This is a genomic window from Bacterioplanes sanyensis (genome assembly GCF_014652515.1).
GTDB lineage: Bacteria > Pseudomonadota > Gammaproteobacteria > Pseudomonadales > Oceanobacteraceae > Bacterioplanes > Bacterioplanes sanyensis.
This window is the reverse complement of record NZ_BMYY01000014.1, coordinates 1-84,645: the sequence shown is the minus strand read 5'-3', so window position 1 is coordinate 84,645 and position 84,645 is coordinate 1. Positions and strand designations below refer to the sequence as shown.

The following is an 84,645-nucleotide window of genomic DNA, read 5'->3' as shown; positions in this document are numbered from 1 at the left end:
GTCATGTGTCGTCTCTTTTTGCATAGGATAAAGAAATGACACAGAATTCTGAACACTACCGATTATTCTCCGCCGTGGGCTGCAAAAAGGCGTGGTTGCCGTTGCTCATAAACTGGCACGCATTAGCTGGATCTTGCTACAAAAAAGCGAGGCATTTAAAGCAGCGTAAACGTATTTATCTCATCCGGGTAGTCGTTAGTGTGATGAAATAAACGGGGTTATCCGCCCTTCTCAGAACCTGGCCAAGACACGATCGTTAAAGATCGAGAGACTGTTTTTAGGTGGGAAGGTGCGGATCTCATCAGGGCTCCAGGCCAAGGCCTGATCAGAAGCCGAATATATGTCAGCACTACCATCAACTCGCATGAACCACCGTTCATCATAGCGACCGAGCGATGAGTAAAAAAAGAGATTAATCAGGGGTGTCCAGGCGCCAAGGCCATCTTATGCCTTGACACCGGGAGAGCGTCTATATATGTCCTGTTTACTCAAGTAAAGTACGACTTTATCCGTCAGTGGGAAGATGATAGTTCTTATAATGACTGTCCTGTTTACTCAATGAATCATTTGCAATAAAGTCCATCACAAGTTTGTTACCCCTTTCGGAATTGCAGTGTAAGCAAGCGGTAACAAGGTTTTCGAAAGAGTTGTCACCGCCTTTAGACACTGGCTGTATATGGTCTAGCGTTGCACTGAACCGAGTAAGTTGCTTAGAGCAGTAGTGGCATTTATAGCTGTCACGCTCGAACACTTTTAATCGGTTCTCAGCAACATTGTAAAAATCTAATTCTTTATTTGTGTCAATTGCGGCAACTTCTTGCGCGGACTTTTCCTGCATGGCGTTTTTGCAAAGCTGTATTTCGTCAGGAATTGCTACTTTATAGAGCGTCCCATCTCGATTTGTATCTCCAACTATGGAGATCGCCTCCTTCTCTTTTAGAGCATCAAGAGTTTTCTTTATGACTCCATAACTTAAATCGTCAGATTTTCCGCTAGCAGATTTTGCAATTGAACTCATGCCTCGCGTACTTGCACGGGCGTATTGCTCGCCAGTTTTCACGATGGATTTATCAAATAGATACCAGTATATGGCTATCTCGTATGGCGTTAACTGTGGATGCAAGAACTCTACAATTGCGGAGATTACAGACGGTAGTTCCAGAGCATTGTAGTTTTTGGAAAATTGCTGGTCCTGCTCATCACCAAAACCCATTTCGATTTGAGAAAGCAAATCCCGAATTTGTTCTATTTTATCTTTCATGCTTGCTCATTACCCTTCTTGATTCATAACAGTTTAATAGTGTGCACGCCTGTTTTTCCAGCTAGAACCATTCGAGCTATCTCTGCCAAGCCATTGATTTACAACTGGATAGTTTCCTTTCTTTCACATTCTATTCAGGAAAAACGGGCGTGCCTACTATCTACGCCTCAAAGTTCTGGTGCTCAAAAGCTAATTCACTGATTTATCAAGTATTTAAGCTACCACCCTATGGGAACACAGGCAAGCCGACGGTTAATGTGCGTCACTGTTTGTCGCTTTTAAACACAAATAAGACATCGCCTTTATATTTTGAGCGCGGTCTTGCGCCAAGGTTTTCCGCGCCTTAGCTGGCCGCCTGAGTTGGCAATGGCTGTGCCCGCAGGGGCTGCCCGGATGGCAGCACCAGCCAACATCCTGCTGGGATGCAGGCTGTTGGCGTTGCGGCGACCACAGCATTGGCAAATCAGGAATAACGGCCTGCGCAGCGCAAAGCAGGGAGCTCGCCCGCCCGGCGTGAGGGATAAGATCCCTCAAGGAGGGCATAGGGTTTGGCGTTAAAAAATGCCTTGCTCGCAAGCCCAGAAAAAACCCAATGACTACGCTTTTGCCTCGATGGACACTTGCAGCCGCCTGAACTAACTGCAACGAGTGCATAGATTTTGGGGCGTTGAAAGCTAACGCATTATTTGTGCTTCGCGAAAAGCAAAAGTGCAGAGGGGAGGCGTGTTCGACTAGCGCTAAATGTTAGCAAAGGGCGAATGGCATTCCGTTGCCTCAAGATGATCTCGCACACAAATGGCGGATGGGCGTTGGTTTTAACGCTGCCACCACGCCCGCACGCGTTTTATGGCTTCCTTGAGCACTTGTTGGCGAGCGCGGCGCTGGTCTTGCTCCAGCTGCTCTAGGTTGATGCTGCCGTGTTGGTGGCGATAACGTGCTGGCACCTCACCTAGGGAGTCACGTTGCTGGCTATCGCTTGGGTGCTGATCGCCTTCGAGCTTATGCACAAGACTTTGGTGGTCAAGGCAAGGGGCTGTCATGTTCATAGGAAAACTCCAGTCGTGGCCGTGGTCGACGGCCATGGTTTGCAATCAAGGTTAATTCAGGCGCATCCTAGTGCTGTTCTACACTGCAAACCATTCCCTAAAAGTGATCACTGACTTTGCAAAAACGAACAGCTAAAACCATTGCCACAGCGCCCCGAAACTCGAACCGTAGTCATCTCGCTTGGAGTGACTTTGAGGTAGTACTGGCCATTGCTGAGAGTGGCTCACTGTCTGGTGCTTCGCGCCAGTTGGGGGTGAGTCATGCCACGGTTTTTAGGCGTTTGGGTAATATGGAGCGCCGCTTAGGGGTGAAGTTGTTTGCCCGCAATCGTAGCGGCTACCAGCCTACGCCGGCAGGCGAGGAGCTGGCAGAAACCGCCAGGATGATGGATCAAGCCGCACTGGCGGCGGAGCGTAAGGTGGCGGGGCGCGATTTGGAGCCCAGCGGCGAAATCTGGCTGACCACCACAGATTCGTTGTTGATGGGTCTGCTGGCACCGCTATTAAAAGAGTTTCGTCAGCAAAATCCGGCCATTGTGCTGGATGTCGCTATATCGAATCAGTTATTCAACCTGACCCGGCGCGAAGCTGATGTCGCTGTTCGCCCTTCGAATCGGCCACCCGATAACTTGGTCGGCCGGCCGCTGAACAGCATTGGTCAGGCCGTTTATGGTCATACCAGCTTGGGGTTAAAGCCAGTGACGGATATTCGCGAGTTGATCAGCCAGCCTTGGGTAGGTGCTGGGCCGCGCTTGCAAGATGCCAAGTTGGAACAATGGATGGAGCATCATGGTTTAAAGGCGGCTTGTGTATATCGTGTCGATACCCTGGTGGGCATTCTCAGTGCGATTCGCTCAGGTATGGGCGTCGGCGTATTGCCTTGCTATTTAGGCGACCAGCAGCCTGATTTGGTCCAGCTCAGTGATCCTATTGCTGAGCTGGAATACGATTTGTGGTTTTTAATGCATCCAGATTTGCGCGGCGTGGTGCGCATTCATGCTCTGATGGACTTTTTAACCACCGTCATTCGCTCCCAGCAGCCAGCATTGGCTGGCTTACCGGTAACGGGTTGAAGCGTCGTTATTGCAAAACCCAGGGGGCGAGATCGACGTCATGTGCCGTGGCGGGCAATGTGCCAGAGGTAACCGTGACAACAATCGGTCCTGCCAGCAGTTTTTGGCTGCCGTTATCGCCTAACACAAAATACAGGTCGTAATTGCCATCCGGCTGGTCGGTGGGGTTAAGGCGCCATTCGTTGCCACTGACGACGCCACTTTCCAGAGCGGTATCAACGGTGCCGGTGGCATACAGCTCCAAGCCAATGACGGTATTGCTGCTGCTGAAGGTGCCGCTCGATTCACCCGGGTAGGCGTCAATGCCACTGCAGTCGGCGACGGCATTTAAGGCCAAATCACGATCAAAACTGGCGGTGTAATCCAGGGTAGCGACGCCAGGGGCATCGTGGCGATAGACAAACCAGGGCTGGCCCTGATGCTCAATGACCACTGGGGTGAACTGGGTGCCGACGGTATCGGCAATGTTCCAGGTGGCTGCGGCCCAAGCTCTGACCAAGCCGGTGCCTTCGTTGGTCATGCGTACTTCACCGAGGGCGGCTGGGTAGGCCAAAAACGCGTATTCATCCGCGGCCAGGGTTACCTGAAAGCGCTCGTCTGTGGTGCTGGTAAAGGTATTCGCCAGCGCGGCGATGTCGGACGAGTGGTTGAGGTTGGCACTGGCCACACCGTAGCGCGGCACATCGGTGACACGGCAACTGCCGGTCGCCGGGTCTGGCGGGGTGGTTTCATCCGCGGTGGTGATGACGGTGGCCCAGCCTAAATTATGATCGGCAGCGGCGGGGTAGGTGCTGACGTCACAGCTGATCACCTCATTGATGCTGGCGTTGCGGGTGAAATCGACATTAAAGGTTTGTGCGCCACCACCGCTGGCTTCGGTGCGATAAATCAGCCACGGGTCGCCATTGATGCGCATCACCACTGGGCCACTGTCGCCGCCAGTATCACCCTGGCCCCAGCGGGCGCCATTCCAGTTAGCTTCCGGGCCAGTGATGGCGGTACCTTGGCGCACGGCAGCTGCGCCCAGAGCGGCGGGGTAGGCGAGAATGCCAAAGTCATCGCTGGCGATGTCTAGGGTAAACGCAAAATCGGCAGCATTGCTGGCTTCATACAGCTGGCTAAGTTCTGGGGCGGTAAATAGGTTGCTGACCGTGCCATAGTGCGGCTGATCTAACACGCGGCAGTCTTCCGTGCTGGGCTCTGGCTCGGGCTCCGGCTCTGGGGTGGTTGGCTCGCCCGGTGTTGGGGTTTCGTCCAAGCTGGTGACGTCGGCCAGCCAGGCCAAACCATGATCGGCGGCTTTGGCATAGTCAAAAATGCTGCACAGGTTGGTGTCGCCGACCTCGCCGCTGTTGGCAAACTCGACGCTGAAGCTGGCTTCTCCCAGCGAGGGAAAGTCGGTGCGATACACCAGCCAAGGCACGCCATCGACCATCACCAGCACCGGGCCTGTGCCTGTGCTTGGAATGTCGCCATTGCCCCAAGTGGCGCCTTGCCAGCCGTGGCTGGCACCACTGCTGAAGCTGGCGTCCCCCAATGCCGCTGGGTACATAAAAATACCGTATTGGTTGGCCCCTAGCTCCAGGTTGAAATCAAAGTCGTCGCTGCCATCGGCAGCATAGAGGGTCTGCCAGCTGGGGGTTGAGTAGAGGTTTTTGACCACACCAAAATGCGGCACGTCGTTGATCGGGCAGTTCAGCTCGGTGACAGGTTCTTGCGGGTCTGGCTCAGCGGGTTCGTCGGGTTCATCTGGCTCGGTCGGTTGATCGGGCTCCGTGGGTGTTTCGTTGTCGTCATCGACGTCGTCTGGATAGTCGTTGCCCTGGCCGCCGCAGCCCACTAACAAGGCCAGCATCATGCTGCTTATCAAAAACCCTTTCATCGTTCTCTGCCCTAAATACTCAGTGTGTTAAGCCTAGTTCGGCTACTAAGGTGCGGCAAATAATGACGGTTTTGTTATTTGTGCTGCTGGCGGTATTGCGTCGGAGTGCAACCGGTTAAGCGGCGAAAGGCGGTGTTAAAGGTCGATTTGGAGTTAAAGCCAACGGCGTAGCAAATGGCGCTCACAGTGTCGTTACTCTCGACCAGCGCTTGGCGAGCGGCATGGATGCGATGTTCATTTAACAGGTCGTAAAAGTTATTGCCATGGCACTGGTTGATGGCCGCCGACGCCTGGTGGCTGCTCAGTCCGCACTGATGCGCCAGACTGGCAAGCGACAAGTGATGGTCGCGGAAGGCGCCCGCTGTCAGGGCTTGTTGCAAGCTGTCGAAGGCGCTTTGCTGATCATCCGCAGCAGGCACAGGTTGCGCTACTGGGTTGGCGAGTGCTAACTCGGGAGTGGGAGCAACAGGGCTGGGCATGGTTGCAAGCACAGCCTTGGATTCGTTCTTAGGCCCGCTTTTAGGCCCACTTTTTGGCATAGGCAGCTGCGCCCGAACCAGCACAATGTAGAGCAAATAGGCCGTACCCGGTGCCAAGGCATACACCACCGAGGGATAAACGCCGCTGATTTCACTGAAGACGATGCGAGCAAACAGGGAAGTAGCAATGATCAACTGCACGCGCTGCAGCTGTGCGATCCACTGTTGCAATGCAACTTTGCGCCCGCGACAGCCTTGCTGTTGTTGCCGCCACCAATACACCAGGCTCAAGCTGGCAATGATGGCCAAATAAACATTGCCAAAGGGCGCCAGCGGCTGCCAGCGCGACTCCTCAATCAGCACTTGCTGCATCCAATAGACTTTGTCGGCAGCGGGCAGGCTCCAATAGGGCAGCGCCAACAACGCCACCACAATGGCAGGGCTTAGGTGCAAAAAACGTGTGCGCAGATGGCTAAACAGGTTTTCGCCCAGCAAGGCGCGAATGTAGCCGTACAAGCACAAGGGCATCAGCACCACCAGCGGGTCGATTATCTTCAAAAACAGCGGCCAGCGTTGATAGAGCTCGGCGGCATGGTAAAGAAATTCCAACGACTGCAGCACGACCAATAAGGCGGCGGCAAATAACCAAGCGACGGTGAGCCGGGCATGCTGATGGGCCACCATCCAGTGCAAAATGGCCAGCGTCAGAATACTGCTCAAACATAAACCAATCAGGGCAGCAGCCCCGGCCATGTAGTCCATAAGTGCCTCGGTAAATCGCGCTGAGGTGGCTCATTGCGCGTTCGGCTCGATCGCATCGAACCTATAGGTCTTTGATTTTTATTGTTTTTTTGATTGGGTTCGAGTCCATCGAAACGGACGACAAACCCTCTGCGACACAGTTTAATGATTATCTCCTTAATAACAATAACTGAGGAACTCGCTATGCGTAGTTTGCGCCTGCCACTGCTGGCGGCCCTGTCTGTGGCTTTGTTGGGTGGCTGTAACCGTGATGATGACGATGATCGCTATCAAGCCACCATTCACTACACCGAGCACAATGTGCCGCATATTCGCGCCGATGATTACGCCGGGTTGGGCTATGGCATTGGCTATGTTCATGGCCAAGATAACCTGTGCACCCTGGCGGAACAGCTGATCAAAATGAAAGGCGAAAAGGCAGCGGCCTTTGGCCCCGGTGACGACATGATCAACGTTGCCTCGGATGTTGGCTATAAAGCCTTGGGGCTGGAGCAAGAAGCCGCCAAGCTGCTGCCGCTGCAGGAGCCTCATGTGCGGGATGTATTGGAAGGCTATGCAACTGGTTTTAATCAAGCCCTGGCAGAGCGCAGTGGCCCGCAGGCCTATCCCAGTCCCTGTCGTGGTGCCGATTGGGTGGCGCCGATCAGTGCCACTGAGCTGTTGGCCTACCACTTGGATCTGGCCCGCTTGGCCAGTGCTCGTAACTTTGTTACTGCCATGGCCGCCGCGCAACCACCGCAAGCTGAGCCGCAGGCCAATCGCAGCGCCCGCGCGCAAGCGCCGAAAGTGACCCTAGATGCACAAGCCGTGCTAACGGCAGAAGGCATTGGCAGCAACGGCTGGGCCTTAGGACATGAGCGGGTAGAAGGAGCCAACAGTGCCTTGTTAGCGAATCCTCACTTCCCCTGGGAGGGCGAGCTGCGCTTCTTTCAGCAGCATTTGACCATTCCCGGTGAGTTGGACATCAACGGCGTTGGCATGGTGGGTTTGCCCGCGGTGGTGATTGGCTTTAACGAGCACCTCGGCTGGACCCATACGGTGTCGCAATCCAAGCGCTTTACCCTGTATCAATTAGAGCTCGACCCCAACGACCCGACTCGTTACCGCTATGGCGATGAATACCGAGCAATGACCCGCCAAGAAGTCACGGTGCAGGTGCGCATGGCCGATGGCTCGCTGATGCCGCACACGCAAACTGTGTATGCCAGCCACTATGGCCCAGTGGTGAATCTGGAGTCGCTGTCACCGGCACTGGCCTGGAGCAACAGCTCGGCCATTAGTTTTCGCGATGCCAATGCTGGCAATGCCCGCATGCTGCCGCAGTGGTTGGCGATGAACAAAGCCCGCAGCCGCGAGGAGTTTTTTGCGGCCTTTGAGCAGCACCAAGGCATTCCCTGGGTGAATACTTTAATGGTGGCCGCCGATGGCACTGCCTCTTATCTGGATGGCACCCAAGTACCGCAGCTGAGTTACGGCGTTGAACAGTACTGGCGCTTGGCGTCACAGAATCCGCAATTGGCGCCGATTTGGCAGGACGGCGCCGGCAGTGTGTTGCTGCCGGGCAATCAGCCGACGTTTGAATGGGTGGATAGCGGCAATGCCGGTGCGCCGGGTCTGGTGCCGTTTAGCCAAGCACCACAGCAAACGCGCACGGATTACTTGTTTAATGCCAACAGCAGCCACTGGCTGAGCAACCTGGATGAACCGCTCACCGGTTTTAGCTTGATGTATGGGCCTGAACAAAGCATTCGCAGCCCGCGCACTCGCTACAACGCTCAATTGATCAGCGATATGAGCGGCAATGGTCTGGCTGGCAGTGACAACCGCTTTAACTTCGACGAGTTGAAGCAAGTGTTCACTCACAACGGCTCTTTGTTTGCCTCACGCTTGCGCCAGCAGTTGGTGGAGCGCTGCACTCAATACCCGCAAGTGCAGCTGGACGATGGCCTTTATGATTTGAGCACCGCGTGTCAGGTACTGAGCAACTGGGATGGCACTTACAATACCAACAGCCGCGGCGCCCAGTTGATGCGTGAGTTTTTAGCGGCTTACAAGGTCAATGCTCACCGCAGTCTCGACAGTCGTTTGTTTGCCGTCGCCTTTGACCCAAGCCAGCCAATCACTACGCCGCGTGATTTAGCGCCCATGTCTCAAGACCCACTGCAAGATGAGGTACTGCGCAATTTAGGCTTGGCCGCACAGCGCTTGCAGCAAGCGGGTATTGATGCTGGGGCAGAGTTGGGCGAGGTGCAATATTGGATTAAAGCCGCAGGCCAGCAGCCGCTGCCGGTGAGCGGTGGTTACACCTTTGAGGGCGTATTCAATATGGCGGAAACGAAAATTCCATCGCGCAGCACTTCCGAGCTGGCCAACAATGTCATTGGCACCTTGCTGGCAGAAGAAGGCACGCAACTGACTCAGCGTGAGGGGGGCGACGTGGCCTACCACGTGAATTACGGCTCCAGCTTTATAATGGCCTTGCAATACACAGAGCAAGGGCCGCACGCGGAGATGTTCCTGGCCTACGGTCAATCCCATGATCCTGAGTCTGAGTTTTTCCGCGACCAGAGTCAGCTATACAGTGAACTGAGCTGGCGGCCGATGCTGTTTGATCAACAGCAAATTGAGGCTAACGCCCTGCGCACGGTCAATATCAGCAGCGATTAAGCGTTCAGCGCCGGCGGACGATGATCCGCCGGCGATGTTATGCTAAGCGGCCAAAATTGCAGCGAGGCCGTATGAAGAAGGATTTTTCCGACAGCATTTACGACAAGCTGGTCAATGAAGAAGACGCCCGCGCTTGTCGTGCCATCAGTGACGACGCCTGCCAGCAAGTGCCGGGCAATTTTCTGCGCATTATCACCGCTCAGTTTTTTAGCAAACTGGGCGATGCGGTATTAAACCCGAAAATTACCCTGCCTTGGTTATTGCAAACTTTGGGCGCGCCAGCATTTTTATTGGCTTGGCTGGTACCCTTGCGTGAATCCGGTTCTTTATTGCCACAATTGGCCATTGCCAGTTGGGTGCGCACCCTGCCGCAACGCAAATGGGTGTGGGTACTGGGGGCTACGATACAGGCCTTGAGCGTATTGGCCATGGGGCTGGTGGCGCTGATGTTCGAGGGGGCGTTGGCGGGCTGGCTGGTTATTGCGTTACTGGCATTGTTCAGCCTGGCGCGCGGGTTAAATTCGGTGGCACATAAAGACGTGCTGGGTAAAACCATCCCTAAAAATCAGCGCGGTCAGGTCAATGGCTGGTCGGCCAGTGCCGCCGGTTTGATCACGATTTTATTGGCAATTTTGCTGTGGTTTTTTGGGGCCGATGTTTGGAGCTCCAACTCGCAATTATTGGCCTGGGCATTATTGGCGGCGGCGGCTTTATGGTTGATGGCGGCGGGCGTGTTTGCCACGGTAGCTGAGTTTTCTGGTGAAATCGAAGGCGGCCGCAACGGCTTGCGTGAGGCTTTAGGGCAGCTGGCAATTTTGCGTGATGATGCGCCTTTTCGACGCTTTGTCATGACCCGAGCGTTGTTTTTATGCAGCGCACTCAGTGCACCTTATTACGTGGTATTGGCCCATCAATATTTGGGTGGCGATATCGCTGTATTGGCGCTGTTTTTATTGGCCAGTGGCTTAGCGTCATTGCTGTCGGCGCCTTTATGGGGGCGTTTTTCTGATCGCTCCAGTTTGCGCGTGATGCAGGTGGCCGCGGCGATGGCAGCGGCCTGTGGGGCCGTTTTGGTGGTCATTGCCTGGTGGCAGCCACAGTGGTTGCAACGGTTAGGCGTGCTGCCGGTGCTGTATTTTGCTTTGTCGATCAGCCATCAGGGCGTGCGTGTAGGGCGTAAAACCTATCTGGTGGACATGGCGGAAGGCAATCAGCGCACACAGTATGTGGCGGTCAGCAATACCCTGATTGGCGCCGTCTTGTTGCTGTTTAGTGCCGTGGGTGGTTTGAGTCAGTGGCTATCCGTGGCCGGCATTATTTTTGTTTTTTCCACCATGGCGGTGGCCGGTTTATTACTGTCATTGCGTTTGCCGGATGTGAGTCAGTAGGAGGTTCTATGACAGCTCAAAGATTGCTAAATAAAGTGGCATTAATTACGGGCGCCGCCAAAGGCATTGGCCGCGCTTGTGCCGAATTATTTGCCCAACAGGGTGCTGAAGTCATTGTCACGGACATCGATCACGAAGGCGGTGAAGCGGTGGCCAAAGCCATCGTCGATTTGGGTGGCATTGCACGTTATTTGCCACTCGATGTCAGTGACGAGGCGCAGTGGCAAAGCGTTGAAGGCAACATTATGGCCAACGAAGGTCGCTTGGACGTGCTGGTGAATAACGCTGGCATTATCGGTTTTTTAGAAGCCGGCAGTGCGCAAGACCCTGAGCACATGACGTTGGACGCCTGGCATCAGGTCATGGCCGTCAACAGTGACGGCGTGGCTTTGGGGTGCAAATATGGCATTGCTCTAATGAAGCACTCAAAAGCGGCCAGCATTATCAATATGTCATCGCGCAGCGGCTTGGTCGGCATACCGGGCGCTGCTCCTTATGCCGCCAGCAAAGCGGCGGTGCGCAATCACAGTAAAACCGTGGCTTTGTATTGTGCTCAGCAGGGCTATGCTATTCGCTGTAATTCGATTCATCCCGGTGCGATTTTAACGCCCATGTGGGATGCCATGTTAGGCAATGGCGAGCAACGTGAAGCCGCCATCGCTGCGATCAGCAAAGACATTCCGGTGGGGCATATGGGCACACCTGGAGATGTGGCCTACGCCGCTTTGTATTTGGCCAGTGATGAATCGAAATACGTGACGGGGATTGAGCTCACCATTGATGGCGGCATCTTAGCCGGCAGTGCAGCGGCACCGGGTCAGGACGATTAGTGCTGTCATTAAGGTCAAAATCTTTAGTGAATTTTGTAGGTATTTATGCGGGCGCGCATATCGAAACCAAGCGCAGGCGTCAGTGTTGTACTCGGGCTCGGCATGATTGGCAAGGGCACGGTAGCGATCAACGGCTTTTTGTTCTGGCGAGCTGATAACGCTTTGTAACTGCCCTGTAGCTCTGGCAAGGGTGCGCGGCCGGCGCTTCTGCCAGTAGACATTCGGGCTGCTTACTCGCTGGCGTATGCAACCGAGTCGACCGCAGATTAACGGCTGTTGGCGTGTCGCCATTGAAGCGATGGCGGGGGCTGAAATCGCGCTAGCCTTGCAGGCGCTGGTCGGATTGCAGCCCTACTGTGCTGGGCCTATCCAAATACCCTGCCATCAGAACCGATCAGGCCAGCCGAGCACGGCCCGCAGTAAGAGGGTAGGTCGCCAGTTAGTTGGCTGAAATAGCATCAGAAGTTGTACGTTGGGTTTTATTCGTATCGTATTTCGGCATCATCGCGGTTACAGTATCAACACCTCTTGCTCCCAGTGCGGCAAAACCGGCCGACAACGGGGCGATACAGCGTGCTTGCACGATCTGCGAGCAGCGCTCATTGCGGTTGCCGTTATTTGAACCAGTACGGCTAGCAGAGGTATTTCCTGTTATTACCCAACAAAGGATTCCTGTCATGTTAAAACATTTCGCCAGCGATAATTATTCCGGTATTTGCCCTGAGGCGCTGGAATACATGATGCAGGCAAACGGCATGGACGGGATTGCCTATGGCGACGATGAATGGACAGCAAAAGCTGCCGACCGCTTCCGTGAGTTGTTTGAAAGCGATTGCGAAGTGTTCTTTGTGTTTAACGGCACAGCGGCGAATTCATTGTCGCTGGCGTCCATGTGCCAGTCCTATCACAGCGTCGTTTGTCATGAACTCGCTCATATTGAAACCGACGAATGCGGTGCGCCGGAGTTTGCTTCTAACGGTGCCAAACTGCTGTTGGGCAGCGGCCCCAATGGCAAATTAACGCCGGAGGCGATTGAGCATCTCGTCACTAAGCGCACGGATATTCACTACCCTAAGCCCAAGGTGGTGAGCATTACCCAGACCACAGAAGTGGGCACCGTGTATTCGCTGGATGAGCTGGCGGCGATTAAAGCAATGGCTGACCGCTACCAGTTAAAAATCCATATGGACGGCGCTCGCTTTGCCAATGCCGTGGCCAGTTTGGATGTTTCACCTGCCGATATTACTTGGCGCAGCGGTGTCGATGTATTGTGCTTTTCTGGTACCAAAAATGGCATGGCCATGGGCGAGGCGATTTTATTCTTTGATCGCAAACTGGCGGAAGATTTTGGCTATCGCTGTAAGCAGGCCGGTCAGCTGGCGTCGAAAATGCGCTTTATTTCTGCACCTTGGATGGGCTTGCTAGAAAGCGGTGCCTGGCTGCGCAATGCTCAGCGCGCCAATCAGTGTGCTCAGTATTTATCTGAGCAGCTGCAACAAGTTGAGGGTGTGAAGCAAATCTTCCCGGCGCAAGCGAATGCCGTCTTTGTAGAAATGCCCGAACCTGTCATTGCTGCACTGCGTGCCAAGGGCTGGCGTTTTTATACCTTTATTGGTGCGGGCGGTGTTCGTTTGGTGACGTCTTGGAATACTACCATGGCGGAAGTGGACGAATTTATTGCCGATCTAAAAAGCTTCCTTTAACGCAGGTTGGAAAATAAAAAAAGCAGACCGAAAGGTCTGCTTTTTTTTATTCCATTAAATAGTCGTTGTACTCATCTCGAAGGGTGCGCTTTTGCAGTTTGCCCGTAGCGGTATGGGGCAACTCTTGCACAAATAGGATATCGTCCGGCAGCCACCATTTGGCGACGTGCTGTTGCAGATAGTCGTATATGTCTTCCTTATTTATGTCGCTGCCGTCGCGGCGCACAATAAACAGCAAAGGCCGCTCATCCCACTTAGGGTGGCGCACACCAATGACGCAGGCTTCGTTGACATCGGGATGACCGATGGCAGCGTTTTCTAAATCAATGGAAGAAATCCACTCGCCGCCGGATTTCACCACATCTTTGGCGCGGTCGACAATGTGCAAATAGCTGTCTTGATCGATGACGGCAATGTCACCGGTATCAAACCATTGACGGCCTTGCTGATCGATAAAAAACGATTCGGGCTTTTCATTTTTATAGTAAGCGGTTAATACCCAGGGGCCGCGTACGCGCAATAAGCCACGGCTGTGGCCGTCGTGGGGCAGGGGCTGGTCGTATTCGTCAAAAATCTCCAACTCGATGCCAAACATGGGTTTGCCGGCGGTGGTTTGGCGGCGATAGCGTTGCTCTGCTGGCAAGGCCATCAATGCTTTGCTCGGTGCCCCCAAGGTGGCCAACGGGGAGGTTTCCGTCATGCCCCAAATGGGCAATAAATACACGCCGTACTCTTGATCTAGGGTTTCGACCAAGGCTCTGGGCGATGCCGAACCGCCAACGCCCACGACGCGCACGGAATCCATGCGCAAGTCATGACGCTTAAGGTGTTCGATCAGGTTAAGCCACACCGTTGGCACCCCTAGCATTAAATCCACTTGGGCCAGCTCAATCAGTTCATGCAAGCTGGCACCGTCCATACCGGAGCCGGGTAGTACCAAGGTGGCGCCGGCCATGGGAGCGATGTAGGGCATGCCCCAAGCGCAGACGTGATACATGGGCACCACGGGCATGACCACACTGCCGGAGCTCACATTCAGCGCATCTGGACTGCGACTGGCAAAGGCGTGCAACAAGGTGGAGCGATGACTGTAGAGCACGCCTTTGGGGTTGCCTGTGGTGCCTGAGGTGTAGCACAGGCTGGCGGCGCTATCGCTGCTAAAACGTGGCCATGAATAAACGTCTGAGTGCTGGCTGAGCAGTTGCTCATAGTTCAACAGTGGCAGTGTGCTGTCGGGCATGTGCTCGCTATCCACCATCACCACCATGGCTTGAATGCTGCTGAGTTGGGGGGCGATGCTTTCTAGCAAGGGAATAAAATCTGGCTCGAGTAGCAGAATGCTGTCTTCGGCATGGTTGATAATAAACTCGATTTGCTCGCTGTACAGGCGAGGATTCACCGTATGGCAGATGGCACCGATGCCTGAGATGGCGTAATAGCATTCAAAGTGGCGATAGCCGTTCCAAGCCAGGGTGGCGATGCGGTCACCTGGCTGTGCGCCGAGGCTGAGCAAGGCATTGGCTAAGCGCTTGCTGCGACGCAGTGCATCAACATAGCCATAGCGATGAACATCGCCTTCTTGCCGGCGGCTGATGATTTCAGCGTCGCCATGGTGGGCGGCGGCGTATTCGAGTAGGTCTGGAATGAGCAGATCGGTGGGCATCATATTGCCCGCAAGATAATCAGCCATAGCGCTCCCTCGGGTGGTGAGTAGGCACAGCTTAGTGGATGCTGGGAGGTTGTCAGGGCTAGGCGAAACGAAAGCCGACAAAGTGGACGGCGGCCATTGCCGCCGTCACCGCAGCGAGGGTTAGCGCTCTACCGCTAACGCAACGCCCATGCCGCCGCCAATGCACAAGGTGGCCAGGCCACGCTTAGCATCGCGACGCTGCATTTCATGCAATAGGGTCACCAAAATGCGACAGCCAGATGCACCAATCGGATGGCCCAGGGCAATGGCGCCGCCGTTGACGTTGATCTTGTCAGCGTCCCAGCCCAGGCCTTTATTAACCGATAAGGCTTGCACGGCAAAGGCTTCGTTGGCTTCGATCAAATCCAGATCGCCCAGTTGCCAGCCGGCTTTTTGCAGGCATTTCTGCGTTGCTGGAATCGGGCCGGTGCCCATGATGCTCGGGTCGACCCCTGCATTGGCGTAGCCTTTGATGGTGGCCAGGATGGGCAAGCCCAGCTCCTCGGCTTTGGCGCGACTGGCCAACATCACAGCAGCAGCGCCGTCGTTGAGCGAGGAGGCATTGCCGGCGGTAACACTGCCGTCTTTCTTAAACGCTGGGCGCATGCCCGCCAGTTTTTCAACCGTGGTGCCGGCGCGTGGATTTTCGTCTGTGCTGAACATCACTGGCTCGCCCTTGCGCTGTGGCACAGCGACTGGGGTAATTTCAGCGTCGAAGGTTCCCGCCTCGATGGCGGCCAAGGCTTTTTGCTGGGATGCCGCTGCAAAAGCGTCTTGCTCTTCGCGGCTGATGCCGTATTCCGCGGCAATGTTCTCGGCGGTAATGCCCATGTGGTAGTCGTTAAAGGCATCCCACAAGCCGTCGACCACCATGGTGTCGACCATGCTCCAAGGCCCCATGCGCTGACCGTCACGTGAGTTGGGCAACGCGTGCGGTGCGTTCGACATCGACTCTTGGCCGCCTGCAATCATAAGGTCGGCATCGCCACATTGAATGGCTTGTGCGGCTAAATGCAGGGCTTTTAGGCCGGAGCCGCAGACCTTATTAATGGTCATGGCCGGTGTGGTGGCGGGAATGCCAGCGTGAATAGCCGCCTGACGTGCTGGGTTTTGGCCGCAGGCTGCGGTCAGCACCTGTCCCATCAGTACTTCATCCACTTGCTCACCTTTAACGCCGGTTTTTTCTAGCAAAGCGCCGATGACGGTGGCGCCCAGTTGAGCGGCCGACAAGCTGGCTAGGCTACCACCAAAACTGCCGATGGCGGTGCGGGTTGCGGCGACGATGACTACGTCCGTCATAAGTTACTCCCTCGAATACAGTGGGGCCTGAGGTCAGGCCAGTTCACAATTATGCGGTTAAAGACCCTGCACGATTAGCACAGGATATATGACAAACCTATGTCGATGGCTATCAACTTAGACGAACAGATGAGCGCTAACGGCTTTGGCGGCAATGGCAAGCTGTTTGCTGAACTTGCTGAGGCTGCGGGAGATAAAGGCGGCGACCGTTATTGATCGCCGGCGGGCTTGCTGCCTGCTTTGGTGTTGATGCTGCGGTCCAGCGGGCCTACATCCAATACGGGAGAGGCATCAATGTGCTGCGCGTCCATCATATGCGCCACGCGCTCTAGGGAAGCGAGAATCATGCTCTGCTCCCACTCGTGCAGATCTTGGAACTGGTGAACAAAGCTTTCTTGCAACGGCTTTGGCGCGTCGATCAGTGATTCGTGAGCCTCATCGGTGAGGTACACATACACCTTGCGCTTATCGAGTTGGCTGCGCTCGCGCTTAAGGTAGTTACGGCGCTCCAAGCGGTCGATGATGGTGGTCACGGTTGCTTGCGACAGGTTGACCTTGCGCGCCACCTCGCCAACGGTGAGCTCATGATGGGTGCGTAGGGTTTGCAAAATCATCAGCTGCGGCGCGGTCAGGCCGGTGGTTTTGCTCAGTTGCTTAGAATGTAGGTCGGTGGCGCGAATAATGCGACGCAGTGCGACCAGCACGTCTTCATATCGGTTCATAGCGGCTATTCCGGGATGGGAAGGGCGCGAATTATAGGAACAATCACGCTCTGGTATCCACCGCCGTGCCGCATCAGTACGGTGGTTATTGGTTGTGGCGGGCATAAGCTGTCTCTCCTGATGCAAAAACGCCAACTAAAACGCATTGGCGTTGGTGCGAATACAGTGACTGTGTTGCCGGCCTGAGGAAGGTGACAGGTACGCGTTTGCGTTGGCACGTATACAACACAGGGTTGACGTAGGCGCTTCCGTCGCCTCATCTCCTGTCAACCCGAATAAATATACATATCTAAATGATTGTCTGCAAAGTAATTGCGCCGCTAGCGACCAAGTTGCTCGTGCACATCCTCAAGGGTTAGTAGCACTAATAAGTCATTTTTGTGGTAGCAAGTCCCCTTCATAAAGGCCTGAGGTGTCACCGGCGCTTCGACCTTGGCTGGGTCCAGCAATACGATTTCATGTACCGCATCGACCACAAAACCGATCACTTCTTGCTCGACCTCAATCGTTAATACTCGGGTGTCGTCGTCGGGCTCTTTTTGCGGTAAACCCAGTAATGATCGGCCATCTAGCACGGTGACGATGTCGCCGCGTAGGTTGATAACGCCCCATGCCTGGGGCGGCGCATCGGGCACGGGTTCGGGGCGATTCCATAGCGTTACTTCTCTGACAGTGTCGACCGGCAGACAGTAAGTGGTGTCGTCCATGGTGAAAGTCAGCCAGCGCTCGTGATCCGCTTGCATCGACAACTCCTTAATTAATTCGTGTTGTAAATAATTTTTCCTGATGCTATTTTGTTTAGCGTTCAAAGTAAATGACAGGCCCGTAACGATGATTTCTCGGTACGCGGAGCCTTAAAGCAATGAGTCAGACCCAGAATGAGACGATCGATCTCACGCACCAGGATGACCTGGTTCTGAGCAAACCCAACGCCGAGGATGGCAGTGCGGTCTTTGATCTGATCGCCCGTTGTCCGCCCCTCGACCAGAATTCAATGTACTGCAATCTGCTGCAGTGTTCCCACTTTCGTGATACCAGCGTAGTTGCAAAGGTAGGCGGCATGCCAGTCGGATTTATCTCCGGCTACCGCATTCCCAGCCAGCCAGACACGCTGTTTGTTTGGCAAGTGGCGGTAGACAGCCGCATGCGTGGTCATGGTTTGGCCAGTCGTATGTTGCGCCACTTGATCGATCAGGTAGGTCAGGTCAATTACCTGCACACCAGTATCACGTCGGCTAATCAGGCCTCTTGGCGCACGTTTGAGCGCTTAGCGAAAGATCTGGGGGCCGATCTCAATAAAGAGGTGATGTTCGACCACGAGCGCCACTTCGATCAGCGCCATGACACCGAAGAGTTGGTGATCATTGGTCCGTTTTCCAGCACACCGTCTGAACAATCTTAAAGGAGCACAACCGATGGAAATTTTTAACGAGCTTGAATCCAATGTCCGTGGTTACTGCCGTTCATTCCCGGTGGTGTTTAAGTCCGCCCAGAATGCAACTCTGACCACCGTTGATGGTGTTGATTACATTGACTTCTTGGGCGGTGCCGGCACGCTGAACTATGGCCATAACAATCCGCAGTTTAAAGAAGCGTTGATTGAATACATTCAGGCCGACGGTGTGACCCATGGTCTGGATATGCACACCGGCGCCAAAGAGGCGTTTTTACGCAGCTTTCGCGACATTATTCTTAAGCCACGCGGTATGGACTATAAAGTGCAGTTCACCGGCCCAACCGGTACCAACGCGGTGGAAGCAGCATTGAAAGTTGCGCGTAAGAACACGGGCCGCCAAACCATTGTGTCATTCACCAATGGTTTCCACGGTTGCACCCAAGGCGCAGCTGCGGTGACGGCCAACGGCAAGTATAAAGAAGCCAATGGCATGCCGTTGCCCGGCGTGCAGTTTATGCCGTACGACGGTTATTTGGGTGATTTCGATACGCTCAAGTATTTCGAGAAAGCCTTACAAGATGGCTCGTCCGGTTTAGGCAAGCCGGCCGGCGTTATTGTTGAATGCATTCAGGGTGAAGGTGGTCTGAACACTGCCAGTGCCGAATGGCTGCGCGGTCTGCAAGACCTGTGTCAGCGTCACGATATGGTGTTTATCGTCGATGACATTCAAGCCGGCTGTGGCCGCAGCGGTAAGTTCTTCAGCTTTGAAGAATATGGCATTGAGCCAGATGTAATCACTCTGTCTAAATCACTGGGTGGTTACGGCCTGCCGATGGCGGTTGTGTTGCTGAAAGAAGAGTTGGATACCTGGAAGCCAGGTGAACACAACGGCACCTTCCGCGGTAACAACCATGCCTTTATTACCGCACGTCGTGCACTGGAAACCTACTGGCAGGACGATGCTTTTGAAAAAGCGGTACAGCACAAAGCCGGTTTGATTCGCACTCGTCTGAAAGAGATTCAAGCTGAACACGGTGGCCAAATGAAGCATAAGGGCCGTGGCGTTATGCAAGGTCTAGAAATGCGCACCGGTGAAATTGCCGAGCGTGTATGCGAGCTAGCATTTGAGCGTGGCCTGGTGATTGAAACCAGCGGCTCAGATGGCCAGGTGGTCAAAATCTTAACGCCACTGACCATTGAAGAAGAGCTGTTGAAAAAAGGCCTAGATATTCTCGCCAGCTGTGTGGCTGACGTTATGGCCGAGCAGATCTCTGCTGCATCTTAATAAGATTCGTTGGCCGCCGCGGCGGCCTGACTACAAATTTCGCTGGCAGCGCAGCTTGGCTGCGCTCTCAACCAAGGATTTAACATGATTGTTCGTACTCTGGACGAGTGTAAAAACTCTGAGCGTGCTATTAACGGCGGCAACTGGGAAAGCGTGCGCATGTTGTTGAAAGACGACAACATGGGTTTTTCTTTTCATATCACCACCATTTTTGCTGGCACTGAAACGCCGATTTGGTACCAGAATCATTTGGAATCTGTGTACTGCATGAGTGGCGAAGGTGAAATCGAAACCTGTGATGATGGCAAGGTGTACCAAATTCGCCCGGGCACTCTGTATATTCTTGATAAGCACGACAAGCATTTACTGCGTGCGACTAAAGATATGCAAATGGCGTGTGTCTTTAATCCGCCATTGAATGGCAAGGAAGTCCATGACGAGAATGGCGTATATGCCCTCGAAGCGGAAACCGTTACCGACTGATCCTGCCTGCTCTTTAGCGGTCGCTGGCGCGGCCGCCTCGCTGTACGAACTTCATCCGCTTACGGAGCACATACCATGTTTCATACTGTAGAAAAAATCGGCGGCACCTCCATGAGCCGTTATCAGGATGTGCTGAGCAACATCTGGCTACGTCCACAAACCCTGTCTGATGGCAGTCAAACTCTGTATCAGCGCGTGTTCGTTGTATCGGCTTATGCTGGCATGACCAACGGCCTGTTGGAGCATAAAAAAACCGGAGAACCGGGTGTTTATGCCCTGTTTTCAGAAATGGACGAACATCGCCCCTGGCAGACCAAGCTGGAACAAGTTTTAGAAGATATGCTGGCCATTAACGCCGACATGTTCAGCAGCGAGGTACAACGCAAACGTGCTGATCAGTTTATTTCCAGCCGGGTCGACGACGTTCGCGACTGCTTGGAAAACCTCGAAGCTGTGTGCAGCTTTGGTAACTTCCAACTCGACGACCATTTGCATCAAGTGCGTGAAATGCTCAGCGCCATCGGCGAAGCACACAGCGCATACAACTCAGTGCAGTTGCTGCGTCAGCACGATGTGAATGCCATTTATATCGATTTAACCAACTGGCGCTCGGATACCCAATTGAGTTTGGATGACACCATTCGTGCGGCTTTTAAAGACATCGACTTGAGCAAGCAAATGCCCATCGTGACTGGTTATACCCAGTGCCGTGAAGGCTTGATGCGCACCTTTGACCGTGGCTACAGCGAGATGACCTTCTCTAAAATCGCTACCCTCACCAATGCTAATGAGGCGGTGATTCATAAGGAATACCACCTCAGTACGGCCGATCCAGGCTTGGTGGGGGCGGATCACGTGATGCCGATCGGTCAAACCAATTATGACGTTGCCGATCAGCTGGCCAACCTCGGCATGGAAGCGATTCACCCACGAGCGGCAGCCGGCCTGCGCAAAAAAGACATCTTACTGCGCGTTAAAAACACCTTTGAGCCAGAGCACAAAGGTACCGTGATTCGCAACGATTACTGCACCGACGAGCCTAAAGTCGAGATCATTGCTGGCACGCGTGGCGTATGGGCGCTGGAATTGTTTGACCAAGATATGGTCGGCAATGCGACCTATGGCCAGCGGATGAATGACTTGGTGTTTGAATCTGGCGTACGGGTGTTGACCAAAGACTTTAACGCCAATACCGTCACGTTTTACCTAAAAGGTAACAAGCGGCGCGTAAACTGGCTGATTGACCGGCTAAAACAGGTTTATACTGATGCCGACATCCGGCTGGAAAAACTGGCCATGGTCAGCGCTATTGGCAGTGATTTAAAAATCCCAGGTCTGTTGCGACGGGCTGCAGGAGCATTATCCGATGCCGGCGTGAACATTCTTTCTGTGCACCAGGCGATGCGCCAAGTGGACATGATGTTCCTAGTCAGTGATGCGGACTACACTAAGTCAGTTACAGCCCTGCACACACTCTTAGTGGAAAAATCAGATTTATGGCAACAGCAAGCAAGCGCCTGACACCGCGCTGGATTTCTGCTTTTAACCTACAGCAGCTCGCTTTATGCGGGCTGCTGTTGTTTATGGCCTTCGTCGTCCAGGCAGAGCAAGTCGACGACCAACCTTTGACTCCTACAGAGCAAGCTGCGTTAGCGGCTAAATTGTCGGAAAAGCAGCGTGACCAACTGGCGCGTGAGAAAATCGACAACCTCAGTGAAAAGATGTACAGCCCGTTCACCGAACTTTATATGCTGGGGGAGGTAAAAGACCTGCGCCAAGCGATCGCCGATATGCGGGTTGAAATGACAGAGAAAATCGTCGCCAAAGAGCTGGGAGTGGCAGACAAGGCCATTACTTATGCCACCGACACCATTACCTACTTTTTCTATTTGATCGCCGGCGCCTCGACCTTGTTGGTATTGGTGGGCTGGAACTCGCTGCGTGATATCAAAGACCGCGTTGGCACCTTTGCCAATGAGGAAATTCAGCGCATTACTCAATCGTATGAGGAGCGCATGGATGCACTGGAAAAAGAGCTCAGCCGCAAAACTCGCCATATTAAAGCGGCGCAGGCAGAAATTGAGTTAACCAACGAGATTCACTCCCTGTGGCTGAAGGCCTCACAAGAAAATAGCCCGCAGAATAAGATCGCCATTTACGATCAAATTCTGGCGCTGCGCCCAGACGATGTTGAAGCGCTGACCTACAAAGCCGATGCCGCCTTACTTCTGGGGCAAGCACAATGGGCCACTAGCCTGGCCAACCACGCCTTGAACATTGACCCAGATAACAGCCATGCCATGTATCAGCGTGCTTGTGCTTATGCCGAAAGCGGCTTTGTTGAAGAGGCCCTGCGTGATTTGGAAGAAGCCATTACTCGGTCCGAATCGCTACGTACCCAGGCGGGTGAAGACAGCAGTTTCGACAGCCTGCGTGAAAATGAGCAGTTCCTCGATATGGTGGTGCTGCCAGAGCCTGAGGAAGATGAGCCCGAGGCCGATACGGATCGACCATAATTTCCTCATGGTATTCTCGGCCTTAAGCAGAACGCGCCAGCTCACCACTGGCGCGTTTTTTTGATACGGCGCTATGAGCGTTATTAAAGATAGGGTGAAATAATATCAATTTTTTTTGATATAGGGCTGCAGTAACCTGAACTCAATTCATCAAGTTCGAGGTTACTATGACTTACCCTGCAGTTGAGACCCATAATCTGGGCTTTCCCCGCATTGGCGATCAGCGCCAACTCAAATTCGCCCTAGAAGCTTTCTGGCAAGGCCAGCAATCGACAGCGCAGCTTTTGGATACGGCGGCGCAGCTAAGACAACAGCATTGGCAGTGGCAAAGCCAGTTAAACCGAGCGCCGGTTGGCGATTTTTCTCTGTATGACCAAGTGTTGGACATGAGCTTTACGCTGGGCGTGGTGCCAGAGCGCGCTCAGCAAGGTGGCGGCGATGAGCTGGATCGCTACTTTCGCGTCGCTCGTGGTCGCAGCGCCAGTGATGATGCATGCTGCGCCGTACATGCCGGTGAAATGACCAAATGGTTTGATACCAACTATCACTACATCGTGCCGGAGTTCAGTGCTGATACTGAATTCACTCTCAACAGTGAGCGGCTGCTGTCGCAGCTCGCAGAGGCCCAGCAGCAACTGGGTCAAACGGCGGCGAAGCCCGTCATTATCGGCCCCGTGACTTACTTGTGGTTAGGCAAAGCCAAAGACGACAGCAACAAGCTGGCGCTGTTGGAGCGCTTGTTGCCCGTGTATGCCGAGTTGCTCAATCAATTGGCAGCGGCGGGTGTTGATTGGGTGCAAATCGACGAGCCGATTTTGGTTACCGACCTCGACGCCGACTGGCGCTATGCCTTGCAGCAGGCTTACCACCAGTTAAAAGTGTGTCCGGTGAAGCTGTTGCTGACCAGCTACTTTGGCGAGCTGCGCGACAACTTGCAGTTGGCTTGCGAACTCCCCGTCGCTGGTTTGCACATAGATGCCGTGCGTGGCCGTGACGAAGTCACCCAGGTGGCAGATTGGCTGCCCTTGCACAAGGTGCTGTCGCTGGGCGTGGTGGATGGCCGCAATATTTGGAAAACCGATTTAAACGCCACGCTGGAGTGGCTGCAGCCGCTGGCGCAAAAGCGGCCGCAATCACTGTGGCTGGCACCATCTTGCTCTTTATTGCATGTGCCCGTCGATCTCGACAGCGAGCAACAGTTAGACCCAGAAGTGCTGCCTTGGCTGGCATTTGCGCGCCAAAAACTGCAAGAAATTGAACTGTTGGCCACCGCCTTAAACCAAGGGCGCGACGCTGTCGCCGAGGCGTTGGCGCAAAATCAGCAAGCGCAGAACAGCCGCCGCCAATCCCAGCGTGTGCACAACCCCGACGTGGCTGCGGCGCTGGCCAATGTTCAACCCGAGTGGCAACAGCGTCAAAGCCCGTTTGCTCAGCGCAGCGAAGTGCAAAAATCGGCGCTGCAGTTGCCGCTGTATCCGACCACCACCATCGGCTCATTCCCACAAACCCGTGAGATTCGCCAGGCGCGTCTGCAATTTCGCCGCGGTGAACTGAAAGCTGAGCAGTATCAGCAAACCATGCGCGATCACATTGAGCACGATATTCGCCAGCAAGAGCAGTTGGGGCTGGATGTATTGGTGCATGGCGAAGCCGAGCGTAACGATATGGTTGAATATTTTGGCCAGCAGCTAGAAGGCTATGTCTTTAGCCAGTATGGCTGGGTGCAATCTTATGGCTCACGCTGTGTGAAGCCGCCCATTTTATTTGGCGATATTAGCCGCCCCAATGCCATGACGGTGGAGTGGATTGAATACGCCCAATCACTGACGGATAAACCGGTCAAAGGCATGCTCACCGGCCCCGTAACCATTTTGAACTGGTCGTTTGTGCGCGATGACCAGCCACGCAGTGACACCTGCCAGCAACTGGCCTTGGCCATTCGCGAGGAAGTGCTCGATTTGGAAAAGGCCGGCGTCAAAGTAATTCAAATTGATGAAGCGGCTTTGCGCGAGGGCTTGCCGTTGCGTCGCAGCCAATGGCAGCATTACCTTGATTGGGCCGTCTCCAGCTTTCGCCTGTGTGCCAACGGCGTGGCGGACGATGTACAGATCCACACCCATATGTGCTATTCAGAATTTAACGACATTATCGAAGCCATTGCCGCCATGGATGCTGACGTCATCACCATTGAAACCTCACGCTCGGACATGGAATTGCTCGACGCCTTTGATGACTTCCAATACCCCAATGACATTGGCCCGGGCGTTTACGACATTCACTCGCCCAATATTCCCACCCAGGCGCACATAGTGCAGTTAATGGAAAAAGCGGCACAGCGCATTCCGGCTGAGCGCTTGTGGGTGAATCCGGACTGCGGCCTGAAAACCCGCCAGTGGCAAGAGGTCATGCCAGCTCTGGAGTGCATGGTCGCGGCGGCCAAGCAACTGCGGCAGCAGGCACAAACGAGCGCGGCTTAACGACAGCAGAGGCTGACTTTACACAGCAAGACTGCTCGCGGCGACGGCATTCAGGTATGCTGTCGCCGTTTTTGTTTCAGGAGTCGGTTGTGGTTCTATTTCGCCTTGCAAGCCTGCTAGAAGGGCTGTCTTACCTTGTTATTCTGTGCGTCACCCTAGGGCTGATCAGCCGTGATTTTGTCTATGTCTTGGGCATGGGGCACGGCGTTTTGTTTATGGTGTACGTGGCGCTGTCGTTTTACGCGGCCCATAAAATGCGCTGGTCATTGATAACCTGGTTGTTAATATTTTTGGCGGCTTTGGTGCCATTTGCGTTTATTGGCGTTGAGCTGTTTTTGCGCCGTCAGGTGCAAGGTCAGCAGCGACAAGTACAGTAATATTCACATAGGAATAGCCAACATGGATGTTAGATCTGTTTTATTTTTGTCACTTATTATTTTTTGTGATGCATTATATGCCGCCAGTTTCGATTGCGACAAAGCCACCACAGCGATAGAGCATGCTATCTGTGACAGCGAGCCACTCGGTGAGCTAGATAAACGTCTTTCTCAGGTCTTCTTTGCCATTAAGTCGGGTGCCAACAGCGATGCGTTCTCGTCACTGCTAAATAGCCAGCGCTCATGGCTGAAGCAGAGAAATAAAACCTGCGGCAACTACAAAGGTGAAGCACTGTCGAGCTGCTTGATTGCAGAGTACCAGGATCGAATCAAGCGTTTAGATAAATTACTTAATCCGAAATACCCATCACTTAATGAGGTATATGACGTTTGTCATAGTGTTAGCGACAGGCAAAGAATAGTCAGTGACAATGGCTTCTCTTCTTCGCAAGAAAACGTTTCCTTTGATATCAACAATGACGGTCAAGAAGAGAAATCCACGGCCTGTTCCCTGGGTACTATGGAGGTAGCATGTCGCAAATTTTTTGATGGCAATGGAGAGTGGCTGCGCCTTACAGCATCAGACCCTCGGTTAATTCGTGATCCTTACAATATGATGTCTGATATTGATTACTTTCGTGTAAATGGAAAGGTCTACAGCCAGCATTATGATGATCAAATCGGGGGATTTATTCGCTACGTCTCTGCAGATAATACTGGGCATTTATTGTGTGCGTGGGAGTATCAGCACCGGCATATAATTATTCCTGCAGCCATCAATGAGGCCACCCGCAAAATTTGTGAGGCGGTTGATCAAGGCAAGGTTAGCTACGTGCACTTGTCTGATCCGGCGGTCATGCCTCGCTCAGAAACGTTTCGTGTTCGCGGGAGCCCTTCACGCATTACTGGTCAAGGGTATCTTGATATTAACAATGACGGCAAAGATGAGCTGGTAGCAGCCATTGAGTATCATAGTGGCGCTGGCCGCGGCTGTAGCTATCGCTACTACGATGAACTCAGTCAGGATGGCAAAACGTTTAAACATGGGCGCGCAGCAACGCCTTTGCTGCAAATGCAAAATGTTCGTTTCACCAACCAAACGCTGGGCCAGCACCCAGGTCATCCTAGTTGTGGCGGTAGCAATAATCGAATATTTCGCTATCAGGGCAAACTCTACGTCCACATGGAAACGGACCCTGTTGGGGAAGTCGCTATTTTAAAGGGTGACAGATTCTCCACGGTGTGCAAGGCGCCCAAAACGACGTCATCTAGGTTCATTTACATGTGGCCAGATAGTGTTGAATGATGCCGCGGGTGACTGGGTTGGTAGCGCTTTATATTGCCCTCAAGATTTGCCGGACTTTGCTTAGGCTGTTTATGCTGTCACCTCTGCGATAAAGCATTGCTCAGGATTTATCCATGACTCTTAGTCATCGTTTGTTGCCAACCAGCTGGTCGACTTGCCTTGCTTCTCGCCGCACACAGTTCTGGTGCTGCCAGTCAATCGGCTGGCTGGGCTATGGCTTTTTTGTGTCGCTGGGGGAGTTTCTATGGGACAAGGGCGATGGCAGCATTGCTTGGCAGTATCCACTGTTTTCTCTGACTACCGGCTTGCTGCTGAGCTGGGCCATGCACCCAGCTTTAAAGCGCTCTTTGAGTTGGCAGGGCTGGTGGCGTTGGCCGTTTAGCATTGTCTGTGTGGCGTTGGCATCGGCGCTGTGGTCGCTGGCAAAAATGCTGGTCTACAAAGCCCGTGACGGCAAGCTCGATGACCTGAGCTGGATCGGCTATTTCAGTTGGTTTACTTATTCTTTCTTTATTTTTCTGAGTTGGGCGGGGCTGTATTTTGGTATCAGCTTTTACCGCTTATGGCAGCAAGAGCAGCGTCGGTCACTGCAAGCGCAAGCGCAGGCGCATTTGGCGCAATTGCGCATGTTGCAATACCAGCTTAACCCGCATTTTTTATTTAATACCCTGAATGCCATTACCACCCTAGTGTTGGAGCAGCAAACCCAACAGGCAGACCGCATGTTGTCTGGCCTGTCGCGCCTGCTGCGCTACGCGCTGGAGCAAAATGCTCAGCAGCCGGTATCGCTGGCGACGGAGCTGGAAGCCTTGCAGTGGTATTTGGATATCGAGCAGCAGCGCTTTGCTGACGATTTAACCCTGCACTGGCAGATCGACGATGCCGCTTTGGCTCAGCAAATCCCCAGTTTATTGCTGCAGCCTTTGGTCGAAAATGCGGTCATTCATGGCATGGATGAGCAGGGCAAGCGCGATATCAGCATCAGCGCCAGCGTCTTAGCCGATCAACTAGAGCTGGTGATCAGTGACCGTGGCCAAGGCATGCAGGGGGTTGATTCGCTGCCGTTGCCGCTGGAGTCGTTCCGGGAACAGTTGGGGGTGGGGCTCAGCAATGTTTGGGAGCGTTTAGATGTCACCTATCGCGGCCAAGCACAAATTTGGCTACAGAGCCATGAGCCCGGTTTGAGCATTGGTTTATCTCTGCCACTGACCGTGCCGGGAGCACTTCACGGATGACCTTGCGCTGTGTGATTGTCGATGACGAACCCTTGGCGCGTCGCGGTCTGGCGCTACGCTTGCAAGCACTGGGAGATATTCAACTGGTGGCCAGTTGTGGCCATGCTGAGGAGGTCTTGCAGCGCTACGCTGATTGGCAGCCCGATTGCCTGCTGCTGGATATCGATATGCCCCGCCTAAATGGTTTGCAGCTGATGCAAAAACTGCCCGCTGACCTAGACATTGTGCTGGTCACTGCGCATCGCCAACACGCATTGGAGGCGTTTGACCTAGGAGCCACAGATTATCTGCTTAAACCGGTTGAGCCAGAGCGGTTGCAACAGGCGTTAGATCGCATTCGACAAAAGCGTCAGTGGCGGCGCTTGGAGCGGCAGCACAGCCACACGGAGTTGTTGCATTGCCACACCGATCAGGGCCATTGGCAGTTGCCCATGCAGGACATCGACTGGATCGAAGCGGCCGGTGATTATATGTGCTTGCACTGTGGTGCCAGCCAACACATTGTGCGCTCAACGTTAAAAGAGTTGGAGCAACAACTCAGCGCCGACTTTGTTCGCATACATCGCTCGCGTTTGGTTAATGTTCGCCGCTTGCGGCGCTTGCAAAAAATCCCCGGCGGCGATGCTTTGGTCGAGCTGGCGGATGGCACCGAGCTGCGTGTCAGTCGCCGCTATCGTCAGTGGCTGACGCAAATCTGGCAGGCCCCTTCTGGCTGAACCGCTAAACGCAACCTCAGCACCGCTTACCGAAGCTGACTTTAGCGGCTTTGGCACCATGATATAGTCGCCGCCCTGTGTTGGTCTGGTCGCTTCCGGGCCTCGCTTTTCTCTTTTTGCAGACAAGGAATGCCCATGAACCTGACAGCGTCGGCGTTACGCAACCCGGCCGCGGCAGCCGTCGCAGTGGCGGTGGTGCTGCTGTTTGGCCTGTTCAGTCTGACCAAGCTGCCGGTGCAGCTGTTTCCCGATATTGACCGCCCGCGTATTTCCATCAATGCCAGCTGGCGCGGTGCCTCGCCAGCGGAAATGGAAGCCGAAATCGTCAAACCAATCGAAGAGGTACTGCAAGGGCTGCCCGGTGTTAAAGAAATGAGTGCCGATGCCAATATGGCTTGGGCCGACATCGATTTAACCTTCGGCATCGAAACCGATATGCAAAAAGCGCTGTTGGAAGTCATCAGCCGCATGAACCGCTTGCCAGCCTTGCCGCGCGATGCCAGCCCGCCGACGGTATCCATGGCGGGCGGCAGTAATACGCCAGCGCTAACGTATTTTTTCTTACAGTTATTACCTGGCAACGACACCCCGCTAGATGACTTTGTGCCCTTTGCCGAAGACGTGATCAAACCGCGGCTGGAATCTGTGCCCGGCGTGGCTCGGGTAGCAATCGGGGGGTGGAGTAACGTCGGCACCCGCGAGTTGGCGATTGAATTTGACCCACTAAAAGCGGCGCAGTTAGGCATCGAAATTCCACAGCTGGCGGCACAGGTTAGCCAGTCACAAGATGTCTCGGCCGGTCGTTTGGATGTAGAGCGACGGCGCTATAACTTGCGTTTTTCTGGCCGCTATCACCCGGATGATCTTAGCGACATGATCTTAGAGTGGCGCGCTGGCCAGCCCGTGCGCCTAGGTGATGTGGCCACGGTAAAAGTGATGCCGCGCGAGCGCAATGATTTATCCCACCAGAATGGCAACGCCGCCATTGGCATTCGCATCGACCGTGAAAGTGGCGCCAACGTGCTGGCCACGCTGGAGCGGGTGAAAGCCGTGGTGGCCGATTTACGTGCCGGGCCGCTGCCAGAGCGTGGACTGGAAATGCAGCAGTCTTACGATGCCTCGGTCTTTATTTATCGCGCCATCAGCTTGGTGAGCAGCAACCTCATCATGGGGGTGTTGTTGGCGGTAGGGATTTTATGGTGGTTTTTGCGCCGTATGCGCGCCACCTTGGTGGTCGCCATGGCGATCCCTATTTCACTGTTAGGCACCTTTATTGTGCTGCATTTTGCTGGCCGCACCCTGAACGTGATTTCTCTGGCGGGCCTGGCGTTTGCCGTCGGCATGGTGCTGGACGCCGCCATCGTGGTGCTAGAAAACATCGTGCGCTTGCGTGAACGTGGGCTGCCAGCACGGGATGCGGCATTGCAAGGCAGCCAACAAGTGTGGGGTGCGTTGCTGGCCTCCACCGCCACCACGGTAGCGATTTTTGTGCCCGTGGTGTTTTTAAAAGATGTCGAAGGTCAGCTATTTAGCGACCTAGCGCTGACCATTGCCATAGCCGTGGTGCTATCGCTGGTGGTGGCCGTGGCGGTGGTGCCGTTAATGGCCAAGCGCTGGCTGAATCGCACTCAACTGCAAGATCACCACGACCAAACTTGGCAACGCATTACCGGCGCCATCATGCGCTTAACGGCAACACGCAAACGCCGCTGGCTGGTCTTGGTGGCCTTGATTAGCGCCCCAGTGGGGCTGACATTGAGCTTGATTCCGGAGCTGGATTATTTACCGCCAGTGAAGCGCGATGCCGTTGACACTTGGTTTCGCTTTCCACCGGCCACCAACCTCGACACCATTGAACGCGAGCTGATCACCACCATTGAAGCGCGCTTGAAACCTTATATGGACGGTGACAAGCAGCCGGCGCTGAAAAACTACTACATCCTAGTGTGGGGCAGTGGTGGCGGCACCATGGGGGTAAGGGTGAAAGACCAAAGCCAGGTCAAAGAAATGGAGCGCATCATTCGCGAGGAAATTACCCGCGACCTGCCCGATACCATGGCCTTTAGCTCCCAAGGCAACTTATTTGGCCGCTTTGGTGGCGACCGCTCGATTCCGATTCACCTGCAAAGTCGTGACACCGAAGCCCTGCGCGAGATCGCGCGGCAGGCCATGGGTTGGATAAACGCAGCCTTACCAGAAGCACAGACACGGCCAGAGCCGAGCTTGGAGCAAGCTGAGCCAGAGCTGCGCTTATATCCGGATGATCGCCGCTTGCATGAAAACGGCTGGACACGCCAACAGCTGGCCAGCGTCACTCGTACCTTGGGTCAGGGCATGTTTGTGGGCGAATACTTCGACGGCAATGAGCGCATGGATATGATTGTGCGTGTGGCCGACGACCAACGTCCGGAAACACTGGAAGATTTGCCATTGGCCGTGGGCGATGACCGCATTGTGCCGCTGAGTGAACTAGCGCGCCTAGAGCGCACCGTGGGGCCGGATCGCATTCGCCGCATTGATGGCCGCCGCACCATTACCTTGGAAGTATCCCCGCCAGAACATATGTCACTGGAGCGGGCGATGCAGCAGTTGCAAACCCAGGTTGAGCCACAGTTGCAAGCGGCCATGCCCGCCGATGGCCGCATTATTTACGGCGGTAGTGCCGATAGCCTGAAGCAGGCGCTGGCGACGTTATCGGAGAATTTTTTAATCGCACTGGGCATTTTATTTTTGTTGATGAGCGCCTTATTCCGCTCACCCAAAGACAGTGCCTTGGTGGTATTGGCCATTCCGTTAGCCACCGTGGGTGGTGTGATCGCGCTGCAATTATTGAACTTAGTAAGTTTTCAGCCACTGGACTTGCTGACCATGATTGGCTTTGTGATTTTGCTGGGGTTGGTGGTGAACAATGCCATTTTGCTGGTGCATCAGGCTCGTATTGGTGAGCGCGAAGGCTTGGATCGCCATCAGGCGGTGGAGCAGTCTTTACGGCTGCGCCTGCGGCCTATTTTTATGAGCACGTTAACCAGTATTTTCGGCATGTTGCCGCTGCTGCTAATGCCAGGCGAAGGTAGCGTGATTTACCGGGGTCTGGCCGCGGTCATTGTTGGCGGCATGGTCGTGAGCACCTTGTTTACCCTAATTTTGCTGCCATGCTTGCTGCGCATGGGCAAAAGCAGCAGCCCAGCAGCGCCGCAGCAAGATGATCAGCAGTGGCCGAAAGCGGCCTGAACTCAACACAAAAGGATTGACTGACATGCGTTTTCGTCTTCGATTTTTGACCGCATTGCTGCTGTGGTGCAGCCTCACCGCTGTGGCAGATGAGGCGACGCTGGTGTCTGTAGCGACGGTCACCGAAAGCCGCCAAGCGCCGCAAATCTGGGCTCCTGGCAATGTTATTAGCCGTGCTGATTCCAGCATTGCGGCAGAAAACAGCGGTGTGCTGCTACAGGTGTTAGAAGTCGGCACCCGAGTCGAGCAAGGCCAAGAGCTGGCACGTTTAAAACAGCGCGAATGGCAACTGCAGCGCCAGCGCGACGAAGCGGAAGTTAAGCGCTTACAGGCGCGTTTGGCCTTTAGCCAACGCCAGCTAGAGCGCACCCAGCGCTTATCCGCCAGCCAAAGCGAAGCACGCTTTCGGCTGGATGAACTGCAAATGGAGTACGACGTACTGGAGCAAGAAATTGCCTTGGCCCAAGCGGCACTGGCGAGTACCGAATATCGCTTGCAACGCTCGGTTATTCGCGCGCCGTTCGCCGGTATTGTGGCTGCCCGCCAGCGCCAGCCGGGCGAATACGTCAATGCCGGTGATAGCGTGGTGCGTTTGGTCAGTGTGCAGCAGCTGGAGCTGAGTGTACGCGCGCCGGTCGATGTGCAGGCGTATGTGCAGGCTGGCGATGCCGTGCAGGTGCGTCGAGCGAACGGTGAGCTGCTCGACAGCCAAGTGCGGGCCGTGATTCCAGTAGGCGATGAGCGCTCGCGCATGCTAGAAGTGCGGGTCGCATTGCCGCAAGGGTTTGTCGTCGGCCAAGGGCTGAGCGTGGCCTTGCCGCAGGGGCCGGCGCAAATGGTGAAAACCATCCCGCGTGATGCCCTGGTGCTGCGCCAAGATGCGGTGTATGTCTACCGCTTAACAGACGGCAAGGCCGAGCGCTTGGTGGTACAACCGGGTGAGGGTGAGGCTGAGCGCATCGCCATTACCGGCCCGTTACAAGTGGGTGATCAGGTTATTATTCGCGGTGCCGAGCGCCTACGCCCCGGCCAAGCGGTGCGTACTAGTTGATGGTGATGCCGGTCAGACTCAGTCGCTGCGTAGAATGGCTGTTCAGTTTAATTGTTGTAAATGTCAACGATGAGCAAGTCTTGCCCTATGCCGAGTAAAACCACGCAAAAATTTGGCTACCAGCTCGGTAAAGATTATGTTCATCGAAGCGCTGTTTACGGCGTCTTGGTTGAGCGAGGGAAGCTGGTGTGTGTTCGACCGCAGCATGGTTTTTTACTGCTGCCCGGCGGTGGCGTCAAAGCAGGAGAGGCCAAGCTTTGATCTGAGAGTTTATAGAAGAATGTGGCTATCACTTCCAACCACGTCGTGCACTGGGGCAGTGTATGCAGTATTTTGACTCCACTTGAACAGGCCTTAGCCATGCCTGCTTTATGCATTTTTATGAATGTGAATTAATTCAGCTAGATAACTATGGCGAGCATGAGGTGATCAAAATAGATTTGGCTGATGGCAAAACCTTGCTGCATCAAGGCATCAATGGGCCGTTCAAAACTATTTATTGCAATTGAACAACCACAGTTAGTCGATATTTTAGCTGTGGTATCATGCTCACAATAAACTCAGTTATTGCTCTGTCGTTATCTTTTATGAGCAGTGGCAGCTGAACCGCACATAATCCAAGGAAGAAACTATGACAATAACACCTGAAGTTATTGATGCCTGCTGGCGTCAGCGCATGGGCATTGAGCAAAAGAGCGGTGGCTATCTGTTGGCAGATAATTTGTTCTGCTGTGACGACGAGCATGATTTGGCGTTTATCTATCACTCCCCGCAGCAGACCTTAGTAAGTTGTCGCGACAGTGTCCGTGCAACCATCCTGGAGCAGAAGCTAACATCACTGCAGGGCTTGCTTGATCAGGCACCTAAAGACAAATACGAAATCTATATTGATGATGTTGATTATTATTTGTTTAACGACAGGGCCTCTGTGGATCATTCGTTAGTGATTCGTGAACTGAACTTGGCTGAAAATACCGCGGAGATACAAGCCTTTATCGATAGCTGCGAGCATAAAGACATTGTCAAAGCCGATTTTGATATCGACTCTGACTGCTTTTATGCCGTTATGATGGATGAGCAGATCGCTGGCATGTTGGCGTCCTATTGTGGTCAGGAACCCTTTGAATCCTTATCGATTGTGGTCAAACCTGAGTATCGACAACTGCGCATTGGCCAAGCATTGCTAGCTCATTTGGTTGATGAAGGCTAAAGCCCGAAAGAGAGTGGTGCGCTATCGCACCAATCGCGACAATGGCGCTTCTATTCGTTTATGTGAATCGTTGGGCTTTCAGCCTTATAGTTATATTCAAAAACTGGCTGCGCTGCCAAAGTAATTCTGTTTGCCCAACTATCCAGTGTTGGCAATATCGAGGTATGCTGGTGGCATCTAGAATGAGCTGGAGTGCATGATGGTCGACGTTGAGTTTAGCGATGATCAAGCGCGTTTAAATGTAGATAAAATTCATCTCTTTTTAACGCACCATAGCAGCTGGGCACAGGGTATATCGAAAGCGACAGTGGCCAAAAGCATCGCCCATTCTGTGTGCATCGGTGGCTATGTTGAGGGCGAGCAAGTGGCTTTTTGTCGCCTCATTACTGATCATGCTACTTTTGCCAACCTAGTTGATGTTGTGGTATGGCCAGACTATCGCGGACTGGGTATTTCAAAGCTGTTGATGCAGCAAGTCATGGCCCACCCGAGCGTCGCTGATGTGCGTCGTTTTACCTTAGCCACCTCAGACGCCCATGGTTTATATCAACAGTTTGGCTTTGGCTTTGTGGATAAGCCTGAAACCCTGATGCAGATATATAAACCAGATATCTATCAGAATAAACCGCAAACTGAGGTGTTGTCGTGAAAGAGCTACAGCTATCGGCACAACAAAAGCAAGACATGGTAGCCCGTGTTAAAAGCTATTTTGAGCGTGAAATGCAAAGTGATATTGGTGGTTTTGAGGCCGAGTTCTTAATTGATTTTTTTGTCAATGAGCTCGGCGGCCACTTTTACAACCAAGGTTTGTTTGACGCCCAGCAACTGCTAAACGAGAAGCTGGATGAAATGAACTACAGCCTGCAAGAGCTGGAAAAGCCCTTAAGTTAAACTCATAGGCTTTTTGCGTGGTATTCACAGGCGTTGGTCAGTAATAGCTAACACATCGTTATATCGCTGCTGTGGTGACTCTTGGTACTCTGCCTCACTGTTCGAGTGGAAGGCGTTGCAAACTAAGGCGGTATCCATGCCCAATTGACGCGCGCCTTGAATATCGGCAATTTCGGAATCTCCGACCATTAGGGTCGTGGCGGCATTAGCCTGTAGTTTTTGCAGTGCGATGTTGAAGGCTGCATGGTAGGGTTTGCGATAACCGATATCACAGGACCACACCACAGCATCATAATACTGGGCAAGACCTCGACTCTCTAAATCTTGCTGAAAAATATCACCAGGCCCAGTCGCGTTTGATAACAACCCTAAACGAAAACTGCGCTCTTTTAATTGTTGTAGCAAGTGCTCAACATCAACGAAGGTCTCGTTAGCACGACAACACTCGCTGAGGTGCTCGCGGCCTAAGCGTTCGCTCAAGTCTACGCCAGCATCCGCAAAGCAATCTTTCCAGGTATCGACCCAATTGGGTTGTTGCTGCTGTTCTGGCCGATAGAGTTCAAGAATTTTTTTCAATGGCATGACCAATATTTATTGCCTGCTCATGTGCCAGTACCCGAGCCAGGGCAGAGGCTAGGGAGGAAGATTGGGCGAGGGTGTTGCCAAAGTCGAAGATAATGCTGGTGTATTTCACAAAAGTCCTTAGTTTTCTATTGGCGCTATAAAGCCACAAGCATAGCGATGCTATGAACTGTGCATCACAACCTGCTGCGTTTCTGACACGAGTTTAAGCGCAAAATGAGAGTGTATTCCTTGCTGCCACCGTGGCCAATACACACTGTTTCCTGGCTACCTTTTGGCCGCAGTCTCTGTAGAATGGATGAGGTATCGATTAACAGGACTATAACCATGTCTCAGACCCTCGAACGCTTGGGCCAGATCCGCGAGATCATGGCTGAGCAAGGCCTCGATGCCTACGTTGTGGCCACCTTTGATGAGTACCTGAGTGAGTACGTGCCCGCGCGCAACCAGCGCTTGCACTGGCTAACGGGCTTTACCGGCTCTGCCGGTGCTGCGGTGGTCTTGGCGGATAAGGCTTCTATGTTTGTGGATGGCCGCTACACAGTACAGGTGCGCCAACAGGTAGACGCCGACGCCTTTGAATACCGCCACCTGATTGAAGAGCCTCACGGCGAATGGTTAACTCAGCAGTTGGCGGCGGGTGCCAAGGTGGGCATTGATAGCCGTATGTTTAGCCTGAATAGTTTTAATCGTTTGCGCGATACGCTGGACAAAGCAGGCATTGAGCTGGTGGCACAAGATCAGCATCCAGTTGATCAATTATGGCAAGATCGCCCAGCCGAAGAGGTTCACAAAGGCATATTAATGCCGCTGGAATACACTGGCATTAGCAGCGCAGAAAAGCGCCAGCAAATTGCTGAGCAACTGCAACAAGACAAGCTCGATGCTGCCTTGTTGTTTGCTGCTGATTCTGTCGCTTGGCTGCTCAACGTGCGTGGCCGCGATATTCCCTGCATGCCGGTCATTTTAGGCTACGCCTTGATCGACGCCAATGCACAGGTAACTTGGTTTACCAACGCTGAAAAGCTGCCCGATGGTTTTTATGAGCACGTCGGTGACGGCGTTACCGTGCTGAGTGAAGCGGAAGCACCAGCCATGTTTGCGCAATTAAAAGGCAAGCGTGTTTTGGCAGACCCTGCCACCGCCAATGCCTGGACTCAACTCACATTGCAACAAGCGGGCGCGGAGCTGGTTGCTGGACGAGATCCAGTATTGCTGCCGAAAGCGTGCAAAAACCCAACGGAACAAAATGGCATGCGCCAAGCGCATATTCGCGACGGCGTTGCTGAAGTCAAGTTTTTGCATTGGCTAGACAATGCCTTGCATGCCGGTGAATCTCTGAACGAAGCCGATGTGGCCGATAAATTGTTTAGCTTTCGCGCGCAGCAGGATAAATTCAAGGAAGTATCCTTCGATACCATTTCTGCCGCCGGCAGTAACGCCGCCATGTGCCATTACAACCACAATAATGGCACGCCAGCAGAACTACCAAAGCAGGGCGTTTATTTGGTCGATAGTGGCGGCCAATACTTGGACGGCACCACCGACATTACCCGCACCATTGCCATTGGTGAGCCGGACGGTGAGGTTAAACAGCAGTTTACGCGTGTTTTAAAAGGCCATATTGCCTTGCAAAATGCGCGCTTCCCTCGCGGCACCACAGGTGCACAGCTGGATGTATTAGCCCGTCAATTCTTATGGCAACACGGCTTTGATTTTGATCATGGCACGGGCCATGGTGTGGGTGCTTATTTAAGCGTGCACGAAGGCCCGCAAGGCATATCTAAAGCAGCTAACTCAGTCGATTTGCGACCTGGCATGGTGCTAAGCAACGAGCCTGGTTACTACAAAGCCGGGGCTTATGGTATTCGCTGTGAAAACTTGATTATGGTGCGTGAAGCCGAAGGCTTGGGCGGTGAAAAGCCGATGCTGGAGTTTGAAGTTCTGACCATGGCACCGTTTGATTTACGCCTGGTTGATAAAGAGCTAATGACAGCGGATGAAATTCGTTGGCTCAATGGCTATCACCAACAGGTGTACGACACGCTGGCAGAGTTTTTAGATGAGCCAGAGCGTCACTGGTTGGCACAGGCAACACAGGCGATTTAATCGCAACCTAATAAAAAGCCCGCATTTGCGGGCTTTTTTAATACATTTGCTAGCACCCTCTGGATCTCCAAAGCGGGCACCGAATTATTTAGAGATGCCCTGGGCGCTTCAAACAAGCGGTAGCACCTTAATCCAAAATACGAATAACAATGATATGAAAAGTCACCAAGGAGCCATTAAGCTTTACGCAGGGGATATGGATCGAGTATGTATACGTGCAAGGCAATGATGTGTGAAGCTGAGCCTGCTAACGCAAGGGCTATTGCCAAGGTGGTGGCAGCAGCCTGGCAAAATGACTTTGTCGATTTAATGACGACCGAGCACATGGCTTTGTTTAGTCGTGATTGGTTTGAAAAGCGCACGCTTGCAGATATAGAGCATATCGATGCAGCTGCGTGGGTGATGACGTTGAATGATCGCATCGTGGCCTATGTGTGCACTCGTCAACACGGCAGTTCCGACACAGGTGAGCTATTTGGCTTATACGTTCATCCACAGTATCAAGGCCAAGGAATAGGGAGACAGTTATTTTGCCAAGCGACTCAATGACTGGGTAGCCAAGGAAAATCCGAAATGGTTGTGTGGACTTTTAAAGGTGCGAAAAACAATGATTTTTACCAGCGTATAGCTCCACGAGAAGTTCGCCATCATCCCCTTAAGATTCAAGCTGGCCATTATGAAGGCATTGGCTTTGTGTACCTGCTGAGCTGATACTGAAACCATTCAGTACGCAAAGGTGTTGAAAAATAACCCTGCTTTATTGCGAGTGTTAAACAGCAAAGCTTGTCTGGCAAAAAACGCTGGCAGAGCCAGCATCCAAGGCGAATTTTTTGTGGGCAGCAATACAGGATGCCATAAACTACGATTATGTGCCTGACACAAAGGCAGAAGACGGCAGTGGAATTGATGTTTATCTTCTAGGTTGTCAACAACCTTTAACCACAGCCAGCGTCGTGATTATTGGCGTCGCGATACGTCATAACGACGATGAAAATAAGCTCATAGCAAGCCTAGATGGCTCCTGTCCGGCACTGGCCGAGGTCAAGCGGCAGTTATGGTTTCAGGAGCAGTATTTCCATACGGACTATGTACTGGTTACTAAGAAATTTCGAAATAATTATCCTTAAAGAGTTGGTAGATATATCAGCTTTTAAGGAAGCAAAGCCTATTGCGCTCCACGCGCCTTCGGCAGCTGTCGAAAGCGCCGTGACGCCCAGCTAATGCCGATGGTGCCTATCACGCTGGGCAGCAACCAGCCCATCCAGATGGCGCTGTCTCCGACCCAGGCTTGCAACAGGGTGCGGCCTCCAAAGGCACCAAAGGCGGTGTAAAGGCCAATACCTGAACCGATCATGGCGCCTAGGTGTGCTTGCCACCAAGCCGGTGGTTGAGCGCGCCACCAGTAGCCAATCATATCGGTCATTAACCATAAGGTGAGCAGACTAAATAGGCCCAGCAATATTGCATTGCTGGCGACACCCAGCAGCAGTACCAGCATGGCGACCACCGCCGTGATGGCCATGCTGGTTTGCAATAGCCATTCTTTGCTGGGGGCAGGACGTTTAACTTTCCAATAAGCGGTGCGCAGGCCTTGCCATAAACTGCAGCCCACCAGCAGGCACAGCATTAATAAAAACAAGCCAGTGCGGCGAATAGCAATAATGTGCTCGCTGGCGACGTCGCTGGCCATAGCATTAACCGACCAAGGGTCGAGCAAGGTCAGGGTTTGACTGGTCACAGCGCTCACCACCGTTGTCGCCATCAGGCTGCTATAGAGCCAGCCGCTGTAAATGTGCCAACGACTGCGTTTGTGTACCGCCAGCGGCAGCCAGAATGCCAACAACGCTAGGCTGGCGGTAGCAATATGTAGCCACAGAGCGGCGTTTTGCAAAGTCAGCGCCCACTCGGGCAAAGTGAAAAAATAGTGCTGCAACATGGTGTCGCCTCCAGCTCGAATCAAGGTAAGACCAGTGTGCCCAACCCCAGCGCGCCGCCACAGTGTGAGGTGTCATGATGTGGCCGTGACATTTGTCACGATGTTTTTAGCAGGCTTGCCTCGCCCGCCAAGCCACGTCACGATGTCAGCACTCCCTTGCAAGGCGTACGCTCAGTGTCCCGTTTAAACCAATTACTGAACACTCGTTACTGGTTTTTTACGCCGGTTTGGTTGCTGCTGTGTTTGGCGACTGTGGCGGTGGTGGCAACGCCGCGATTAATGCACTTAACAGCGCAAGATAAGCCTTGGCTGCTGGAGAGCATGCTGCATGGGCTGATGCTGCTGTGTACGTTATTGCTGCTCAATGAGCGCAGTTGGAATCAGCGTCGCTTACGTGCTGGCATTCTGGTGATAGCGGCTTTTGTGTTGGCCGCGTTAATGCTGCAATCGATCAGCACTATCTATCTGGTTTACAGCATTATGCTGACCTCGATTACCACGGCTTGTTTAGGGCAGCGTGCGAGCGCTCTGTTTGCTGGCGCCGTCATGCTGCTATTTGCTGTCACTCATTGGCTGTATTGGCACAACCCTGAGCTGGGTCTTATCGTACTGCTATTCGGCGTCTTTCATGGTTTTGCTTGGGTAGTGAGTGTGCAATTGGATCAGGAACGTGAGCAGCGCGAGCAATTGCAGCTCAGCCACGCCGAACTGCACAGTACGCAAGCGCTGTTGAGTCAAACCATTGCCAATGACGAGCGCACTCACCTAGCGCGTGAGCTACACGACCAAGCCGGCCACCAGCTCACCAGTTTGATTTTGCAGCTGGATGTCGCTCGCCGTCAGGCCCAGCAAAGCGATAATGAAGCGCTGCAACAGCGGTTAGAGCAGTGTTATCAACAGGCACGCGACAGCCTAGCCACCATCCGCCAAGTGGTGAGCGACAAGCGCCACAGCGATATCGATTTGGCCAGTGCTTTGCGCGACTTATGCCAGCACTTACCGCGCGTCACCGTGCATCTCGATATCCAGCCCGATGCCAAACTGGCGCAAGCCAAATTGGCTCATTGCCTGTTGCGCTGTTGCCAAGAGGCCATTACCAATGCGTTAAAGCACAGCACTACTGAGCAGTTATGGATTCGCATTGCTAGCAATGACGACCGTCTGACCTTGCGTATCGTCGAAAGCGAACAGGCGTTAGACTTGGATCTTGTCGGCTCTACCCCCTTGTATGGCAATGGATTAACCGGCTTGAATGAGCGGGTGGTGGCACTGAATGGGCAGTTTCGCGCCGTTATGACGCAGCAGGGTTTGATCGTGGAGGCGGGGTTTGACGATTAGTATTCACCTGGTCGACGACCAGCAATTGGTGCGCGACGGCTTGGCGGCGCTGCTGAGCATGAGTGAGCATGTGACGGTATGCGGCCAAGACAGCGGTGGCGATGCTTTTTTGCAGCGTTTTCAGCAAGGTGCCGTAGAGGCCCATGTCATTCTTTTGGATATGCGCATGCCGGAAGGAGACGGCCTCAGTGTGTTGCGAGCTTTACAGCAAGCACAGAATAACGGCCAGTCGGTTCCAGCTTGTTTGGTGTTAACCACCTTCGATGATGCCGAGCTAATGGCCGATGCCCTGCACGCCGGCGCGCGTGGTTATTGGCTAAAAGATACCTCGCTGGAGGTGCTGGTTCAGGCCATTGAACGGGTGGCTAATGGTGAGCTGGCGCTACAGCCTGAACTTACTCTCAAGGCGCTGAGTAAGCAGCGCTCAGATGCGGCCGATACAATCGTATTGAATGAGGCCGAAACTGCCTTGTTAAGCCTAATGGCAGAGGGTTTATCTAACCGCGATATAGCCGCGCGCATTTTTAAGGCCGAAGGCACAGTGCGCAATCAGGTATCGGCTTTGCTAGCCAAACTGGAAGTCAGCAACCGCACCCAAGCCATTGCCAAAGGCCTGCAGAATGGCTGGGTATCGCTTTAGGGGCCCTTTCTAAGTTGAATGCTGCCTTTATTCAGCTGATGATCCACCACCACTGCCGCAGTTAAATCGCCCTGAACATTCACGGCGGTGCGAATGGTGTCGAGAATGCGATCAATTGGCAGCAAAATCGCAATGGCCTCAGCAGGCAGCCCCACGGCCTGTAGCACCATAATCATGGTGACCATGCCAGCGCTGGGAATGCCGGGTGCGCCCATGGAGGCCACCATGGCGGTCAGCATCACCACAATTTGCTGGGCAATGGTTAAATCTGCACCTACTAAGTAGGCAACAAACAAAGCAGCGGCGGCTTCATACAGCGCCGTGCCATCCATATTCATGGTGGCACCGACCGGCAATACAAAACCGGCAACATCTTTATTGACCCCTAAGCCTTGCTCGGCGCAGCGCAAACTCAGCGGCAAGGTGGCGGCACTGGAGCTGGTGGCAAAGGCAGTGATCAGCGCTGGTCGGGTCGCGCGCCAGAACCACAGCGGCTTGCGACCGGTAAACAAATACATCAAGCCAGGCAATATGACCACGCCATGAATAATGGTGATGGCAAACACCAGCACAATAAACTCGGCCATGGTGGCCAGCAGATTCATATCTTGAGTGGCCATCAACTTGGTGAGCAAGGCCAACACGCCCAGCGGCGCTATGCGCATAATCCAGTTAACGATCAGCATCAGCAGCGCTAGCAGTTCTTGCAGGCTCGACAATAAAGTACGCGGACTGTCGGGTTTATGCTTGCTGTGCTGCACCAGGGCAATGCCAAGAAAAATAGCAAACACCACCACGGGCAAGATTTTGCCCTGGGCCATAGCAGCGACTGGGTTTAAAAACAGGCTGTGCAGAATTTGCGCAAAAAACTCGCCGCCACTCATTTGCTTGGCTTCAAACTGCGCCATGGCATCGGCAAACATCGTCAGTTGTAAATCGCCACCCGGTTTGACCCAAGCCGTCATTACCAGTGCCAGCACCATGGCGCACAGCATCGACAAGGCAAAAAAGAACAGCGCGTAGCGCCACACTTTGCCGGCTTGATGGTGCGCTTGCAGACTGGCAATGCCGACCACAATCGAGGTGAAGATCAGCGGAATTAATATCATCTTCAGCAGGTCGATAAAAAATCGCCCGACGATATTGGCCCAATACAAGACTTCTGTTTTCAGCGTTGAATCATCGGCTAGGCCGTTCAGACCATAACCCAATGCCAGGCCGATCACGGCGGCCAGCAAAATTTGAACATTAAGGCTGGTTAGCCAATGGCGCGCAGACAGCATGAATTCTCCTTAGACCCAGCGCTGCATGACACAGCAGGCGACCAAATCGCCACTGACGTTAACCGCGGTACGACACATGTCGAGGATGCGGTCGACTCCTAAAATCAGCGCGATGCCCTCAGCGGGAATACCGACACTGGTCAATACTGTCGCCAGAATAACGATACCCACGCCGGGCGTCGATGGTGAGCCAATGGAAGCGCCAACCGTGGTCACCGCCAGCAAAATGATTTGATGCAGCTCCATCTCCACGCCAAACACCTGAGCCAGAAATACGGCGGCAATGACCTGATATAGCGCTGTGCCGTCCATATTAATAGTGGCGCCCAAGGGGATAACAAAACGCGCGGTGCTTTCGTCTATTTGCAGATCTTGCTGCGCCGTTTGCAATGACAATGGCATCACCGCCGCCGAGCTGGAGGTAGAAAACGCCAGCAACTGCGCCGGGCGAATGGCTTTAGCAAACTGGATGACCGAACGCTGCGCCAGCACTTTAATGATCAGCAAGTAGCTCAAGTACAAACTAAACAGGCCCAAAATGACTGTGCCGACGTAGGCCGACATGCCGAGAAGTACATCCAAGCCAACACGAATGGCAATGTCAGCAATCAGGCCAAACACCGCATAGGGTGCCAGCAGCATGGCCCAGCTCACCACCTTCATCGACACTTCCTGCACGCCTTCCACTACATCGCGTAACGCGGCGATGCGCTTGCGTGGAATGCTGGCCAAGGCTAGGCCGACAAAAATCGAAAAAATCACCAGCTGCAGCATGCTCTGCTCACTGATGGCGCGAGTGACATTGGTGGGGATCAGATTCGATATATGCTGCGGCAGCGAGGCACGCGCACTAACAGCGGTATCCGTGTTTGCAGCGACAGGTGTGCTGGACATCAAAGCGTCGACGTCGACGTAATTGCCCGGCTGAATCAACAGCGCCAGGCTGATGCCGATGGTGACTGCCACTGTTGTGGTTAAGACAAAATAGGGGGCAATGCGAATGCCTAAGCGTTGCAGGGCGTCACCTTCACTGCCGCTGCTCACACCGAGCACAATCGAGCTGATGACAAGGGGGATCACCACCATTTGGATCAGGTTCAAAAACAGCGTGCCGGGCAGCTTGATCCATTCCGCCAAACTGTAAGCCAGCTCTGGGCTGACAGCCCGGCCGCCTTCCGGTGACAGCCAAGTGCCCACGACCAATCCCAGCGCCAGAGCCAGAAGTATCTGTGCCCATAGCTGGTAGCGAATCAGTTTAATCAGGGGTTGCAGGCTGGTTTCAGCCCATTGAGACAGCGGATGAGGCGCAGGCATAAGCGAAAGAACCCGATACAGAAAAGCCGCGCACTTTACCTGAGTGCGGTGACGGCTGCATTGACCTCACGGCATGAACCAGGCTGTTGCTCTAAGCCGGTAGGTAAGGCGGCTGTGAGATGACCGTATTCATGCCGTCAGCTTCCATTTTTATAACGCGATAGCCCTAGCTCCTGGCATCTGCCGGTACCCACCACATTAATAGCCAAGCCCACACTAAGGCCGCTAGCCCAACAATAAAGGTCGATGAAAGCTCCATGCCATGTTCTAGCCCCAGGCGTGCTAGCCAGGGGCCAAGTAGCTGAGTGAAGCCGTAGAGGGCAATTAATGCGGCACTCAAACGCGGCCCTTGATGCGGATGTAGCTGGCGAGCCAGGCGCTGAGTTAATAACACTGAGCCTAAAAAAGTCCCACCCACTAATGCGGCGCACAGCCACAAGCCGGTCAAGCTGTGATCGAACCACAATAAGGCCGCCACACCTGCCGCTTGCAGGGCGTAGTTGGCTAGTAAGGCTGGTTTATCGCCTAGGCGCGCACCGAGGTGATTCCATAGCCAAGTTGATGGCAATGAGGCCAATGCCACTACCAGCCAAGCGCTGGGCTGAATGCTCAACTGCCACTGCTGCGATACCGCCGGTAAAAAGGTCATTGGCAGTATGTAGCCCAAGCCGGCACCAGCGTAGGCGGCAAATAAGGGTAGGCTGGCGCGATCCAGCAGTGCTGGGCGTTGCTGTTGCTCACTGGCAGGATGTGCGGCGGGTAAACGATACAGATACCAGCCACTCCAGGCCGCCAAAGGAATCGCCACCAAGGCGGCTGGCCACCAGCGATCGGCTCCGCTGAGCATGGGGGTGGCATCCACCAAGGCACTACTACTCAACAGACCGACGCCCACGCCTAAATACATTAAGCCGCTTAAATGGCCTTTGTTGTGGCGTACTAGCCACTCCAGCACCTGTGCCGGTGCCAGCACAAAAACCACGCCATTACTGATGCCGTTGAGCAGTCGCAGCCAGAGGAGGGTCTCGTAATGCTCCGTCTGAGTTTGCAGCAGGGTGATGCCAGCGCTGGCGATAATCGACATCAGCAAGCCTCTGTGACTCATGCGCCGCTGAAACAACCACAGCGCCAACATAGCGCCAGCGAGATAGCCGACGTAATTCCAGCTCGCCAAGCTAGCGGCTTGGCCAAGCGTGATGAGGCCATCCTCAACTAGCAAGGGTAGCAAGGGGGTATAAACAAAGCGGCCCATGCCGTGTACGAGCACCAGCGACACGGCGGCGGCAAGAATGGGACCCCAGCTGGAGTTGGAGGACGGCGACATAATAGGCTCTGACACTGGTAAAACGTCAGCATACTCAGCCTAGGCAGAGTCGCCTATGCGGCTTTGGTTATGCTATTGATAGTTTTGATGAATGCAGGATGAGAGCCATGCCACAGGTTGCCGCTGGCGGCAGTGTGTTAGTATTGCCGCTTTTCACCAGCGGAATCCGAGTTGATGGACGCCTTAACCCGCCAACTAACCAGTGGTGCCCAAGCGTTGGGCATAGAGCTGACAGCAGCACAGCAACAACAGCTGATGGATTACTTGCAGCTATTGCTTAAATGGAACAAAGCCTACAATTTGACGGCCATTCGTGAACCGGCCGATATGGTGGCGCTGCATTTGTTAGACAGCCTAGCGGTGCACAATCATTTAGGAGAGGCACAGCGCATCATTGATGTGGGGACCGGCCCTGGGCTGCCGGGCATTATGCTGGCGATCATGAATCCGCACAAAGACTTCACCCTGCTCGATAGCAATGGCAAGAAAACCCGCTTTCTATTCCAAGCGAAAACAAGCCTTAAGCTGGATCGCGTCAGCATTGTTAACGATCGCGTTGAAGCCTATAAACCAGCGCAGCCGTTCGATATGATCGTTAGCCGAGCGTTTGCCTCTTTGTATGATATGACGCACTGGTGTCAGCATTTATGCGCGCCTGAGGGTTGCTTCCTGGCCATGAAAGGGCAATATCCAGATCAGGAAATCACCGAGCTGGAAAATCGCTTCGAAGTGGTCGAATCCCATGCCGTGCAGATTCCGGGTGTCGACGCCGAGCGTCATTTGCTGCAATTGCGGCCGACGCAGGTGAGCGCATGACCCTGGTTGAAGCAGACAACGACAGGACGGACAGCGTGAACAAGATACTGGCTATTGCCAATCAAAAAGGCGGCGTCGGCAAAACCACCACCGCCGTCAACCTCAGCGCATCCCTAGCGGCGACCAAAAAACGCGCCTTGCTGGTCGATATGGACCCACAGGGCAACGCCACCATGGGCGCTGGAATAGACAAGCACGATCTGGAGCTGTCACTTTACGACGTGCTAACTGGCCAGTGCCGTACGGCAGCCGCCATTGTGCACTCAGACGCGGCCCACTTTGATGTCTTGCCCGCCAATGCCGACCTGACGGCTGCCGAGGTCGAGCTGATGGATATGAACCGCCGTGAAAGTCGCTTGCGCGAGGCGCTGGCGGAGGTGCGCCCAGATTACGACTTCATTGTTATCGACTGCCCGCCATCGCTTAACATGCTGACCTTAAATGCCCTAGTGGCTGCTCATGGCGTCATGATCCCGATGCAATGCGAGTATTACGCGCTTGAGGGCTTAAGTGCCTTGATGCAGACCATTGAATCGCTGCAAAACTCTGCTAATCCAGCACTGGAAATTGAAGGCTTGCTGCGTACCATGTACGACCCGCGTAACAGCCTGACGGTAGATGTGTCTAACCAGCTGATTGAGCACTTTGGCGACCGCGTTTACAGCACCGTGATTCCACGTAACGTACGTCTGGCTGAAGCGCCGAGTTATGGCTTGCCGGCACTGGTGTATGACAAAACCTCGCGTGGCGCTATGGCCTATTTAGCGCTAGCGGGAGAGCTGAGCCGACGCGCCCAACCTGCAACTGAAAATGCCTGAGCAACCCAGGCGATAACGAGATTTCTGAGCACTCATGGTAAAGAAAAAACGAGGCTTAGGCCGCGGCTTGGATGCCCTGATGGCAGGCTCTAAGGCAGCGACCGAGACCAGCATTAGCGCCGAGCAAGTGGCCGCAGCGCCAACATTGGAAGACAGTGAAACCCCTGTCGACGGTACCTTGCGTCGCCTACCGGTGGAGTGGCTGCAGCCCGGCCAATACCAGCCACGCCGCGATATCCAGCCAGAAGCGCTAGAAGAACTGGCTGCTTCGATTAAAGCCCAAGGTTTAATGCAGCCGGTCGTGGTTAGGCCCCTGCCGGGCAAGCAGCGGTTTGAACTGATTGCTGGCGAACGCCGCTGGCGAGCCTGTCAAATGGCAGGCCTAGATACCATCCCGGCACTGATTCGCACGGTAACAGATGAAGCCGCCATCGCCATGGCGCTGATCGAAAACATTCAGCGCGAAGATCTTAATCCGATGGAAGAGGCCAAGGCTCTGCAGCGCTTACAGCAGGAGTTTGAGCTGACCCAGTTGGAGGTGGCCGAAGCCGTGGGTAAAAACCGTGCCACTGTGGCTAATCTGCTGCGTCTAACCAATCTGAATGACGACGTGAAACGGCTGCTGGAACACGGCGATATCGATATGGGCCATGCCCGTGCCTTGCTGGCTCTTGAAGGCGGTCAACAAAGCGAGGCGGCAGCGCACGTCGTCGCCAAAGCTCTAAACGTGCGCCAGACCGAAGCCCTAGTACGTCAGCTGCAACAGGGCCCAGCCGAAAAACCGAGCAAACCCGCGCCAGACCCTGACATCAAGCGCCTAGAGCAAGTGCTGGGCGATCGCCTGGGGGCCAATGTTGCTATCCAGCACGGCAACAAAGGCAAGGGCAAGTTGGTGATCAACTACACCAGCTTGGATGAGCTGGAGGGCATTTTGAGCCATATCCAATAATACCTGCCCAAACTTGGTGCGATTGTTGCTCAGTAGCGAACGCACCTTGCTGTGTTTACCTATTGTTCCCCTGCGACCAAATACTTAGTCGCTACCCCCAGTTTCTGTTGAAGCCCGTTTGTACAGCCCATATAATCACCGCGCCCTCAAATTAGGGCTGCGCACGAATTAATCAGATTGGGGTGCTGTGAGTGTCATCCATACCGCGCCCGCCGGCTTACAAAATCATCTTGATGCAGCTGGCTTTGACCGTATTTGTTGCGCTGTTGGCCTGGCTGCATAGCGATGTAGCCGCCAGATCGGCATTGCTGGGAGGGCTAACCTGCGCCTTGCCCAATGCCTACCTTATCTGGCGTGCTTCCCGCTACACCGGTGCCCGCTCGACGCCCCTGATGGTGCAGTCTCTGTACCGCGGGGAAGCATGGAAGTTCATGCTGACGGCTGGTGGTTTTGCCGTCATTTTTGTTCACGTTGAGCCACTGAATTATCCGGCACTGTTTGTAGGCTTTATGACAGTGCAGCTGGGGCATTTGACCTCAGCCGGCTTGAGAAATTTTTAAACCTTTGGAATCGAGAGTGAACAATGGCTGATAGCTCACAAGAGTATATTACTCACCACTTGCAAAACCTTACCTACGGCAAGTTGCCTGCGGGTTATGTTCGGGTTAATAAGTACGACGGCACTGAAACCGAGTTGACCACTTCGACCTGGACCATCGCTCAAAGTTCGCAAGAAGCCAAAGATATGGGGTTCATGGCGGTACATTTGGACTCCTTGGGCTGGTCAGTTTTCATGGGCGCTTTGTTTGTTTGGCTGTTTAGTCGAGCGGCGAAAAAAGCAACCGCTGGTGTGCCAGGTACATTGCAGAATATTTGTGAATCGGTAGTCGAGTTTGTCCAAGGCATGGTGAAAGACACCTTCCATGGTCGTAACCCTATGATTGGCCCCATTGCGTTGACTGTGTTTGTGTGGATTTTCCTGATGAACTCGCTGAAGTGGATCCCGGTGGATTTCATCCCGGGCATTGCTTCTATGCTGGGCGCACCTTACTTCAAAATCGTACCGACGGCAGACCCGAACGGTACCTTTGGTGTCGCTATTGGCGTGTTCTTGCTGATTCTGTTCTACAGCATCAAGGTCAAAGGCGTGGGCGGTTTTGCCAAAGAGCTGTCGTTTACCCCCTTTAACCACTGGTTGTTCATTCCGTTTAACTTGTTCTTAGAAGTGCTTGGTCTGCTTACCAAGCCGCTGTCTCTGGCGCTGCGTTTGTTCGGTAACATGTACGCAGGTGAGGTGGTATTCATTTTGATCGCGTTGCTGCCGTTCTACGCCCAGTGGGTGCTGAACATTCCGTGGGCGATCTTCCATATTCTGGTAATCCCGTTGCAGGCGTTTATCTTCATGGTGCTGACGATCGTGTATCTGTCGCAAGCGCATGAAGATCACTAATACGGTATTAACAGACTGCTTTAAACCTTAAATCACTAACCTTAACTTCAGGAGTTATCTCATGGGTCTTGTAATCATCGCAGCCGCTATCATCATCGGTATGGGCGCTCTGGCTACCGGTATTGGCTTCGCTCTGCTGGGCGGTAAGCTGCTGGAAGGCACTGCGCGTCAGCCTGAGCTGGCACCACAGCTGCAAACCAAAACCTTCATCATGGCAGGTCTGTTGGACGCCGTGCCTATGATCGGTGTTGGTATCGCAATGTACCTGATCTTCGTAGTAGCACCGACTGCAGCCTGATAAGTAGGCGCGCCCCTAAGGGGTCGCTTTCTACCTACTTTAACCATGGCAAGAGGTGAATCACTGTGAATATGAATCTGACCGTGCTTGGTCAATTGATTGCCTTCGCTGGGTTCGTCTGGTTCTGCATGAAGTACGTATGGCCGCCACTGGTCAGTGCGATGCAAGAACGTCAGGCGAAAATTGCGGAGGGCCTGGACGCGGCCAGTCGTGCTGCCCGCGATCTGGAGCTGGCTCAATCCCGTGCGGCTGAGCAGCTGCGTGAAAGTAAGCACCAAGCTGCTGAAATCATCGAGCAGGCTAATAAGCGTGCCAGCCAGATTATTGACGAAGCAAAAGAACAGTCACGTCTGGAAGGCGAGCGTTTGGTCGCTGCCGCCCAAGCAGACATCGAGCACGAAATTAACCGCGCCCGTGAAGACCTACGTAAGCAAGTGTCTGAACTGGCCGCTGTGGGTGCCGCTAAAATTCTCGGTCAGTCTGTTGATACAGCGGCGCATCAGCGCTTGTTGGATCAGCTGGCCGATGAGCTGTAAGCGAGGTTGCCATGGCTGAAATAACAACACTCGCTCGGCCATACGCCAAGGCAGTGTTTGCACAGGCACAGGAAGGCAATACGCTGGACCAATGGAGCCAACAGCTGTCGCTGTTGGCTACCTGTGCGCAAGATGCCGACTTGGTCGTCGTGTTAACGCACCCGTCACTGACCACTGCGCAACAGGGCCAAACCCTGATCGACGTGTGTGGCGATGCGCTCAGCGATGCCGCAAAAAATCTGGTAGCCGCTCTGGCTGAAAATAAGCGTTTGACGCTGATACCTGAAATCGCCGCTCTGTACGAGGAGCTCAAGGCGCAACTGCAGAATACTGTAGATGTGGTCGTGACTTCGGCACAGGAATTAAGCGACGCACAGGCCGAAAAACTGGTCACAGCACTGAAGAAGCGTTTGCAGTGCGATGTACGACTGACCAGCAAAGTCGATGAGTCACTCATCGGTGGTGCCATTATCCGTGCGGGCGATCTGGTAATCGACGGCTCCGTTACAGGCAAGCTGTCGAAGTTAGCCGAAGCGATGAAATCCTAGTTTGAGGGACGATGCATGCAGCAACTGAATCCATCTGAGATCAGTGAAGTCATCAAAAAACGCATCGAAAGTCTCGATGTGACTTCACAAGCCCAGAACGAGGGCACCGTCGTATCTGTATCCGACGGTATCGTTCGCATCCACGGTCTCGCTGACGCGATGTACGGTGAGATGATTGAATTTGAAGGCGGCGTATTCGGCTTGGCCATGAACCTGGAGCGCGACTCTGTTGGCGCAGTTATTCTGGGGGACTACAAAGATCTAGCCGAAGGTCAAACCGCCAAATGTACTGGCCGCATTCTGGAAGTACCCACGGGCGAAGCCTTGTTGGGGCGCGTTGTTGATGCGCTGGGTAACCCGATTGATGGCAAAGGCCCGATTGAAACCAACACCTCAGCGCCTGTTGAGCGTGTTGCGCCGGGCGTTATTGCTCGTCAAGGCGTTGATCAGCCATTGCAGACGGGCTACAAGGCCGTTGACTCCATGGTGCCGATCGGTCGTGGTCAGCGTGAGCTGATCATTGGTGACCGTCAGACCGGTAAGTCGGCGATGGCCATTGACGCCATCATCAACCAGAAAGGCACTGGCGTTAAGTGTATCTACGTGGCCATCGGCCAGAAGCAATCTTCGATTGCTAACGTAGTACGCAAGCTGGAAGAGCACGGTGCTCTGGAACACACCATTATCGTTGCCGCGGGTGCAGCGGATCCTGCAGCAATGCAGTTCCTGGCCCCTTACGGTGGCTGTGCGATGGGTGAATACTTCCTTGACCGTGGCGAAGACGCACTGATTGTGTATGACGACTTGACCAAGCAAGCTTGGGCTTACCGTCAAATCTCACTGCTGTTGAAGCGTCCTCCAGGCCGTGAAGCATACCCAGGTGACGTTTTCTACTTGCACTCACGTCTGCTGGAGCGCGCTTGCCGCGTGAACCCAGACTACGTTAAGCAAGTTAGCGGTGTGGAAGGCAAAACCGGCTCACTGACGGCACTGCCGATCATTGAAACCCAAGGCGGTGACGTGTCTGCGTTCGTACCGACCAACGTGATCTCGATCACCGACGGTCAGATCTTCTTGGAAACCAACCTGTTCAACTCCGGTATTCGTCCGGCGATGAACGCCGGTATCTCGGTTTCTCGTGTGGGTGGTGCAGCGCAAACTAAGATCATCAAAAAGCTGGGCGGTGGTATTCGTCTGGCTCTGGCTCAGTACCGTGAACTGGCGGCGTTCGCTCAGTTTGCCTCTGACCTAGATGACGCCACTCGTCAGCAGCTGGAACACGGCCGCGCAGTGACTGAGCTGATGAAGCAAGGTCAATACGCACCGATGTCGACGGCCGAAATGGGTCTGTCGATTTATGCTGCCAACGAAGGCTTCCTGAGCGACGTTGAAGTGGACAAAATTCAAGCATTCGAGGCTGCTCTGCTCGCTTACGCCAACAGCGAATACGCTGATTTGATGGCGAAGATCAACGAGAAAGGCGACTTCAATGATGATATTGCCGCTGGCCTGAAAGAGTGTATTGAGAAGTTCAAAAGCACTCAGGCTTGGTAAGTCCGGCGCTGGCGTCTCTGTAAGGAGTCGCCAGCTGGCTTAACTCAACTGAAGGCAGCTTAATTATGGCAGTCGGAAAAGAGATTAAAGAGCAGATATCGAGCGTAAAAAGCACGCAAAAAATTACTTCAGCGATGGAAAAAGTCGCGGTAAGTAAAATGCGTCGCGCTCAGCTGCGCATGCAAGAGAGCCGGCCCTATGCGGATAAAATCCGCCAAGTGGCTGGTCACCTTGCCAATGCCAACAGCGAGTATCGTCACCGATATCTGGAAGAGCGCGATATTAAGCGCGTTGGTTTTATCGTGGTTTCTTCCGACCGTGGCCTCTGTGGTGGTCTGAACAACAACTTGTTCAAGCGCTTAGTACAGCAAAGCAAAGAGTGGAAAGACAAAGGCGTAGATGTGAGCTATTGCGCTGTTGGCTCGAAAGCCAACCTGTTTTTCTCCAACTTTGGCGGTGATGTGCTGGCGTCGGCCAACCACCTGGGTGACGCGCCGGAACTGGCCAGCCTGATTGGCTCGGTCAAAGTGATGCTGGATGCGTATGACGAGGGCAAAATTGATCGCCTATTCATCATGCACAATCACTTCGTCAACACCATGACGCAGCAACCACAAACCGTACAACTGCTGCCGCTAGAGGCAGACGAAAGCGATAACAGAAAGCACTCCTGGGATTATCTGTACGAGCCTGACGCAGCTTCCATCATTGATGGCCTGTTGTTGCGCTACATCGAGTCACAGGTGTACCAAGGTGTCGTAGAAAACAATGCCTGTGAACAGGCCGCACGTATGCTGGCGATGAAAAACGCCACCGATAACGCGGGCGGCATGATTGACGAGTTGAATTTGCTGTACAACAAAGCACGTCAGGCAGCTATTACTCAGGAAATTTCTGAAATCGTTGGCGGTGCCGCGGCGGTATAAGCCCGGCAGCAAAGTATTTAGGTTAAGAGGAACCGTATATGAGCGGACGTATCGTACAGATCATCGGTGCCGTGATCGACGTGGAATGCCCACGCGATAACGTACCTAAGGTCTACGACGCCCTGACCGTTGATGGTACTGAAACCACGCTTGAAGTTCAGCAGCAGCTGGGTGACGGCGTGGTACGTACCATTGCGATGGGCTCGACAGAAGGTCTGAAGCGTGGCCTGCCTGTCACTAACACCAATGCACCTATCCAGGTACCTGTGGGCGTTGAAACCCTGGGTCGTATTATGGACGTGCTGGGTCGCCCTATTGATGAATGTGGCGACATTGGTGAGCAAGAGCGTGCTTCCATTCACCGTCAAGCACCCACCTTCGATGAACAGTCAAGCAGCACCGAACTGCTGGAAACTGGCATCAAGGTTGTTGACCTGATCTGCCCATTCGCTAAGGGGGGTAAGGTTGGTCTGTTCGGTGGTGCCGGTGTTGGTAAAACCGTAAACATGATGGAGCTGATCAACAACATCGCTAAGGCACACTCAGGTTTGTCGGTATTCGCGGGTGTTGGTGAGCGTACTCGTGAAGGTAACGACTTCTACTACGAGATGGCAGAATCAGGCGTTGTTGACCTGGAAAACAAGCCTAACTCGAAAGTAGCGATGGTTTACGGTCAGATGAACGAACCCCCAGGCAACCGTCTGCGTGTGGCTTTGACCGGTCTGACCATGGCTGAAAAGTTCCGTGACGAAGGCAAAGACGTACTCTTGTTCGTCGACAACATCTACCGTTACACCCTAGCGGGAACCGAGGTATCGGCACTGCTGGGTCGTATGCCTTCTGCGGTGGGTTATCAGCCAACACTGGCTGAAGAAATGGGTGTTCTGCAAGAGCGTATTACCTCAACTAAAACTGGCTCGATCACCTCGATCCAGGCGGTATACGTACCTGCGGATGACTTGACTGACCCATCGCCAGCGACCACCTTCGCGCACTTGGACTCCACCGTTGTACTGTCTCGTGACATCGCTGCTAAGGGTATTTACCCAGCGATCGACCCACTGGACTCTACCTCACGCCAGCTCGATCCGTTGGTAATTGGTAACGAGCACTATGAGTGTGCGCGTGGCGTTCAAGGTGTTCTGCAGCGCTATAAAGAGCTGAAAGACATCATTGCGATTCTGGGTATGGACGAGCTGTCTGACGAAGACAAGCAGCTGGTAGCCCGTGCCCGTAAGATCGAGCGTTTCCTGTCTCAGCCATTCCACGTGGCCGAGGTATTTACCGGTGCGCCAGGTAAATACGTTTCTCTGAAAGAAACCATCCGTGGTTTCCAGGGCATTCTGAACGGTGACTACGACCACCTGCCTGAGCAGGCGTTCTATATGTGTGGCACCATCGACGAAGCCATCGAGAAAGCGGAAAAGCTGTAACTGGTTGAGGCCAGTACGAATGTGCTGGCCGCACCGCAACAGAGGAAACGACTATGGCAATGACAGTCCACTGCGATATTGTCAGCGCGGAAGAAAGCCTGTTTGCAGGCTTGGTTGAGCGTGTGGTTGCCACAGGTGAGATGGGCGAGCTGGGCATTGAGCCTGGTCATGCTCCCCTGCTGACACCGCTGAACCCAGGTCCGATCCGTATCATCAAGCAAGGTGGCACAGAAGAGATCGTATATCTCTCCGGTGGCTACCTAGAAGTTCAGCCACATATCGTCACGGTATTGGCTGATACGGCGGTACGGGCAGACAACCTGGATGAAGCAGCGGCTCTGGAAGCGAAGAAGCACGCCGAACAGGCACTGGCCAATCAGGGCGCGGATTTCGATTATTCGCGTGCATTGACCCAGCTGGCCGAAGCGGCGGCGCAACTGCGCACCATTCAGCAGATCCGCGAAAAACTGGGCAAGCGTTAAGTTTGCCGCAGTTAAAAAAACCGCCCTCGGGCGGTTTTTTTATACCTGTTTGCCTTATGGTTTACGCGATGAATAGGTTTTGTATAGTTAATTCTATCGGAGCGTAGCACAGCCTGGTAGTGCACTGCCTTCGGGAGGCAGGGGTCGGAGGTTCAAATCCTCTCGCTCCGACCACTTCTTTTACCCGTCCTGGGTGATCTTGGTGATTAACTCTTGCAAGATATTGGCGGCTTTATCGTTATCGACCTGGCAAGTACCGGCATTGCGGTGACCGCCGCCGCCGTATTGCAAACACAAATCGCCAATGTGCGTTTGATGGCTGCGGTTGACGATGGAGCCGCCAATGGCAAATACCGTGTTCTGTTGCTTTAACCCCCACAAGACATGAATAGAAATATTCTGCTGTGGAAACAGGGCGTAAATCATAAAGCGATTACCGGCATAAATGGTGTCTTCATGGCGCAGGTCGAGTACCACCAGGTTACTGTGTACCTGACTGCAGCGCTTGAGTTGCTCTTCAAACAGTGGACGGTGCTCGTTGTATAACTCGACCCGTTCGCTGACATCTGGCAGCTGTAAGATATCGTCGATGCTATGGTCCCGGCAGTAATCGATCAGTTGCATCATTAGCTGATAGTTGCTGATGCGAAACTCGCGAAAGCGCCCCAGGCCTGTGCGTGAGTCCATCAAATAATTGAGCAATACCCAGCCGGTGGGGTGCAAAATTTCATCGCGGCTGAACTGCGCTGAATCGGCTTTATCCACCGCCGCCATCATTTCTGCCGATATTTTCGGAAAGCGTGCTGCTCCTCCGTAATAGTCGTACACCACCCGTGCCGCCGAGGGCGCTTCTTCAAAAATGATGTGGTTATCTGGGTGTTCGTCACCTCTGCGACTGAGCTCGGAGGCGTGGTGATCAAAGCATAAGTGGCAGCCTGGTACATAAGGCAGATTGGTGGTGATGTCGTTGGCATCAATATCAATTTTGCCGTCCTGCATGTCCTTGGGGTGAACAAACAGGATGTCGTCGATCATGTCGAGCTCTTTGAACAGCACGGCACACACCAAGCCGTCAAAGTCGCTGCGGGTAACTAAACGGTATGGACCTTCACTCACGGCGCTTTCTCCCAGAAAGATTGAGTTTTCAGCTTAGACGATGGCTTCAATCCTGTGGGCGCTTGTGGTTGAATGCCGCGCCTAACTGGGGTGCCCGCTCCTGCGGCGGCCAGCCTATTTATTTAATGAATATAGGGATAAGCGTTTGAACAAAAAAATGGGATGGCTGGCCGTGCTGGCATGCTTTTTAGTACCCGCGTCACAGGCCCAGCAATGGTCTCCTTATGTTGGTGGTTATGCTAGTTATTATGCTGGTCAGCTTAGCTATGACTGGGAGTATGACGATGGTTATCACCATGACAGCGATGAGTTTAGCTTGGATTACTCTGGTTATGCGTTTGGATTGAATGCCGGTGCTGAGCTGAAGTCAGGCCCTATGATTGAGCTGCAATACAGCCGTACTTCGCAAAAGTCAGATAAGGCAACCCAGCGTAGTGTGTATTACGGCTCCGAGCTGCAAATGAAAATGCCGCTGGGTACGGGAGCTGGGCGCCCATATGCAGGCTTTGGCTTGGGTACTTGGGTGCATGCAGATTCGAAAAAGTATCGTGATGATGCGGATCGTGACATTGTTGGGGTGAGCCTCTCTCTGCTGCTTGGCGCTATTGTTAAAACCAGTGATACCTTCTATCTCGATAGTGGCTTACGCCTTCGCAGCCGTTGGTGGGAAGAGTATGAATGGTCGGACAATAAGTACAACGACAGCGAGCTGATGGCTGAGTTGTATTTAGGGGCTCAGGTGCGCTTTTAATCTAATGTCCCGAACCAGAGTTCGCATTCTTTGAGCGGGCACCGAATTATTCAGAGGTGCCCTAGTGCTGGCCATAACAAGAGCAGGCTTGCTGCCTGCTCTTGCTGAATTATTTAAACAGCGGTTTTACCGCAAATAACGCGTCATACTCGGGCTCTGTTTTACTCGCCTTAGCCTGAAAGCTTTTCATCATATCCGCCGGGCGAAACATGCCCGATTGCCAGGTGGCCATGTATTTGAGGCTGTCTTCAACACTGTGGTCTCGACTGTAGTTGAGCATTTCTTTACAGCCTGTCACTGCCAGCGGTGAATTGGCGGCAATCTGCGCGGCTATTTTCATCACTTCTGCCAGCATGGTTTCTTGGTCGTTGAATACGCGGTTAACCAGCCCGAGCTGTTGTGCTTCTAAGGCATCAAATTTGCGCCCAGTATAGGCCAGCTCACGCACGACGCCGGGTGCAATTAACTTGGGCAAGCGTTGCAAAGTGCCGACATCGGCGGTCATGCCCAGCTCGGTCTCTTTGATGGTGAAATAAGCATCGGTTGTGGCATAGCGGCAGTCAGCAGCGCATACCATGTCTAACGCACCGCCAATACAGCCGCCTTGAATGGCCACCAACACAGGCAAGCGCACTTGCTCTAGCACGCTTAGGGAGTCCTGCAGTTGCAACACCACGCGGCGCAGGTTTTCTGCCATGCGACCAGGGTCACCCTGCATGGGAACGGCGTTGGGGTCGCTGAACACAGCAAGGTCCATACCGGCGGAGAAATGCTTGCCAGTGGAAGAGATCACCACCACACGAGCATCGCTGTGCGCCTCAATCTCGCGCAGGCACTGAGGCAGCTCCTGCCAGAAGGCTTTGTTCATGGTGTTGAGTTGCTCGGGGCGGGACAGTTGAACGTGGGCGATATGGCCTTGGTGTTCGACTTGAAAGCACTGGTAAGCGGACATAAACAGCGGCTCCTTGGATGTTGACAGTGTCAATATAAGGAGCCGCTATTAAGGGGTCAATGATTAGACGGCTAAGCCGTTTTATTCGCTGCTCGCCATCTCATGTTGCTGCCGATACTTTTCTTCGACCTCCAGCAAGTCGTGCGACTTATAGTAGGTGGCGCCATTCGATTGGTACGACACGCGAATATGGCCATGGGCGGCGCCCCACTTGCGGACGTCGGCAATGCGCTGTTGTTGCCAAGCACATTGCTGCCATTTATTCAGCTCGGCCGAGAAGCGCTGAGTTTTTCCCTCGCCATCGGTGTAGCTAACGCTGACTTCGGTTAGCAGTGGTGCATCCGGTTTGGCCTGTAAGGCCACCCAGAAAGTGCGGTCCATGCCTGGCGGCACCATCAACGCTTCTTCATATAAGTGGTTTGAGCTGGTGCCTTCGGGAATGGACGCTTTTTCTGCTTCTTCAGCGAGCATATCGGCGGCAGTGGCGGCGCTCACTCCAGCGCCCACCGCACTGACTGTATCGTTATCGCTCTCAGCCATTAGGCGGGCCACGCTAACGGCAGCCAAGCGGGCAAGATCGGTGTTGTACTGATTGCGCAAGCTGAGGTTGTTTTGCGCGTCGGCCCAAGCGATCAGCTCTCGTCCTGCCAGAACATGGTATTGCTGCTCATGGCCTTCAGGCAGATGCAGTTCGGCATTGTTTAGGGAATAGAACTCGCTGCTGGGGTTTTTAACCGAAAAGGCCAGGTAGCCTATTTGATTGCTGCATAGGCTGGGTCGAAACGAGGCGGAGATGTCTAACGGGGCTTTAGCGACAGTGCTGGTATAAGTGGCTTGCTCACCGATCTGCTGGCTGGCACAGCCGGCCAAAGTCAGGCTGGCAATTAAAGCGGCGGACAGTTTTCCATAGTTCATAGTGCGTTCCTTCATTCATAATTGACACGCCTTAGACTAACGCACGCACAGGCTCTGAAAAGGTCACTGGCGTCAATTATTAGTATCACTGATGGAACGGGCGTGTTCATATTAGGTTCAGGAAGACTGTCACAGGAAGCCGCCAACGCAGATGAACTTATCTAAAACCGACCTTAACTTGTTTGTTGTTTTTGATGTGATTTATCAAGAAGGCAACTTAACTCGCGCCAGTGAACGCCTGCATTTATCGCAGCCGGCGGTCAGCCATGCCTTGGCGCGCTTGCGTGAGCGCTTTGACGACCCGTTGTTTGAACGTGTCGGCAAGCGCATGCAGCCAACGCCGCTGGCGCAAGCCATTATTGAACGGGTACGGGCGGCGTTGGCGGAGTTGGAATCCACGTTAAATGAAGGTTTGGTGTTTGAACCGAGCCGCTCTGGCCGCCAGTTCACCTTGGCCATGCGGGATTTACTGGAAGCGACGGCGCTACCGGCACTGATGATGCATTTACAGCCACTGGCGCCCGGCATTCAAGTGCGCAGCATACGCCAAAACCGACGCGACCTGGCCAGTGCGCTGCGCAGTGGCAGCGTCGATTTTGCGGCCGATGTCTTGGTGCCGATGGCCGGCGACATTGGCCATCAGCGCATCGGTCAGCAGCAGCTGGCGGTGCTGCTGCGCCACGATCATCCGGCGCTAACCCAACTGTGGGAAGCAGACACCTACTTAGGCTGGGGCCATGTGCTGGTCTCCAGCCGCCCAGAAGGCCCAGGCGCGGAAGACTTGGCATTGGCGCGAGAAGGGCTGGAGCGGCGTGTGGCCTTGCGCTGTCAAAATTACTACGCCGCCTTGCAGGTGGCCGCCAAGACCGACCTGCTATTAACCCTGCCGCGTGATTACGCCGCGCAGCTGGCGAATCAACAGCCGCAACAATGGATGGTCAAACCCTTTCCATTGCCTACCGCTAACTTGGAGCTGCATCTTTATTGGCATAAAAAGGCGCTGCGTGACCCTGCCTTGGCGTGGCTGCAGCAGCAGCTGCTGGCAGTGCTTAGAGATACAGCGGGAACAGGGCTGACGCTACCTCAATAACCGTGGCATGGCGTTGAGCCAAGCGCACATGGTCACGGTCATAGCCGCCACCAATCACAGTGGCGACCGGAATATGACGTTGCAAGCAGTGCTTTAACACCAGCTCATCGCGCTGGCGCACCCCTTGCCAGCTGATGTTCAAATGGCCCAGTTCATCACCTTGCCAGACATCCGCACCGGCATCGTACAGCACCAAATCTGGCTGTAATTCTTCTAACAAAGGCACCAGCGTGTGCTCGACGGTGTGTAAATAGTCGGCGTCTTCCAGGCCTTTGTCTAAGCCAATATCCAAATCGCTGGCGGACTTGCGAAACGGGAAGTTCTTTTCACAGTGAATCGAGCAGGTAAAAGCACGCGGTTCATGGGCCAGCAGTGCAGCGGTGCCATCGCCCTGATGCACGTCTAAATCGAAAATCAGCACGCGCTTGACCTCACCTTCATCGAGCAGTGTTTGAGCGCTGTAAGCAAGGTCGTTGATTAAGCAAAAGCCGGAGCCGAAATCCCAGTGGGCGTGATGGGTGCCGCCGGCCAGATGACTGGCCATGCCATGCTCTAGGGCTAAACGGGCGGTCAACAGGGTGCCGTTTGGCGCTGTCACCGTGCGGTCGATCAAGCCCTGGCTCCAAGGCAGACCGGTGCGGCGCCAAACCCTCGGTTCCATGCGATTGTGGAGCAAGGCATGCAAATAATCGTGGTCATGGACCCGGCTGAGTTGCTCTAGACTGGCGGCCTCGGGTTGATGCAGATTGTTATCGATCAGGCCCCATTGCTGGCAATAGTCAAACAAGCGCCGGAACTTGGACATCACAAAGCGATGATCCTCCGGAAAGGGGCATGAATAATTTGGATGGTAAACCAGTGGCAGCATGAGTAACTCTATTGGGTTGCCTTTAGCCAAGCGGTGAAGTCGGCTTCAGACAGTGGGCGGCTGAGTAAGTATCCCTGCAACTGCTGACAGTCACGGGCTAGCAGGTAGTCACGTTGGGTTTCTGTTTCTACTCCCTCGGCGATGACCTGTAGATGCAAATGATGACTTAGCTGAATGATGGAGTCGACGATACTAGCGCTGCCGTTATCGTGGTCAATATCCATCACAAAGCTGCGATCAATTTTGAGCTTGTTCAGTGGCAGCTTTTGCAGATAGCTAAGTGAGGAGTAGCCCGTGCCAAAGTCATCCAGAGCGAAGCTAAAGCCCTGCTGGCTGAGCAGCTGCATACGTTGGCTGACCTGTTGCTTATTGCCCATGAAGACGTTTTCAGTGAGCTCCAGTTCGATGTGCTGGCTGTGAATGCCTGTCTGACTGACAATGTTTTGCAACTCCTCGACAAAGCCTTCGTCCATGAATTGCACCGCACTAATATTGATCGCCAAACGCTGAAACGATGGTGGTAAACAGTTCTGCTGTTGCCAGCGACGCAGACAAGCACAGCTGCGCTGTAGCACCCAACTGCCGAGAGATAGAATCAGCTTGCTTTCTTCGGCGGCAGCAATAAACACATCCGGAGGCACAAGTTCACCATGGTTTTGCCAACGGCACAGAACTTCTGCACCGACTAGTTGACCTGCGGCATCGAACTGAGGCTGTAGTGCTAGGCTCAGCTCCTGCTGCTCGATGGCACGATGCAAATCATTCAATAGCTGCACTCGCTGCAGGACTCGTTGTTGCATGCTGTCACTGTATTGACTGACACAGCCACGCCCAGCGCTCTTGGCGTGATACATGGCAGTATCTGCTTGACGAATAATATCCTCAGCGTTGCTGTCTGTTGTCGGGTACACAGCCAAACCAATGCTGGCGGACAAATGAAATGAGTGAATATCTATTTGCACCGGCTGACGCAACTGCTCAAGCAGATCCGTCGCCACTTGCTGTGCTTGCTGAGCTGCCATCTCAGCACTGTGGTACAGGGGCTCTAGCATGACCAGAAACTCATCTCCGCCCAAGCGCGCCGTTTCTCCAGACCGCTGGTGACTCAAGCGGGTAGCAAGGGCGATCAGTAGGCGGTCACCAAATGGATGTCCGAGCGAGTCGTTAATGTGTTTGAAGTGATCCAAATCGATCAGCAGGACGGCGCCATAGTGTTGGTGCAGCGGTGCTCGGTCGATCCAGCTTTGCAAGCGCTGCGTTGCCAAATGCCGATTGGCCAAGTTCGTTAGGGCGTCATAATTGGCTTGCTGCTCGATTACTTGTTGTTTGCGTTTGTTGTCACTGATATCGCGTACTAACCAGAGCACAGCGTTATCACTCGCTTGCTGTTGGTCGAGCGGCATCAAGCGAGACTCTAAGTAATACGCTCGATGTCGCAGCTCATGTACAACTAACTGCTGTTGTTGCAAACACAGCTGCCACTGGGCCGTCATGGCAGCGGCTTCTGCTGTTGACAGCAACTGGCGAAAATCCATTCCTACCAACGCGCTACCGGCAGCGTCGAACGGGCTGTGATCGCAGCCGAAACGCGCGGATATGACGCCATCTTGGTCGAGTACAAAGGCAACGTCGGGAAAGGTCTGAGCAAAGGCCTGATTAAGTCGATTCTGCTGTTGTAGTTGGTGTTTTGAACGGCGCAAATGACGGCTAAGGTTGTTAAAAGCAGCTTGTAGCTTGGCAATTTCTAGAGATTTGTCATGGCGAATGGTTTCGCCCAAATAGCCATCACGCAGACGCTCGGTTAGCGTGCCGAGTTGCTGCAAGGGCTTTAGTACTTGTCGCCGCAGCAGTAGCTCAATGCCCAGATAAGCGCATAGCAACAATAAGCTGATGACCGCGATTTGCCACCACAGGGACTGGCGGACAAGCAGCCAGTCACGGCTGAGGTCAGTTTTCAACCATAAGCTGGCTCTACGTTCTTCGCGCAACCCCTCTGCCGCATAGTGGAACGGGTGCATGGCATACAGAGTATTACCCTGTTGGCTGACATGGCGCTGTTGCATGGGGCGGATTGGCCAGTCGATGGCCGAACGTGGCTCCAGATAGCGTGCGCGTTTGGTGGAAGCCAGAATCACACCATCGCGCACGAGATACGCTTCATCAATATTGGCTTCCAGCGCCAAGCGTGATATCTGGCGGTCCAGTTGCTGCAGCTCACCGCGGCTTAGCAGGTCGCGGCTCATGCTACCGATCACATCCAGTTGATGCTGAGTACGCAGCTGCCATTGCTGGTTGAAGCTGAGGCGTTGCTGGTTGTAAAGAAAATACGCCGTGACCAGGATGGTCATACCTAGCCCGAGGGCCGACCAGGCCCGTAGCCGAGTCTGCAGCGATAATCGCTTCATGGGCGCAGCTCCGGCAAAAATTGCGTTGTCGCTTGTGGTAAGCGCTCGACCTGATAGCGCAATAAACCTTTGCGATACAGGAGAGGGGCTAACTCGGCAGCTTTTACCTCTGCGTCATGACGTAACCAATGGTGATGTTGTTGCAGTGAGGGGATCTGCATTCCCTCAAACAGCATAGGCAAACGCTCCGGAGGCAGCCTCAAGCGGCGATTGACGTATGCCAGCGCTGCTTCATCTCCCTGTACCAATAAATAGTTAGCGCGCAAGTAGCCGCGCACCAGCTGCTGCACAACGTATGGCTTTTGCGCCACTACTTCAGATCGCAGCGCCAGTACGTCGACAATGTCTCCAGCAATTTGGCGACTATCAAACAGCACTTGAGCACCGGCTTGTTGTAAATGGGTTTTAAAGGGTTCGAAGCTAACCGCAGCGTCTATTTCACCGCGCTGGTAGGCGGGTAGCTGATCGGCCAGAGGCATATGAACAATCCTCACCTGATGTTCGCTCAGGCCTGCCTGTCGTAATGCTCCGGCTAGCATAACGGCTCCCACGGCCGTCGTTTCTGCTGCAATGGTCTTGCCTGCTAATGCCGCCAGATTATTAATTCCCGGTCGGGCCATGACGACATCTGCTCCGGCAGAGATATCGCACAGGGCCACAATGGTCATATCAATCCCTTCGCTGGCAAGTAGTAATACTTCGTCCAGAGTAAGACCACCGCCATCCAGTTGGCCGTTGCGAATACCATCCATTAGGTCTGATGCTGACGCCAACTCCACCAGTTTGATCGGTAGCTTGTTAAAGTGACCATGGTGGCGGGCCAGATACAGCGCCTCGTAGCCTGGCCACACGTTGCTGCCTATGCGCAAAGGTGGCTCAGGTGTGCTGCAAGCCAACAGGGCAAAGATCAACGAGAGCAACAACAGGCGTTTCACGAAAAGCTCCACAACAGTGATTTCGGCTCTGCCGAACGGCGGATTTAGATTTGATATTGCATTCGACATACGGCGAATCGCGGTGTGTCTGACTAATGGCTAATGGTGCAAATACCCAGCATTTGCTGCACTGTGTATCTTAGGCCTGAGCCAACAAGGTGCCATGATGGACAGCAAAGATAATAACAAAAACCCAGCTAGTACCGCCTTCGAGCGAGTGTTTTATCGCTATATCGCTTGGTTCCCAATTTTGATCTTGCCGGCCATGGTGTGGGATATGATGGCTTCCGGCCAACACGCGATGGGCGTCATCGTTGCTTTGATTCACGCCGTACTGGTATTTCGCTTCGTGCAAGTGGTCAATGTGGCGGGATGGTTTGGTAAAAACAAAACGGCAGATTAAGAAAGCACTTAACAAGGCTGTCGCAAATAACGGGCCGTGCTAAACGCCTTCTTATGGGCCTATCAACAAGCCCGCTCTTAGATGATTAACGCTCAGCCAGCAGTGCTTTGGCCCGGCCTGCTGCCGCACGCACTTGGTTCGGTGCGGTGCCGCCAATATGGTCGCGGGCAGCGACAGAGCCTTCCAGCGTTAATACTTCAAACACATCGTCGCTGATTTGCTCAGAGAATTGCTGCAGTTCTTGCAGTGTCATATCGCTTAAGTCTTTGCCGCTTTCAATGCCATAGGCCACGGCCTTGCCGACAATTTCATGGGCATCGCGGAAGGGAATGCCTTTGCGCACAACATAGTCGGCCAAATCGGTAGCGGTAGAGAAACCACGCTTCGCTGCTTCATACATGCAGTCTTTTTTCGCTTGCAGGTGCGGCGCCATATCGGCAAACGCTCGCAAGCTGTCGCGCAGGGTATCGACGGTGTCGAATAGCGGTTCTTTGTCTTCTTGGTTGTCTTTGTTGTAGGCCAGTGGCTGTGACTTCATCAGGGTTAACAATGAAATCATATGGCCGTATACGCGGCCGGTTTTGCCGCGCACCAGCTCGGGCACGTCCGGGTTTTTCTTTTGCGGCATAATGGATGAGCCAGTGCAAAAGCGATCTGGCAAATCAATAAACTGGAACTGCGCTGAGGCCCACAACACCAGCTCTTCGGAGAAGCGCGACATATGCATCATGATCAGCGCCGCCACACTGGTAAATTCAATGGCAAAGTCACGGTCGGAGACGGAATCCAGGCTGTTTTCCGTCGGCCGCTCAAAGCCCAATAGCTCCGCGGTGTAATGGCGATCAATGGGGTAAGTGGTGCCGGCCAGTGCCGCAGCGCCGAGTGGCAGAATATTGATGCGCTTGCGGCAGTCCATCAGGCGGCTGTAGTCGCGTTGCAGCATTTCGTTCCAGGCCAATAGGTGATGGCCAAAGGTCACTGGCTGCGCCGTTTGCAAATGGGTAAAGCCCGGCATAATGGTGTCGGCTTCTTGCTCGGCCAAGTCAATCAGGCCTTGCTGCAAACGCGTTAGCTCGGACGCGATGACGTCAATTTCATCACGCAGGTAGAGGCGAATGTCGGTGGCGACCTGATCGTTGCGCGAGCGGCCGGTGTGCAGCTTTTTGCCGGTGATGCCGATTTTTTGCGTTAGCGCTGCTTCGATGTTCATGTGCACATCTTCCAGCTCGACGGACCAGTTAAAGTCACCGCGCTCAATTTCAATGCGCACTTCTTCTAGGCCGCGAATAATGTCGTCGCGCTCGGTTTCGCTTAATACGCCGACTTTGCACAGCATCTTGGCGTGGGCAATGGAGCCTTGGATGTCTTGGCGGTACATGCGCTGATCAAAGCTGACGGAAGCGGTGTAACGAGCGACAAACGCATCGGTCGGTTCGGAAAAACGGCCACCCCAGGAGGCATTGGTCTGATCAGTCATGGCGCACCTTTTTAATCATGTCGGTTAATAATGTCGGTTAATGGCGTCGGCATTCAATTGCGGTGGCTGAGTATAGCGGCAGACAGGTAGGCGACCCAATAGCGCTGTTGGCGCTCTTAGCAGCGCTAACGACTCTCTTAGCAGCGCTAACGGCTTTCTTTGTAGCGCTAACGGCTTTGCAAATTGAGCGGCAAGCCGCCACATTGGCGCCGGCGGCCTTGCGAGGCAGGCTATCTGTGGCGAGACTAACAGCCATCGTGATTGTGTGAGAGTTGCCGTGAAGCCATTGCTGCCCGAGGATAACAGCCCCTCCAAGGCTGAGTTAGAAGCCTTCTTTTTGCCGGATTTGTGCAATACCCGGGCGGTGATTTTGCTATTAGGCGTGACGGAAGCGCTGGTGCTGGCATTAACCCTGGTCGAAACCGGGCTGGAGCACTTTTCGCTGCAGCGCTTTTCTTTGGTGTCATTTTTTGCCCTGTGGGTGGCGCTGTTGTCTGTGGCTTGCTTGTGTCAGCTGCGGCGCTTACTGGCGCGGCGCAGCGTTACTTTGGCCAGCATGGCTGCCCTGATCACCACTCAGTTGGTAACCCTGGTGGTGAGCTTGGCAAGCGAGGCCTTGTGGCCACTGAATCAAGGGCCGGTGGACTGGCTCTGGGTATTGCGCAACCAGTTCATCGCCGCGATTTTTGCCGCCATGGCGCTGCGCTACTTTTATGTGCAAAGCCAATGGCGTCAGCAGGCCCAGGCCGAGCTGCGTTCACGCTTGGCGGTGCTGCAGGCCAATATTCGCCCACACTTCTTTTTTAACACCCTCAACACCGTGGCCTCGCTGATTGTGGTCGACCCGGATAAAGCCGAGCAAATGCTGATCGACTTAGCGCGCCTGTTTCGTGCCGTGCTGAAAGCGGATGACAAACTGGTGCCGCTCAGCACCGAGCTGCAGCTGGGCCGAGGCTATCTGGATATCGAACAAGTACGCTTAGGGGAGCGGTTGAAACTCTACTGGCCAGACCTGGATGAGCTGCCCGATATTCAAGTGCCGCAGCTGTTGCTGCAGCCACTGTTGGAAAATGCCGTCTACCATGGGGTACAGCCACGGCGTCAGGGCGGCGAAATTCGCGTGACTGTGCATAGCCGCACAGACAGCTGTCGCATCGTGATCGACAATAGTTGCCCGGAAAAGCCAGTGGCCAGCAGTGGTAACCGTATGGCGCAAAACAACATTCGTGCACGCCTGCAGGCCGTGTACGGCAGTGAGGCGCACATGCAGGCGGAACATCACGGCAGCCACTATCGCACCACCTTGATACTGCCGAGGAAGGACAAATGAGTTATCGGGTCATGCTGGTAGACGACGAGCCTTTAGCGCGTGAGCGCCTCAAGCGTTTACTGATGGAACATGACAACTTTGATTGGGTGGCCGAGGCCGGCGATGGCGCCTCCACCGTCGAGTGGCTGCGCAGCAACTCGGTGGACTTAGTGCTGCTGGATATTCAAATGCCTGAGCTGGATGGCTTGCAAACGGCGCAGCAGCTGCAGCAGTTACCCAACCCGCCGCTGGTGGTGTTTTGCACCGCTTATGAGGAGCACGCGCTGCAGGCGTTTTCGGTACAGGCGCTGGACTATTTGCTCAAACCCGTCGGCAAAGAAAATTTATCGCGGGCGCTGCAGCGCGCGGCCCAGTGGTTGCAGCAAAAGCCGGAGGCCGCCGCCGTTGGCGGTGGCGCTCGCACTCATTTAAGTGCCCGCACTCATGCCGGGTTGCAGTTGATTCCGGTGGAAGAGGTGCTGTTTTTTAGTGCCGATCACAAGTACGTCAGTGTGTTTCATGAAGGCGGTGAAACCCTGATCGACGATTCACTGCGGCAATTAGAAGACGAGTTTGGCGAGCGCTTCTTGCGCGTGCATCGCAGCACGTTAGTGGCGCGTTCACGCATCGAGCGATTGGAGTCGCAGCCCGGCGGTGGCCATTGCGTGTTTTTGCGCGGCCATGACGGCGGCATCGCCGTGAGTCGTCGCCATGTGCCGGTGGTGCGCCGCGCCATGCGCGAGCTGTAATTCACATTTGCCACATTTACTACAGCTGCAAAAATCTCGCCTAACTACCGTTTCAGGTAGCGCAACACAGTGTTATCGCTAGGCTGCGTGCTTTTGCCGCAGCCTGCACTAGGGCGGTTGTGATACCGTGCACGGGCTGTCTTGCCACTTCTCCACATTTCTATACAGGCTGCGACGACAGCAACTTTGGCATAATTTGTCCTGCACGGCAGAGAGCTGTGAATAACTCCTACGGGATTGTGGGTTATTCAGAACTTTCTCACTTCGGAGGCATTATGGAAACGCTTGATGCGTTAATGCTGGCTCGGGCGCAATTTGGCGCCAATATTACTTTCCACATTTTGTTTCCCACCATCACCATCGCCTTGGGCTGGGTGCTGTTGTTCTTTAAGTTAAAGTTCAACCGCAGCGGCGATGACCAGTGGATGGCGGCGTATCAATTCTTTGTGAAGGTGTTTGCCCTGTGCTTCGCCTTGGGCGTGGTGTCAGGCATTACCATGTCGTTCCAATTTGGCACCAACTGGCCCGGGTTTATGGAAACCGTGGGCAATATCGCCGGCCCCTTGCTGGCTTATGAAATTCTGACCGCGTTTTTTATGGAGGCGGTGTTCCTCGGCATCATGCTGTTTGGCGTTAACCGGGTATCGAACCGAGTGCACACCATCGCCACGCTGCTGGTGGCGGTGGGTACTACGCTGTCGGCCTTTTGGATTCTGGTACTCAACAGCTGGATGCATACGCCCGCCGGCTTTGAAATGCGTGATGGCGTCGCCCATGCCACCGACTGGTGGGCGATTATTTTTAACCCCTCTATGCCCTATCGTTTGGCGCATATGTTAATGGCCTCGGGCTTGACGGCGGCTTTCCTGATTGCTGGTTTGAGCGCCTATCGCTGGTTGCGCGGAGATCGCTCGGGCGGTGTAAAAGCAGGTTTAAAAACCGGTGTTTTCCTCGCGGCTGGTCTGATTCCGTTGCAAATATTTATGGGCGATTTGCACGGCTTGAACACCTTGGAGCATCAGCCGCAAAAAGTGGCAGCGATGGAGGGTTTGTGGCAAACCGAGCAAGGCGCGGGCTTGCGCTTGTTTGCCATTCCTGATGCCGAGCAGCAAAGCAATCACTACGAAGTCAAGATCCCCAACCTGGCCAGCTTGATTCTGACCCACGAGTGGGACGGCGAGCTGAAGGGCTTTGATGCCTTTGAGCATCACCCGCCGATGGCACCGGTGTTCTTCTCGTTTCGCATTATGGTGGGCGTCGGTTTATTGATGCTGTTGGTGTCTTGGGTTGGTGCTTGGCAGCTAAAACGTCAGGGTGAGCCGAAGCCTTGGCTGGCCAAAGTGTTGGTGGCCATGACCTTTGCTGGCTGGGTCGCCACGGTGGCAGGCTGGTACACCACGGAGATCGGCCGCCAGCCTTGGCTGGTGCAAGATGTGTTGCTCACCGCCGATGCCGCCTCCGATGTTGCCGCTGGCATGATCGCCACCACGCTGACGGGCTACTTGCTGATTTATGCCGTGCTGATCAGCGCCTTTATTGGCACCTTGTTTTATCTGGCGCGTCGCGCTGGACGTTTGCCAGAACCCAGTGCTCATGAGGCCAAACCACTGGCCGGTGCCTTTCAACAGGAGGGCGTGTAATGGATATGCTCGCAACAGAAGGCCACTGGCTGGCCGTGGCCTTTGCCGCCTTAATGGGCCTGTCGATTCTGCTGTATGTGATTCTCGACGGTTATGATTTGGGCGTTGGCATGTTGATGGCAGCTGCCGATGATGAGCAGAAAGACCGCATGATTGCCTCCATCGGGCCGTTTTGGGATGCCAACGAAACCTGGCTGGTGCTCAGTGTCGGCTTATTGTTGGTTGCCTTTCCCGCTGCCCACGGGGTGATTTTATCTGAGCTGTATTTGCCCGCCACCTTGATGCTGATGGCGTTGATCTTGCGCGGCGTATCCTTTGATTTTCGTGCCAAAGCGCGGGCGCAGCATAAGCAGCGTTGGGATGCCGCCTTTATGGTGGGGTCTTTGCTGGCGGCGCTGACCCAAGGTTATATGCTGGGTCTTTACATTATGGGCTTTGAAGACTCCACCTCAGCCACTGTGTTTGCCGTGCTAGTGGCGATCTCTTTGGCGGCGGGCTATTGCCTGATGGGTGCTACCTGGCTGGTGATGAAAACCGAAGATGAGCTCCAGCGCCGAGCCGTGCGTTGGGCGCGTTTAAGTTTATGGCTGACGGCATTGGGTATCGTTACGATTTCGTTGGTAACGCCGCTGGTCAATGAGCGCATCTTTGCCAAATGGTTCAGCATGCCGGAGATCATCTTACTGGCACCGATTCCACTGTTGACCGGCTTGCTGGCGTTAGCCCTCGATCGCCTGTTAGTGGGTATGCCGTATCGCCATGACCGCTTTTATCGTTGGCCGTTTTGGCTGGCTGGCGGCATGTTTGCCCTGTGCTTTCAGGGCTTGGCCTACAGTTTTTACCCCTACGTGGTGCCGGAGCAGATGACCATTTACGGTGCGGCGGCGAGCCCAGAATCGCTGTGGATCATCTTTGTTGGCGCGCTGTTGGTGCTGCCGTGCATCATTGGCTACACCATTTTTGCCTATCGCGTGTTTAGTGGTAAGGCGCAGGAGCTGAACTACTACTGACGGTCGTCATTTCGGTTGCGGCGGTGGCGCTGGTATGATCAGCGCCAATAGGCTGGTAGCGCTGTCGCTGCCAGCGCCGCAAGCTTAAGGATTGTTATGACTGCCGTGACCCATCTGCGTATCGCCACCCGCAAAAGCCCGCTGGCCATGTGGCAGGCCGAGCATATTCAGGCGCGCCTGCAAGCGCTGTACCCCGACCTGACCATTGAGTTGGTCACCTTTGTCACCAAGGGCGACAAAATCCTCGATACGCCGCTGGCCAAAATTGGCGGTAAGGGGCTGTTCGTCAAAGAGCTGGAAAACGCCATGTTGGCCGGTGAAGCCGACATCGCTGTGCACTCGATGAAAGACGTGCCGATGGAGTTTCCCGAGGGCTTGGAGCTGGGCGTGATTTGCGAGCGCGAAAACCCCTTCGACGCGTTTGTTTCCAATCACTACCGCAGCTTGGATGAGCTGCCACAGGGCGCGGTGCTGGGCACCTCCAGCCTGCGCCGCCAGTGCCAGGCGCAGCAGGCACGGCCGGATTTACAGGTCAAAACCTTGCGCGGCAATGTGCAAACTCGGTTGGGCAAACTGGATGCCGGTGAATACGACGCCATCATTCTGGCGGCATCGGGCTTGATTCGGTTAGAAATGCAAGATCGCATCGCCAGCGCCATGCCCGCGGAGCAATCGCTGCCGGCCGGTGGCCAGGGTGCCTTAGGCATTGAATGGCGAGCCAATGACAGTGCCATCCATGAGTTGCTACAACCACTGCATCACCAGCCTACGGCCTACTGTGTACTGGCGGAGCGAGCCTTGAATCGACGCCTGCAAGGTGGCTGTCAGGTACCGATTGCGGCCTACGCCACTCTTGATGGCGAGCAATTGCATTTGCGCGGTTTGGTCGGCAGTGTCGACGGTGCACGCATGCTCACCACTGAGCAAACTGGCCCAGCCAGCGACTGCGAGCGCATGGGCATTGCCGCTGCTGAGCACCTGTTAGAGCAGGGCGCTGGCGACATTCTGGCCGAAGTCTACGGCCATAAGGTTGATTGATGCAGATTGTCGTTACTCGGCCTGATGGGCAGCAGCAGGCGTTGGTGGCGGCCCTAACGGAGCTGGGTCTGGAAGTCATGCATCGACCTTTGATGCGCATCGAGGCGCTGGCGTCTCACGCCGCTCTCAGGCAGAGTATGATCGACTTGGACCATTACCAAGCGGTGATTGCCATCAGCCGCAATGCGGCTGAGCAGGGTCTGCAATGGTTGGATGAATACTGGCCGCAAGCGCCGGTGGGGATCGACTGGTATGCCGTTGGCCCCACCACTGCCGAAGTCTTGCAAGGCGCTGGCCTGAAAGTGCGCATGCCGCCGCAGAAGTTCGATAGTGAGGGTGTGCTGGCCTTGCCCAGCTTGGCACAGGCACGCATAGCCGGCACAAAAGTGCTGATCTGGCGTGGCCGTGGCGGTCGCGAAACCTTGGCCAATGTATTGCGCCAGCGTGGCGCCCAAGTTGACTATGCCGAGCTGTATGAGCGCTTGCCGGTGACCGACGATGACTGGCCACAGGTGCTGGCGCAGCGGCCCTTGCTGTTGTTAAGTAGCAGCCAGGCACTCGATATTGTGATCGAGCAGGTGCCAGATTTAGCGCAGCGCATTGCGGGTGTGATAGTACCCAGTGAGCGCGCCGCCCAGCAGGCGCAGCAATTAGGCTTAACGGTCAAACAAGCGGCCAGCGCCCGCGATGAGGACATGCTGGCCTGTGTACAACAATGGCTGAATAACGATTAACCCGCTGCTAACCGCAGCCAGATAAGGAATCAACACTGTGAGCGAACGCACCCCTTCTTCTGATCAGGAGCCGTCCAAGCCTGAGGACGACGCTAAGCCACAGAACGCGGATGCCCAAGATGATGCCGGCGATGCCAGCGACAGCTCTGCTGAGGCAATGGCGGACGAGACTGCGGCGCTAGAGAAGGCCACCCCGGAAGCGGAATCTGTGCCTGAAACCGCTGAGCCTGAAGCATCGGCTAAGGGTAAGCCCGCTGGCCAACAGCAATCTGCAACCGCCAAAGCGCAACCCACACCGGCAGCCGCTCAACCTGCGCCGAAACGCGGCCCGCATCCGCTATCTTGGATCAACCTGGTACTGATGCTCGGCTTATTTGCCGTTGCAGGCTACGGCGCCTGGCTGGGCTGGCAGCAACAGCAAAACACCGCCGCCGAGCTGGCGGTGGTGAAAGATCGCTTGCAACAGGCGCAGCAGCAAACCGATACCTTGCGCCAGGAAGAGCGCCAACTGCAGCAGCAAACGCAACAAGCGTTAGACGGTTTGCAGCAGCTGGGCGAGCAGCTGCAACACAACAGTGAGCGGCTGGCCAAGTTGCCGGGTGCCGAGCGTCAAGATTGGTTGCTCGCCGAGGCGGAATACCTGATGCGCCTGGCCAACCAGCGCTTGCAGCTAGAGCGTGATTGGAGCGGTGCGTTAAGCATGCTGCAAGCGGCGGATAACGTGCTGTTAGAAACGCGCAACCCAAGCCTTAACCCGGTCCGTGCTACGTTGGCCAAAGAAATGCAGGCCCTGCGCGCCGTACCGGCGTTAGACAGTGTCGGCGCTGTGTATCGACTGCAGAGCTTGCAAGAGTCGCTGCAAGACTTGCCCTGGCTGCCAGAAAAACTGCAGCGCCCGCAAATGTCAGATGCGCAGCCAGCAACGGCAGAAGAACAGGTTTGGTATTGGCAGCTGTGGGGCAACATCAAAACCGCCCTTGGCAATATGGTTCGCATTCGCCAGCGCGATGTCGCCATGGAAGCGCCACTGACGCCGGATCAGTTCTATTATCTGCAGCAAAATATGCACTTGATGCTGGAGCAAGCACAGGTGGCGCTGCTGCGTGAGGAGCCATCCTTGTATCAACACAGCTTGCAGCGCGTTGAGCAATGGTTGGATCAGTACTTAATGGCAGAAGACGAGCGCACGCGCGCCGTGCGCACCACGTTAAGTGAGCTGCAACAATGGCAAGTCGCACCCGCTGCGCCGGATATTTCCGCATCGCTGCGCCAGCTGCAAAAACTGGTTGAGCAGCAGCGTCGCGGCACTGTGGCACCGCTCCAGTCTGAGGCACAGGAGCCAGCAGCATGAAACGATGGCTCGCCTTTTTATTGCTGACCCTGGCCGCCGGCTTGGTGGCGGGAAGCTGGGTTAGTCTGGACTCAGGCTATGTGTTGCTGAGCTGGCATACCTACACCATGGAAACCACGGTATGGTCGTTCGCCATCTTGGTGCTGATCTTTATGGCATTGCTGTACTTGTTGGTGCGCTTAAGCCTGTTGCTGCTGGGCAGTGATTTGCGCTTTAACGAGTGGCGCCGTCAGCGTCGAGTACAGCGTGCACGGCGCATGACCACGCGCGGCTTGTTAAACCTGGCGCAAGGGCAGTGGCGCACCGCTGAGCGCCAGTTGTCTAGCGTTGCCGAAGATGCTGATACGCCGCTGATCAACTATCTCGCCGCCGCGCGCGCGGCTTATGAGCAAGGCAAACACGACACCACCGACGAGCTGCTCAATGCGGCCAGTCAAAGCACCAAAGGCTCAGAGCTGGCGGTGGGCATATCGCACGTGCAACTGCTGCAGTCGCGTGGCCAGTTGGAGCAAGCGCTGGCGGTATTGTTGAAGCTGCGCACCAAACACCCCAAGCACGCTTATGTGCTCAAACTGTTGGTAAAAACCTATCAGGAGTTAGAGGACTGGGTCGCCCTGAACGAGCTGCTGCCCGTATTGCGCAAAGCGACCAAGATTCCAGCAGAAGAGCTCAAAGCACTGGAAGAAAAAGTGCAACTGCAGCTGTTGGAGCGCGCCGCCAAGGCGCATCACGACGACATCGCCGCGGAGCTAAAAAAGGTCTACCAGGAGATGCCGCGCCATTGTCGCTACAGTGCCAGCATTCTATTGCGCTACGTCGAGCTGCTGGCAGATTTGGGTAAGGATATTCTTGCCGAAGCAGAGCTGCGCAACGCGCTTAAAAACGTCTGGCACGATGACTTGATCCACTGGTTTGGTCGGCTAAAAGGCGAAGACACCAACAAACAGCGCTTATTCGCTGAGCAATGTTTGAAAGAGCGCCCCAACGACCCAGAGTTGCTGCTGGCCCTAGGCCGCTTGGCCATGCGTCAGCACGATTTAGAAAAAGCCCGCGAATACCTGCAAACCGGTTTGCGCATCAAAGGCTTGCCAGATCTGCACGCTGAAATGGCGCAAGTGCTGTTGCAAGAGGGAGATAAAACCGGTGCTTGCAAACACTTCCAGCTGGCGTTGCGGTAACGCTGTTTTTCCACACCAATGACGGATTCGGTGATGGCCTGCACAAGCGGGCCGCGTCTCCTGTGCTATCTCTAAGGGTGTTTATTCATTAGGGGCAGCATGATGCATACTCTTTCTTATCAAGGCTGGCTGGCCACGATATTGCTTTGCGGTGGCCTGTTTGGCTGCGGCGGCAATGATTCAGACACACGTCAGCCGACTGGTCCAGACGCAACATCTCCTGCACCCGAGGTGATCCCACAACCGCCTCAGCGCGTTGCTTTTCCCTCCGGCTTGAGTTGGCAGTGGCAGCTGAGCGGCACGGTGAACACAGGCTACGAGGTGGATGTTTACGACCTCGATTTATTCGACACTCCTGCCTCGACCATTGCCGATTTAAAAGCCTCAGGCCGCAAAGTGGTGTGCTATTTCTCGGCTGGTTCTTGGGAAGAATGGCGTGACGATGCTGACCAGTTCCCGCCATCGGCGTTAGGTAATACCTTGGATGGCTGGGAAGATGAAAAGTGGTTGGATATTCGCCGCCCCGAAGTGCTTACCATCATGCAAGCGCGGTTGGATGTTGCGCTAGACAAAGGCTGTGATGCCGTCGAGCCAGATAATGTGGATGGCTACAGCAATAATAATGGTTTGGGCCTGACGGCCAGCGACCAGCTCAGTTACAACCAGGCGCTAGCGCAAGCAGCGCATGCACGCAATCTAGCAATAGGGTTAAAAAACAACCTGGATCAGGTCGCTGAACTTGAGCCACTGTATGATTTTGCTGTGAATGAGCAATGCCATGAGTATCAGGAGTGTGACGTTCTGACTGCATTTAGCGATAACAATAAAGCAGTGTTTAACGCTGAATATAAAGAGACCTACATTGAGGATGAAGCTAAGCGCCAAACAATCTGCGAGCGCAGCGTCACACTTGGCATCAGCAGTTTGTTTTTACCGCTGGATTTAGACGACAGCTTTCGATTGCCTTGCCCTTAATAACATGGCTTAGCGAAGATGATGATGCGGTTGGCTTTGGGGTCGCCAACTTATGGCATAGCTCACTGGAAGCATGTGAATAGGGCATTAGGAGCAATATAAGCAAATATTAAGTGGGTCTCTTTTTCCACATCAGGGATATGATTCAATCTGCGGCAAATTAAGGAGTAACCGTCGTGAAGCTAATCGAGCCTAATTTGGCTTACGAACAAGAGTTCGCTGATTTTTACCAGGATTTTTTCGGACATGATCGAAAAAATGCTACTTATTACCAACAAGGTGTGGATGACTTTCCTGCCTATGTGAAAAAGCTCAACGATGAAGCCGTTGGCAAGAACCTGCAGCCCGGTTACGTGCCGTGCGACCATTTTTGGTGCATTGCCGACAACGGCGCCATTGCTGGCGCAATTCGTGTACGTCACCATATCAACACGCCTTTGCTGTCTAAGGAAGGCGGCCATATAGGTTACGACGTGGCGCCTTCATACCGTCGCCAAGGTTACGCGGCTTGGATGTTGCAGCAAGTTCTGCCCGTTGCGCGTCAGCTAGGCATTGAGGAGGCGCTTATTACCGCCGATGCCGAAAACTTTGCCTCGCGCAAAGTGATTGAGCGCAACGGTGGCCGCCTGGAAGCTGTGATCAATGCTGAAATTCTGTGCGATCGTATCGCTCGCTATTGGGTACCTTGCATTTTTGATGAGTGGGAGGAATTGTCGGCATGATGGCCAAAGACGTGGTGATTGCTTATTGGCTCGCCATGGAAAGCAATGATTTTTATGTTGCAGCGCGTTGGCTCGCAGAAGACTTTGAGTGTTACTGGCCACAATCCAACGAGTTGATTGTCGGGCGTGAAAACTTTGCCGCACTCAATACCGCCTACCCAAGTGAAGGGCAGTGGCGCTTTACCATTGAGCGCATTGTGCAAGAAGGCAATCAAGTGGTTACTGATGTTGTGGTCAGCGATGGTCAACGCGAGGACCGTGCGTTGACGTTTCACACCGTTGAGCACGAGCTGATCCGTCGGCAAACAGAATATTGGCCGGACAGCTACGAAGCCCCGGCCTGGCGAGCACAGTGGGTGCAGCGCGTTTAACGCGCTGCTGCATTCCTAAGTTCGTATTAATGCAACTGCATTTCAATATTGCGCGCCGCTTCGGGTGAAACCCAGGCTTTCCACAGCTCAGGCTGTTGCTGCAAAAATTCAATCGCTGTGTATTCACCATCGGCTTGCTGGCTTTTCATCCAGGCAAGCCACTCATTCATTTGCAGATTGCTGAAGCTGCGGGTATTTAAATAGGCCATGGCATCCGGCGCTTGCTTGGCGAAGCGTGCGGTGGTGACGGTGTAAACGTCCGAAGCCGGATACATGGTCACCTGAGGTTCGGCACACTCTTTTTGGGTAATGCATTGGCGAAAATGCTCGGCGTTTATGCCACTGCCAAAGTCCACCATCACCATGTCATATTGACCCAGCAGTGCAGTCGGCGCCCAGTAATAGCCAAACCAAGGCGCTTGTTGCTCATAAGCGCGCGCCAGCGAGCCTGCCAAGGCGGTGCCTGAACCCGGGTTAACGACTTTAAAGCCTTGCTCAGACAAGTTGAGTGCATTAAACAAACGCTCTGTTGTGAGCTGGCAGGTCCAACCGGCGGGGCAGCCATAAAAGGCCGATGCTTCAGGATCTTCCGGATGGCTGAATAACTCGGCATGCTGGCGAATGCCGTCAATGGTGGCCAGTTCCGGGTATTGTTCAAGCATGTATTTGGGCACCCAAAAACCTTCTTGGCCACCGTCGCTGAGTGAGCGACCGGCGAAGGCTAGGCGTCCTTCGTCGACGCCTTGTTGAATCAGCTCGCGGTTGGAGTTGGTCCACATCTCTGGTGCGATGTCTGGCTCAGCTTTAGCCACCATGGAGGCGGTGGTGGGCTGGCTATCGCCGGGCACCAATTGCACATCACAGCCGTAGCCCAGCTCCAAAATGGTGGCGTCTAGGTTGGCCAGAAAGCTGGCCGAATCCCAGTTCATATCGGCAATGGTGACGCGGCCACAGCCCTCGGTGTTTTTCGCTTGCTCTGGTGGTGTTGATTCACTGCAGGCGCCGAGCATTAGACTGGTGGCCAAAACAGCCACGGTTTTATTGGCAAAAGCGTGCATAAATAAAAGCCCTGGGCAAAAAAAAGCCCAGTGTATTCACACTGGGCTGGGGCTTAGTGTGCCTCAGTTTTTACGCTTGGGCCAGAGTGCTAGGCGGCGGGCGAATAAGCGACTAAACCACCGCGGCTGAGTTCTAGCACGCGATCTGCCACGTGGAAATAACGGTCGTCGTGACTGACCACGATCAGCGTGAGCCCTTGTTGCTTTAACTCGGGCAGCAGTTGCTCATAAAACATTTTGCGAAAGTAGGGGTCCTGATCGGCGGCCCATTCATCCAATACCAGCAAGCTACGGTCTTCTAAGCAAGCGCTGACCATGGCTAAGCGTTTGCGCTGGCCTGTGGATAAATCCACCACTGAAAATTCACCATTGTCGACGCTAACAATATGGTCAAGCTGCAATTTCTGTAACCACAGTCGGGCGCGTTCATCTTGCTCGCCTTGCTCTGGTAATGCGGCTTGCTCAAACAGGTGGAAATCGGTCAGTACCGCCGAAAACATGGCACGGTAATGGCGCCAATCCGGGTTGGGCAGTGCCTGACCATCGACCAGTACCTGACCACTGCGTGGTCTGATCAGGCCGGTTAATAAGCGCACCAAGGTGGTTTTGCCAGCACCGTTATGACCCACCAAAAAAACCAACTCGCCGCGTTCAATTTGGGCGCTCACTGGGCCAAATTTAAACTGCTCGTTGCCTGGGTAGCGATAGCATACGTCTTGCAGTTCAATGCGCTGCCAGTCCTGACGCCAAGGCGTTGCTGGTTGGCGCTGGTCTTCTGGCTCGGGTAAGTCCAGCGATTGCAGCTTGCGCAGCGAGACTCGTGCTGTAATTAACCCTGGCAGTTGGTTCATGGCCATGTTCATCGGTTGGCGAATAAATAACAGCGTTAGCGCAAAGGCCGTGCCTTGTGCCAAAGTGCCCATGTCGAGTTTAAATACCGCCCAAAAGGTCACACCGATTAAGGCGAGCACCGTGGTGGTCATCAAATGAATGCTCACGACGATATAGCGGTCACCCAGAGTACGGTAATCGCGCGCTTTTTTTGCAGGGCCTTGCATGATGCCATCGACCAAGCGTTGACCTCGCGCTTCGTTCAGCAGTAATTCTTTATGACCGTCCAGTACTTTTTCATAGCCGCCAAATAAATCGTCTTCCAGTTCTCGCTCTTTTCGCAATAATGCCTGAAAGCGTGACGTCAGCACCCGATTAACGCCCAGCACCAGCACTAGTGAGACCAGGGTCAAAGTAGCTAACGGGGCATTGAGCCAAAACAAATAAGCAAAGCTGGCGACGACCAAGGTAATGCCATACAAAAAAAACGGCAGCATAACGAAGCCTTCTTGTAGCTGACGCACGTCCTTGGTCAGGGCAGCATAAATACGGTTGCGGCCCAGCGCTTGCAAATGCTCATATTCACAATGCAACACCTGGCTTAATAGGCGCCCACGCAGTTGATAGGCCACTCGGTAAGACAAGGTGGTCATCAGCCATTGGGAAATCACTGCCAAGCAAAAAGCGCCCAACAATAGGGCGACAAACCAACCAGCATGGCTGGCGAACAGTTCACCCTGAGAGGCGACGGTTTCGTTAATAAAATTAATGGTGCCAATGTTCGCCAGGGCGCTGGCGATAATAAATGCAATGGCCAGACCCACCAGGCCACGATTATTTGCAAACAGTGCGGTGATCAACTGCACAACGATCATCCTCCATGTGATGTGAGTGCACACACTGGAGCAAGACACGGCCTTATTATTGTTGTTTCGTGTTGCCGGGTGATGGCCGGCAAGGGCTCTGACGGCGCCTTTTGGGCGGCCGTTGTCAGTGATGCTAACTCGTTAGGGAACCGTCAAAAATACGCCGATTTGGTTATGAACTCAATCACGCTTTTTGCTAATAGCCGGTTCGAGTGGCATTAAAGGCAGCGGCGAAGTGGGCGCGAACAGCACAAGCAGGGTGCGAATGGGTATAATGCCGGTTTTCCCAAGGAGCGGTTATGAAGAAACTCATTGCCTTGTTGGCGATTTTAGTTGTGTATGAAAAATGGGCCTACATAGATGCTTGGCTGAACCCACCACCGGCGTTTGTGCAAGATCACTTCGGCACCGTGGTGCTGTACGCCACGGAATGGTGTGGCTATTGTCAGCGTGCGCGCAAGCTATTTGAAGAAAAAGGCATCGACTACGTCGAGTACGACATTGAAAAGTCGGAGTTGGGCAAAGAACAATACGACCAGCTCAATGGCCAAGGTGTACCACTGATTTTGTATAACGGTGAAGTACTGCGTGGCTTTAGCCGTCAAGCCATTATGAATTTGGTGCTTTAGCCCGTATAGCGGGTCAATACCGATAAGTAAGATAGCGGGGGCATTAAGCCCCCAGCTACTACTTATAAATCAAGATCGCCTTGGCACGGATAATCGTCGCCTGGCTGATAAAGATCTACGGTTACCCACTCATAGCCTTTACCGAAGTTAAACGGTTCCAGCCAATGTTGTTGCAGCAGGGCTTTGCGAATCTGTAGCTCGTTATTGACGACCCGGAAGCCGCTGGGCAGGTGCGTCAACTTGTAAGCATACATGTTCGGGATACAGGCGGTTCTTGGGTGATCAAGGTTACGGAGGCTGGCAAAGCCGCTTTCCGCAATGAAATATACCTGATTCATCCCTTCTGGCTTCCAGAGCCCGCTCCACTGTGAGATTGCCTGCGTCTCGGCTTGTTGTGCACGAACACTCTCGTCGAAAACGATGGCTGGATAGTTATGGATCTCGCTATCGTAGATAATCTCGCCATCATCATCGAGTTGTGTTGGCATTTCGTTAATATCGAAGGAGTTCTTCGCCACGTATTCAACTTCACCGTTTTTAACGACCAAAAGTTGATACGTGATGCTTTCGTCGCCGTCGTGATACCAGATTGAAGGTTCAAGGCTGGTCACATCGGAACGATATTGGAAAGATGCCATGGCAATTCCGTCCTCGCGACTTCTGATCATCCAGCCATGAGATCGCTCACCAAGCTGGCCACTACTGAGAGACTCGAATTGCGTGCCCAGCGTAACCGCTAAGGAGGCCCCGTGTTCATTTTCTGAAGATAGGTCTGGCTCGCGCGATGAGTCTTTCCAGCTTACGATAATCTGCATTGGGTCGTCGGGCAGTGGAATGCCACGCACCTCCAGTGCTTGTTGGCCCAGAACAGTGTCACTGCGTGCGGCGAGCTCAGCTGGGCTCAATGTTTCATTGATAGGTTGTTGTAGAGCAGTAACCGTCAGATATGCTGATTCCAGTTTCTGGATATCAAAACGATTCTGCCAGCCACTGATGCTCACCCGCTGGCTGCCGTCACCACTAGCCGCGAGCCAATATTTCTTTGAGCCTAACTCAAGTACATAGCCCGCTAATTGATAGCCGGCGGCCGCCTGTAATTGATTTATCTGCAGATTGAAATCGCTGTTTTGGGTGAGCGGAACATGCTGGACGTTAGATAACGCTAGGTTTGAAATCGCACTCGCAGCTACAGATACAGTTGGCGCGTCTGTCGTCACATCTCCAGTCAGCTGCAAGGCGTCGGCAAACGTTGTGGCTGTGTTGGCATCGTTATCGGAGTTGTTATTGGAGCCATTATCCTGTTGATCACCGTTATCGCCATTATTCTGCTGGCTATCGGTGTTATTGCCGTTGTCAGTATTGTTACCGCTGTCATCAGAGCTGGATGATCCACCACCGCCGCCACATGCGGCCAGGGCAATAGATAGAAAGAGAGGGGAAAGAGCTTGCAATCGCATAGGTTGATATCTCCGTATACCATATGAAATAGGGCGTTGATGGTACTTACGCACCTTGATGTGGTCAAAAACATCGGCGATATACGAGCAGTTGTTCACAAATTGGACAGCTCTGGGCAAATTAGAGTGTGAATATTTATGCTGCGCTGGCTTTGGCCATTTATTAAACCCTATCGCAAGCAATTTGCCCTAGCGCTAACGGCATTGATAGTGACTGCGGCTTTAACGCTGTCGCTTGGTCAGGGGGTGCGCTTAATGATGGACCAAGGCTTTGCCGCCGGTTCGCAGCAGGGGCTGGAGCAGGCTATCGCGGTGTTTGCCGGCATCGTGCTGTTGGTGTCGCTGGGGGCATTTTTGCGCTTTTATTGGGTGTCCTGGCTTGGTGAGCGCGTCGTCGCTGACATTCGCCAGCAGTTGTATCGGCATTTGTTAACCCTGCCGCCGAGTTTTTTTGAAGACAATTTGGCCGGTGAAATTCAAAGCCGCGTCACTACAGACACCACCTTGCTGCAAACCGTTATTGGCTCGTCGTTTTCGTTTGCCGTACGCAACAGTTTGTTATTTGTCGGCGGCTTGGGGCTGATGTTTTATACCAACGCCAAGCTCAGTGTTTTAGCGCTGGTGGCGGTGCCATTGCTAGTGTTTCCAGTGGTATTACTGGGGCGCAAGGTACGCAAGTTATCGCGCGCCAGCCAAGATCAAGTGGCCAAGGTAGGTGCTTGGGCGGGCGAAAGCTTGCAGCATATCAAAGTGGTGCAAGCTTTTGGTCGTGAAGCCATGGTCAGCGAGCAATTTCAGCAAGCGGCAGAAGGTGCGTTTGCCGTAGCGCTTAAGCGCATTCGACAACGCGCCGTGCTGATTTTTTTGGTGATGGCGTTATTAATGGGCTCCATTGCCGTGATGCTGTACATTGGCGGTACCGATGTGATTCAGGGGCGCTTAACGCCGGGCGAGCTGGCGGCGTTTGTGTTTTATGCCCTGATGGTGGCCATGTCGCTGGCGGCGGTGACGGAAGTGTATGGCGAAGTGCAGCGCGCGGCCGGTGCCGCCGAGCGCATTCGTGAACTGCTGGCCACTGAGGCTGAGATTCGCTCACCGGCGGCTCTTTCACCAGACCCCCTTTCATCGGCGGTTGTCCGAGCGCCGATTTTGCAATTGCAACAATTAAGTTTTGCTTATCCCTCCAGGCCAGATACGCCGGCACTGCAACAGGTGGAATTGCACATTGCCGCCGGTGAGCGCGTGGCGTTAGTGGGGCCATCTGGGGGCGGCAAATCCACCTTGCTGGATTTATTACTGCGCTTTCGCGATCCGCAACAGGGCCGAATTTTGCTGCATGGCCGTGATTTACGTGACTGGCCTTTAGCTGAGCTACGCCAGCATTTTGCCTTGGTGCCGCAGCAACCCGTACTGTTCAGCACCCGAGTGCGTGACAACCTGCGTTACGGTCGCCCCGATGCCAGTGACGAAGACATGATTCAGGCTGCCAAAGCGGCTCACGCCCACGATTTTATTCAGCAATTGCCCGACGGCTATGACTCCTATTTAGGTGAGCAAGGCGTCAAACTGTCGGGCGGGCAAAAACAGCGGCTGGCCATTGCCCGAGCGATTTTAAGTGACCCAGAAATTCTGCTATTAGATGAGGCGACGTCAGCATTGGACGCCGACAGTGAGCACTGGGTGCAGCAGGCGCTCGATCAGCTGATGCAACAGCGCACCAGTCTGGTGATTGCCCATCGCCTGGCGACGGTGCGTCACGCGGATCGCATTGTGGTGTTGGATCAAGGGCGCATTGCTGCGGTGGGCACCCATGATCAGCTGTTACAGCAATCGCCCTTGTATCAGCGGCTGGCGCAGTTACAGTTTGGTGATCATTGTCAGAATTGATGATGCTGATGCAGATGAACAATTTCACCCCAGAGTAGTCTGTTCTTACACTGAGTAACTTACCTTTAATAGGGACAACAGTATGACCAATAGCCACACCCCTGCGGGTTGCCGTGCGTTGGTCGTTGAGGGCGGCGCCATGCGCGGTATCTTCGCCGCCGGTGTACTCGACGCTTTAATGCAAGGCAATCACTACGATTTTGATATGGCACTGGGCGTTTCTGCCGGCGCCACCAACTTGGTCGGTTACCTAACGCGCAAACCCGGGCGCAATCGCCGTGTCATTACCGAAATGGCCACCCAACGTGAGTTTTTTAATCCATCGCGCTTTGTGCGCGGCGGCCATTTAACCGATGTGCATTGGCTCTGGCACGCAGCGCTGGAGCGCCACCCTCTGCAGCTAGAGCAGCTGTGGCAAGCCATGCCTTTGTATGTTGTTGGCAGTCATGCGATGACGGGCGAGGCGGCTTATTGGCGCGTTGATGAAGACAATTTAAACCCGGCCATGGTGGCCAGCTGTGCTTTGCCTTACTTGTATCGCGACACGGTGGAGCTAGGGCACCTCTGATTTTCACCTGAACTCGCCGAACCTAACCAGGAAATCAGAAAAAGTTGG

General features: G+C 54.0%; 79 protein-coding genes and 1 tRNA gene. 56 read left to right on the top strand and 24 right to left on the bottom strand.

Translation table 11 applies throughout. The features are described 5' to 3' along the window. Nucleotides 1-505 precede the first annotated feature (505 nt). Complete coding sequence (locus tag IE090_RS15945; protein WP_189389906.1) at nt 506-1,261, bottom strand: HNH endonuclease; 756 nt, start codon at nt 1,259-1,261, stop codon at nt 506-508. Between the two features lie 815 nt (nt 1,262-2,076). Then, entirely contained in the window at nt 2,077-2,307 is a 231-nt protein-coding gene (locus IE090_RS15940) for a hypothetical protein (protein ID WP_189389904.1), read from the bottom strand. A 116-nt stretch (nt 2,308-2,423) separates the two neighbouring features. On the opposite strand from IE090_RS15940, the gene IE090_RS15935 reads away from it, so the two are divergent. Continuing rightward, on the top strand, nt 2,424-3,380 hold the full coding sequence (locus IE090_RS15935; RefSeq protein ID WP_229815804.1) for a LysR family transcriptional regulator: 957 nt from the start codon (nt 2,424-2,426) through the stop codon (nt 3,378-3,380). 7 nt (nt 3,381-3,387) lie between these two features. Here the strand turns inward: IE090_RS15935 and IE090_RS15930 are convergent, their stop codons facing one another. Beyond that, on the bottom strand, nt 3,388-5,238 hold the full coding sequence (locus IE090_RS15930; RefSeq protein ID WP_189389902.1) for a hypothetical protein: 1,851 nt from the start codon (nt 5,236-5,238) through the stop codon (nt 3,388-3,390). Nucleotides 5,239-5,336: 98 nt separating this feature from the next. After that, nucleotides 5,337-6,503 (bottom strand): helix-turn-helix domain-containing protein, encoded by a 1,167-nt coding sequence (locus IE090_RS15925; RefSeq protein WP_189389900.1) that lies wholly within the window; start codon nt 6,501-6,503, stop codon nt 5,337-5,339. 183 nt (nt 6,504-6,686) lie between these two features. Between IE090_RS15925 and IE090_RS15920 the strand changes: the two genes are divergently transcribed. The 3 genes from IE090_RS15920 to IE090_RS15910 all read left to right on the top strand — a co-directional run bounded on the left by IE090_RS15920 (nt 6,687) and on the right by IE090_RS15910 (nt 11,388). Beyond that, the gene (locus IE090_RS15920) at nt 6,687-9,170 is read left to right on the top strand and encodes a penicillin acylase family protein (protein ID WP_189389898.1); all 2,484 of its coding nucleotides are present in this window, start codon (nt 6,687-6,689) and stop codon (nt 9,168-9,170) included. 71 nt (nt 9,171-9,241) lie between these two features. Continuing rightward, nucleotides 9,242-10,558 (top strand): MFS transporter, encoded by a 1,317-nt coding sequence (locus tag IE090_RS15915; protein ID WP_189389896.1) that lies wholly within the window; start codon nt 9,242-9,244, stop codon nt 10,556-10,558. A gap of 8 nt (nt 10,559-10,566) precedes the next feature. Then, complete coding sequence (locus IE090_RS15910) at nt 10,567-11,388, top strand: SDR family oxidoreductase (RefSeq protein WP_189389895.1); 822 nt, start codon at nt 10,567-10,569, stop codon at nt 11,386-11,388. Nucleotides 11,389-11,827: 439 nt separating this feature from the next. On the opposite strand, the gene IE090_RS15905 is transcribed toward IE090_RS15910, so the two are convergent. Beyond that, complete coding sequence (locus IE090_RS15905) at nt 11,828-12,067, bottom strand: hypothetical protein (protein WP_189389893.1); 240 nt, start codon at nt 12,065-12,067, stop codon at nt 11,828-11,830. Here IE090_RS15905 and IE090_RS15900 point away from each other — a divergent pair. Further along, nucleotides 12,066-13,091, top strand: a complete 1,026-nt coding sequence (locus IE090_RS15900) for a threonine aldolase family protein (protein WP_189389891.1) — start codon at nt 12,066-12,068, stop codon at nt 13,089-13,091. The genes IE090_RS15905 and IE090_RS15900 overlap by 2 nt on opposite strands. 46 nt (nt 13,092-13,137) lie before the next feature. Here IE090_RS15900 and IE090_RS15895 read toward each other — a convergent pair whose 3' ends face one another. The 4 genes from IE090_RS15895 to IE090_RS15880 form a co-directional block, all read right to left on the bottom strand. Further along, complete coding sequence (locus tag IE090_RS15895) at nt 13,138-14,781, bottom strand: long-chain-fatty-acid--CoA ligase (protein ID WP_189389889.1); 1,644 nt, start codon at nt 14,779-14,781, stop codon at nt 13,138-13,140. Between the two features lie 120 nt (nt 14,782-14,901). Continuing rightward, nucleotides 14,902-16,080: an acetyl-CoA C-acetyltransferase gene (locus IE090_RS15890; RefSeq protein WP_189389887.1), complete on the bottom strand. Its 1,179-nt coding sequence runs from the start codon at nt 16,078-16,080 to the stop codon at nt 14,902-14,904. Nucleotides 16,081-16,289: 209 nt separating this feature from the next. Next, on the bottom strand, nt 16,290-16,802 hold the full coding sequence (locus tag IE090_RS15885; RefSeq protein WP_189389886.1) for a MarR family winged helix-turn-helix transcriptional regulator: 513 nt from the start codon (nt 16,800-16,802) through the stop codon (nt 16,290-16,292). Between the two features lie 320 nt (nt 16,803-17,122). Continuing rightward, nucleotides 17,123-17,545: a chemotaxis protein CheW gene (locus IE090_RS15880; RefSeq protein ID WP_189389884.1), complete on the bottom strand. Its 423-nt coding sequence runs from the start codon at nt 17,543-17,545 to the stop codon at nt 17,123-17,125. 119 nt (nt 17,546-17,664) lie between these two features. On the opposite strand from IE090_RS15880, the gene ectA reads away from it, so the two are divergent. From ectA to IE090_RS15800, 16 genes are all read left to right on the top strand, one after another. Further along, nucleotides 17,665-18,204 carry a diaminobutyrate acetyltransferase gene (gene ectA / locus IE090_RS15875; RefSeq protein WP_189389882.1) on the top strand — a complete coding sequence of 180 codons (540 nt, stop codon included), beginning with the start codon at nt 17,665-17,667 and terminating at the stop codon, nt 18,202-18,204. Between the two features lie 13 nt (nt 18,205-18,217). Next, nucleotides 18,218-19,483: a diaminobutyrate--2-oxoglutarate transaminase gene (gene ectB, locus IE090_RS15870; RefSeq protein ID WP_189389880.1), complete on the top strand. Its 1,266-nt coding sequence runs from the start codon at nt 18,218-18,220 to the stop codon at nt 19,481-19,483. Between the two features lie 84 nt (nt 19,484-19,567). Then, entirely contained in the window at nt 19,568-19,966 is a 399-nt protein-coding gene (locus IE090_RS15865) for an ectoine synthase (protein WP_189389878.1), read from the top strand. 75 nt (nt 19,967-20,041) lie between these two features. Further along, nucleotides 20,042-21,487 (top strand): aspartate kinase, encoded by a 1,446-nt coding sequence (locus tag IE090_RS15860; RefSeq protein WP_189389876.1) that lies wholly within the window; start codon nt 20,042-20,044, stop codon nt 21,485-21,487. Beyond that, entirely contained in the window at nt 21,463-22,482 is a 1,020-nt protein-coding gene (locus tag IE090_RS15855) for a TPR end-of-group domain-containing protein (RefSeq protein ID WP_229815803.1), read from the top strand. The genes IE090_RS15860 and IE090_RS15855 overlap by 25 nt, the downstream gene beginning before the upstream one ends. A 167-nt stretch (nt 22,483-22,649) precedes the next feature. After that, nucleotides 22,650-24,959 carry a 5-methyltetrahydropteroyltriglutamate--homocysteine S-methyltransferase gene (gene metE, locus IE090_RS15850; RefSeq protein ID WP_189389874.1) on the top strand — a complete coding sequence of 770 codons (2,310 nt, stop codon included), beginning with the start codon at nt 22,650-22,652 and terminating at the stop codon, nt 24,957-24,959. Between the two features lie 89 nt (nt 24,960-25,048). After that, complete coding sequence (locus IE090_RS15845) at nt 25,049-25,336, top strand: DUF3817 domain-containing protein (RefSeq protein ID WP_229815802.1); 288 nt, start codon at nt 25,049-25,051, stop codon at nt 25,334-25,336. A 22-nt stretch (nt 25,337-25,358) separates the two neighbouring features. Next, nucleotides 25,359-26,642, top strand: coding sequence for a lysozyme inhibitor LprI family protein (locus tag IE090_RS15840; RefSeq protein WP_189389870.1), 1,284 nt, complete (start codon nt 25,359-25,361; stop codon nt 26,640-26,642). A gap of 113 nt (nt 26,643-26,755) precedes the next feature. Then, nucleotides 26,756-27,877, top strand: a complete 1,122-nt coding sequence (locus tag IE090_RS15835) for a sensor histidine kinase (RefSeq protein WP_189389868.1) — start codon at nt 26,756-26,758, stop codon at nt 27,875-27,877. Then, nucleotides 27,874-28,593 carry a LytR/AlgR family response regulator transcription factor gene (locus tag IE090_RS15830; RefSeq protein WP_189389866.1) on the top strand — a complete coding sequence of 240 codons (720 nt, stop codon included), beginning with the start codon at nt 27,874-27,876 and terminating at the stop codon, nt 28,591-28,593. Before IE090_RS15835 ends, IE090_RS15830 begins: the two co-directional genes overlap by 4 nt. Nucleotides 28,594-28,728: 135 nt before the next feature. Further along, nucleotides 28,729-31,824: an efflux RND transporter permease subunit gene (locus IE090_RS15825; protein WP_189389863.1), complete on the top strand. Its 3,096-nt coding sequence runs from the start codon at nt 28,729-28,731 to the stop codon at nt 31,822-31,824. Nucleotides 31,825-31,849: 25 nt separating this feature from the next. After that, nucleotides 31,850-32,875, top strand: a complete 1,026-nt coding sequence (locus IE090_RS15820) for an efflux RND transporter periplasmic adaptor subunit (protein WP_189389861.1) — start codon at nt 31,850-31,852, stop codon at nt 32,873-32,875. A gap of 371 nt (nt 32,876-33,246) precedes the next feature. Then, the gene (locus IE090_RS15815; RefSeq protein WP_189389859.1) at nt 33,247-33,384 is read left to right on the top strand and encodes a hypothetical protein; all 138 of its coding nucleotides are present in this window, start codon (nt 33,247-33,249) and stop codon (nt 33,382-33,384) included. Between the two features lie 122 nt (nt 33,385-33,506). After that, nucleotides 33,507-34,085, top strand: a complete 579-nt coding sequence (locus IE090_RS15810; RefSeq protein WP_189389857.1) for a GNAT family N-acetyltransferase — start codon at nt 33,507-33,509, stop codon at nt 34,083-34,085. Between the two features lie 196 nt (nt 34,086-34,281). Then, the gene (locus IE090_RS15805) at nt 34,282-34,734 is read left to right on the top strand and encodes a GNAT family N-acetyltransferase (RefSeq protein WP_229815801.1); all 453 of its coding nucleotides are present in this window, start codon (nt 34,282-34,284) and stop codon (nt 34,732-34,734) included. Beyond that, entirely contained in the window at nt 34,731-34,976 is a 246-nt protein-coding gene (locus IE090_RS15800; RefSeq protein ID WP_189389855.1) for a DUF2164 domain-containing protein, read from the top strand. The genes IE090_RS15805 and IE090_RS15800 overlap by 4 nt, the downstream gene beginning before the upstream one ends. A 24-nt stretch (nt 34,977-35,000) precedes the next feature. On the opposite strand, the gene IE090_RS15795 is transcribed toward IE090_RS15800, so the two are convergent. After that, on the bottom strand, nt 35,001-35,558 hold the full coding sequence (locus IE090_RS15795) for an HAD family hydrolase (RefSeq protein WP_189389854.1): 558 nt from the start codon (nt 35,556-35,558) through the stop codon (nt 35,001-35,003). A gap of 327 nt (nt 35,559-35,885) precedes the next feature. Between IE090_RS15795 and IE090_RS15790 the strand changes: the two genes are divergently transcribed. The 3 genes from IE090_RS15790 (at nt 35,886) to IE090_RS15780 (ending at nt 38,794) form a co-directional block, all read left to right on the top strand. After that, nucleotides 35,886-37,667, top strand: a complete 1,782-nt coding sequence (locus IE090_RS15790; protein ID WP_189389852.1) for an aminopeptidase P family protein — start codon at nt 35,886-35,888, stop codon at nt 37,665-37,667. A 207-nt stretch (nt 37,668-37,874) separates the two neighbouring features. Next, nucleotides 37,875-38,216, top strand: coding sequence for a GNAT family N-acetyltransferase (locus IE090_RS15785; RefSeq protein ID WP_189389850.1), 342 nt, complete (start codon nt 37,875-37,877; stop codon nt 38,214-38,216). Nucleotides 38,217-38,497: 281 nt separating this feature from the next. Beyond that, the gene (locus IE090_RS15780) at nt 38,498-38,794 is read left to right on the top strand and encodes an inorganic diphosphatase (protein ID WP_189389848.1); all 297 of its coding nucleotides are present in this window, start codon (nt 38,498-38,500) and stop codon (nt 38,792-38,794) included. 38 nt (nt 38,795-38,832) lie between these two features. On the opposite strand, the gene IE090_RS15775 is transcribed toward IE090_RS15780, so the two are convergent. Next, nucleotides 38,833-39,603, bottom strand: a complete 771-nt coding sequence (locus IE090_RS15775; protein WP_189389847.1) for a DUF2306 domain-containing protein — start codon at nt 39,601-39,603, stop codon at nt 38,833-38,835. Nucleotides 39,604-39,777: 174 nt separating this feature from the next. On the opposite strand from IE090_RS15775, the gene IE090_RS15770 reads away from it, so the two are divergent. Together IE090_RS15770 and IE090_RS15765 are read left to right on the top strand one after the other, a co-directional pair. Next, nucleotides 39,778-40,941 (top strand): sensor histidine kinase, encoded by a 1,164-nt coding sequence (locus IE090_RS15770; protein WP_189389845.1) that lies wholly within the window; start codon nt 39,778-39,780, stop codon nt 40,939-40,941. After that, nucleotides 40,931-41,581: a response regulator gene (locus tag IE090_RS15765; RefSeq protein ID WP_189389843.1), complete on the top strand. Its 651-nt coding sequence runs from the start codon at nt 40,931-40,933 to the stop codon at nt 41,579-41,581. The genes IE090_RS15770 and IE090_RS15765 overlap by 11 nt, the downstream gene beginning before the upstream one ends. Here IE090_RS15765 and IE090_RS15760 read toward each other — a convergent pair. The 3 genes from IE090_RS15760 to IE090_RS15750 form a co-directional block, all read right to left on the bottom strand. After that, nucleotides 41,578-42,864 carry a dicarboxylate/amino acid:cation symporter gene (locus IE090_RS15760; RefSeq protein ID WP_189389841.1) on the bottom strand — a complete coding sequence of 429 codons (1,287 nt, stop codon included), beginning with the start codon at nt 42,862-42,864 and terminating at the stop codon, nt 41,578-41,580. The two genes, IE090_RS15765 and IE090_RS15760, sit on opposite strands and share 4 nt — an antisense overlap. Before the next feature lie 9 nt (nt 42,865-42,873). Next, complete coding sequence (locus IE090_RS15755) at nt 42,874-44,178, bottom strand: dicarboxylate/amino acid:cation symporter (protein WP_189389839.1); 1,305 nt, start codon at nt 44,176-44,178, stop codon at nt 42,874-42,876. Between the two features lie 166 nt (nt 44,179-44,344). Further along, nucleotides 44,345-45,502 carry a YbfB/YjiJ family MFS transporter gene (locus IE090_RS15750; RefSeq protein ID WP_189389837.1) on the bottom strand — a complete coding sequence of 386 codons (1,158 nt, stop codon included), beginning with the start codon at nt 45,500-45,502 and terminating at the stop codon, nt 44,345-44,347. A gap of 174 nt (nt 45,503-45,676) precedes the next feature. Here IE090_RS15750 and rsmG point away from each other — a divergent pair, with 174 nt between their 5' ends. From rsmG to IE090_RS15685, 13 genes are all read left to right on the top strand, one after another. Further along, entirely contained in the window at nt 45,677-46,318 is a 642-nt protein-coding gene (gene rsmG / locus IE090_RS15745) for a 16S rRNA (guanine(527)-N(7))-methyltransferase RsmG (RefSeq protein ID WP_189389835.1), read from the top strand. Nucleotides 46,319-46,353: 35 nt separating this feature from the next. Then, a complete protein-coding gene (locus tag IE090_RS15740) occupies nt 46,354-47,136 on the top strand; it encodes a ParA family protein (protein WP_189389912.1) in 783 nt (260 codons plus the stop codon). A gap of 34 nt (nt 47,137-47,170) precedes the next feature. Then, nucleotides 47,171-48,085, top strand: coding sequence for a ParB/RepB/Spo0J family partition protein (locus IE090_RS15735; protein ID WP_189389833.1), 915 nt, complete (start codon nt 47,171-47,173; stop codon nt 48,083-48,085). A 191-nt stretch (nt 48,086-48,276) separates the two neighbouring features. Beyond that, complete coding sequence (locus IE090_RS15730; RefSeq protein ID WP_189389831.1) at nt 48,277-48,645, top strand: ATP synthase subunit I; 369 nt, start codon at nt 48,277-48,279, stop codon at nt 48,643-48,645. Nucleotides 48,646-48,668: 23 nt separating this feature from the next. Next, nucleotides 48,669-49,535, top strand: coding sequence for a F0F1 ATP synthase subunit A (atpB, locus tag IE090_RS15725; RefSeq protein WP_189389829.1), 867 nt, complete (start codon nt 48,669-48,671; stop codon nt 49,533-49,535). Nucleotides 49,536-49,596: 61 nt separating this feature from the next. Beyond that, nucleotides 49,597-49,833: a F0F1 ATP synthase subunit C gene (atpE, locus tag IE090_RS15720; RefSeq protein ID WP_189389827.1), complete on the top strand. Its 237-nt coding sequence runs from the start codon at nt 49,597-49,599 to the stop codon at nt 49,831-49,833. A 65-nt stretch (nt 49,834-49,898) separates the two neighbouring features. Beyond that, nucleotides 49,899-50,369 carry a F0F1 ATP synthase subunit B gene (locus IE090_RS15715; RefSeq protein ID WP_189389825.1) on the top strand — a complete coding sequence of 157 codons (471 nt, stop codon included), beginning with the start codon at nt 49,899-49,901 and terminating at the stop codon, nt 50,367-50,369. 11 nt (nt 50,370-50,380) lie between these two features. Then, nucleotides 50,381-50,917 (top strand): F0F1 ATP synthase subunit delta, encoded by a 537-nt coding sequence (locus IE090_RS15710; RefSeq protein WP_189389823.1) that lies wholly within the window; start codon nt 50,381-50,383, stop codon nt 50,915-50,917. 15 nt (nt 50,918-50,932) lie between these two features. Further along, complete coding sequence (gene atpA, locus IE090_RS15705) at nt 50,933-52,471, top strand: F0F1 ATP synthase subunit alpha (RefSeq protein WP_189389821.1); 1,539 nt, start codon at nt 50,933-50,935, stop codon at nt 52,469-52,471. Between the two features lie 65 nt (nt 52,472-52,536). After that, the gene (gene atpG, locus IE090_RS15700) at nt 52,537-53,397 is read left to right on the top strand and encodes a F0F1 ATP synthase subunit gamma (protein ID WP_189389819.1); all 861 of its coding nucleotides are present in this window, start codon (nt 52,537-52,539) and stop codon (nt 53,395-53,397) included. Between the two features lie 38 nt (nt 53,398-53,435). After that, entirely contained in the window at nt 53,436-54,830 is a 1,395-nt protein-coding gene (gene atpD, locus IE090_RS15695) for a F0F1 ATP synthase subunit beta (RefSeq protein WP_189389818.1), read from the top strand. Between the two features lie 53 nt (nt 54,831-54,883). Continuing rightward, nucleotides 54,884-55,312: a F0F1 ATP synthase subunit epsilon gene (locus IE090_RS15690; protein ID WP_189389817.1), complete on the top strand. Its 429-nt coding sequence runs from the start codon at nt 54,884-54,886 to the stop codon at nt 55,310-55,312. A gap of 97 nt (nt 55,313-55,409) precedes the next feature. Beyond that, a tRNA-Pro gene (locus IE090_RS15685) sits at nt 55,410-55,486 on the top strand. A 6-nt stretch (nt 55,487-55,492) separates the two neighbouring features. On the opposite strand, the gene IE090_RS15680 is transcribed toward IE090_RS15685, so the two are convergent. After that, the gene (locus IE090_RS15680; protein WP_189389815.1) at nt 55,493-56,428 is read right to left on the bottom strand and encodes a DHH family phosphoesterase; all 936 of its coding nucleotides are present in this window, start codon (nt 56,426-56,428) and stop codon (nt 55,493-55,495) included. 145 nt (nt 56,429-56,573) lie between these two features. Between IE090_RS15680 and IE090_RS15675 the strand changes: the two genes are divergently transcribed. Then, a complete protein-coding gene (locus tag IE090_RS15675; RefSeq protein ID WP_189389812.1) occupies nt 56,574-57,179 on the top strand; it encodes an outer membrane beta-barrel protein in 606 nt (201 codons plus the stop codon). Nucleotides 57,180-57,288: 109 nt separating this feature from the next. Here IE090_RS15675 and IE090_RS15670 read toward each other — a convergent pair whose 3' ends face one another. Both IE090_RS15670 and IE090_RS15665 read right to left on the bottom strand, forming a co-directional pair. Further along, the gene (locus IE090_RS15670; RefSeq protein WP_189389811.1) at nt 57,289-58,131 is read right to left on the bottom strand and encodes a crotonase/enoyl-CoA hydratase family protein; all 843 of its coding nucleotides are present in this window, start codon (nt 58,129-58,131) and stop codon (nt 57,289-57,291) included. Between the two features lie 81 nt (nt 58,132-58,212). Next, nucleotides 58,213-59,046 (bottom strand): hypothetical protein, encoded by an 834-nt coding sequence (locus IE090_RS15665; RefSeq protein WP_189389809.1) that lies wholly within the window; start codon nt 59,044-59,046, stop codon nt 58,213-58,215. Nucleotides 59,047-59,197: 151 nt separating this feature from the next. On the opposite strand from IE090_RS15665, the gene IE090_RS15660 reads away from it, so the two are divergent. Continuing rightward, on the top strand, nt 59,198-60,136 hold the full coding sequence (locus IE090_RS15660) for a LysR family transcriptional regulator (protein WP_189389807.1): 939 nt from the start codon (nt 59,198-59,200) through the stop codon (nt 60,134-60,136). Here IE090_RS15660 and IE090_RS15655 read toward each other — a convergent pair. The 3 genes from IE090_RS15655 to IE090_RS15645 are packed head-to-tail and all read right to left on the bottom strand — an operon-like array spanning nt 60,096 to nt 64,344. Further along, nucleotides 60,096-61,004: a histone deacetylase family protein gene (locus IE090_RS15655; RefSeq protein ID WP_189389805.1), complete on the bottom strand. Its 909-nt coding sequence runs from the start codon at nt 61,002-61,004 to the stop codon at nt 60,096-60,098. The genes IE090_RS15660 and IE090_RS15655 overlap by 41 nt on opposite strands. An 8-nt stretch (nt 61,005-61,012) precedes the next feature. After that, nucleotides 61,013-63,409, bottom strand: a complete 2,397-nt coding sequence (locus IE090_RS15650) for an EAL domain-containing protein (RefSeq protein ID WP_189389803.1) — start codon at nt 63,407-63,409, stop codon at nt 61,013-61,015. Further along, on the bottom strand, nt 63,406-64,344 hold the full coding sequence (locus IE090_RS15645; protein ID WP_189389801.1) for an ABC transporter substrate-binding protein: 939 nt from the start codon (nt 64,342-64,344) through the stop codon (nt 63,406-63,408). Before IE090_RS15645 ends, IE090_RS15650 begins: the two co-directional genes overlap by 4 nt. Before the next feature lie 166 nt (nt 64,345-64,510). Between IE090_RS15645 and IE090_RS15640 the strand changes: the two genes are divergently transcribed. After that, nucleotides 64,511-64,747, top strand: a complete 237-nt coding sequence (locus IE090_RS15640) for a hypothetical protein (protein WP_229815800.1) — start codon at nt 64,511-64,513, stop codon at nt 64,745-64,747. A gap of 85 nt (nt 64,748-64,832) precedes the next feature. On the opposite strand, the gene argH is transcribed toward IE090_RS15640, so the two are convergent. Next, nucleotides 64,833-66,224 (bottom strand): argininosuccinate lyase, encoded by a 1,392-nt coding sequence (argH, locus tag IE090_RS15635; protein ID WP_189389797.1) that lies wholly within the window; start codon nt 66,222-66,224, stop codon nt 64,833-64,835. 277 nt (nt 66,225-66,501) lie between these two features. Here argH and IE090_RS15630 point away from each other — a divergent pair, with 277 nt between their 5' ends. The 11 genes from IE090_RS15630 (at nt 66,502) to IE090_RS15580 (ending at nt 77,301) form a co-directional block, all read left to right on the top strand. After that, complete coding sequence (locus tag IE090_RS15630; RefSeq protein ID WP_189389795.1) at nt 66,502-67,554, top strand: sensor histidine kinase; 1,053 nt, start codon at nt 66,502-66,504, stop codon at nt 67,552-67,554. After that, on the top strand, nt 67,551-68,282 hold the full coding sequence (locus IE090_RS15625; RefSeq protein WP_189389793.1) for a LytR/AlgR family response regulator transcription factor: 732 nt from the start codon (nt 67,551-67,553) through the stop codon (nt 68,280-68,282). The genes IE090_RS15630 and IE090_RS15625 overlap by 4 nt, the downstream gene beginning before the upstream one ends. A gap of 275 nt (nt 68,283-68,557) precedes the next feature. Continuing rightward, nucleotides 68,558-69,922 carry a cytochrome ubiquinol oxidase subunit I gene (locus IE090_RS15620; RefSeq protein WP_189389791.1) on the top strand — a complete coding sequence of 455 codons (1,365 nt, stop codon included), beginning with the start codon at nt 68,558-68,560 and terminating at the stop codon, nt 69,920-69,922. Continuing rightward, complete coding sequence (locus IE090_RS15615) at nt 69,922-70,932, top strand: cytochrome d ubiquinol oxidase subunit II (protein ID WP_189389789.1); 1,011 nt, start codon at nt 69,922-69,924, stop codon at nt 70,930-70,932. The genes IE090_RS15620 and IE090_RS15615 overlap by 1 nt, the downstream gene beginning before the upstream one ends. A 96-nt stretch (nt 70,933-71,028) precedes the next feature. Continuing rightward, nucleotides 71,029-71,970 carry a hydroxymethylbilane synthase gene (hemC, locus tag IE090_RS15610; protein ID WP_189389787.1) on the top strand — a complete coding sequence of 314 codons (942 nt, stop codon included), beginning with the start codon at nt 71,029-71,031 and terminating at the stop codon, nt 71,968-71,970. Next, on the top strand, nt 71,970-72,704 hold the full coding sequence (locus IE090_RS15605) for a uroporphyrinogen-III synthase (RefSeq protein WP_189389785.1): 735 nt from the start codon (nt 71,970-71,972) through the stop codon (nt 72,702-72,704). Before hemC ends, IE090_RS15605 begins: the two co-directional genes overlap by 1 nt. Nucleotides 72,705-72,741: 37 nt before the next feature. After that, nucleotides 72,742-74,055, top strand: a complete 1,314-nt coding sequence (locus tag IE090_RS15600) for a uroporphyrinogen-III C-methyltransferase (protein ID WP_189389783.1) — start codon at nt 72,742-72,744, stop codon at nt 74,053-74,055. After that, the gene (locus IE090_RS15595) at nt 74,052-75,233 is read left to right on the top strand and encodes a heme biosynthesis HemY N-terminal domain-containing protein (RefSeq protein WP_189389781.1); all 1,182 of its coding nucleotides are present in this window, start codon (nt 74,052-74,054) and stop codon (nt 75,231-75,233) included. The genes IE090_RS15600 and IE090_RS15595 overlap by 4 nt, the downstream gene beginning before the upstream one ends. Nucleotides 75,234-75,332: 99 nt before the next feature. Next, the gene (locus IE090_RS15590) at nt 75,333-76,208 is read left to right on the top strand and encodes an endo alpha-1,4 polygalactosaminidase (RefSeq protein WP_229815799.1); all 876 of its coding nucleotides are present in this window, start codon (nt 75,333-75,335) and stop codon (nt 76,206-76,208) included. A gap of 176 nt (nt 76,209-76,384) precedes the next feature. Beyond that, nucleotides 76,385-76,930 carry a GNAT family N-acetyltransferase gene (locus tag IE090_RS15585; RefSeq protein WP_189389780.1) on the top strand — a complete coding sequence of 182 codons (546 nt, stop codon included), beginning with the start codon at nt 76,385-76,387 and terminating at the stop codon, nt 76,928-76,930. Next, nucleotides 76,927-77,301 carry a nuclear transport factor 2 family protein gene (locus tag IE090_RS15580; protein WP_189389778.1) on the top strand — a complete coding sequence of 125 codons (375 nt, stop codon included), beginning with the start codon at nt 76,927-76,929 and terminating at the stop codon, nt 77,299-77,301. Before IE090_RS15585 ends, IE090_RS15580 begins: the two co-directional genes overlap by 4 nt. A 26-nt stretch (nt 77,302-77,327) precedes the next feature. On the opposite strand, the gene IE090_RS15575 is transcribed toward IE090_RS15580, so the two are convergent. Then, nucleotides 77,328-78,359 carry an ABC transporter substrate-binding protein gene (locus IE090_RS15575; protein WP_229815798.1) on the bottom strand — a complete coding sequence of 344 codons (1,032 nt, stop codon included), beginning with the start codon at nt 78,357-78,359 and terminating at the stop codon, nt 77,328-77,330. An 89-nt stretch (nt 78,360-78,448) separates the two neighbouring features. Continuing rightward, nucleotides 78,449-80,056: a cyclic peptide export ABC transporter gene (locus IE090_RS15570; RefSeq protein ID WP_189389776.1), complete on the bottom strand. Its 1,608-nt coding sequence runs from the start codon at nt 80,054-80,056 to the stop codon at nt 78,449-78,451. Between the two features lie 299 nt (nt 80,057-80,355). On the opposite strand from IE090_RS15570, the gene IE090_RS15565 reads away from it, so the two are divergent. Then, nucleotides 80,356-80,685, top strand: coding sequence for a glutaredoxin family protein (locus IE090_RS15565; protein WP_189389775.1), 330 nt, complete (start codon nt 80,356-80,358; stop codon nt 80,683-80,685). A gap of 62 nt (nt 80,686-80,747) precedes the next feature. On the opposite strand, the gene IE090_RS15560 is transcribed toward IE090_RS15565, so the two are convergent. Further along, nucleotides 80,748-82,142, bottom strand: coding sequence for a hypothetical protein (locus IE090_RS15560; protein ID WP_189389773.1), 1,395 nt, complete (start codon nt 82,140-82,142; stop codon nt 80,748-80,750). Nucleotides 82,143-82,280: 138 nt separating this feature from the next. Here IE090_RS15560 and IE090_RS15555 point away from each other — a divergent pair, with 138 nt between their 5' ends. After that, nucleotides 82,281-84,029, top strand: a complete 1,749-nt coding sequence (locus IE090_RS15555) for an ABC transporter transmembrane domain-containing protein (protein WP_189389771.1) — start codon at nt 82,281-82,283, stop codon at nt 84,027-84,029. 82 nt (nt 84,030-84,111) lie between these two features. Beyond that, nucleotides 84,112-84,597 (top strand): patatin-like phospholipase family protein, encoded by a 486-nt coding sequence (locus IE090_RS15550; protein ID WP_189389770.1) that lies wholly within the window; start codon nt 84,112-84,114, stop codon nt 84,595-84,597. The last annotated feature ends 48 nt before the right edge of the window (nt 84,598-84,645 follow it).

Excerpts from the sequence above, each read along its gene's own strand:
- IE090_RS15945 (WP_189389906.1), bottom strand. The coding sequence starts at position 1,261 with ATGAAAGATAAAATAGAACAAATTCGGGATTTGCTTTCTCAAATCGAA.
- IE090_RS15940 (WP_189389904.1), bottom strand. The coding sequence starts at position 2,307 with ATGAACATGACAGCCCCTTGCCTTGACCACCAAAGTCTTGTGCATAAG.
- IE090_RS15930 (WP_189389902.1), bottom strand. The coding sequence starts at position 5,238 with ATGATGCTGGCCTTGTTAGTGGGCTGCGGCGGCCAGGGCAACGACTAT.
- IE090_RS15925 (WP_189389900.1), bottom strand. The coding sequence starts at position 6,503 with ATGGACTACATGGCCGGGGCTGCTGCCCTGATTGGTTTATGTTTGAGC.
- IE090_RS15920 (WP_189389898.1), top strand. The coding sequence starts at position 6,687 with ATGCGTAGTTTGCGCCTGCCACTGCTGGCGGCCCTGTCTGTGGCTTTG.
- IE090_RS15915 (WP_189389896.1), top strand. The coding sequence starts at position 9,242 with ATGAAGAAGGATTTTTCCGACAGCATTTACGACAAGCTGGTCAATGAA.
- IE090_RS15910 (WP_189389895.1), top strand. The coding sequence starts at position 10,567 with ATGACAGCTCAAAGATTGCTAAATAAAGTGGCATTAATTACGGGCGCC.
- IE090_RS15900 (WP_189389891.1), top strand. The coding sequence starts at position 12,066 with ATGTTAAAACATTTCGCCAGCGATAATTATTCCGGTATTTGCCCTGAG.
- IE090_RS15905 (WP_189389893.1), bottom strand. The coding sequence starts at position 12,067 with ATGACAGGAATCCTTTGTTGGGTAATAACAGGAAATACCTCTGCTAGC.
- IE090_RS15895 (WP_189389889.1), bottom strand. The coding sequence starts at position 14,781 with ATGGCTGATTATCTTGCGGGCAATATGATGCCCACCGATCTGCTCATT.
- IE090_RS15890 (WP_189389887.1), bottom strand. The coding sequence starts at position 16,080 with ATGACGGACGTAGTCATCGTCGCCGCAACCCGCACCGCCATCGGCAGT.
- IE090_RS15885 (WP_189389886.1), bottom strand. The coding sequence starts at position 16,802 with ATGAACCGATATGAAGACGTGCTGGTCGCACTGCGTCGCATTATTCGC.
- IE090_RS15880 (WP_189389884.1), bottom strand. The coding sequence starts at position 17,545 with ATGCAAGCGGATCACGAGCGCTGGCTGACTTTCACCATGGACGACACC.
- ectA (WP_189389882.1), top strand. The coding sequence starts at position 17,665 with ATGAGTCAGACCCAGAATGAGACGATCGATCTCACGCACCAGGATGAC.
- ectB (WP_189389880.1), top strand. The coding sequence starts at position 18,218 with ATGGAAATTTTTAACGAGCTTGAATCCAATGTCCGTGGTTACTGCCGT.
- IE090_RS15865 (WP_189389878.1), top strand. The coding sequence starts at position 19,568 with ATGATTGTTCGTACTCTGGACGAGTGTAAAAACTCTGAGCGTGCTATT.
- IE090_RS15860 (WP_189389876.1), top strand. The coding sequence starts at position 20,042 with ATGTTTCATACTGTAGAAAAAATCGGCGGCACCTCCATGAGCCGTTAT.
- IE090_RS15855 (WP_229815803.1), top strand. The coding sequence starts at position 21,463 with ATGGCAACAGCAAGCAAGCGCCTGACACCGCGCTGGATTTCTGCTTTT.
- metE (WP_189389874.1), top strand. The coding sequence starts at position 22,650 with ATGACTTACCCTGCAGTTGAGACCCATAATCTGGGCTTTCCCCGCATT.
- IE090_RS15840 (WP_189389870.1), top strand. The coding sequence starts at position 25,359 with ATGGATGTTAGATCTGTTTTATTTTTGTCACTTATTATTTTTTGTGAT.
- IE090_RS15835 (WP_189389868.1), top strand. The coding sequence starts at position 26,756 with ATGACTCTTAGTCATCGTTTGTTGCCAACCAGCTGGTCGACTTGCCTT.
- IE090_RS15830 (WP_189389866.1), top strand. The coding sequence starts at position 27,874 with ATGACCTTGCGCTGTGTGATTGTCGATGACGAACCCTTGGCGCGTCGC.
- IE090_RS15825 (WP_189389863.1), top strand. The coding sequence starts at position 28,729 with ATGAACCTGACAGCGTCGGCGTTACGCAACCCGGCCGCGGCAGCCGTC.
- IE090_RS15820 (WP_189389861.1), top strand. The coding sequence starts at position 31,850 with ATGCGTTTTCGTCTTCGATTTTTGACCGCATTGCTGCTGTGGTGCAGC.
- IE090_RS15815 (WP_189389859.1), top strand. The coding sequence starts at position 33,247 with ATGCATTTTTATGAATGTGAATTAATTCAGCTAGATAACTATGGCGAG.
- IE090_RS15810 (WP_189389857.1), top strand. The coding sequence starts at position 33,507 with ATGACAATAACACCTGAAGTTATTGATGCCTGCTGGCGTCAGCGCATG.
- IE090_RS15805 (WP_229815801.1), top strand. The coding sequence starts at position 34,282 with ATGATGGTCGACGTTGAGTTTAGCGATGATCAAGCGCGTTTAAATGTA.
- IE090_RS15795 (WP_189389854.1), bottom strand. The coding sequence starts at position 35,558 with ATGCCATTGAAAAAAATTCTTGAACTCTATCGGCCAGAACAGCAGCAA.
- IE090_RS15790 (WP_189389852.1), top strand. The coding sequence starts at position 35,886 with ATGTCTCAGACCCTCGAACGCTTGGGCCAGATCCGCGAGATCATGGCT.
- IE090_RS15785 (WP_189389850.1), top strand. The coding sequence starts at position 37,875 with ATGTATACGTGCAAGGCAATGATGTGTGAAGCTGAGCCTGCTAACGCA.
- IE090_RS15775 (WP_189389847.1), bottom strand. The coding sequence starts at position 39,603 with ATGTTGCAGCACTATTTTTTCACTTTGCCCGAGTGGGCGCTGACTTTG.
- IE090_RS15760 (WP_189389841.1), bottom strand. The coding sequence starts at position 42,864 with ATGCTGTCTGCGCGCCATTGGCTAACCAGCCTTAATGTTCAAATTTTG.
- IE090_RS15755 (WP_189389839.1), bottom strand. The coding sequence starts at position 44,178 with ATGCCTGCGCCTCATCCGCTGTCTCAATGGGCTGAAACCAGCCTGCAA.
- IE090_RS15750 (WP_189389837.1), bottom strand. The coding sequence starts at position 45,502 with ATGTCGCCGTCCTCCAACTCCAGCTGGGGTCCCATTCTTGCCGCCGCC.
- rsmG (WP_189389835.1), top strand. The coding sequence starts at position 45,677 with ATGGACGCCTTAACCCGCCAACTAACCAGTGGTGCCCAAGCGTTGGGC.
- IE090_RS15735 (WP_189389833.1), top strand. The coding sequence starts at position 47,171 with ATGGTAAAGAAAAAACGAGGCTTAGGCCGCGGCTTGGATGCCCTGATG.
- atpB (WP_189389829.1), top strand. The coding sequence starts at position 48,669 with ATGGCTGATAGCTCACAAGAGTATATTACTCACCACTTGCAAAACCTT.
- atpE (WP_189389827.1), top strand. The coding sequence starts at position 49,597 with ATGGGTCTTGTAATCATCGCAGCCGCTATCATCATCGGTATGGGCGCT.
- IE090_RS15710 (WP_189389823.1), top strand. The coding sequence starts at position 50,381 with ATGGCTGAAATAACAACACTCGCTCGGCCATACGCCAAGGCAGTGTTT.
- atpA (WP_189389821.1), top strand. The coding sequence starts at position 50,933 with ATGCAGCAACTGAATCCATCTGAGATCAGTGAAGTCATCAAAAAACGC.
- atpG (WP_189389819.1), top strand. The coding sequence starts at position 52,537 with ATGGCAGTCGGAAAAGAGATTAAAGAGCAGATATCGAGCGTAAAAAGC.
- atpD (WP_189389818.1), top strand. The coding sequence starts at position 53,436 with ATGAGCGGACGTATCGTACAGATCATCGGTGCCGTGATCGACGTGGAA.
- IE090_RS15690 (WP_189389817.1), top strand. The coding sequence starts at position 54,884 with ATGGCAATGACAGTCCACTGCGATATTGTCAGCGCGGAAGAAAGCCTG.
- IE090_RS15670 (WP_189389811.1), bottom strand. The coding sequence starts at position 58,131 with ATGTCCGCTTACCAGTGCTTTCAAGTCGAACACCAAGGCCATATCGCC.
- IE090_RS15665 (WP_189389809.1), bottom strand. The coding sequence starts at position 59,046 with ATGAACTATGGAAAACTGTCCGCCGCTTTAATTGCCAGCCTGACTTTG.
- IE090_RS15660 (WP_189389807.1), top strand. The coding sequence starts at position 59,198 with ATGAACTTATCTAAAACCGACCTTAACTTGTTTGTTGTTTTTGATGTG.
- IE090_RS15655 (WP_189389805.1), bottom strand. The coding sequence starts at position 61,004 with ATGCTGCCACTGGTTTACCATCCAAATTATTCATGCCCCTTTCCGGAG.
- IE090_RS15650 (WP_189389803.1), bottom strand. The coding sequence starts at position 63,409 with ATGAAGCGATTATCGCTGCAGACTCGGCTACGGGCCTGGTCGGCCCTC.
- IE090_RS15640 (WP_229815800.1), top strand. The coding sequence starts at position 64,511 with ATGGACAGCAAAGATAATAACAAAAACCCAGCTAGTACCGCCTTCGAG.
- argH (WP_189389797.1), bottom strand. The coding sequence starts at position 66,224 with ATGACTGATCAGACCAATGCCTCCTGGGGTGGCCGTTTTTCCGAACCG.
- IE090_RS15625 (WP_189389793.1), top strand. The coding sequence starts at position 67,551 with ATGAGTTATCGGGTCATGCTGGTAGACGACGAGCCTTTAGCGCGTGAG.
- IE090_RS15620 (WP_189389791.1), top strand. The coding sequence starts at position 68,558 with ATGGAAACGCTTGATGCGTTAATGCTGGCTCGGGCGCAATTTGGCGCC.
- IE090_RS15615 (WP_189389789.1), top strand. The coding sequence starts at position 69,922 with ATGGATATGCTCGCAACAGAAGGCCACTGGCTGGCCGTGGCCTTTGCC.
- hemC (WP_189389787.1), top strand. The coding sequence starts at position 71,029 with ATGACTGCCGTGACCCATCTGCGTATCGCCACCCGCAAAAGCCCGCTG.
- IE090_RS15605 (WP_189389785.1), top strand. The coding sequence starts at position 71,970 with ATGCAGATTGTCGTTACTCGGCCTGATGGGCAGCAGCAGGCGTTGGTG.
- IE090_RS15595 (WP_189389781.1), top strand. The coding sequence starts at position 74,052 with ATGAAACGATGGCTCGCCTTTTTATTGCTGACCCTGGCCGCCGGCTTG.
- IE090_RS15590 (WP_229815799.1), top strand. The coding sequence starts at position 75,333 with ATGATGCATACTCTTTCTTATCAAGGCTGGCTGGCCACGATATTGCTT.
- IE090_RS15580 (WP_189389778.1), top strand. The coding sequence starts at position 76,927 with ATGATGGCCAAAGACGTGGTGATTGCTTATTGGCTCGCCATGGAAAGC.
- IE090_RS15575 (WP_229815798.1), bottom strand. The coding sequence starts at position 78,359 with ATGCACGCTTTTGCCAATAAAACCGTGGCTGTTTTGGCCACCAGTCTA.
- IE090_RS15565 (WP_189389775.1), top strand. The coding sequence starts at position 80,356 with ATGAAGAAACTCATTGCCTTGTTGGCGATTTTAGTTGTGTATGAAAAA.
- IE090_RS15560 (WP_189389773.1), bottom strand. The coding sequence starts at position 82,142 with ATGCGATTGCAAGCTCTTTCCCCTCTCTTTCTATCTATTGCCCTGGCC.
- IE090_RS15555 (WP_189389771.1), top strand. The coding sequence starts at position 82,281 with ATGCTGCGCTGGCTTTGGCCATTTATTAAACCCTATCGCAAGCAATTT.
- IE090_RS15550 (WP_189389770.1), top strand. The coding sequence starts at position 84,112 with ATGACCAATAGCCACACCCCTGCGGGTTGCCGTGCGTTGGTCGTTGAG.